The sequence below is a fragment of the Frondihabitans sp. PAMC 28766 genome (genome assembly GCF_001577365.1).
Lineage (GTDB): Bacteria > Actinomycetota > Actinomycetes > Actinomycetales > Microbacteriaceae > Frondihabitans.
This window is the reverse complement of the sequence record NZ_CP014513.1, coordinates 338179-453081: the sequence shown is the minus strand read 5'-3', so window position 1 is coordinate 453081 and position 114903 is coordinate 338179. Positions and strand designations below refer to the sequence as shown.

Annotated in this window: 101 protein-coding genes and 7 pseudogenes (2 of these 108 cut by a window edge); 59 read left to right on the top strand and 49 right to left on the bottom strand. The window is 69.6% G+C overall.

The genetic code is table 11. The features are described 5' to 3' along the window. Positions 1–234, bottom strand: the 5' end (the start) of a protein-coding gene (gene xylA, locus AX769_RS02125) for a xylose isomerase (RefSeq protein ID WP_066283063.1). It extends 960 nt beyond the left edge of the window; 234 of the gene's 1194 nt are visible here — the first part of the coding sequence; it begins with the start codon at positions 232–234; its stop codon lies off the left edge, out of view. Between the two features lie 122 nt (positions 235–356). On the opposite strand from xylA, the gene AX769_RS02120 reads away from it, so the two are divergent. From AX769_RS02120 to AX769_RS02110, 3 genes and pseudogenes are all read left to right on the top strand, one after another. Beyond that, entirely contained in the window at positions 357–1544 is a 1188-nt protein-coding gene (locus AX769_RS02120) for a Gfo/Idh/MocA family protein (protein ID WP_066275412.1), read from the top strand. Between the two features lie 43 nt (positions 1545–1587). After that, positions 1588–2606, top strand: a pseudogene (locus tag AX769_RS02115) (sugar phosphate isomerase/epimerase family protein). Positions 2607–2615: 9 nt separating this feature from the next. Next, on the top strand, positions 2616–3422 hold the full coding sequence (locus AX769_RS02110; RefSeq protein ID WP_066275410.1) for a hypothetical protein: 807 nt from the start codon (positions 2616–2618) through the stop codon (positions 3420–3422). Here AX769_RS02110 and AX769_RS02105 read toward each other — a convergent pair. Then, complete coding sequence (locus AX769_RS02105) at positions 3419–4441, bottom strand: LacI family DNA-binding transcriptional regulator (RefSeq protein ID WP_239451908.1); 1023 nt, start codon at positions 4439–4441, stop codon at positions 3419–3421. The genes AX769_RS02110 and AX769_RS02105 overlap by 4 nt on opposite strands. 192 nt (positions 4442–4633) lie before the next feature. Between AX769_RS02105 and AX769_RS02100 the strand changes: the two genes are divergently transcribed. From AX769_RS02100 to AX769_RS02060, 9 genes and pseudogenes are all read left to right on the top strand, one after another. Beyond that, complete coding sequence (locus AX769_RS02100) at positions 4634–5854, top strand: sugar ABC transporter substrate-binding protein (protein WP_066275407.1); 1221 nt, start codon at positions 4634–4636, stop codon at positions 5852–5854. 22 nt (positions 5855–5876) lie between these two features. Continuing rightward, the gene (locus AX769_RS02095; RefSeq protein ID WP_066275404.1) at positions 5877–6842 is read left to right on the top strand and encodes a carbohydrate ABC transporter permease; all 966 of its coding nucleotides are present in this window, start codon (positions 5877–5879) and stop codon (positions 6840–6842) included. A gap of 31 nt (positions 6843–6873) precedes the next feature. Then, a complete protein-coding gene (locus AX769_RS02090; RefSeq protein WP_066275401.1) occupies positions 6874–7689 on the top strand; it encodes a carbohydrate ABC transporter permease in 816 nt (271 codons plus the stop codon). Continuing rightward, on the top strand, positions 7686–8864 hold the full coding sequence (locus AX769_RS02085; protein WP_239451907.1) for a Gfo/Idh/MocA family protein: 1179 nt from the start codon (positions 7686–7688) through the stop codon (positions 8862–8864). The genes AX769_RS02090 and AX769_RS02085 overlap by 4 nt, the downstream gene beginning before the upstream one ends. A gap of 40 nt (positions 8865–8904) precedes the next feature. Beyond that, the gene (locus AX769_RS02080; protein ID WP_066275396.1) at positions 8905–9726 is read left to right on the top strand and encodes a ThuA domain-containing protein; all 822 of its coding nucleotides are present in this window, start codon (positions 8905–8907) and stop codon (positions 9724–9726) included. Next, the gene (locus AX769_RS02075; RefSeq protein ID WP_066275392.1) at positions 9723–10859 is read left to right on the top strand and encodes a Gfo/Idh/MocA family protein; all 1137 of its coding nucleotides are present in this window, start codon (positions 9723–9725) and stop codon (positions 10857–10859) included. Before AX769_RS02080 ends, AX769_RS02075 begins: the two co-directional genes overlap by 4 nt. Positions 10860–10881: 22 nt before the next feature. Beyond that, on the top strand, positions 10882–12102 hold the full coding sequence (locus AX769_RS02070; RefSeq protein ID WP_066275390.1) for an ROK family protein: 1221 nt from the start codon (positions 10882–10884) through the stop codon (positions 12100–12102). Positions 12103–12685: 583 nt separating this feature from the next. Then, positions 12686–14068, top strand: a complete 1383-nt coding sequence (locus AX769_RS02065; RefSeq protein ID WP_066275389.1) for a carboxypeptidase-like regulatory domain-containing protein — start codon at positions 12686–12688, stop codon at positions 14066–14068. 330 nt (positions 14069–14398) lie between these two features. Continuing rightward, positions 14399–15686: pseudogene (locus tag AX769_RS02060) on the top strand (adenylosuccinate synthase). A gap of 80 nt (positions 15687–15766) precedes the next feature. Here AX769_RS02060 and AX769_RS02055 read toward each other — a convergent pair. Further along, positions 15767–16693 (bottom strand): hypothetical protein, encoded by a 927-nt coding sequence (locus tag AX769_RS02055; RefSeq protein WP_066275386.1) that lies wholly within the window; start codon positions 16691–16693, stop codon positions 15767–15769. Positions 16694–16714: 21 nt separating this feature from the next. After that, positions 16715–17566 carry a hypothetical protein gene (locus AX769_RS02050; RefSeq protein WP_066275383.1) on the bottom strand — a complete coding sequence of 284 codons (852 nt, stop codon included), beginning with the start codon at positions 17564–17566 and terminating at the stop codon, positions 16715–16717. A 100-nt stretch (positions 17567–17666) separates the two neighbouring features. Here AX769_RS02050 and AX769_RS02045 point away from each other — a divergent pair, with 100 nt between their 5' ends. After that, entirely contained in the window at positions 17667–18092 is a 426-nt protein-coding gene (locus tag AX769_RS02045) for an organic hydroperoxide resistance protein (protein ID WP_066275382.1), read from the top strand. Between the two features lie 176 nt (positions 18093–18268). Here AX769_RS02045 and AX769_RS02040 read toward each other — a convergent pair whose 3' ends face one another. Continuing rightward, the gene (locus AX769_RS02040; protein WP_066275379.1) at positions 18269–19018 is read right to left on the bottom strand and encodes a hypothetical protein; all 750 of its coding nucleotides are present in this window, start codon (positions 19016–19018) and stop codon (positions 18269–18271) included. Between the two features lie 182 nt (positions 19019–19200). On the opposite strand from AX769_RS02040, the gene AX769_RS02035 reads away from it, so the two are divergent. Continuing rightward, complete coding sequence (locus AX769_RS02035; RefSeq protein ID WP_066275377.1) at positions 19201–19512, top strand: chorismate mutase; 312 nt, start codon at positions 19201–19203, stop codon at positions 19510–19512. Next, positions 19509–20546, top strand: coding sequence for a beta-propeller fold lactonase family protein (locus AX769_RS02030; RefSeq protein WP_066275374.1), 1038 nt, complete (start codon positions 19509–19511; stop codon positions 20544–20546). The genes AX769_RS02035 and AX769_RS02030 overlap by 4 nt, the downstream gene beginning before the upstream one ends. A 43-nt stretch (positions 20547–20589) precedes the next feature. On the opposite strand, the gene AX769_RS02025 is transcribed toward AX769_RS02030, so the two are convergent. The 4 genes and pseudogenes from AX769_RS02025 to purS form a co-directional block, all read right to left on the bottom strand. After that, a complete protein-coding gene (locus AX769_RS02025; protein ID WP_066275371.1) occupies positions 20590–21540 on the bottom strand; it encodes a hypothetical protein in 951 nt (316 codons plus the stop codon). Positions 21541–21714: 174 nt separating this feature from the next. After that, positions 21715–24042 (bottom strand): phosphoribosylformylglycinamidine synthase subunit PurL, encoded by a 2328-nt coding sequence (gene purL, locus AX769_RS02020; protein WP_066275369.1) that lies wholly within the window; start codon positions 24040–24042, stop codon positions 21715–21717. Beyond that, a pseudogene (purQ, locus tag AX769_RS22805) lies at positions 24039–24733 on the bottom strand (phosphoribosylformylglycinamidine synthase subunit PurQ). The gene purL and the pseudogene purQ overlap by 4 nt, the downstream one beginning before the upstream one ends. An 11-nt stretch (positions 24734–24744) precedes the next feature. Then, the gene (gene purS, locus AX769_RS02010; RefSeq protein WP_066275364.1) at positions 24745–25008 is read right to left on the bottom strand and encodes a phosphoribosylformylglycinamidine synthase subunit PurS; all 264 of its coding nucleotides are present in this window, start codon (positions 25006–25008) and stop codon (positions 24745–24747) included. 448 nt (positions 25009–25456) lie between these two features. Here purS and AX769_RS02005 point away from each other — a divergent pair, with 448 nt between their 5' ends. Beyond that, a complete protein-coding gene (locus AX769_RS02005; RefSeq protein WP_239451906.1) occupies positions 25457–25993 on the top strand; it encodes a Fur family transcriptional regulator in 537 nt (178 codons plus the stop codon). Continuing rightward, a pseudogene (locus AX769_RS02000) lies at positions 25990–27497 on the top strand (catalase). Before AX769_RS02005 ends, AX769_RS02000 begins: the two are co-directional and overlap by 4 nt. A 137-nt stretch (positions 27498–27634) precedes the next feature. Here AX769_RS02000 and AX769_RS01995 read toward each other — a convergent pair. The 4 genes from AX769_RS01995 to purD all read right to left on the bottom strand — a co-directional run bounded on the left by AX769_RS01995 (position 27635) and on the right by purD (position 31039). After that, complete coding sequence (locus tag AX769_RS01995; protein ID WP_066275361.1) at positions 27635–28240, bottom strand: GNAT family N-acetyltransferase; 606 nt, start codon at positions 28238–28240, stop codon at positions 27635–27637. Positions 28241–28320: 80 nt separating this feature from the next. Further along, positions 28321–28815 (bottom strand): GNAT family N-acetyltransferase, encoded by a 495-nt coding sequence (locus AX769_RS01990; protein WP_239451905.1) that lies wholly within the window; start codon positions 28813–28815, stop codon positions 28321–28323. 32 nt (positions 28816–28847) lie between these two features. Further along, a complete protein-coding gene (locus AX769_RS01985; protein ID WP_066275359.1) occupies positions 28848–29759 on the bottom strand; it encodes a phosphoribosylaminoimidazolesuccinocarboxamide synthase in 912 nt (303 codons plus the stop codon). Beyond that, on the bottom strand, positions 29756–31039 hold the full coding sequence (gene purD / locus AX769_RS01980; RefSeq protein ID WP_066275358.1) for a phosphoribosylamine--glycine ligase: 1284 nt from the start codon (positions 31037–31039) through the stop codon (positions 29756–29758). The genes AX769_RS01985 and purD overlap by 4 nt, the downstream gene beginning before the upstream one ends. Before the next feature lie 19 nt (positions 31040–31058). Here purD and AX769_RS01975 point away from each other — a divergent pair, with 19 nt between their 5' ends. Next, positions 31059–31454 (top strand): sterol carrier family protein, encoded by a 396-nt coding sequence (locus AX769_RS01975; RefSeq protein WP_066275355.1) that lies wholly within the window; start codon positions 31059–31061, stop codon positions 31452–31454. 88 nt (positions 31455–31542) lie between these two features. After that, positions 31543–31968: a hypothetical protein gene (locus AX769_RS01970; RefSeq protein WP_066275352.1), complete on the top strand. Its 426-nt coding sequence runs from the start codon at positions 31543–31545 to the stop codon at positions 31966–31968. Positions 31969–31971: 3 nt separating this feature from the next. Here the strand turns inward: AX769_RS01970 and AX769_RS23580 are convergent, their stop codons facing one another. From AX769_RS23580 to purF, 4 genes are all read right to left on the bottom strand, one after another. Then, complete coding sequence (locus tag AX769_RS23580) at positions 31972–32127, bottom strand: hypothetical protein (protein ID WP_157887393.1); 156 nt, start codon at positions 32125–32127, stop codon at positions 31972–31974. Between the two features lie 183 nt (positions 32128–32310). Further along, positions 32311–33882 carry a hypothetical protein gene (locus tag AX769_RS01965; protein ID WP_066275349.1) on the bottom strand — a complete coding sequence of 524 codons (1572 nt, stop codon included), beginning with the start codon at positions 33880–33882 and terminating at the stop codon, positions 32311–32313. Next, positions 33864–34760 carry an ABC transporter ATP-binding protein gene (locus AX769_RS01960; protein ID WP_082763421.1) on the bottom strand — a complete coding sequence of 299 codons (897 nt, stop codon included), beginning with the start codon at positions 34758–34760 and terminating at the stop codon, positions 33864–33866. Before AX769_RS01960 ends, AX769_RS01965 begins: the two co-directional genes overlap by 19 nt. 78 nt (positions 34761–34838) lie before the next feature. After that, positions 34839–36302: an amidophosphoribosyltransferase gene (gene purF / locus AX769_RS01955; protein ID WP_066275347.1), complete on the bottom strand. Its 1464-nt coding sequence runs from the start codon at positions 36300–36302 to the stop codon at positions 34839–34841. Positions 36303–36373: 71 nt separating this feature from the next. On the opposite strand from purF, the gene purM reads away from it, so the two are divergent. Both purM and AX769_RS01945 read left to right on the top strand, forming a co-directional pair. Next, positions 36374–37537, top strand: coding sequence for a phosphoribosylformylglycinamidine cyclo-ligase (purM, locus tag AX769_RS01950; protein ID WP_066275345.1), 1164 nt, complete (start codon positions 36374–36376; stop codon positions 37535–37537). A gap of 163 nt (positions 37538–37700) precedes the next feature. After that, entirely contained in the window at positions 37701–37898 is a 198-nt protein-coding gene (locus AX769_RS01945; protein WP_066275339.1) for a hypothetical protein, read from the top strand. A 57-nt stretch (positions 37899–37955) separates the two neighbouring features. Here the strand turns inward: AX769_RS01945 and AX769_RS01940 are convergent, their stop codons facing one another. Then, positions 37956–38144, bottom strand: a complete 189-nt coding sequence (locus AX769_RS01940) for a DUF3073 family protein (protein ID WP_369824056.1) — start codon at positions 38142–38144, stop codon at positions 37956–37958. Positions 38145–38354: 210 nt separating this feature from the next. Here AX769_RS01940 and AX769_RS01935 point away from each other — a divergent pair, with 210 nt between their 5' ends. Next, positions 38355–39482: an NAD(P)-binding domain-containing protein gene (locus tag AX769_RS01935; protein WP_239451904.1), complete on the top strand. Its 1128-nt coding sequence runs from the start codon at positions 38355–38357 to the stop codon at positions 39480–39482. Between the two features lie 98 nt (positions 39483–39580). Here AX769_RS01935 and AX769_RS01930 read toward each other — a convergent pair whose 3' ends face one another. Genes AX769_RS01930 through AX769_RS01910 form a run of 5 tightly spaced genes read right to left on the bottom strand, consistent with a single transcriptional unit; the run spans position 39581 to position 45701 of the window. Then, positions 39581–41548, bottom strand: a complete 1968-nt coding sequence (locus tag AX769_RS01930; RefSeq protein WP_066275331.1) for a glycogen debranching N-terminal domain-containing protein — start codon at positions 41546–41548, stop codon at positions 39581–39583. A gap of 48 nt (positions 41549–41596) precedes the next feature. Further along, on the bottom strand, positions 41597–42340 hold the full coding sequence (locus AX769_RS01925) for a Type 1 glutamine amidotransferase-like domain-containing protein (RefSeq protein WP_066275329.1): 744 nt from the start codon (positions 42338–42340) through the stop codon (positions 41597–41599). Beyond that, positions 42337–43254: a carbohydrate ABC transporter permease gene (locus tag AX769_RS01920; protein WP_066275327.1), complete on the bottom strand. Its 918-nt coding sequence runs from the start codon at positions 43252–43254 to the stop codon at positions 42337–42339. Before AX769_RS01920 ends, AX769_RS01925 begins: the two co-directional genes overlap by 4 nt. Continuing rightward, the gene (locus tag AX769_RS01915) at positions 43251–44417 is read right to left on the bottom strand and encodes a carbohydrate ABC transporter permease (protein WP_082763420.1); all 1167 of its coding nucleotides are present in this window, start codon (positions 44415–44417) and stop codon (positions 43251–43253) included. The genes AX769_RS01920 and AX769_RS01915 overlap by 4 nt, the downstream gene beginning before the upstream one ends. Before the next feature lie 9 nt (positions 44418–44426). Then, complete coding sequence (locus AX769_RS01910) at positions 44427–45701, bottom strand: extracellular solute-binding protein (protein WP_066275326.1); 1275 nt, start codon at positions 45699–45701, stop codon at positions 44427–44429. A 175-nt stretch (positions 45702–45876) separates the two neighbouring features. Here AX769_RS01910 and AX769_RS01905 point away from each other — a divergent pair, with 175 nt between their 5' ends. Beyond that, the gene (locus AX769_RS01905) at positions 45877–46944 is read left to right on the top strand and encodes a LacI family DNA-binding transcriptional regulator (protein ID WP_066283046.1); all 1068 of its coding nucleotides are present in this window, start codon (positions 45877–45879) and stop codon (positions 46942–46944) included. Between the two features lie 180 nt (positions 46945–47124). Here AX769_RS01905 and AX769_RS01900 read toward each other — a convergent pair whose 3' ends face one another. Continuing rightward, positions 47125–49344 carry an APC family permease gene (locus AX769_RS01900; protein ID WP_369824055.1) on the bottom strand — a complete coding sequence of 740 codons (2220 nt, stop codon included), beginning with the start codon at positions 49342–49344 and terminating at the stop codon, positions 47125–47127. Between the two features lie 154 nt (positions 49345–49498). Here AX769_RS01900 and AX769_RS01895 point away from each other — a divergent pair, with 154 nt between their 5' ends. The 3 genes from AX769_RS01895 to AX769_RS01885 all read left to right on the top strand — a co-directional run bounded on the left by AX769_RS01895 (position 49499) and on the right by AX769_RS01885 (position 57136). After that, the gene (locus AX769_RS01895; RefSeq protein WP_157887392.1) at positions 49499–52723 is read left to right on the top strand and encodes an efflux RND transporter permease subunit; all 3225 of its coding nucleotides are present in this window, start codon (positions 49499–49501) and stop codon (positions 52721–52723) included. A 370-nt stretch (positions 52724–53093) separates the two neighbouring features. Then, positions 53094–55487, top strand: coding sequence for a DEAD/DEAH box helicase (locus tag AX769_RS01890; protein ID WP_066275321.1), 2394 nt, complete (start codon positions 53094–53096; stop codon positions 55485–55487). Positions 55488–55642: 155 nt separating this feature from the next. Continuing rightward, a complete protein-coding gene (locus tag AX769_RS01885) occupies positions 55643–57136 on the top strand; it encodes an insulinase family protein (protein ID WP_066275319.1) in 1494 nt (497 codons plus the stop codon). A 52-nt stretch (positions 57137–57188) separates the two neighbouring features. Here the strand turns inward: AX769_RS01885 and AX769_RS01880 are convergent, their stop codons facing one another. After that, positions 57189–57695, bottom strand: coding sequence for a DinB family protein (locus AX769_RS01880; protein WP_066275317.1), 507 nt, complete (start codon positions 57693–57695; stop codon positions 57189–57191). A 42-nt stretch (positions 57696–57737) separates the two neighbouring features. Continuing rightward, entirely contained in the window at positions 57738–59033 is a 1296-nt protein-coding gene (locus tag AX769_RS01875) for a glycosyltransferase (protein ID WP_066275314.1), read from the bottom strand. 38 nt (positions 59034–59071) lie between these two features. Between AX769_RS01875 and AX769_RS01870 the strand changes: the two genes are divergently transcribed. The 3 genes from AX769_RS01870 to AX769_RS01860 are packed head-to-tail and all read left to right on the top strand — an operon-like array spanning position 59072 to position 61813. Beyond that, entirely contained in the window at positions 59072–60091 is a 1020-nt protein-coding gene (locus AX769_RS01870) for an NAD(P)-dependent oxidoreductase (RefSeq protein ID WP_066275312.1), read from the top strand. Further along, positions 60084–60878, top strand: coding sequence for an MBL fold metallo-hydrolase (locus tag AX769_RS01865; RefSeq protein ID WP_157887391.1), 795 nt, complete (start codon positions 60084–60086; stop codon positions 60876–60878). Before AX769_RS01870 ends, AX769_RS01865 begins: the two co-directional genes overlap by 8 nt. Continuing rightward, positions 60875–61813, top strand: a complete 939-nt coding sequence (locus AX769_RS01860; RefSeq protein WP_066275308.1) for a 3-oxoacyl-[acyl-carrier-protein] synthase III C-terminal domain-containing protein — start codon at positions 60875–60877, stop codon at positions 61811–61813. The genes AX769_RS01865 and AX769_RS01860 overlap by 4 nt, the downstream gene beginning before the upstream one ends. A gap of 49 nt (positions 61814–61862) precedes the next feature. Here AX769_RS01860 and AX769_RS01855 read toward each other — a convergent pair whose 3' ends face one another. Next, on the bottom strand, positions 61863–62363 hold the full coding sequence (locus AX769_RS01855) for a MarR family winged helix-turn-helix transcriptional regulator (RefSeq protein ID WP_066275306.1): 501 nt from the start codon (positions 62361–62363) through the stop codon (positions 61863–61865). A gap of 435 nt (positions 62364–62798) precedes the next feature. Between AX769_RS01855 and AX769_RS01850 the strand changes: the two genes are divergently transcribed. After that, positions 62799–63269: a DIP1984 family protein gene (locus AX769_RS01850; protein WP_066275304.1), complete on the top strand. Its 471-nt coding sequence runs from the start codon at positions 62799–62801 to the stop codon at positions 63267–63269. 247 nt (positions 63270–63516) lie between these two features. On the opposite strand, the gene AX769_RS01845 is transcribed toward AX769_RS01850, so the two are convergent. From AX769_RS01845 to AX769_RS01835, 3 genes are read right to left on the bottom strand one after another with little or no spacing between them, the layout of a single operon-like run. Beyond that, complete coding sequence (locus AX769_RS01845) at positions 63517–64299, bottom strand: copper homeostasis protein CutC (protein WP_239451903.1); 783 nt, start codon at positions 64297–64299, stop codon at positions 63517–63519. Continuing rightward, the gene (locus tag AX769_RS01840) at positions 64296–65819 is read right to left on the bottom strand and encodes a M81 family metallopeptidase (protein WP_066275298.1); all 1524 of its coding nucleotides are present in this window, start codon (positions 65817–65819) and stop codon (positions 64296–64298) included. The genes AX769_RS01845 and AX769_RS01840 overlap by 4 nt, the downstream gene beginning before the upstream one ends. Then, positions 65806–67014, bottom strand: coding sequence for an ROK family protein (locus AX769_RS01835; RefSeq protein WP_066275295.1), 1209 nt, complete (start codon positions 67012–67014; stop codon positions 65806–65808). The genes AX769_RS01840 and AX769_RS01835 overlap by 14 nt, the downstream gene beginning before the upstream one ends. Before the next feature lie 194 nt (positions 67015–67208). On the opposite strand from AX769_RS01835, the gene AX769_RS01830 reads away from it, so the two are divergent. The 10 genes from AX769_RS01830 (at position 67209) to AX769_RS01790 (ending at position 79861) form a co-directional block, all read left to right on the top strand. Beyond that, positions 67209–69023 carry a peptide ABC transporter substrate-binding protein gene (locus AX769_RS01830; protein WP_066275294.1) on the top strand — a complete coding sequence of 605 codons (1815 nt, stop codon included), beginning with the start codon at positions 67209–67211 and terminating at the stop codon, positions 69021–69023. Positions 69024–69037: 14 nt separating this feature from the next. Further along, the gene (locus tag AX769_RS01825) at positions 69038–69997 is read left to right on the top strand and encodes an ABC transporter permease (protein ID WP_066275291.1); all 960 of its coding nucleotides are present in this window, start codon (positions 69038–69040) and stop codon (positions 69995–69997) included. Beyond that, complete coding sequence (locus AX769_RS01820; RefSeq protein ID WP_066275288.1) at positions 69994–70881, top strand: ABC transporter permease; 888 nt, start codon at positions 69994–69996, stop codon at positions 70879–70881. The genes AX769_RS01825 and AX769_RS01820 overlap by 4 nt, the downstream gene beginning before the upstream one ends. A gap of 1 nt (position 70882) precedes the next feature. After that, on the top strand, positions 70883–72601 hold the full coding sequence (locus AX769_RS01815; RefSeq protein WP_066275281.1) for an ABC transporter ATP-binding protein: 1719 nt from the start codon (positions 70883–70885) through the stop codon (positions 72599–72601). Continuing rightward, positions 72598–72987 (top strand): ROK family protein, encoded by a 390-nt coding sequence (locus tag AX769_RS25625; protein ID WP_255359413.1) that lies wholly within the window; start codon positions 72598–72600, stop codon positions 72985–72987. Before AX769_RS01815 ends, AX769_RS25625 begins: the two co-directional genes overlap by 4 nt. Beyond that, positions 72984–73565 carry an ROK family protein gene (locus AX769_RS01810; RefSeq protein WP_255359412.1) on the top strand — a complete coding sequence of 194 codons (582 nt, stop codon included), beginning with the start codon at positions 72984–72986 and terminating at the stop codon, positions 73563–73565. Before AX769_RS25625 ends, AX769_RS01810 begins: the two co-directional genes overlap by 4 nt. Positions 73566–73632: 67 nt before the next feature. Continuing rightward, complete coding sequence (locus AX769_RS01805; protein ID WP_066275278.1) at positions 73633–74832, top strand: exonuclease SbcCD subunit D C-terminal domain-containing protein; 1200 nt, start codon at positions 73633–73635, stop codon at positions 74830–74832. After that, the gene (locus AX769_RS01800) at positions 74832–77792 is read left to right on the top strand and encodes an AAA family ATPase (RefSeq protein ID WP_066275273.1); all 2961 of its coding nucleotides are present in this window, start codon (positions 74832–74834) and stop codon (positions 77790–77792) included. Before AX769_RS01805 ends, AX769_RS01800 begins: the two co-directional genes overlap by 1 nt. A gap of 488 nt (positions 77793–78280) precedes the next feature. Then, positions 78281–78721: a GNAT family acetyltransferase gene (locus AX769_RS01795; RefSeq protein WP_066275264.1), complete on the top strand. Its 441-nt coding sequence runs from the start codon at positions 78281–78283 to the stop codon at positions 78719–78721. A gap of 180 nt (positions 78722–78901) precedes the next feature. Next, a complete protein-coding gene (locus AX769_RS01790; protein ID WP_066275261.1) occupies positions 78902–79861 on the top strand; it encodes a CPBP family intramembrane glutamic endopeptidase in 960 nt (319 codons plus the stop codon). Here the strand turns inward: AX769_RS01790 and AX769_RS01785 are convergent. Further along, entirely contained in the window at positions 79851–80357 is a 507-nt protein-coding gene (locus AX769_RS01785; RefSeq protein ID WP_066275256.1) for a hypothetical protein, read from the bottom strand. The genes AX769_RS01790 and AX769_RS01785 overlap by 11 nt on opposite strands. A gap of 119 nt (positions 80358–80476) precedes the next feature. On the opposite strand from AX769_RS01785, the pseudogene recQ reads away from it, so the two are divergent. Next, positions 80477–82605 (top strand): annotated as a pseudogene (gene recQ / locus AX769_RS01780) (DNA helicase RecQ). A gap of 2 nt (positions 82606–82607) precedes the next feature. Then, entirely contained in the window at positions 82608–83126 is a 519-nt protein-coding gene (locus AX769_RS01775) for a GNAT family N-acetyltransferase (protein ID WP_082763418.1), read from the top strand. On the opposite strand, the gene AX769_RS01770 is transcribed toward AX769_RS01775, so the two are convergent. Together AX769_RS01770 and AX769_RS01765 are read right to left on the bottom strand one after the other, a co-directional pair. Beyond that, on the bottom strand, positions 83123–84379 hold the full coding sequence (locus AX769_RS01770) for a type II toxin-antitoxin system HipA family toxin (RefSeq protein WP_066275251.1): 1257 nt from the start codon (positions 84377–84379) through the stop codon (positions 83123–83125). The genes AX769_RS01775 and AX769_RS01770 overlap by 4 nt on opposite strands. Beyond that, positions 84379–84618 carry a helix-turn-helix domain-containing protein gene (locus AX769_RS01765; protein WP_066275248.1) on the bottom strand — a complete coding sequence of 80 codons (240 nt, stop codon included), beginning with the start codon at positions 84616–84618 and terminating at the stop codon, positions 84379–84381. Before AX769_RS01765 ends, AX769_RS01770 begins: the two co-directional genes overlap by 1 nt. Before the next feature lie 189 nt (positions 84619–84807). On the opposite strand from AX769_RS01765, the gene AX769_RS01760 reads away from it, so the two are divergent. The 8 genes from AX769_RS01760 (at position 84808) to AX769_RS01725 (ending at position 92374) form a co-directional block, all read left to right on the top strand. Next, a complete protein-coding gene (locus AX769_RS01760; protein ID WP_082763417.1) occupies positions 84808–85662 on the top strand; it encodes an NAD(P)-dependent oxidoreductase in 855 nt (284 codons plus the stop codon). 77 nt (positions 85663–85739) lie between these two features. Beyond that, positions 85740–87011, top strand: a complete 1272-nt coding sequence (locus tag AX769_RS01755; protein WP_066275245.1) for an FAD-binding protein — start codon at positions 85740–85742, stop codon at positions 87009–87011. Positions 87012–87065: 54 nt separating this feature from the next. After that, positions 87066–87518, top strand: a complete 453-nt coding sequence (locus tag AX769_RS01750) for a hypothetical protein (protein WP_066275238.1) — start codon at positions 87066–87068, stop codon at positions 87516–87518. A gap of 77 nt (positions 87519–87595) precedes the next feature. Next, entirely contained in the window at positions 87596–88324 is a 729-nt protein-coding gene (gene folE / locus AX769_RS01745) for a GTP cyclohydrolase I (RefSeq protein WP_082763416.1), read from the top strand. Further along, positions 88321–89229: a dihydropteroate synthase gene (gene folP, locus AX769_RS01740; RefSeq protein ID WP_066275237.1), complete on the top strand. Its 909-nt coding sequence runs from the start codon at positions 88321–88323 to the stop codon at positions 89227–89229. Before folE ends, folP begins: the two co-directional genes overlap by 4 nt. Beyond that, positions 89226–89999: a pyrimidine reductase family protein gene (locus AX769_RS01735; RefSeq protein WP_082763415.1), complete on the top strand. Its 774-nt coding sequence runs from the start codon at positions 89226–89228 to the stop codon at positions 89997–89999. Before folP ends, AX769_RS01735 begins: the two co-directional genes overlap by 4 nt. 46 nt (positions 90000–90045) lie before the next feature. Beyond that, positions 90046–91359: a CDP-alcohol phosphatidyltransferase family protein gene (locus AX769_RS01730; RefSeq protein ID WP_066275235.1), complete on the top strand. Its 1314-nt coding sequence runs from the start codon at positions 90046–90048 to the stop codon at positions 91357–91359. A 64-nt stretch (positions 91360–91423) separates the two neighbouring features. Beyond that, the gene (locus tag AX769_RS01725; RefSeq protein ID WP_066275234.1) at positions 91424–92374 is read left to right on the top strand and encodes an SDR family NAD(P)-dependent oxidoreductase; all 951 of its coding nucleotides are present in this window, start codon (positions 91424–91426) and stop codon (positions 92372–92374) included. 86 nt (positions 92375–92460) lie between these two features. Here the strand turns inward: AX769_RS01725 and AX769_RS01720 are convergent, their stop codons facing one another. Both AX769_RS01720 and AX769_RS01715 read right to left on the bottom strand, forming a co-directional pair. Then, positions 92461–92727, bottom strand: a complete 267-nt coding sequence (locus AX769_RS01720; protein ID WP_066275230.1) for a GlsB/YeaQ/YmgE family stress response membrane protein — start codon at positions 92725–92727, stop codon at positions 92461–92463. Between the two features lie 107 nt (positions 92728–92834). Further along, positions 92835–93032 (bottom strand): hypothetical protein, encoded by a 198-nt coding sequence (locus AX769_RS01715; protein WP_066275228.1) that lies wholly within the window; start codon positions 93030–93032, stop codon positions 92835–92837. A 300-nt stretch (positions 93033–93332) separates the two neighbouring features. Between AX769_RS01715 and AX769_RS01710 the strand changes: the two genes are divergently transcribed. Genes AX769_RS01710 through AX769_RS01700 form a run of 3 tightly spaced genes read left to right on the top strand, consistent with a single transcriptional unit; the run spans position 93333 to position 96759 of the window. Then, positions 93333–94994, top strand: a complete 1662-nt coding sequence (locus AX769_RS01710; RefSeq protein ID WP_066275226.1) for a circularly permuted type 2 ATP-grasp protein — start codon at positions 93333–93335, stop codon at positions 94992–94994. Further along, a complete protein-coding gene (locus AX769_RS01705) occupies positions 94988–95917 on the top strand; it encodes an alpha-E domain-containing protein (protein WP_066275224.1) in 930 nt (309 codons plus the stop codon). Before AX769_RS01710 ends, AX769_RS01705 begins: the two co-directional genes overlap by 7 nt. Further along, a complete protein-coding gene (locus AX769_RS01700) occupies positions 95914–96759 on the top strand; it encodes a transglutaminase family protein (RefSeq protein WP_066275222.1) in 846 nt (281 codons plus the stop codon). The genes AX769_RS01705 and AX769_RS01700 overlap by 4 nt, the downstream gene beginning before the upstream one ends. A 91-nt stretch (positions 96760–96850) precedes the next feature. Here AX769_RS01700 and AX769_RS01695 read toward each other — a convergent pair whose 3' ends face one another. From AX769_RS01695 to AX769_RS01675, 5 genes are all read right to left on the bottom strand, one after another. Continuing rightward, a complete protein-coding gene (locus tag AX769_RS01695) occupies positions 96851–97111 on the bottom strand; it encodes a hypothetical protein (protein ID WP_157887390.1) in 261 nt (86 codons plus the stop codon). Further along, positions 97108–97665, bottom strand: coding sequence for a hypothetical protein (locus AX769_RS23575; protein ID WP_157887389.1), 558 nt, complete (start codon positions 97663–97665; stop codon positions 97108–97110). Before AX769_RS23575 ends, AX769_RS01695 begins: the two co-directional genes overlap by 4 nt. 167 nt (positions 97666–97832) lie before the next feature. After that, a complete protein-coding gene (locus tag AX769_RS01685) occupies positions 97833–98744 on the bottom strand; it encodes an endo alpha-1,4 polygalactosaminidase (RefSeq protein WP_239451902.1) in 912 nt (303 codons plus the stop codon). Positions 98745–98851: 107 nt separating this feature from the next. Beyond that, the gene (locus tag AX769_RS01680; protein WP_066275216.1) at positions 98852–100192 is read right to left on the bottom strand and encodes an MFS transporter; all 1341 of its coding nucleotides are present in this window, start codon (positions 100190–100192) and stop codon (positions 98852–98854) included. Beyond that, positions 100189–100650 carry a MarR family winged helix-turn-helix transcriptional regulator gene (locus AX769_RS01675; RefSeq protein ID WP_239451901.1) on the bottom strand — a complete coding sequence of 154 codons (462 nt, stop codon included), beginning with the start codon at positions 100648–100650 and terminating at the stop codon, positions 100189–100191. Before AX769_RS01675 ends, AX769_RS01680 begins: the two co-directional genes overlap by 4 nt. Positions 100651–100757: 107 nt before the next feature. On the opposite strand from AX769_RS01675, the pseudogene AX769_RS01670 reads away from it, so the two are divergent. From AX769_RS01670 to AX769_RS01660, 3 genes and pseudogenes are all read left to right on the top strand, one after another. Continuing rightward, positions 100758–101511: pseudogene (locus AX769_RS01670) on the top strand (SDR family NAD(P)-dependent oxidoreductase). A 39-nt stretch (positions 101512–101550) separates the two neighbouring features. Then, positions 101551–102440, top strand: a pseudogene (locus AX769_RS25895) (alpha/beta fold hydrolase). 123 nt (positions 102441–102563) lie between these two features. After that, complete coding sequence (locus AX769_RS01660; RefSeq protein WP_066275210.1) at positions 102564–103613, top strand: biotin/lipoate A/B protein ligase family protein; 1050 nt, start codon at positions 102564–102566, stop codon at positions 103611–103613. Positions 103614–103703: 90 nt separating this feature from the next. On the opposite strand, the gene AX769_RS01655 is transcribed toward AX769_RS01660, so the two are convergent. Both AX769_RS01655 and AX769_RS01650 read right to left on the bottom strand, forming a co-directional pair. Continuing rightward, entirely contained in the window at positions 103704–104342 is a 639-nt protein-coding gene (locus AX769_RS01655) for a hypothetical protein (RefSeq protein ID WP_066275208.1), read from the bottom strand. A 99-nt stretch (positions 104343–104441) separates the two neighbouring features. Then, complete coding sequence (locus tag AX769_RS01650; RefSeq protein WP_066275206.1) at positions 104442–104726, bottom strand: GNAT family N-acetyltransferase; 285 nt, start codon at positions 104724–104726, stop codon at positions 104442–104444. 60 nt (positions 104727–104786) lie between these two features. On the opposite strand from AX769_RS01650, the gene AX769_RS01645 reads away from it, so the two are divergent. Continuing rightward, positions 104787–105635 carry a site-specific DNA-methyltransferase gene (locus AX769_RS01645; protein WP_066275204.1) on the top strand — a complete coding sequence of 283 codons (849 nt, stop codon included), beginning with the start codon at positions 104787–104789 and terminating at the stop codon, positions 105633–105635. Positions 105636–105771: 136 nt separating this feature from the next. Here AX769_RS01645 and AX769_RS01640 read toward each other — a convergent pair whose 3' ends face one another. Both AX769_RS01640 and AX769_RS01635 read right to left on the bottom strand, forming a co-directional pair. Beyond that, on the bottom strand, positions 105772–106275 hold the full coding sequence (locus AX769_RS01640) for a flavin reductase family protein (RefSeq protein WP_066283029.1): 504 nt from the start codon (positions 106273–106275) through the stop codon (positions 105772–105774). 228 nt (positions 106276–106503) lie between these two features. Beyond that, positions 106504–108261, bottom strand: coding sequence for an MDR family MFS transporter (locus tag AX769_RS01635; protein WP_082763414.1), 1758 nt, complete (start codon positions 108259–108261; stop codon positions 106504–106506). 250 nt (positions 108262–108511) lie between these two features. Here AX769_RS01635 and AX769_RS01630 point away from each other — a divergent pair, with 250 nt between their 5' ends. Both AX769_RS01630 and AX769_RS24590 read left to right on the top strand, forming a co-directional pair. Beyond that, the gene (locus AX769_RS01630) at positions 108512–109441 is read left to right on the top strand and encodes an amidase domain-containing protein (protein ID WP_066275196.1); all 930 of its coding nucleotides are present in this window, start codon (positions 108512–108514) and stop codon (positions 109439–109441) included. 542 nt (positions 109442–109983) lie between these two features. After that, positions 109984–110526, top strand: a complete 543-nt coding sequence (locus AX769_RS24590; RefSeq protein ID WP_066275192.1) for a hypothetical protein — start codon at positions 109984–109986, stop codon at positions 110524–110526. Between the two features lie 110 nt (positions 110527–110636). On the opposite strand, the gene AX769_RS01615 is transcribed toward AX769_RS24590, so the two are convergent. The 5 genes from AX769_RS01615 to AX769_RS01595 form a co-directional block, all read right to left on the bottom strand. Then, positions 110637–110984 (bottom strand): hypothetical protein, encoded by a 348-nt coding sequence (locus AX769_RS01615; RefSeq protein WP_066275191.1) that lies wholly within the window; start codon positions 110982–110984, stop codon positions 110637–110639. A 198-nt stretch (positions 110985–111182) separates the two neighbouring features. Beyond that, the gene (locus AX769_RS01610; protein WP_066275188.1) at positions 111183–112664 is read right to left on the bottom strand and encodes a DUF58 domain-containing protein; all 1482 of its coding nucleotides are present in this window, start codon (positions 112662–112664) and stop codon (positions 111183–111185) included. Further along, a complete protein-coding gene (locus tag AX769_RS01605; protein ID WP_239451898.1) occupies positions 112661–113752 on the bottom strand; it encodes a MoxR family ATPase in 1092 nt (363 codons plus the stop codon). The genes AX769_RS01610 and AX769_RS01605 overlap by 4 nt, the downstream gene beginning before the upstream one ends. Further along, positions 113749–114345: a hypothetical protein gene (locus tag AX769_RS01600; protein WP_157887388.1), complete on the bottom strand. Its 597-nt coding sequence runs from the start codon at positions 114343–114345 to the stop codon at positions 113749–113751. Before AX769_RS01600 ends, AX769_RS01605 begins: the two co-directional genes overlap by 4 nt. After that, positions 114342–114903, bottom strand: partial view of a DUF4129 domain-containing protein gene (locus tag AX769_RS01595; protein ID WP_066275182.1) — the 3' portion only. The gene runs 164 nt beyond the window's last position; only the last 562 of its 726 coding nucleotides appear in the window; the start codon falls outside the window, past its right edge — the gene reads right to left on this strand; it ends in the stop codon at positions 114342–114344. The genes AX769_RS01600 and AX769_RS01595 overlap by 4 nt, the downstream gene beginning before the upstream one ends.

Sequence of the window (114903 nt, the reverse complement as noted above, 5' to 3'; positions counted from 1 at the left end):
CGCACCCTTGAGGCGGTCGATCTGGTGCTGGCGCTTGGAGTCGGTCGAGCCGAACGCGAACAGGTCGTCGTCGTGGAAGGTGAGGCCGTAGGCGCCGAGCTCGGAGAGCTTGTTGACGGCCTCGACCACGTCGAGCGGCGGGCGCGTCGGGCCGCCGAAGGGGTCGTTGCCGTTGTAGCCGATGGTCCAGAGACCGAACGAGAAGCGGTCTTCGCGGGTGGGCGTCGTTGCCATGATCATCCTGATCGTCGAGGGATTTGTTGTCGCCGAGAACATATCGCGGCAAGATGGGAGATGCAAGAGTGGATAGCCTGTTCGCACCTCGACGCTGTCTGCAGCCCGACGAAGGAGTCGTCATGACCGATGCCACCCCCACACCCCTCAACGTCGCCATGGTCGGCCACGGCTTCATGGGGGCCGCGCACTCGCAGGCCTTCCGAGTCGCACCGCGGTTCTTCGACCTTCCGCTTGCACCGGTCATGTCGACTCTCGTCGGTCGGAACGTCGAGGCCACCGCCAAGGCGGCTGAGAAGTGGGGCTGGCAGAAGACCGCGAACGACTGGCGCGAGGTCGTCGCCGACCCGTCGATCGATCTGATCGACATCTGCTCTCCTGGTTCGACCCACGTCGACATCGCCGTCGCCGCGCTCGAGGCCGGCAAGCACGTGCTCTGCGAGAAGCCGCTCGGCAACACGGTCGACGAGGCCGAGCTGATGGCCGCTGCCGCTGCGAAGGCGGCCGAACGGGGCGTCTTCGCCATGGTCGGCTTCACCTACCGCCGCGTGCCCGCGATCACGTTCGCCCGAGACCTCGTCGCCCAGGGCCGCCTCGGCGAGATCCGCCGCATCCAGGCCAACTACCTCCAAGACTGGCTCGTCGACGAAGACGGCCCGATGACCTGGCGTCTCGACAAGGCGAAGGCAGGATCCGGCTCCCTCGGCGACATCGGGGCGCACGCTATCGACGCGGTCCAGTTCATCACCGGCCAGACGCTCGAGAGCGTGTCAGGCCTCCTCCACACCTTCGTCACCGAACGTCCCCTCCTCGACGAGAGCGTCGAGCAGACGAGCCTCGGCGGCGTCGCGAGCGACGAGCGCGGGCGGGTGACGGTCGACGACTCCGCACTCTTCACCGCGCGGCTGAGCGGCGGTGCCCTCGGCCAGTTCGAGGCCACCCGTTTCGCAACCGGCCGCAAGAACGCGTTCCGCATCGAGATCTCCGGGTCGAAGGGCGCCATCGCGTTCGACCTCGAGCGCGAGAACGAGCTCGAGTTCTACGATGCGTCGGCGCCCGCGACCGAGCTCGGCTTCAAGCGCATCCTGGTCACCGAGCCAGAGCACCCCTACTACGCCGCCTGGTGGCCGACGGGCCATACGCTCGGCTACGAGCACGGGTTCTCGCACCAGCTCGTCGACCTCCTCGACGCGCTCGCGGCTCACCGTCAGCCCACCCCGTCGTTCGCCGACGGGCTGCAGGTGCAGCGGGTGCTCGACGCCGTCGAGCGGTCGTCCGACGCCGGCAGCGCCTGGACCCCCACCCACTGAACGCAGTCACGACAACCTCGCAAAGGAGCGACCCATGGCCAGCATCACCCGACCCGTCACCCTGTTCACCGGCCAGTGGGCCGACCTGCCGTTCGAAGAAGTCTGCCGCCTCGCCGGCGAGTGGGGGTACGACGGGCTCGAGATCGCCTGCTGGGGCGACCACTTGGATCCTGACCGCGGGGCGACCGACGATGCGTACATCGCCGATCGCAAAGCCATTCTCGAGAGGAACGGCCTGCAGGTGTTCGCCATCTCGAACCACCTCAAGGGCCAGGCCGTCTGCGACGATCCCATCGACCAGCGCCACCGCGACATGCTGCCCGACAGTGTCTGGGGCGACGGCGACCCCGAAAGCGTGCGTCAGCGCGCGGCTTCAGAGCTGAAGAACACTGCGCGCACGGCCGCACGCCTCGGCGCCGCGACCGTAACCGGCTTCACGGGCTCGGCGATCTGGAAGTACGTCGCGATGTTCCCACCGGTGCGCGACGAGCTCGTCGAGGCCGGCTACCAGGACTTCGCCGACCGCTGGAACCCCATCCTCGACGTCTTCGAAGAGGTCGGCGTCCGCTTCGCTCTCGAGCCGCACCCCAGCGAGATCGCCTACGACTACTGGACGACGAAGAAGACCCTCGAGGCGATCGGCCACCGCAAGTCGTTCGGCATCAATTGGGACCCCTCGCACATGGTCTGGCAGGATCTCGACGCGGTCGGCTTTCTCTGGGACTTCCAAGAGCACATCTTCAACGTGCACTGCAAGGACACGAAGAAGCGTCTCAACGGCCGCAATGGCCGCCTGTCGTCGCACCTGCCGTGGGCCGATCCGCGCCGCGGCTGGGATTTCATCTCGACCGGCCGCGGCGACGTGCCGTGGGAGGACGCCATCCGCATGCTCAACGCGATCGGCTACACCGGGCCGCTCTCGGTCGAGTGGGAGGACGCCGGCATGGATCGGCTCGTGGGCGCCCCGAGGCCCTGGAGTTCGTGCGAGGGCTGAGTTTCGCGCAGCCGTCGTCCGCCTTCGACGCGGCCTTTTCGACCAATGCGGCCCCCGACGAGCGCTAACGTATAAATATGTCAGACATGTGGCCCTCCCGCGTCGCTCTTCTCTCCGTGATGGCCGTTGTGCTCGCCGCAGTCGTTTCGGGCTGTGCCGCCGGCCCGGGTTCGTCGTCGGCTTCTCCGGCCGTGCCGCAGCTTGACGCGCACGTCGCCGGCGAGTTGGACACGGCGCTTGCAGCCGTCAAGCAGAACCCCGGTGTCGAGACGGCGACCAAACGCATCCTGATCACCCAGACGTTCAAAGACAAGAACGGCCGCGACGTCACCCCGGAGGGTCTCGACGCGTGGAACGATGCTCAGCTGAATCCGGGCTCGACCGAGCCGACATCGCCGAGTGGCATTCGTCAGGGAGTGCCGACGGAGAGACCGACGCCGCCCCCCGGGAGCACGGAGTCGCACGTCTTCTCCGCCTCCTTCACCGTCGAGATGAAGCCTGACGCCTCGGCGTCGCAGACCGGCATGGTGCCGACGACGATGGCGAAGAAGATCGCGTGGACGGCCGTGAACCTGTCTCTCGACACGCCGGCCGCCGACGGGCGCATCGCGACGACCACGTCCTACTCGGGCACGTTCGATCAGACGATCCCGATCGAGACGTCGACGGCGGTCGCCGATGGCATGACTGCCATCGCCGAATTCCCCGGCCTCACCGGAGTCGAGGCCGGCATCCCGTACACGCTCCGCGTCGACTACGGCAACCTCAATCTCGAGGGCCGGCTTTCTGAGGATCAGCAGGCCCGGCTCCGGGCCGTCATCGCCGGCACGATCTTCAAAGACACCACCCTGCACGGCGCGATCCCCAACGGGGCCAAGCCCTAAGCCGAGGTGGGGGCGGGCCCCGTGCTGCCGGCCACGTGCAGCACGCACGGCAGCAGCACGTGGGGCAGCTCGGTCGCCGGGCCGTCGAGCTGGCGGATGAGTGCCTCGGCGGCGAGCTTGCCCAGCACGCGGCCGGGCGCGTTCATCGTCGACAGCGGCGGGTCGTGCTGCGCGCCGGCCTCGCTGGAGGTCGCGAGCGAGAGCACCGAGATGTCGTCGGGCACCCGCCGGCCAGCAGCCGCGAGGCCCGACAGCAGGCCGAAGGTCGAGTCGTCCTTCATGATCAGCGCGGCCGTCACGTCGGGGTCGGCCACCAGCAGATCACGTGCTGCCTGCCGGCCGCCGGGCGCGGACGGCCCGCAGCTGACCACGGTGCCGACGAGCCCGCGCTCCTCGCAGAGCGCCCGGAACGTCGCCTCGGCCCGCAGGTGAGGCGCGTAGCCCGCCATCGGCGTCCCTTCGAGGTCTTCGATGACGAGGCCGAACCGGCGGTGCCCGAGTCCCTCGAGGTAGTCGAGGCTGTCGCGGACGGTGGCCTCGAAGTCGATGTCGACGTAGGGCAGAGCGTCAGGATGCCGGGTGCGCCCGATCGAGGTGAACGGCACCTTGAGCTCGGCCAGCTTGTCGATCCGGGGGTCTTCCATCTTGACCTCCATCAGGATCACGCCGTCGACGAGGCCGCTCGAGATGAGGTCCGTCAGGTCGTCGCCCGTGGTCTCGACCGGCCAGAGCACGAGGTGGTAGCCGAGATCGGAGGCGCGCGCCGCGGCCGCGGTGAAGAACTCGAGGGCTGTGACTCGCATCCGGTGCTCGACCGACGGGACCAGCAGCGCGATGATCCGGGTGCGCTTCGAGGCGAGAGCGCGGGCGATGGCGTTGTTGCGGAAGCCCAGGGCGGCCATCGAGGCCTGGACCCGCTCGCGTGTGGCAGGTGAGACCTTCTTCGTGTTGTTCACGACGAAGGAGACGGTGGCGATCGAGACGCCCGCGTGAGTGGCCACCTCCTGCATGGTCGCCATGCGGTTCCTCCTCGGTCAGTGGTCCAAGCGTAGTGAGTTCGCGACGAGAAATTCCGTTAAAGCGCTTTACCATCTAAGCGCTTTACTGCTACGGTCGTGCCACTCGGGATCGCAGTGAGGCGCTCCGGCTCCTCCTGGGCTCGACTCGCACCGATCACCCCCCTGCACAGTTCAGCAAAGGAGCTAACTCGCATGAAGAAGCCACGTCTCATCGCCGCGGTCGCCGCCGCAGCCTTGATCCCTCTCGCGCTCGCCGGATGCTCGTCCGGAGGGTCCTCCTCGTCGGGCGGCAAGGTCTCGCTGAACCTCGAGGACTACTACACGGCTCCGCAGGCCGCCGTCATGGACAGCGTCTACCAGGGCTGCGCCTCGCAGCTCGGCATCAAGGTGTCGTCCACGCACGTCCCCGGTGCGGGCCTCATCTCGAAGGTGCTCCAGCAGGCGTCGTCGAAGACCCTGCCCGACGTCCTGATGCTCGACAACCCGGACGTGCAGCAGATCGCCCAGTCGGGCGCCCTCTCGCCGCTCTCCGACTACGGCATCACCGGCAAGGGCTTCGCACCCGGGGTCGTCAAGGCCGGCACCTACGACGGCAAGCTCTACGGCCTCGCCCCGGCAGTCAACTCGATCGCCCTCTTCTACAACACCGACATGTTCGCCAAGGCCGGCATCACGACGCCGCCGAAGACCTGGGACGAGCTCTCGGCCGATGCCACGAAGCTCACCTCGGGCAGCACCTACGGCTTCGCACTCAGCGCTGCTCCCACCTACGAGGGCACCTGGGGAGTCCTGCCGTTCATGTGGTCGAACGGTGGCAGCGAGAAGAACATCGACACGCCTCAGACAGCCCAGGCCATCGGGTTCCTCGCCAGCCTCGTGAAGGACGGCTCGATGTCGAAGAGCTCGGTCAACTGGACCCAGGGCGACGCGCTGAACCAGTTCACGGCAGGCAAGGCCGCGATGATGATCAACGGACCCTGGAACCTCGCCGCTCTGGCCAAGTACCCGAGCATCAAGTGGGCCTCCGTGCCGATCCCGACTCGTGTGGCCGGCCAGACCGTCGTCTCGCCGCTCGGCGGGGAGACGTTCAACGTGCCCCAGACCGGCAACAAGACGACGATGGCCGCCGCCGGCAAGCTCGTCAAATGCATCACCGACTCCAAGAACCAGGTGAAGATCGCCAATGGCGAGGGTGACGTTCCCGCCTCGCTCGCCACAGCGGCGACCGTCGCCGCCTCGAACAAGCAGATCGCCCCGTTCGCGACCATCGTCAAGACAGCACGAGCTCGCACCGGCCTCCTGGGACCGAAATGGCCCGCCGCCGCGACGAAGATCTACACCGCCGAACAGCTCGCTCTGACCGGCAAGGCGACTGCTGCGGCAGCCGTCAAGCAGGCCCAGAACCAGCAGTAGAGGTCGATCGAGAGGAATCCTGATGACTACTGCAGACCTGCGCAGCAAAGCTCCGAGCCTGATCGCGCATCAGGATGCCCCTCCCTCGCCGTCGAGGCGCAAGGCGCGGCTCCGGGAAGGCCTGGTCCAGTGGGCCTTCCTGGTGCCGGCCATCGTCTACATCGTGCTGTTCTTCGGCTATCCCATCGTGAAGAACATCCTGATGGGGTTCCAGGACTACTCGACGTCCACCTTCTTCACCGGGGTCGCCCCGTGGGTGGGCATCCAGAACTACGTCACCGTGATCTCGAGCGACCTGTTCTCCACGACGCTGATCAACACCGGCCTGTTCACGGTCGGTTCGATCGTGGGACAGTTCGTGATCGGGATGGCGCTGGCGCTCTTCTTCCGCAACAAGTTCCCCCTGAACAACGTCCTCCGGTCGTTGCTGCTGATGCCGTGGCTCCTGCCGCTGATCGCGTCCAGCGCCGTCTGGAAGTGGATCCTCGATCAGGACAGCGGCGTGCTGAACCAGACGCTGCTGTTCCTGCATCTCACCCCGGCGGCGGTCCCCTGGCTCGCCAGCCCGAACGTGGCTCTGCTGAGCGTCGTGATCGTGAACATCTGGCTCGGCATCCCGTTCAACGTGACGATCCTCTACTCCGGTCTGCAGGACATCCCCGAGGAGCTGTACGAAGCCGGCTCGCTCGACGGGGCGACGGGGTGGAAGGCGTTCCGCCACATCACCTGGCCGAACCTCCGCCCGGTCGTGACGGTGGTGCTGGTGCTCGGCGTGGTCTACACGCTCAAGGTGCTCGACATCATCCTGGGGCTCACCGGGGGTGGGCCCGCGAACTCGACCGAGACCCTCGCCACGAACTCCTACCAGAGGTCGTTCGTCGACTTCTCGTTCGGGCAGGGCGCTGCCGTCAGCAACATCCTGATCGTGATCTCGCTGATCTTCGCCCTGATCTACCTGGCCACGAACCGTCGCGCCGTCGACGACTAGCCCATCGACTACCAGAGAGAGTGTGACTTCGATGAAGACGTCAAAGATCCGCCAGGTGCCGATGACGGTGCTGGGCATCATCTTCCTGTGCATCATGATCTTCCCCATCTACTGGATGCTCAACTCCAGCCTCCAGACCAACGGCTCCGCCACGTCGAGCTCGTTCTTCCCGCTGCACCCGGACTTCTCGGGCTATCAGACCGCCTTGTCGCAGCAGACGGGCAACCTCGTCACCAGCCTGATCATCTCCATCGGATCGGTGATCGTGTCTCTGGTCATCGCCGCACCCGCGGCGTACGCGCTGGCGAAGTTCAAGATCAAGTGGATCAGCGTCGTGCTGATCGCCTTGCTGATCGCGCAGATGATCCCGGGCATCGTGATCGCGAACGCCCTTTACACGGCGTATAACCACCTGGGCCTGCTGAACACTCTCCCGGGCCTGATCCTCGCGGACGCGTCCAACGGGATCCCGTTCGCGATCCTGATCCTGCGGGCGTTCATGGGATCGATCCCGCCGTCGCTGGTGGAGGCCGCCCGGGTCGACGGAGCCTCTCACTTCCGGGCGTTCGTCTCCATCGTGCTGCCGATCAGCCGCAACTCGATCATCACCGCCGCGCTGTTCTCGTTCCTGTTCACCTGGAGCGATTTCGTCTTCGCCCTGACATTGACGACCGGCAACTCGATCAAACCGGTGACGCTGGGCATCTACACCTACCTCAGCGGCAACGTGCAGCAGTGGTCCCCGGTCATGGCGACCGCGGTGCTCTCGTCGATCCCGGCGATCGTGCTGCTGATCTTCGCCCAGCGCTACATCGCGGCCGGCGCCCTCGGCGGGGCAGTCAAGTGACCTTCGAGAGACTGCAGGATCCGACGGCTCCGGTGCGCATCGTGCTGGTCGGAGCCGGATTGATGGGCCGCAACTGGCTGACGACCCTGACAGGGTCGCGCGACGTGGTGGTCGCCGGGATCGTCGATCTCGACATCGATCTCGCCGAGGCGGCCCGGGCCGACTTCGGGCTGGCCGGCGCCGTGGTGGGGGCCGACCTGCTCGGGGTCGCCCGCGCCGCCCGCGCCCAGGCCGTGATCAACGTCACGGTGCCGAGAGCGCACCTGCCCATCAACACCGAAGCCCTCTTCGCCGGGCTGCCCGTGCTGTGCGAGAAGCCGATCGCCCCGACTGTGAGCGAGGCTCTCGTCGCCGCGGCCACGGCCGAGGCCGCTGGGCAGCTGCTGATGACGAGCCAGAACCGCCGGTACTACAACTCGCTCGCGTCGTATCGGGACGCCCTTGGAGAGATCGGCGAGCTGGCGCTGCTCACCACCGAGTACGCGAAAGAGGCGCACTTCCCGGGCTTCCGAGAGCAGATGCCCCACCCGTTGCTCGTCGACATGGCCATCCACGCGTTCGACGTCGCCCGCTACGTCCTGAGGCTCGACCCCGTCTCGGTGTGGTGCGAGACCTACAACCCGGGCTGGAGCTGGTTCGACGGCGACACGATCGCCAACGCGGTGTTCGAGTTCGAGAGCGGCGTCCGCTACCGGTACACCGGCACGTGGACGACTCGGGGCCTCCTGACATCCTGGAACGGCGTCTGGCGGGCGAGCGGTTCGCACGGCACAGCGACCTGGGACGGCGAACGTGACGTCGAGGTCGAGCGCGCCAACGCCGAGGCCGCGCTACCCGGTACGGGTTCCAGCGTCGTCGTCAGCAGGGGTTTCTCGACACCGATGCGCGACGACGCCCCGGAGGAGATCGCCGGCTCGCTCGCCGACTTCATCGACGCTCTGAGAACCGGCCGCGTTCCCGAGAGCGAGGTCCACTCCAACGTCCGCAGCTTCGCCATGGTCGAGGCGGCGGTGAGATCGGCCGACACGGGAAAGCGCGTGCGCATCGACTCCGTGCTCGACGAGGGCTACACCGCGGCCCTCGACGCGCCGTTGCCCGACGAGGTGCGCGCGGTGCTGGTGTCGTGGGGGACGGCTCGCGCCGGTCTCGATGCCGTGCCGGCCCCGGCATCCTGATTTCAATTCTCGAATCCCGACCGTACAAGAAGGAACGAACATGAACGAATACAACGGACCACTCCGGGTCACCGTCTGGGGCGAGAACGTCCACGAGAAGGTCGAGGCGCACGTCGCCGAGCGCTACCCCGACGGCATGCACGGCGCCATTGCCGCCGGCATCCACGAGAACCTGCCCGACGCGGTCATCACGATCGTCACGATGGACATGCCCGAGCACGGCCTCACCGACGAGCTGCTCGCGAACACCGACGTGCTCACCTGGTGGGGCCACGCCGCGCACGGCGACGTCGACGACCTGATCGTCGACCGCGTTCACCGCCACGTTCTCAGCGGCATGGGCCTGCTCGTGCTGCACTCCGGCCACTGGTCGAAGATCTTCGGCAAGCTGATGGGCACGACCTGCACGCTCCGCTGGCGCAGCGAGCACGACCAGGAGCTCGTCTGGACTGTCAACCCGCAGCACCCCATCACGCAGGGCGTGCCGAACCCGATCGTGATCCCCGAGCAGGAGATGTACGGTGAATACTTCGACGTGCCGACCCCCGACGAGCTGATCTTCATCTCCGGCTTCACCGGCGGCGAGGTCTTCCGCTCGGGCATGACCTACCGGCGCGGCTTCGGCAAGATCTTCTTCTTCTCGCCCGGCGATCAGGACTTCCCCGTCTACCACCACAAAGACGTCCGTCGCGTGATCGCGAACGGCGTCGAGTGGGCGCGGCCGACGCGCGAGCGGAAGATCCCCGAGCTGCACCGCTACGACCTCGGCGAGTACTTCGAGGGCCAGCACTACGCCGGCCCGTTCGACCACCCGCTCGAGGCCCCCGCCCCCGTCGGCGACGACGCATCGGTCGGCGCGTGACCGCCTTCCGGCGCCTCGAATCGCAGGATGCCACGGTTCGGGTCATCCAGGTCGGCGCCGGCTCCATGGGCAACGCCTGGCTGCGCAACGACCAGGTGAACCCCGACATCGAGGTGGTCGGCATCGTCGACCTCAACCTCGACGCGGCGCGCGCCGGGGCCGTGGCCTACGGCGACCCGTCGGTGCCGGTGGGGACCGACCTGCTCGCGTTGATCGCCGAGACCCGGCCCGACGCGATCCTGGACATCACGGTGCCCGTGGCCCATCACCCGATCACGACCGACGCGCTGTTCACCGGGCTGCCGGTGCTCGGCGAGAAGCCGGCCGCGCAGACCGTCGCGGAGGCGCTGTCGCTGGCGGCCGCTGCCGAGGTGACCGGCGAGCTGTTCATGGTGTCGCAGTCGCGGCGCTACAACGACCAGCTCGTCGCCTTCCGGCAGCAGGCCGCCCTCCTCGGCGACCTCGGCACGGTGTCGACGGAGTTCGCGAAGGCGCCGCACTTCGGCGGCTTCCGCGACGAGATGGACAACGTGCTGCTGCTCGACATGGCGATCCACCCGTTCGACTCGGTGCGGTATCTGCTCGAGCGCGACCCGATCTCGGTCTACTGCGACTCGTACAACCCGTCGTGGAGCTGGTACCGCGGCGACGCGGCCGCCAGCGCCGTCTTCGAGTTCGAGGGAGGCATCCGCTACACGTACAACGGCTCGTGGTGCGCGCCCGGGCTCGAGACCTCGTGGAACGGGGCCTGGCGGCTCTCGGGCGCGGCGGGCTCGGCGCTGTGGGACGGCGACAATGCGCCCTTGGTCGAGGTCGTCGACGGTGACGGTTCTGTCGACGCTCTCGGCAGTGTGGGCGACGGCATCGCCGGCTCACTCGCGGCATTCGTCCACGCCCTCCGCACGGGCACCGTGCCCGACGGCGAGGTGCACGGCAACGTCATGAGCCTCGCCATGGTCGAAGCGGCCATCGAGTCGAAAGACCGAGGCGTCAAGATCCTGATCGACGACGTGCTCGAGCGCGCCTACGCCAAGGCGCTGGCGACCGAGAAGCGCGACGACGTGCGCGCGCAGCTCGAATCGTGGACGAGCGTTCGTGCAGCCCTGCAGGGCGTGGCGGTCGACGCGCGATAGCCTCCCACCAGAGGGAGGTTCCGTGAGTGACACACCAGAGCGGGCCAGGGGCAGCAACACCGACCGCGTCAGGCAGCACAACCTGTCGACCGTGCTCGGTCTCGTGCACCGCTCGGAGGGGCGCATCGGGGTCGACCGGTCGGCCCTGACGCAGAGCACCGGCCTCAATCGGTCGACCATCGCGGCGCTCGTCGGCGAGCTCGTCGAGCTGGGGCTCGTCGTCGAGACCGAGCCCGTCGCCAGCTTCCGCGTCGGCCGCCCGAGCCTCCGCGTCTCGGCGTCGCCCGATGTCGTCGCGTTCGCGGTCAACCCCGAGATCGACGCCGTCACCGTGGGTGTCGTCGGCCTCGACGGGACAGTGCAGCTCAGGATCCGACGCGAGACCGACGGCATCCCCACCGCACCCGAGGCGGCGGCCCTCGCTGCGTCGACCATCGAGGCCATGGCCCGCGAGCTCGGCCCGTCGGCTCGCATCGTCGGCATCGGTGTCGCCGTGCCCGGCCTCGTCCGTCGCTCGGACGGGCTGGTGCGCCTGGCGCCGCACCTCGGGTGGGTCGACGAGCCGTTCGTCGAGATCCTGCGGAATTCGGCGGGGTTGCCTGTGCAGGCCGATAACGACGCCTCGCTCGGGGCGCAGGCCGAGAGCATCTTCGGGGCGGGCAGCCTCTGGGGCGCCGAGCCGCTGACCGGAACCATGGTCTACCTCAACGGAGGAGCATCGGGTGTCGGCGGGGGAGTGATCGTCGACGGGCGACCCTTCGGCGGCACCAGCGGCTACGCCGGCGAGTTCGGTCACACCCTGGTCAATTCGAACGGGGTCGGCTGTCACTGCGGTGCGATCGGGTGCCTTGAGACAGAGGTCGGCCAGGCCCCTCTTCTGCGAGTGCTCGGGCTGCCGCTGTCGGCGGCCGACGAGCTGGGCTCGTCGCTCGCTTCGACCACCGACCCGGTCGTCGTCGCCGAGGTCGATCGGCAGATCGGCTACCTCGCCGTCGCGTTGCGCAACATCATCAACACGTTCGACCCCGAGGTGATCGTGCTCGGCGGCTTCCTCGGTGCGCTCTCGGGGCGGCCCGACGTCGGCCTCCTCGAGAAGGCCACGGCGACCGCGCTGCCGGGGCCGAGCGACGCGCTCAGCATCCGCACCGCCTACCTCGGTGGAGACCGGCTGCTGATCGGGGCCGCAGAGCTGGCTTTCGCGCCGCTGATCGCCGACCCTGGTCAGCTGCCATTCGCTCTGTGAGAATTGCGTATTGACACGGCGGTGGGGTGCGCTCACACTTTCCTCAACCAAGCTCGCCGTCGACTGGAACCGCAGTCGTCCCGTCCGCAATTCCGGTCACCAAGGTCAGGGGTGGTCATCGTGTCGCAATCGTCTTTCGAATCCCGTCGTGACGACGCGAGGCGCTCTCTCGAAGAGCAAGAGGTCCGCGAAGCTCTGCTGTTCCATCGTTCTCCCGTTGCGGACGACGACGACGAACAGGTCGAGGCCTCCGCGTAGGCCCCACATTCTCGGGCTTCGCTGGCGCCCTGCAGGAGGCGCCCGAAGCCCGATCGACCGCCGTGCCGACGCCCCCTCCGGGCGCGCCCGTCGGTCTTCGTGCCGCCGCCACTGGGTGCGGGAGGCCCGCTCCTACAGGCGATGCGCCTCCCGGTTGGCGGCGGCACGACACTCCCTTCGCGCGCGATCGCGCGCGTGACACGACCGACCTCGTGGCATAGGTTCGAGGTATGAAGCACTTCGGGGAAACAGCAGGCGCTCGACGGTTCGGCGGCGCGGGGCAGCGGCTCTCGCCGCACTGGCACTGGCTTCGATCGCCGCGCTGGTGGCTCCGGCGGTCACGGCTCAGGCCGCCGAAGCGACTTCGTACGGTACCTTCGCCCTCGCCGGCGGCGCCCGCGCCTACACCGGCACGATGTTACTGCCGGGTGGCTTCCCGGCCACGACGTTCACGAGCACGTCGCGCCAGGTCACCGTCATCAGCGGCGCCTCGACCTGGCAGGCCGCATCGACGCCGGTGGGCGCGGTGTACGGCTCGAGCAAGGGCATGCCCTACCTCAACCAGCGCCCGATGGCCGACAACGCCGCGTCGCCGGCCGTGACCACGTACTCGTTCGCGACGCCGTCCCCGGCGAGCGGCTGGTCGTTCGTGCTGGGCGACATCGACGCCGACCAGGCGACTGTCTCGGCCACCGATGCCAATGGTGCGGCGGTGCCGATCGCCGATCTGGGCTTCCAGGGCGTCTACAACTACTGTCACCAGACCGGTGGCCCGTCGTGCGACTCGGCCAACGTGGGCGACGTGCCCACCTGGGATCCTGCGACCGGAACACTGATCGGCAACACGCAGGCCTCCGACACCGAGGGGGCGTCGGGCTGGTTCAGCCCCTCCGTGCCGCTCAAGACGCTGACGATCACGTACCAGCAGCGCTCGGGCCTGCCCGTCTATCAGACCTGGTTCGCGACGAAGACCTACGCGGCGTCCGGCGTCGTCACGGTCGACGGCAAGCCCTACGGCGGCGCGAAGGTGTCGATCACCGACGCCAGCGGTGCCACCGTCGCGACGGTGACGGCCGGTGGTGACGGCACGTGGAGCGTCCCCGGCCTGGTCGCCGCGGCCGGATACCACGTCGCTGTCGCCACGCCGCCGGGAGCGCAGGATGCGACGCCTCTCGCGTTCGACACCACGGCCGCCGATGCCACCGCTCTCGACGTCGACTTCACGATCCCGCCGGTCACCGTCACGGGCACCATCACGGACTCCGGCGGGCAGCCCGCGGCCGACGAGCCGATCGTCATCACCCGCGACGGCGACGACGCGCCCGCGGTCACGACGACGACCGACTCCGCCGGCGGGTTCACTGCCGATCTGCTCCCGTCGCAGGACTACTCGCTGGTGGTCGACGGTGCGACGGATCAGGCGATCGCGTTCACGACGCCGACGACGAGCGGTGCGCTGGCCCCGCTCGCGCAGCCCGCGGCTCCGGTCACGACGCCGCCGGTGACGCCGCCGGTGACGCCGCCGGTCACGTCGACTCCGCCAGCGACCGGCACCGCGCCGGCAGCCGCGGGCGACGCGGGCGACGAGCTCGCCTACACCGGCTCGCAGCCCGCGTGGCCCGCGCTCGCCGGTGGTGCACTCGTGCTGGGCGGCCTGGTTATCACCCTGGGTTCCGCGAGGCGTCGCCGCTCTCCGGCCGAGCGCTGAACCGCGGTACGACTTCTGGCCCGACGGTGTCGCGTGCTGGATCTGAAGGGAGTTTTTGCCCGATCGCAGGCGCAAGTCGATCGTGACGGAGCCCGTGTCGTCCCTCCCGCCGCCAGCGTCGGTGGTGCCGCCGGAGATGGTGACGGGTGAGTGGGGCAGGAGCCCGTCGAGGCGGACGTGTGCAGTGCGCGGCGAGTCGGACGGCGACGGATCGACGACCTGCGAGAAGACGATCGCGGTGCTGCGAGCGGGCGGGGCGTCGCATCCTGCCTTCCGGTACCATGGGGTGCACCTGGCCACGGGTGCGATCCCCGACGCGAGGAGACTCGAATGCCCGCAATCGTCATCATCGGAGCCCAGTGGGGCGACGAGGGCAAAGGCAAGGCCACCGATCTGCTCGGCAGCCGCATTGACTACGTCGTCAAGTTCAACGGCGGCAAAACGCCGGTCACACCGTGGTGATAACCAGAAGTACGCTCTGCACCTGCTGCCCTCCGGCATCCTGACCGAGGGTGTCACCCCGGTCATCGGCAACGGCGTCGTCGTCGACATCGAAGTGCTCTTCGACGAGCTCGACGCGCTGATCGCCCGCGGCGTGGACGTGTCGAAGCTCAAGGTCAGCGCCAACGCGCACCTCATCACGCACTACCACCGCACCATCGACAAGGTGACCGAGCGATTCCTCGGCTCGCGCTCGATCGGCACGACCGGTCGCGGCATCGGCCCGGCGTACGCCGACAAGATCAACCGCGTCGGCATCCGGGTCCAAGACCTGTTCGACGAGAACATCCTGCGGCAGAAGGTCGAGGCCGCTCTCGACCAGAAGAACCACCTGCTGGTCAAGATCTACAACCGCCGCGCGATCAGCGCCGACGAGGTCGTCGAGACGCTGCTGAGCTACGCCGAGCGCCTGCGCCCCATGGTCGCCGACACCGCGCTCGAGCTCTACAACGCGCTCGAGGCCGGCAAGAACGTGCTCTTCGAGGCCGGTCAGGCGACCATGCTCGACGTCGACCACGGCACCTACCCGTTTGTGACGTCGTCGTCGGCGACCGCGGGCGGCGCCGCCACCGGCTCGGGCATCGGCCCGGGCAGGATCTCGAGGGTCATCGGCATCGTGAAGGCGTACACGACCCGCGTGGGCGCCGGCCCCTTCCCGACCGAGCTCTTCGACGCGTCGGGCGAGTTCCTGCGCGCCAACGGCTTCGAGTTCGGTACGACGACCGGTCGCCCGCGCCGCTGCGGCTGGTACGACGCCCCGATCGCCCGCTACTCGGCCCGTATCAACGGGGTGACCGACTTCGTGCTGACGAAGCTCGACGTGCTGACCGGGCTCGACACGATCCCCGTCTGCGTGGCATACGACGTCGACGGCGTGCGCTTCGACGAGATGCCCGTCTCGCAGTCCGACTTCCACCACGCAGTGCCGATCTACGAGGAGTTCCCCGGCTGGTCGGAGGACATCACCGGTGCCCGCACCTTCGACGACCTTCCGGTCAACGCGCAGGACTACGTGCTCGCGATCGAGGCGATGTCAGGATCCCGCATCTCGGTGATCGGGGTCGGCCCCGGTCGCGACGAGGTCGTCGTGCGCCACGATCTGCTCGGCGACGAATAAGCGTTCGACAGAGCTGAGTGCGCCCTTCTCGAGGTCGACGGAAGGCCCCGCCATGTGGCGGGGGCCTTCCTCGCGTGGTGCTACTTGCCGACGGTCAGGGTGTCGGCGAGCGAGTAGTTGCCCGCGCCGTGCGTCTGGCGCACCATGTAGGAGTGGCCCTTGGGGACGGTCAGCTGCGAGGTGCCCTTCTTGCCGAGCATCTTGACGGCGACGACCTTGCCGTCTTTGCTGCGGACGACGGCGGTGTTGCCGGCCGAGCCCTCGACCTCGACGACGGTGTCGCCCTTGGTGGTCGAGCCGACGACGTCGGTCGAGGGCGCTGCCGGAGACGCGACTCCCTTGCCTTCGCCGAGCGTGAGCTGGCCGGCGTCGGAGTACTCGCCCTCGAACCACTGGACGACGTCGTACTGCGTCTCCTGCTCGGGCTCGTCCAACTCGCGGGTCGCGTGCCCGCTGGCGTCGAGCTGAATGCGAGTGCCGAAGACGCTCGAGCCCGCTTTAGCGATGCGGACGTCCGATCCGGGCTTCCCGGTGAATTCGACCTTCACCTTGCCGGAACCGGCCAGCGGGGTGACCGTGGCGCTCGGGACGACGAAGTCGGTTCGCGTGTCGTCGTAGGGGATCTTGACGATGTCTTCGTCGTCCCAGGCGCCGCCTTCGACCGGCAGGTGGATCTGCACGTCATTGACGACGCCGGTGTCCATGAGCAGGTCCCGCACGACGGCTTCGCCGTTCTTGTCGAAGGTGCGCGCATCACTGATCTCGTCGTTGGTGTGGTTGTACAGGTAGACCCGCTGACCCTCGGTGCCGCCGGTGAGTTTGTAGGTCACGAAGAGGTTCTGGTCGAACTTGCGCACCTCCTCCTTCACGTGAACGGACGAGGCAGCCGGTGTCGACTCTGACGCCGAGGGCGCAGGGGCGGCGTTCGCTGCAAGCGCCGGGGAGGCGAGGAGCGACGAGACGAGGACGAGGCCGCCGAGGGCAGCGGTGCACGTGAGCTTCTTCATTGTGGTTGCTTTCTCTTGTCTTTAGATCGAGGGGACGGTGAATTGCTGGACGGCCGACTTGTCGTTGCGCACTTCCTGGTACACGGTGTGCTCGACGTCGAAGGCGATGTCGGCAGCTGAGATCACGGCCGAACCGGACTCGCCGAGCAGGACGCTTGTCCATCCCAAGCCGCCCTTGTCGGCGTCGATGTGAACCTGGGCGCCGGGCTGGCCGGTGACCCGCAGGTACGACGGCTGGCTCGGGATTCGTTCGACCGATAGCGGTGCCAGCGCCTGATGCTGCGGCGAGACGACGAACTCCGTCGGGGTCGAAGAGAAGAATCCCTGCGAACGCACGGCCGTGAAGTGGGTCGCATCCGAGGTGAGTGGCAGGCTCAGCACCGTGGCCTTGGACTCCGTGCCGACGCGTTGTCCGACGAAGGCGCCGTCAGCGTCGTAGATCTTTACGGTGCCGTACTTCTTGTCGATTTTGACGACGGCGCCCTCGTCACCGCTCCATACCGTGTCGATGACCGGGGCCGGTGCGATAAGGGTGGTGGCTTCGTCGGAGGTGCCGGTGGTGCTGGATTGGGTGACGTTGATGGGGATCTCGGCATCCGCCGTCGTGGCGACGGGCACTTGGACATGACCGCGGGCGCCGATCATCTTGACGCCGAGGACTTTGCCGTCGGGGGCCGCGATCTTGGTGATGTTACCGGCCGTGCCGGCGATGTCTAGGACCGCGCGGTCGCCGCTGATCTGGACGCTCTCGACGGTCGGTGCCGCAGGGGCAGCGTTGGGCGCCGGAGCGGCAAGTGCAGGCAGACTCGCGCTGACGCTGAGGATGCAGAGGCCGGCAGCGCCGGCGAGGAGGGGGAGGCGTGACTTTTTCATGAATGCTTTCTGAATCAGTCGGGTTGAATTAGCAGTATTTCACATTTTGTCTGAGCGAGCCTCTCAGACTGTGTTCAGCCGACGGGTGTCGAGTTAGCCCATGACACTTGAGATCGCCTACACCGCCATTGCCCACGCGACCGGAGGCGGCCGCGACGGCCACATCCGCAGTGAAGACGACCGCCTCGACCTCGACACCCGCCCACCCAAAGAGATGGGTGGCTCCGGCGAGGGCACCAACCCCGAGCAGCTCTTCGCTGCCGGCTACTCCGCCTGCTTCCTGAGCGCCCTCCACGGCGTCGGCAAGTCGATGGGGCTCGACACGAAAGACGCCTCGGTCTCGGCCAGTGTCGGCATCGGCCCGAACGGCGACGGCGGCTACGGACTCGCCGTCGAGCTCGACGTCTATACACCGAACGTCGCCGCCGACAAGCGCCAGGAGCTCGCCGATGGCGCGCACCATGTCTGCCCCTACTCGAACGCGACCCGCGGCAACGTCGAAGTGACGATCACCATCGTCGACTGACGCGCTGCGCCTGTCGCTGAGTTGCGGCGTGACGAAGCCCGCCACCGGGGGTTCTGGTGGCGGGCTTCGTCGTGCGCGGAGGGTCAGCCTTTCATCGGTGGGAGCGACAGATAGAGCTTCAGTACCTGGGCGCACCTCGAGTGTCATCACTCTCAACTATGAAATGTTACATCTCGTCAAGGGTTGCTGCTACCACTCCCGCTCACGTGGTTCGCCAGCAGGACCAGCACGGTGATCACCAGGGCGCCCCCCGAGACGCCGGCCAGCGCGGCAGTCGCGACCCGGTGGCACGGCGCAGGCGCCGCGCGGCAGTATCGGTTGAAAATTGCCCTCAGGTCGGGGTGCACCTGGTCGGCGTCCCACCTCCGGTCGAACGACCAGGCCTCCTGTTCGCGCCATGCGACATAGGTGTCGAAACTCTCCGCCTCCGCGGTCGCGCTCCCGCGCCGCGCCTCGTAACCCAAGAGAGCCAGCGCCCAGCCGAGCCGAGCCGAACGGCTGCGCAGCCGGCGCAGCGCTCGGTCCTCCGTCGTCGCCGCCAGCGCAACGAGGCGCACGAAGTTGAGCGGCCCGAAGACGGCCAACCCCGCGAACAGCACGGTGGCGTCGGCGTGTGACTTGAGCGAGATCGCGACCCCCAGAAGGCCGATCGCCGAGATGACGAGGGTTGCCGCGGCGTCGAGTCGGAAGACCGGGGCCTCGCGGCCGACGAATTCCGCCCACGTCTCGACGTTCTTCTGCCACCATTGCCAGCCCGCCGGCACAGGATCCAGCCCGGGGAGCGGTGTCCAGGCGGCGGGCGGCTGCCAGCCCTGGTTCGCCGCGCGCCAGTCAGGGCTCGGCGTGGGCCAGCCGGGCGGAACATGGAACTCGAGAGGCAGGGGTGTGGCGATCCGGGTGATCGGATCGAAGAGAATGGAGTCCATCGGGGGTGGTCGTGCCTTCCGTGGCGTGGTGGACGGGGCGTCGGTGCTCTTTGAGCGTAGGGCTGCGGCGACTCTCCGCGTCAGCCCCTGTTCGCGGGCTTCCCCGGGCGTCGGGAGTTGTCCACAGGGGGCACTTCTGCGGACATGAGAGCGGAGCCGAGCCGAGCCGATAAAGTCGACTCATGGAACCGCAACCGACCCCCGTCGAGCGCCTGCTCAGCATCCGCGAGAGCATCGACAACATCGACGCCGCGCTCGTGCACCTCCTCGCCGAGCGCTTCAAGTTCACGCAGACGGTCGGCCACCTGAAGGCAGACGCCGGCATGCCGCCGAGCGACCCGCAGCGCGAAGTGGAGCAGATCAAGCGCCTGCGCTCCATCGCGGCCGAATCGCACCTCGACCCCGACTTCACCGAGAAGTTCTTGAACTTCATCGTCGCCGAGGTCATCCAGCACCACGTGCGGATCGCCTCGGGCGACGAGGTCGAGGCGTGAGCGACTCCGCTGCGCAGCGGTTCTACCTCGGCTGCTACACCGCCTCGAGCGGCGGCAACGGCGGCGGCGTCTCGGTCTTCGAACGTGCAAGCGCCGGCGAGCCCTGGAAGGCGATCCAGGTCGCCCCGGTCGACGACCCCTCCTTCATCGCGCTCACCGAGGGCGAGTTGCACGCCACCTCCGAGACGACGGCCGGCCGACTCGTCTCGTTCACAGTGTCGGCGGGCGAGCTGCAGCCCGCGTCGATCGCGGCTTCGGGCGGCACCGCACCCTGCCACGTCGTGCTCGACCCCGCATCAGGATCCCTCGTGGTGACGAATTACACGGCAGGCACGTTCGCCGCCCTCTCTGCTGATGCCCTCGATCCTGCCCGCGTGGCCCGTGTGCTGCCCCTCCCCGCCGGTCACGGGGTGGTCGCCGATCGGCAGGAGGCGCCGCACGCCCACAGTTCGACGCCGACGCCGTGGGGCACGCTGCTCGTCAGCGACCTCGGCACCGACCGACTGTACGAGGTGCGAATCGACTCCACGACACTCGAGCCGTCGTTCGTTGCGGCGCATGCCATGCCTGCAGGATCAGGGCCGCGTCATTTCGCCTGGCTCGGCGACCGCCTGCTCGTGACCGGCGAGCTCGACGGGAACGTGCACGTGCTCGACCGCGTCGGCGACGGCTTCGTCGTGGCGCAGTCCGTGCACGGCTACGACCCAACGCAGTCGCACGGCACCGGCGAGGTGCTGCTCTCGCACATCGCCGTGTACGAGGGGCGCGTCTACGTGGCGGTGCGGGGCCGCGACACGATCTCGGTGCTTGCTGAGGCAGGCGGAACAGTCGACGGCCCCTTGGCGCTCGTCGCCGAAGTGCCCTGCGGCGGTCGCTGGCCCCGACACTTCGCCTTCGACGGGTCGCAGATCTACGTGGCGAATCAGCTCGGCGACACCGTCACGATCCTGCCCCTCGACGCGGTCACGGGCATCCCCGGCCCTGTCTCGTCGTCCATCCCCACCGGCTCTCCTTCTTGTGTGCTCTTCCCCTAGCCCATCCCTGCCTCGACACCTCAGAATCTGCGCGTCCGGGGCCTCAAAAGACGTCATTCGTGAGGTCTCGATCGACGCGCGTGGAGAGGTGACGCGCGAGGCGAGCGATGAAGAGGGGGAGCGTGCTCGGGGTCAGGTCTCGCGAGGTCACTCGCAGGGTGCGCCAACCGGCGTCGGCGAACCGCTCGCGCCGTGCGATGTCGTTCAGGAATGTCTTGCGGTCGACGCGGTGGTGATCGCCCTCGTACTCGAGCACGAGCCTTTGCTGGCGATACGAGAAGTCGACGAAGCCCAGCCAGAGGCCCGCTCCGTCGTACTCGTCGACGTTCATCAGCGGCTCGGGCAGGCCGGCCCTCACGATTGCGAGGCGAAGACGTGTCTCTTGGGGCGATCGTGAACCGGCGCGCATGAGCACGGCGGCGTCGCGAAGGCGTGCCACCCCGCGGCCGGTCGTTTTCGCCGCGGCAGCCCTCAGGTCGTCGAGTGCAAGCTCGCTCGCTCGCGACGTCTTCGACCACCGACCCGTCAGCGCGTCACCCAGGATCACGAGATCGTCGAGCCCCAGCACCGTGCGGCACTCTGCCCAAGTCTCGATCGGTGCCGTCAGAGGCATCCCCCGCAGCATGGTGGATGACGGCGGGCTCACCGAGACGTGACCTCGGACTCCCTTCCGCCGCACGGCGTTGTGTCGGGTGACTGTGACGTGCAGTTCCGCGTCGGCGCGCTGGAGCGCCGCCGGCACGGGGAGGCCCCAGAGTCGTGCGGCCGTCGAGTGGCTGAAGACGGCGCCGACGGGGAGAGCTGGCAGGAGCGAGCGGCAGCGGCCCTCGAACGGGTCGCTCAGGGTTTCGACGGCCGCGAGGGCGCGCACACCGTGGTGAGGCCGGGTGAGTGCCACGCGGCGCAGAGCTCGGTCGGGGACGCCCCGGGAGCGCGCTTCACGGACGCTGAACGCACGCAGCGCGAGCTCGGGAGGGAGGGTGTCGTCAGTCATCCCCGGATCCTGCCGTCATTCGAGTCGGCAGATATGCGCTGTTGGCCTCGTTCGTGGATAAGTCGAGCCAGAGCTCGATTGTGGAGAACAGGAGGCGCGCCGAGACCTCACAATCGACAGCTCTCGGGCGGGAGGAGCTGCATATTCTGAGGTCTCGGCACCCGTCGCGCGGCGCTACTCTGCGATGACCGCCCCGAAACGCGCCGGCAGGGTGCCGCGGTGCGCCTGCTGCAGCTCGTCGAGCGGCACGGTGAAGAGATCCTGCACCTCGAGCGACGCCGAGAGCGCGTCGGTCACGCCGATGCGGGCCACCGGGTAGCCGCGCCCCTCGCAGAGCCCACGGAACTTCACGTCGTCCTCGCGCGGCACCGACACGATCACGCGGCCGGTCGACTCCGAGAAGAGGGCCGTTGCGGCGTCGACGCCGTCGCGTTCGATGATCTCGTCGAGCCAGACGCGGGCGCCCATGCCGAAGCGCAGCACGGCTTCGGCGAGAGCTTGGCCCAGGCCGCCGTCGCTGAGGTCGTGAGCGGCCCCGATCAGTGACTGGTCGGACCCGGCCTTGATCAGCGCGGCGAGCTGACGCTCGGCGTCGAGGTCGACCGCCGGCGGCAGACCGCCGAGGTGGTCGTGGACGGTGCCGGCCCAGGCCGAGCCGTCGAGCTCGAGCCGGGTGGTGCCGAGCAGGTAGACGTTGTCGCCCTCGTCCTGCCAGCCCGACGGGATCCTCTTCGCGACGTCTTCGATCACGCCGAGGACGCCGATGACCGGCGTCGGGTGGATCGGCTCCGTGCCGGTCTGGTTGTAGAACGAGACGTTGCCGCCGGTGACGGGGATCTCCATCTCGAGGCAGGCGTCGCTCAGCGCTTCGACCGTCTGCGAGAACTGCCACATGACCTCGGGGTTCTCGGGGCTACCGAAGTTGAGGCAGTCGGTGACGGCGACCGGGGTCGCGCCCGTGACGGCGACGTTGCGGAACGCCTCGGCGAGGGCCAGTCGAGCGCCCTGCGCGGGGTCGAGCTGGCAGTAACGCCCGTTGGCGTCGGTCGCGATGGCGAAACCGAGGCCCGACTCTTCGTCCACGCGCACCATGCCGCCGTCGTCGGGGAAGCTCAGGGCGGTGTTGCCGAGCACGTAGGTGTCGTACTGGTTGGTGATCCAGCTCTTGTCGGCCAGGTGGGGCGAGCCCAGGATCGCCAGGAACTGCGCGCGCAGGTCGTCGCGGGTCTCGGGGCGCTCGAGCTGGGCGGCGCTGTCGGCCTGCAGCTCGTCGATCCACGACGGGTAGGCGACGGGGCGCTCGTAGACGGGGCCGTCGACGGCGACGGTGCGTGGCTCGACGTTGACGATCTCTTCGCCGTGCCAGTTGATGACGAGGCGGCCGGTGTCGGTGACCTCGCCGAGCACGCTGGTCTCGACGTCCCACTTGTCGACGACCGCCATGAAGGCGTCGAGCTTGTCGGGGCGCACGACGGCCATCATGCGCTCCTGCGACTCGCTCATCAGGATCTCTTCGGCGGTGAGCGTCGGGTCGCGCAGCAGCACCTTGTCGAGTTCGATGAACATGCCGCCGTCGCCGTTCGACGCCAGCTCGCTGGTGGCGCAGGAGATGCCCGCAGCGCCGAGATCTTGGATGCCTTCGACCAGCTCGTCGCGGAACAGCTCGAGGCAGCACTCGATGAGCACCTTCTCGGCGAACGGGTCGCCGACCTGCACGCTCGGCCGCTTGGTCGGGCCGCCGGCCGAGAACGTGTCGGACGCCAGGATCGAGGCCCCGCCGATGCCGTCCCCACCGGTGCGCGCCCCGAACAGCACCACCTTGTTGCCGGCGCCGCGGGCGTTGGCGAGGTGCAGATCTTCGTGACGCAGGATGCCGACACTGGTGACGTTGACCAGCGGGTTGCCCTGGTAGACCGCGTCGAACACCGTCTCGCCGCCGATGTTGGGCAGACCGAGGCAGTTGGCGTAGAAGCTGATGCCCGAGACGACGCCGTCGACGACGCGCTGCGTGTCGGGGGCGTCGATGGCGCCGAACCGCAGTTGGTCCATGATCGCGACGGGGCGGGCGCCCATCGAGATGATGTCGCGGACGATGCCGCCGACGCCGGTCGCGGCGCCCTGGAACGGCTCGATGTAGCTGGGGTGGTTATGGCTCTCGCCCTTGAACGTGACCGCCCAGCCGCCGCCGATGTCGACGACTCCGGCGTTCTCGCCCATGCCGACCATGAGGTTCTTCTTCATCGCCGGCGACACCTTCTCGCCGAACTGGCGAAGGTAGATCTTCGACGACTTGTACGAGCAGTGCTCGCTCCACATGACGGAGTACATCGCGAGCTCGCCGCTGGTGGGGCGGCGGCCGAGGATCTCGCGGATCCTGATGTATTCGTCTTCTTTGAGGCCGAGGGAGGCGAAGGGCTGCTCGCGGTCGGGGGTGGCGGCGGCGTTCGCGACGGTGTCGGGGACGTGGGTGCCAGGAGCTTTGGTGAGCTGTGCGTCGGTCACTTGACCAGAGCCCTTTCGATGACAGAGGTGAAGAAGGTGAGGCCGTCGACCCCCGACGACATGGCCTCGGGGTGTCGGGCCCGAAGCCCGGCTCGGTGGCGTGCTCGGGGTGCGGCATGAGGCCGACGACGTTGCCGCGCTCGTTGGAGACCCCGGCGATGTCGTCGAACGAGCCGTTCGGGTTCACCCCGATGTAGCGGAAGGCGACCTGGCCTTCGCCCTCGATGCGCTTGATCGTGTCGTCGTCGGCGATGAAGCGGCCGTCGGCGTTCTTGAGGGGGATCGTGATCTCTTGGCCCTCGGTGAAGCCGTTCGTCCAGTCGGTGGTCGCGTTCTCGACGCGGAGGCGCTGGTCGCGGCGGATGAACTGCTGGTGTGCGTTGCGCGTGTGGGCGCCGGGGATGAGGCGTGCCTCGGCGAGCATCTGGAAGCCGTTGCAGATGCCGAGCACGGGCATGCCTTTGTTCGCCGCGTCGACGACCTCGGTCATGATCGGGCTGAGGCTGGCGATGGCGCCGGCCCGCAGGTAGTCGCCGTAGCTGAAACCGCCCGGCAGGATGATCGCTTCGACGCCCTCGAGATCGTGCGAACCGTGCCACAGCGCCACCGGTTCGCCGCCGGCGAGGCGCACGGCGCGCTGGGCGTCGCGGTCGTCGAGCGAGCCCGGGAAGGTGACGACGCCGATGCGCATACCCGCTGCCATCAGAGGGCGGCGGGAGCGGTGTCGGCGACCGTGATCGAGACGACGTCTTCGATCACCGAGTTCGAGAAGACGTCGTCGGCGAGCGTCTTGACCTCGGCCAGGATCTCGTCGGTGACCTCGTCGACCGTGATCTCGAAGCGCTTGCCGATGCGCACCTCGGTGGCGAAGGACTTGCCGAGGCGGGAGAGGGCGCCGGTGACGGCCTTGCCCTGGGGGTCGAGCAGCTCGGCCTTCGGCATGACTTCGACGACGATCGTGGGCACCAGATGACTCCTGTGAGAGAGGGGCGGCGGACCCCGCAAGTCTACAAGCCGTGGCATTGGCGGCTGGCGCCTATGGTTCTGTCAGCGCGTTCTTATGGTCGGCCCCCAGAGTTGACCACGTCGTTGCGGACGGGCCTTGTGATCGGGCCTGTTCCACGTGCTGGTCAAACAGCCTGGAACACGCAATGACCTGCCGCGGGGCATCTGATCCGCCCCCGGTTCGTAGAGGCCCGGCCGTTTCCCCCGACGACCGGGCCTCTCCTCCGTTCACGTGACGCGCCCTCCGCGCAATGAGTCGGCGCCGGCCGAGAGACGCGCTACGGGAGGAAGACCGGCAGCTGGTGCTTCGCCCGCGCAAGTGCGCGGGCGCCGGCAGAATCGGCGCGCGCGGCGCGCGGAGCATCCCGGCCTGTTTTGAATCACTCAAAAGAAGTGGTTCACTGGATGAATGACGTCGACCGAGATGCGCGAGCAGCTGGACGCCGAGCAGAGCCTCCGGGCCGCCGGCCTCCGCGTCACCGCGCCGCGGGTCGCCGCCATCGAAGCGCTGGGCGAGCACTCGCACGCCACCGCAGACGAGGTTTTCGCCCGGGTCGCACAGCGGCTGCCGGGCACGTCGCTACAGGCGATGTACGGGGTGCTGGGCGCCTTGACCGGCGTGGGAATCCTGCGCCGTATCGAGCCGGCCGGGTCGGCCGCGCGCTACGAGCTGCGCATCGGCGACAACCACCACCACATGGTGTGCTCGCTCTGCGGCGCCATCGAAGACGTCGACTGCGTCGTCGGCGATGCGCCGTGCCTCACGCCGTCCGAGACCAGCGGCTATCGCGTGCAGACCGCCGAGGTCACCTTCTGGGGCTCTGCCCCGAGTGCCTGGCGCTCGAGAACGCCTGAGATGCGAGGACGCAGAGACGCCGCGACCCGGCAGGGCCGGCCCGACAGACCGGCCACAGACAACCCGTCGATCAACAAGGAGACAAGATGACAGACGAGAAGGCAACACCCATCACCACCACTCAGGCGGGCAACCCCGTCGCGAGCGACGAGCACTCGCAGTCGGTCGGCGCCGACGGGCCCATCGCGCTCCACGACGTCTACCTCGTCGAGAAGCTCGCCCAGTTCAACCGCGAGAAGGTGCCCGAGCGCATCGTGCACGCCAAGGGCGGCGGCGCGTTCGGCACGTTCACCGTGACGAACGACGTCTCGCAGTACACCCGCGCCAGCCTCTTCCAGCCCGGCGCCGTCACCGACATGCTCGCGCGCTTCTCGACCGTCGCCGGCGAGCAGGGCTCGCCCGACACCTGGCGCGACCCCCGCGGATTCGCGCTGAAGTTCTACACGGACGAGGGCAACTACGACCTCGTCGGCAACAACACGCCCGTCTTCTTCATCCGCGACGGCATCAAGTTCCCCGACTTCATCCACTCGCAGAAGCGTCTGCCGGGATCGCACCTGCGCGACCACGACATGCAGTGGGATTTCTGGACGCTCTCGCCCGAGTCGGCCCACCAGGTCACCTGGCTGATGGGCGACCGCGGCCTCCCCGCGTCCTGGCGCATGATGGACGGCTTCGGCTCGCACACCTACCAGTGGATCTCCGCCACCGGTGAGAAGTTCTGGGTCAAGTACCACTTCAAGACCGAGCAGGGCAACGAGATCCTGTCGCAGCAGGATGCCGACCGCATCGCAGGCGAGGACGCCGACTTCCACATCCGCGACCTCGACGAGGCGATCACGCGCGGCGACTTCCCGAAGTGGAAGCTCAGCGTGCAGATCATGCCCTACGCCGACGCTGCGACCTACCGCTTCAACCCGTTCGACCTGACGAAGGTGTGGCCGCACAGCGACTACCCGCTCGTCGAGGTCGGCACGATGGAGCTCAACCGCAACCCCGAGAACTACTTCGCGCAGATCGAGCAGGCGACCTTCGCCCCGTCGAACTTCGTGCCCGGCATCGCGGCCAGCCCCGACAAGATGCTGCTCGCGCGCATCTTCAGCTACGCCGACGCGCACCGCTACCGCGTGGGCACGAACCACGCGCAGCTGCCCGTCAACCTGCCGAAGAGCGAGGTCAACGACTACTCGAAGGACGGCGCGGCTCGCTACCAGTTCTCGGCCGCGACGACCCCGGTCTACGCGCCGAACTCGGTGGGGGCCCTGCCGCGTCGCCCGAGGCCCACGGCGACGACTCCGGGTGGGAGTCGGACGGCGTGTTGCAGCGCTCCGCTGCCACGTTGCATCCTGAAGACGACGACTTCGGCCAGGCCGGCACGCTCGTGCGCGAGGTGCTGGACGACGCCGCTCGCGACCGCCTGGTGGGCAACATCGTCGGGCACGTCTCGAAGGTGACGCGCCCCGACCTGCTGCTGCGCGTGCTCGACTACTGGTCGAATGTCGACGAGGAGCTCGGCCGCCGCGTCGCGGAGGGCGTCAACCCGAGCGCCCCCGGCTCGAACGAGGACCCGGCCACCGTCGGGATCCTGCAGTAACTCGCTGACTCACCGGCGCTGAATCGCTGAAACCCTCGCGATCGGACATCGCTACCCGGACCCAGGCCCACCGCGATGTCCGGTTGCGAGGGTTTCGCATGCTGGGGCCGGACGAGCCGCAGCTGGACGAGCTGCAGCTAGACGAGCTGCGCGTTCCACTGCAGGTCGCCCGCCGGCCAGTCGGCGAGCCTCGAGTGGCACGGGCGCACCAGCCAGCCGCCCTGCGCCGTGACGAGGGTGGCGGCGCCGTCGGCCCCGAAGGCGTTGTACGTGCCGGTGAGCTCGTCGAGGTGCGTCCAGCCGTGCTTGGCGTAGAACGGCACCGTCTGCTCGCCGGTCTCGAGCACTCCGAACGAGACCTCGAGGTGCGCGAGGGCGGCGTCGACGAGGCGCATCAGCTGCCCGCCGAGACCGGTGCCCTGCAGGATCGGCGAGACGGCCACCATACCGACGCAGGCAACGACGATCTCCTGGTCGCCGACCGTCACGAAAAGCCGTCGCACGCCGGCATGGGCGACGACCACGTCGCCCGATCGCGCGACGATGCGCAGCTCGGGCTGCATGCCGGCCCAGCTGCGAGCACCCTGGTACCAGTGCGAGTAGTCGGCGAAGGCGCGGGCGAGCATCGCGGTGATCGCCTCGTGATCGTCGAGCGTGAGCGACCCCTCGGCCACGGTAGTGAACTGCGGCTCGTGCGGCATGGAGGCGGGGTCGGTGCCGGCGTCGGCATCGTGAACGGTCATGCGCGCCACGCTACGCGGCGGCTCCTCGGCGCCGTGCCAGCCAAGGGCTGACGGCAGCACGATGCCTGGCGAGGCGATTGCTATTCGTGCGTGAGGGTCTTGCCGTAGCAGACGCTGTCGGGGTTGCCCTTGTAGTGGCCGAAGTTCGGGATCGTGACGTACCCCTCGCGCTCGTAGAAGCGCGTGGCGTCGGGCTGCGCGGTACCGGTCTCGAGCACGAGGCGAGTCCAGCCGAGGGCGAGGGCGCGCTTCTCGAGCTCGCGCAGCACGGTGACCGAGGCGCCCGTGCCGCGGGACTTGCTGCGGACGAACATCCGCTTGATCTCGGCGTCGCCGGCCTCGGCCGCCTCGCCGTGCAGCTCGCGCAGAGCGCCGCAGCCGACCGGCTTGCCGTCGACCGATGCGACCAGGAACACGGCGATGTCGGCCGCCGTCGGCTTGACGCCCGGCTCGGAGTCGTCGGTTCCGTAGCGGATGGCGATCTCGGCCCGCTGCTCGCAGCGGAGGTGAGCGCCCTCAGGGTCCGTCCACGGGCGATCCTCGACCAGGATCTCCGTCGTCAGCGTGTTCGTCACCGGAACATTCTGCATCTTCGGGGCCCGGATGGTTAATCGGCGGCGGTGAGTCGCTCGAGCAGTTCGCGGTAGCGGCCGGCGGTCTGGGCGACGATCTCGTCGGGCAGCACGGGGGGAGTGCCCTCTCTGTTCCAGTTCGCACTGAGCCAGTTGCGCACGATCTGCTTGTCGAAGCTGTCGGTGCGGTTACCCGAGGCGTAGACGGCGGCGTCCCAGTAGCGGCTCGAATCGCTGGTCAGCACCTCGTCGGCGAGGGTGATCTCACCCGTCGCTCGATCAGCACCGAACTCGAACTTCGTGTCGGCCAGGATCACGCCGCGCCGCTCGGCTATCGCCGACGCCGTGCGGAAGACCTCCAGCGAGATGTCACGCAGAGCTGACGCGAGATCCGCCCCGACGAGCTCGGCGGTGCGCTCGTAGGTGATGTTCTCGTCGTGGTCGCCGAACTCCGCTTTGAACGCGGGGGTGTAGATCGGCTCGGGCAGCCTGTCGCCCGAGGTGAGCCCGGCCGGGAGGGGGATGCCGCAGACGGTGCCGTGATCCTGGTATTCGAGCCACCCGCTGCCGACGAGGTAGCCGCGCACGACGGCTTCGATGGGGAACATGTCGAGGGGTTTCACGAGCATGGCGCGGCTCGCGACGGCGGCGGGCACGCCAGGCACTCCCGCGTGGGCGGCCTCGGCAACGGACAGCAGGTGATTGGGCACGGACGGCAGCTGGTCGAACCACCAGAGGCTCAGCTTCGTCAGCAGGGAACCCTTGTCGGTGATGCCGGGCTCGAGCACGAAGTCGAAGGCGCTGACGCGGTCGGTCGCGACGACCAGCACGGCGCTCGCGTCGGCGAGGCCCGTGGCACCGACGGGCACGTACAGGTTGCGGACCTTGCCCGAATAGACGGCTGTCCAGCCTTCCAGGGCAGGCGCGTCAGGGAGCGTCTGGCTCATCGTGCGACCTTCTCGGCGATGTCGTGGCGATACTGGCCACCCTCGAGCTCGATCTTCGACAGCGCTTCGTAGGCACGGGCCCGCGCCTCGGCGAACCCGTGACCCGTCGCGACGACACTCAGCACGCGACCGCCGGTTGCGAAGAGCCCGTTCTCGCCGCGAGCCGTGGCGGCGTGGGCGACGCTGACGCCCGGCACCGTCAGCGCCTCGTCGATGCCGCTCAGGGCGCGGCCAGTGATCGGTGCGTCGGGATAGCCCTCGCTCGCGAGCACGACGGTGACGGCGGCCTGGTCGGAGAACACGGGCGCAGGATGCGAGGCGAGCGACCCGTTCGCCGCCGCCAGCAGCAGCCCCGAGAGAGGCGTCTCGAGCCGGGGCAGCACCACCTGCGTCTCGGGGTCGCCGAATCGTGCGTTGAACTCGATCACGCGAATGCCCTGCTCGGTGAGGATGAGGCCCGCGTAGAGGAGGCCGATGAAGGGCGTGCTCTCTTTGGCGAGCTGGCGCACCGTCGGCACGGCGATCGTCTCGATGACCTCTTCGACGAACTCGGCCTCGCTGCCGAAGCGGTCGGCGAGCCAGGGCAGCGGCGAGTAGGCGCCCATGCCGCCGGTGTTCGGGCCGGCGTCGCCGTCGAGGAGGCGCTTGAAGTCTTGCGCGGGGCTGAGCGGCACCACGGTGTGGCCGTCGGACACCAGGAAGAGCGAGACCTCTTCGCCCTCGAGGAACTCCTCGACGAGCACCGAGCCGTGCTGCAGCCAGTAGGTCGCGTGCTCGAGTGCGGCGTCGCGGTCGTCGGTGACCAGCACGCCCTTGCCCGCCGCAAGGCCGTCGGCCTTGACGACGTAGGGTGCGCCGAACTCGTCGAGCGAGGCCGTCGCCTCCTGCAGGGTGCCGGTGCGGACGGCGCGGCCGGTAGGCACGCGCGCCTCGTCCATGATGCGCTTGGCGAACGTCTTCGAGCCCTCGAGGGCGGCGGCTCGCCTGCCGGGGCCGAAGACGGGGATGCTGTGCGCGCGGAGGGCGTCGGCGACGCCGGCGACGAGGGGAGCCTCGGGCCCGACGATGACGAGCTCGATGTCGTTCTCGAGGGCGTACTCGGTGACGACGGCGCCGTTGGTCGCGTCGAGGGCGACGGTCTCGACGTCGGCGGCGAGGCCGGCGTTGCCCGGGGCGGCGATGACGTGGTGCTCCGCCCCGCCCGGCAACGACGCCTCACGGAGGAGGGCCGTGACGATGGCGTGCTCGCGAGCACCGGAGCCGAGAACGAGAATTCGCACGGGGGATACCTTATCGACTATGGCCAAGGCGAGAATCGACCCCGATCAGGGCCGGGCGGCTGTGCAGGTGGCGCTCGAGAGCGAGAGCGTGCCACGCCCGACGACGGCCATGGCCGTCCGATACCTGCTGCAGCTGCTCGGCGACCGCGAGCCCGGGGCGACCGTCGAGGTCAGGATCCCGCCCTTCGGCGCCGTCCAGTTCATGGAGGGGCTCAGCCACACGCGGGGCACCCCGCCGAACGTCGTCGAGATGGACGCGGCCACCTTCGTCGCGCTCGCCGACGGCAGGCTCTCGTGGGCCGATGCCCGAGCCCAGGCGAGGGTGGCCGCGTCGGGCAGCCGGGCCGACATCAGCGCGTTCCTGCCGATCGCGTGGCGGGGAGGCTCAGCCGGGCCTGCGACAATGGAGCCGTGAGTACGGCACCCGACAGCCCCCAGAACCCGAGCCGCAGGTCGAGACGACCCGCGACGAGGTGCGAGTCCGGCGGGCTCCGAAATACCCCGTGTTCATCTTCGGCGGCATGATCGTCGGCGTCATCGTCACGTTCATCGCCGTCTCGCTTGCGCCCGGTCGCAACGACGACGGCACGCCCTTCCTGCAGGCCTTCGGGTATTTCGTGATCTACGGCCTGGCGATCGGGGCCTGCGTGGGCGCGCTCGTCGCGATCCTGATCGACGCCGTCCTCACCCGTCGTGCCAAGAACGTCGAGACGCAGCGTACCGCGACTCCGGCGGCCGACGAGGCCGAGTACGGCTACGAGGGCGGCGTCGCCGACGTGCAGCCCGAGGTCGCTCCGGCAGCAGAGGCCGAGCCCCGGCCCCAGCCCGACGAGGGCGACCCGAGCAGTAGGCCCGTCGCCTACTTCTGCACCCGAGCGCGGTGTTCACGCGGATTCGAGCGCCCGAGAGCGTCCGACTCCTTGCGGTAGGGCCTACTCGGCGTCGTGGTCGGGCTTGCGCCTCAGGAATCGTTGGCGGGACGTGAACCAGATGCGAACGAGCTCGTGGACGAGGAAGAATGTGAAACCGGCGACGGTCAAGATGGCAACGCCGATCGCCGAAGCACCAACACGTGCGATGAGGTCCACGGTTCACTCCTCGGCTGCTGCGCTGATCCAGGAAGCCGACTCAGCTCGAGAACTGCCGATAGGCGGACATCAGCGTATCAGAATGTCACCTATCAAGTATCTCGAGGCCTGAGGATTCACCGCGGCAGCTATCACTGTGCCAAACGCGCGGCGTGAGCCCCGAGCGCGACGAATCGATCGGGCCTACTTCTGCACCCGCAGCCGTGCCAGCAGCTCGGGCGCGCGCTGTTCGAGCTGCCGCCCCCCGACGCGCACCCCGGCCACGAGGAGGGCCGCGCCCAGCAGCAGACCGACCACGAGGGTGACCCAGCCGAGCGTGAGGCTGCCGGTGGCGCCGGCGACGACCGAGAGCACGATCTCGGGGATCGCGAGCAGCCCGAGGATGCCCCAGGTGGCGAACGTGGTGATGGCCGTCGTGAATCCTGCCCCCGTCTTCGCGGCGAACGGGCTGTCACCCGGCGACGGCACCGGCAGCACGATGCGCGACGACGAGACACTCGACAGGCCGAGACCCGAGAGCAGGATGCCCACTGCGAGGCCGAGCACCGCCGGCAGCGACCGCCACGACCCGGTCACGGCCACCGACGCCAGCGTGATGCCGACGACGACGGGCACGGCGAACGTCGCAACGGCGATGACGCGCCCGGCCCGGTCGGCGACGCCGCGCACCCCCGCCGAGACATGCGCGGCGAACGCCGTGGAGTCGTACGACAGGTCGGTGAAGATCGACAGTGACACCAGCACCGCCACGATCGGCCCGGACGCGGTGACGAGACCGGGCAGGTGCAGCGTCCGGCTGTTCACGTAGAGCAGGATCGGGAAGATCGGGATCAGGATCAGCTGGCGGCTGTACCGCGGGTCACGCGCCCAGTACGTCAGCGAGCGCGCGGCGATCGCCCCGGTGACGGTCGCGGGGAAGCGCCCGAACAGGCCGATCGCCCCGCTGGCTGCGGTCTTGATGATCGGCTTCTGCGTCGTGATCAGGGCGGTCGCGAGGCTGCGCCGCCACACCAGGGCGACCACGGCGAGCGTAGCCAGGGCGATGGCGAGGTGCGCGATGCCGAGCGCCGGGTGATCCTTGGCGATGTCGGCGGGCACCGACCAGCTCGCCCCGAGCGGCGTCCACGAGAGGCCGTCGACGAGCGCCGGGATCGCCTGGTTGGCCTGGCTGATGCCTCGGCTGAGAATTGTGATGAGCGGCCCGAGCAGCAGCAGCGGGATCAGCACCAGGATGCCGGAGATCTCGCGATAGCGCCGGTGCGCCGCGAGCCCCGAGTTGAGCGACTCGACCATCCGCGAAGCGCATACGCAGGTGAGCGTCGAGATCGTGGTCGTGAACAGGGCGAGGACGGCGACGCCGGGGTGGTGCACCCAGGCCAGCGACGTGAGCCACCCGGCGAGGAGGGTGACGGTGCCGGGGATGCCGAGCACACCGCAGATCGCGAGGGCGACCAGCAGCCGGTCGGCGGCGATGGGGAAGATCTTGAGCTTGGCGACGCTCAGCGTCTGATCGATCCCCGACATCAACAGGGGCACGATGATCCAGCCGACCAGCGTGGCTGATCCTGCGATCACCTCGATGGTGCGGATCAGGTTCGCCGACGCGTAGTCGAGCACGTGCAGGCCCACCGCGATCAGCACCAGGATGCCGAAGCCGTAGACCCCGCCGACGATCACGGCGACCAGCTGCCAGGGGCTGCGGCGGATGGTGTTCGCCATCACCTGCAGCCGCAGGGTCAGGAGGTGCGCAACCACTCGGGGCCCCTCGAGTGGTGGCGGCCGCCGACGAGCGAGACGAAGACGTCTTCGAGATCCCGCCCCTGCCTGACCTCGTCGACGGTGCCGGCGGCCAGCACGCGGCCGTTCGCGATGATGGCGACGTGGTCGCACATGCGCTGGACGAGATCCATGGCGTGGCTCGAGACGATCACGGTGCCGCCGCCGTCGACGTAGCCGGCCAGGATGTCGCGGATGTTCGCCGCCGACACGGGGTCGACGCTCTCGAACGGCTCGTCGAGCACCAGCAGGCGCGGGGCGTGCACGAGCGCCGTCGCCAGCGCGATCTTCTTGGTCATGCCAGCCGAGTAGTCGACGACGAGCTTGCCGGCGGCGTCGGTCATGTCGAGCATCTGCAGGAGGTCGCGCACGCGGTGCGCGACGGTCTGGCGGTCCATGCCGCCGAGGAGGCCGTGATACGTGACCAGCTGTTCGCCGCTCAGCCGGTCGAACAGGGCGATGCCGTCGCTCAGCACGCCGACGAGCTTCTTGGCGGCCGTGGGGTTCGACCACACGTCGACGCCCAGGATCTCGAGGTGCCCGGCATCCGGCCGCAACAGGCCCGTGGCCATCGAGAGGGTGGTCGTCTTGCCCGCACCGTTCGGGCCGACGAGGCCGTAGAAGCTGCCGGCGGGCACGTCGAGGTCGATGCCGGCGACCGCCACCTTGTCGCCGAAGCGCTTGAAGAGGCCGCGGATCGACAGGGCCGGCGTGCTCGGCGCGGGCTGCGCGGCGGCGGGGGCGGGTTGCGCGGCGCCGGGGGCGGAAGCCGTCGCAGGCTCGCCCGGCGCGCGCCGCGCGGCAGAGCCCCCCTCGGGCAGCCGCGTCGCTGGGTCGGGTGGCGGCGCGTCGAACATGATGCCGCTCAGCCTACGGAAAGGCGGCCGCCGCGTCGTCCCCCGGAACAGGGTTCAGCGGCGCTGCGCCCCGCGCCCTCAGCTGAGCTGGTTCGCCTCGACCCAGGCGAGGTATTCGGGGCTGACCGTGCCGGTGACGTAGTCGCCGGTGAAGCAGCTCATCTCGAGGTCGGTGACGTTCGAGCCCTCGGTGATGGCCGAGCGCATGTCTTCGACCTCCTGGTAGATGAGGTGGTCGGTGCCGAGCTCGCGGGCGATCTCGGGGATCTTACGGTCGTGGGCGATCAGCTCCTGGCGCGTCGGCATGTTGATGCCGTACACGTGCGGGTAGCGGACGGGGGGAGCAGCGCTCGTGAACGTCACCTTGTTGGCGCCGGCGGCCCGGGCCATCTCGACGATCTCGCGCGAGGTGGTGCCGCGCACGATCGAGTCGTCGACGATGAGGATGTTCTTGCCCTTGAACTCCGAGCCCATCGCGTTGAGCTTCTGGCGCACCGACCGCTTGCGCTCGGCCTGGCCGGGCATGATGAAGGTGCGGCCGATGTAGCGGTTCTTGTAGAAGCCTTCGCGGTATTCGATGCCGAGCTTCTGGGCGACCTGCGATGCGGCGGGGCGCGAGGAGTCGGGGATCGGCATGACCACGTCGATGTCGCCGGTCGGGGCGTACTTCGCGATGGTGTCGGCCAGACGGTCGCCGAGACGAAGACGCGCGTCGTAGACCGAGATGCCGTTCATCACCGAGTCGGGCCGGGCCAGGTAGACGTACTCGAACGAGCACGGCACGAGGCGCGGGTTGGCGTGGCACTGCTTCGACACCATCTCGCCGTCGACCGTGATGAACACGGCCTCACCGGGGGCGACGTCGCGCACGATCTCGTAGCCGGCCGACTCGAGCACGAGGCTCTCGGAGGCGACGATCCACTCCTCCTTGCCCGAGCCGTTCTCGGCGAGGCGACGGCCCAGGATCAAGGGGCGGATGCCGAACGGGTCACGGAAGGCCAGCAGACCGTGGCCGGCGATCATCGCGATCGCGGCGTACGACCCCTGCACGCGGTCGTGCACGCGGGTGACGGCGGCGAAGACCTGCTCGGGGTCGAGTTCGTGGCCGTTGACCTGCTCCTGCAGCTCGTGCGCGAGCACGTTGACGAGCAGTTCGGTGTCGCTGTTCGTGTTGAGGTGGCGGCGGTCGATGTGGAAGAGCTCGCTCGTCAGCTCACGCGTGTTGGTGAGGTTGCCGTTGTGGATCAGGACGATGCCGTAGGGCGCGTTCACGTAGAACGGCTGCGCCTCCTGCTCGTTCGACGCCGCGCCCTTCGTGGCGTAGCGCACGTGACCGAGCCCCATGTTGCCGAGCAGGGCCCGCATGTCGCGGGTGCGGAACGACTCGCGCACCTGTCCGCGGGTCTTGTGGGAGTGGAAGACGCTGCCCTCGGCGGTCGCGATTCCGGTGGAATCCTGACCGCGGTGCTGAAGAAGAAGAAGTGCGTCGTAGACGAGTTGGTTGGCTGGCTCGTGCGCGACGAGACCGACGATGCCGCACATGCGCGGTGGGCTCCAGACCGTAGAGTTGGGCTTACGACCACAGTCTGCCATGCCTGCGATTGGATGAAGAATTGGCCTCCACCCCCACCGGCTCCGCCACCGCCTCGAGCTCGTATGCCGCGGCCGGCGTCGACACCGCGGCCGGTGATCTCGCGGTCGAACTCATGAAATCCGCGGTCTCGGCAACGCATTCCGCGAATGTCCTGGGCGGAGTCGGTGGGTTCGCCGGCCTCTTCGACGTCTCCTTCCTCAAACAGTTCGAGAAGCCCCTGCTCGCCACTTCGACCGACGGCGTCGGCACCAAGGTCGCCATCGCGCAGGCTCTCGACAAGCACGACACCATCGGTCAAGACCTGGTCGGCATGGTGGTCGACGACATCGTCGTGGTCGGCGCGCGCCCCCTCTTCATGACCGACTACATCGCCTGCGGCAAGGTCGTGCCCTCGCGCATCGCCGACATCGTCAAAGGCATCGCCCTCGCCTGTTCGGCCACCGGCACCGCTCTCGTCGGCGGCGAGACCGCTGAGCACCCGGGCCTCCTCGGGCCCGACGACTACGACGTCGCCGGCGCCGCGGTCGGTGCCGTCGAGGCGTCGGCTCAGCTGGGCCCGCACCTCGTGCAGGATGGCGACGTGGTGCTGGCGCTCGCGTCATCGGGGCTGCACTCCAACGGGTTCTCGCTGGTGCGTCACATCCTGCGCTCTGCCGACCTGGGTTACACCGACACGAATACCGACCTCGGCGGGGCGATCGGCGAGGCGCTGCTCGAGCCGACACGGCTCTACACGACGCCGCTGCTGCGGGTGCTCGACGCCGCGGCTGCAGGATCCGACGTGGCGGCCGGATCCGACGTGCCCGCTGGTTCCGTTCATGCACTCAGTCACGTCACCGGTGGTGGCATCGCCGCGAACCTCGCCCGCGTGCTGCCGATCGGCTCGTGGGTCGAGGTCGACCGCTCGACCTGGTCGCCGCTGCCCGTCTTCCGCGTGCTCAGCGACATCGCGGGGTCCACGCTCGAGTCGAGTGAAGGCACCTGGAACCTCGGCATCGGCATGATCGCCGTCGTCTCGGCCTCGTCGGTCGCTGCCGTCTCGGCGCTGCTCGAGGCCGACGGCATCGCCACCTGGCCCGTCGGCACGGTCTCGACGGCGGTGCGCGACCTCACGGGCTTCGAGCAGGGCGCCAAGGGCGTCGACGGCGGGGCCGTGCGCCTTGTCGGCTCCTACCGGCCTTAGCCATTCGGCTTCAGCCGCAAAGGGGGACGGCCGGGGCACAGAGCGGGGACAGAATTGTCCGCATTTGGCGGGACAAAACGGTCTGTGCCGTCGTATGATTTGAGGGCTGCTCAATGAGGAGCGGCGACCGGCCCCCGAAGCCGGAGAATCATAAGGACCCCGCATGACCATCACGCGCACTGTCACCGTCCGCGACCACGAGGTCTACGTCCGCACCATCGAAGTGCCCGACGAGACCCCGGCCACCGAACCCTTCACTGCCATCACCGGAGGTCGACGCACTGCCGCGTTGACCGCCGCCGGCGGCGTGCTCGTTGTGGTGTTGGCCTTGATGCCTGAGATCGTGCGGATTTTCCACTAGGAACGACGGAAGGCCGCCCGTATGGGCGGCCTTTCGTGTGCTGTGAGCGTCAGCGGATCAGGCAGTCTTGTGGTGATCCTCTGCCGAGTAGTCGTCGGCGTAGGTGTCGACGTACTCGTCGTCCGCCTCGGGCTCATCATCAGCCCACTTGTCGACGTACTCGTTCTCGTCGTGCGGGGTGGAGAGCTCTTTTTCGAGCGCGCCGTAGTTCGTCTCCGGGCTGAAATATTTCAGCTCGCGAGCCACCTTGGTGTGCTTAGCTTTTTGACGGCCGCGCCCCATGCGAGACCCCCTCGTGATTCTGGCCCGGATTGCTGGTGAGGCACGTCGCGGGAGACATGCACTCGGACCCGGGACGACCGACAGGTAAATGGTGCAAAACTAACCGCAACCTTAGCATGTGCCACCGTGCCCGGCTTCAGCCCGGGCCCGTCCGAGACGTCCAGAATGGGGGCCATGGCTGACGACGAGATGGTGCTTCCCGCCAGTGAGCGCACCCGCGTCGTCGTCACCGGCGCGGGGCAGGCAGGCCTCTCGGTCGCGTATTTCTTACAGCGACTGGGATTGCAGCAGGGTGCCGACTTCGTCGTGCTCGATCGCGGCCCGACGACGGGCGGCGCGTGGCAGTATCGCTGGCGGTCGCTGCGCCTCGGCACGGCTCATCGCGTGAACGATCTCCCAGGCATGTCAGAGCTGGGTCTCAGCTTCGACCGCGCCGACAAGACCGCCCCGGCCCGCGACATCGTCTCCGACTACTACGACCGCTACGAGCGGCACTTCGGCCTCCGAGTGCGGCGGCCAGCCGACGTCCGCGGCATCGACGACCTCGGGGCGGGTCACGACAACGACCTGGCCGTGCGGTATCTCGACGGCGACGGTGCCTTCCACGAGATCCTGACAGAGCTCGTCGTGAACGCCACGGGCACGTGGGGCTCACCGTTTCGGCCCTTCTACCCCGGGCGCGACACGTTCGCCGGGCGGCAGCTGACGACCGCCGACTACACCGAGGCCGACGACTTCGAGGGGCAGGACGTCGTCGTGGTCGGGGGAGGGACGAGCGCAGTCGGCTTCTTGCTCGAGCTCGAGAAAGTGGCGGCTCGCACGACCTGGGTCACGCGTCGCCCCGTCGACTGGGTCGACCAGATCGAGCTCGGCGTCGAGATGCGCGTCTCGGCCGTCGACGAGCAGGACGCCGCCGCCAAGGATGGCCGTGCTCTGCCGAGCATCGTGAGCGGCACCGGGATCCCGCTGAGCCGCCGCCACCGGGCCGGCATCGACCGGGGCGTGCTCGTCGACCACCCGATGTTCACCTCGATCGAGCCCGACGGGGTCCGGTTCGCCGACGGCTCGTTCGTTCACGCCGACGCGATCATCTGGGCGACGGGGTTCCGACCCGAGCTCCGGCACCTCTCCAGCCTGAAGCTGCGCACGTCGCAGGGTGGTCTCGTCGTCGAGCGAGGGGCGTCGCAGGCCGACCCGCGGATGTTCTTCGCCGGCTACGGCCCGCAGGCCTCGACCATCGGCGCCAACCGTGCGGGCCGCGTCATCGCGCGGCAGGTCCTCCTCGCGCTCTCCCGCCGCTGACCCCTCCCTCCCTCCCCTTCCGTTTTACCTATAGGTGCGGCGTTTCCGCAGTGATGTTTCTGTGCGGGAGCGGCCTACCTATAGGTAAAACGGGGAGGCTAGGGGCGGGGAGGGTGGACGGCCGCGAGGGCCTGCCAGACGGCGACGGAGGCCGCGGCCGACCAGGCCTGCGGGCGGCAGGCGGCCGGGTAGGGGACCGGCCGCGGGATGTCGTGAGCGGCATCGCCCGAGTGGAGCTCTGGCATCCTGTAGTCGAACCAGGGGGCTGCCGAGAGCAGGCCCTCCGACAGGGTGGCTGCCTCGTCGGCGAAGCCCTCGCGGGCGAGACCGGAGATTGCGATCGCGGTGTCGTGCGTCCAGACGCTGCCGCCGTGGTAGCTGAGCGGCCAGTAGCCGGCCGAGTCGGTCGACATCGTGCGCAGCCCGAAGCCGCTCGACAGCTGCGGCGAGACGAGTCGGCGGGCGATGAGGGCAGCCTGCGACGGCGACAGGATGCCGGTGCCGAGCACGTGCCCGAGGTTGCTGGTGACCGTGTCGACGGCGCGCTTGTCGGCGTCGAGGGCGATGGCGAGGTAGTCGCCGTCGGGGTCGCTGATCCAGAACGTCTCGTGGAGTCGGGCGCGCAGCCGGGCGGCCCAGGCGCGCCACTCGTCGCCAGAGCCAGAGCCAGAGCCAGAGTCAGAGCCAGAGCCTCGTGAGCCGGAGCCGGCCGAACCGAAACGATCCAGCAGCGAAGCCCCCGCCATCGCCGCCTCGTACGCGTAGGCCTGCACCTCGACGAGCGCGATCGGCCCCGTCGCGAGCGCGCCGTCCTGCCACTGCACGCTGTCGCCGGAGTCCTTCCAGCCCTGGTTCGACAGCCCGTGTCCGGTCTCGTCGACGTATTCGAGCAGCCCGTCGCCGTCGGAGTCGCCGTAGTCGCGCATCCACTCGAGCGCCGCTGTCAGGTGCGGCAGGAGTTCGCGCACCTCGGCGTCGGGCAGCCCCCAGCGCCAGGCGTCGTGCAGGAGGCAGATCCAGAGCGCGGTGGCGTCGACGGTGCCGAAGTAGAGCGGCGGCAGGCTGATCCCCTCGCCGGGGATGGTGAGCGTCTGCGATCGCAGCTCGTGCATGATCTTGCCCGGCTGCTCGGCCGTCGCCGCAACGCGAGAGGTGCCCTGGAGGCCGGCGAGCACACGCAGGGTTCCGCGGGCGACCCGCAGACCGTCGTCGACGGGCAGGAGGAAGCGCGCCGCCCAGATGGAGTCGCGACCGAAGAGCGTGAAGAACCAGGGCGCCCCTGCCGCGAGGAAAACGTCGCCCGGCGCGCTCGCCGTCGTGAGACGCAGCGCGTCGAGGTCGTCGAGGGCACGGTCGAGCCAGCGCGCGAGCCGGTCGTCGACGGGCGCAGGATCGAGGGCACCCCAGCGCGCAGGCGAGGTCACGCCTGCCACCACGGCGGTGGTGGCACGGGCGTCGAGGTCGAACCCCACCGTGGTGGCACCGTGGGCCGGCACCACCACGGGCCACGCGAGCGTGAGGCCGTTGGAGGCCTCGTCGATCGTGGCGCCTCGGCCGTCGAGCGTGACGTGGGTTCCGTCGCCCGACCAGGCGCAGGATCCTGTGCCCCTCTCGGTGCGCGGGTCGAAGGGCGCGGCGAGCCCCGACTTCACGAGCTCCATCGTGGTGATGTCGGGTCGAAGCGTCATCGTGACCGTCGTCTCGATCTCGCGATCGAGGCGGGAGGTGAGAGTGACGCGTTCGCGGATGCCGGTGGTCGTGGCGGTGCGCGAGAGGCTGGCGCGAACATCGGGGTCGGCGCCGGGGTCGTCGAGCAGCCGCAGCAGGGATTCGAAGCGGACGGTCGAGGCGTCGATCGGCACGGTCGCGATCGGCTCGGGCTCGTCGCCGCCGACGGTCAGCGAGAGCGCTGAGGCGATGCGGACGTCGCCGAGGTAGACGCCGTGGATCGCGGCGCCGCCCATGGTGCCGTCGGAGGCGGACCATGCTTGGGCCGGGGCCCGCAGCACGACTGTCTCGGCGTCGAGGAAGGGCTGGAGGGCGGTGGCGGGGAGGGTGTCGGTCATGGTCGGCTCCTGATCCGAGTCGTGAAGAGTCGTGGCTGATGAAGGGGGCTACGCGAGCAGCCGGGTCTCGAGGGGCGTGGTCACGGCTCGATCGCCGTCTCGCGTGACCCGCAGCACTCGCCCCTCGACGTGCTGGGTCAGGGCCTCGACGAACTGCGGCCCGTCGCCGTCGTCGCGGTAGACGACTCCGGTGCCCTCGTCGAGCGCGATGCCCTCGGCGAGGACGCCCGATGCGATGCCGCCCTCGTAGGCGACAGCGCGGGAGGCGTCGGAGTCGTAGTGCACGGCCAGCGAGCCCGGCACGAAGCCGAGGCCGTCGGCCACGACGGAGGCCGCGGGGCCGAACGAGGTGGTGACCCCGCCGGTGTGCCAGCAGAGCCCGCCGGCCGAGCCACCAGCGAGGACGACGCCTGCGCGCCAGGCATCCTGCAGCACGTGGTCGAGCCCGTGAGCGCGCCAGATCGCGAGGAGGTTCACGACGCTGCCGCCCGACACCCACACGACGTCGGCGCGCATCACGGTGTCACGAAGAGACGGCACGTTCGGGTGCGGGAAGAACCGCAGGTGCGACGCCTCGACGCCCGCGAGCCGGGCCGCCTCGAGCTCGGTGCCCTCGACGAAGCGGGGGTCGCCGCCCGCCGTGTTGAGGTGGAGGACCCGCGGTGCGCGAGCACCGGGCACTCGAGCGAGCCGGACGGCCTCGAGCATCAGAGGCCCGTAGACGACGTCGCTCCAGGAGCCGGGGTCGAACCCTGCGCAGGTCGCCAGGATCGTGGGGGCGGTCGCCGTCATTCCTTGACCGCGCCTTCGCTCGTGTTCATGATGTGCCGCTGGAAGATGAAGAACAGCACGGCGACGGGGATCGTCATGATCGCGCCGGCGGCGAGCTTCAGCGGGTACTGGGTGCCCTGGCTCAGTGAGCCGTTCGCGAGGTTCGCCACGCCTTTCGTCAGAGTCGTCAGCGCCGGGTTCTGCGTCGAGATGATGAACTGCGACAGCTCGTTCCACGAGCCCTGGAAGGACAGGATGATGATCGTGATGAGGGCGGGGCGGGCCATCGGCAGCACGACCGACCAGAAGATCCGGAAGGTGCCCGCCCCGTCGATCGCGGCCTGCTCTTCGACCGATTGGGGGATCGACTCGAAGAAGTTCTTCATGATGAACACCCCGGCGGCGTCGACGAGCAGCGGGATGATCATGCCGGCGTACGAGTCGTACATGCCGAGCTGGTTCAGTACCAAAAACTTCGGGATCATGAGCACGACGCTCGGCACCGCCATGACGGCGATGAGAGCGGCGAAGATCACGTTGCGGCCGCGAAAGGGGATCCGGGCGATCGCATAGCCTGCCAGCGAGTCGAAGAACACCCGGCCGGCCGTCACGAAGACTGCGACAATGAAGGAGTTCTTGACCCAGAGCGGGAAGTCGCTGTTGGTGAAGAGTGTCTGGATCGCCGAGAGGGAGAACGTCTTCGGGATCAGCGACAGCGGGTCGACCGCCGCGTCGGCCTCGGTCTTGAAGGCCGTCGCGATGTTGATCAGGAACGGGAAGATGTAGATCGCGGCGATCGCGATCAGCACGATGTAGAGCACGATCGAGCCCGTCCAGAAACTGGCGCCGCGGTGTTTGCGACGGTCCTGGGGCCGGTCGGACGACGGGTCGACGCTGACGTCGATGCGGTCGCTGATGGGGGCGGTGGCGGTCATCGTCGATCACTCTCCTTGCGGGTTGCCGGAGTCGCCGGGGTCATCGCGTCGGTCGCGGCGATGCGGGCGGGGTCGTAGAGCCGGGTGCGACGTCTCGAGACCCCTCGCTCGCGCAGGATCACCCGCTGCAGGATCGTCAGCACGATGATGATCACGAAGAGGATGAACGCGATTGCGGCGCCTTGGCCCCACTGCTGATTGCCGAACGCGGAGGTGTACGAGAGGTACGCCGGCGACACCGTCGTGTTCGACGGCGCTCCCTTGGTGCCGGTGAAGATCTGGTCGAAGATCTGCCAGGTGCCGATCAGCCCGAGCGTCAGCACGGTGAACAGCGTCGGGCGCAGCTGCGGGAGGGTGATGCGCCAGAAGCGCTGCCAGCCGTTCGCACCGTCCATCATCGCGGCCTCCTGCACGTCGGTGCCGAGGTTCTGCAGGGCTGCGATGAACAGCAGCATGAACGTGCCGCTGGTGGTGAAGATCGCCAGCATGATGAACGCCGACATCGCCACCGACGGGCCGGCGAACCAGTCCCACCACGAGACGCCGAGCGCCGTGTGCTGGGTCAGGGCCGCCGGGCCGTTGTCGATGCCGAAGAGGCGGAGGAAGAGGTGCACGATCCCGTCGGGGTCGTTGAACCAGTTGGGGCCGTGCAGGCCGACGAACGACAGCGCCTTGTTGACCGCACCCGTGGTGGAGAAGAGGAACAGCCAGAGCACGGTGATGGCCACCGAGCTCGTCACCGACGGAAAGTAGAACGCGGTGCGGAAGAACCCGCGTCCGCGCAGCACCGCCCGGTTGACCATGACGGCGAGGAAGAGCGCGACGGCCGTCTGGATCGGCACGACGAAGATCACGTACCACGCGTTGTTCCGGAGGCTGGTACCGAAATTGGTCTCGGCGAGGCCTCCGCCCGACAGTAGGCTCTTGTAGTTCTGCCCGCCGATGAAGTGGACGCCCGAGGCGAACGGCGAGCCGTTGCCGTTCCAGTCGGAGAAGCTGACCCAGAGAGCCATCAGCACCGGCACGAGCAGGAACAGGCCCAGGATCACCAGGGTCGGCGCCGTGAAGAGCCAGCCGGCCAGGCCGTTGCGCCGCGGCGGGCGGTGACGGCGCGGTGGTCGCGCCGTCGTCGCCGCGTCGGGCGCGTGCGTGATCGTCGTCATGGTGGGCTCCTACTTGGTCAGGATGGCCTGGAAGTTCTTCTGGAATGTGGCCAGCAGAGCCTTCGGGTCTTCCGTCTTGAGCGAGGCGAGGTTCGAGTCGAAGCTGGTCACGACGTCGGACGACCCGTTCTCGTTCGGCACGCCCTTGGCGAAGGCGACCGAGTTCAGGAAGGGGACGAGCGCGGGGTTCTGCTTCTTCCACTCGCTGGCGGCCGACTGGATCGACGGCATCACACCGAACTGCTTCGAGAAGCTCAGCTGGTCCTGCTGGCTGGTCAGCTTCTCGACGAGGGCGAGAGCGGCCTTCTGGTTGGGGCTGTCCTTGGCGATGCCCCAGCAGTTGGTGAACTGCATCGTGCTCTTGCCCGCGGGGCCGGCCGGCATCTCGACGACCTTGTACTTGATGTTCGGGTAGTCGGTCTGCAGAGCACCGGTCAGCCAGTTGCCCTCGACGGTCATGGCCGCGAGGCCCTTGCCGAACGACTCGCCGCCCCAGCCGGTGCCCTGGTCGGTCGAGAACTTCGCGTCACCCGATTTGAGCAGGTCCTGGACGTAGGCGAGGCCCTTCGCGTTCGCGCTCGAATCGATGGTCGCCTTGGTGCCGGCCGCATTGGTGATGGTGCCGCCGGCTTCCTGCATGAAGGCGCCCAGGCGCTCGTACTGCGGGCTCATCGCGAGGCCCACGTGGCTCGCCGTCGTGAGCTTCGCGGCGACGGTCTTGAGCTGCGCCCAGGTAGTCGGGTAGTCCTTGTCGGTCAGGCCGGCCTGCTGCCACATCTTCGTGTTGATCACGAGACCGAGGGTCGAGACGTCTTTCGGCGCGCAGTAGAACGTGCCGTTGACCGTGAAGCTCTTGACGAGGGTCGGGTAGAAGTCGCTCTTGTTCGGCAGCTGGTCGCCGTAGGCGAGCAGGTCGCCGCTCTTCACGTAGCTGGCCACGTCTCCCGACGCGACATAGAACACGTCGGCGGGCTTGCCCGACGCGAAGCCCTGGGCCAGCTGCTGCGGGAGGTTCGAGGCGGGGGTCACGCTCGCCTTCGTGCCGCTCGACTTCGACCAGGACGAGACGGCATTCGTCACCGCCTTGGTCTCGGCGGGCCCGCTCGAACCGATCAGCACGCTGAGGGCGCTGTTGCTGTGGGTGAGTGCCTTGGCCGAGGCGCCCGAGCTCGAGGAGGAGCTCGAGAAGCCCGAGCCGCACGCTGTGAGGGCGAGGGCTGTAGCCGTGGCGAGGGTGCCGAGGGCCAAGAGCCTGCGGGACCGGCGGGAGGTGCGTCGTTGCATGGGGATCTCCAAAGGTGAGGCGCGCTGCGCTGCGTCGTGACCGTGATCCTGCCGCGTTGTCGACAAGATTTGAACGATCAAACTTTCTGAGCAAGACTGTAGGCCTGCCTCGCTTCGAGTGTCAACCGGGGTTCGGGTAACGTGCAGGCAACGCTCCACGAGGAGGTGAGTGACGATGCGCCGGGGTCAGGGCAGGCAGCCGACGGTCTACGACGTCGCCGAGGCCGCGGGCGTCTCGCGCCAGACGGTGTCGAACGTGCTCAATGCCCCCGACATCGTCAAGACGGCCACTCGCGAGCGCGTCGAGGCCGCCATCCTCTCGCTGGGCTATCGCCCGCACGCCTCGGCCCGGCGTCTCCGCACGCGCAAGAGCTCGACCATCGGCATCCGCCTCGACCCGGTGACGAACGGCATCTCGGGTGCCGTGCTCGACCGTTTCCTGCACGCTCTGACCGAGAGGGCCGACGCGAGGGGCCTGCGCATCCTGCTGTTCACGGCCCGTGACCCCGACGACGAGATCCGGCAGTTCGAGCGCCTGCTCGACGGCGCCGACGTCGACGGGTTCGTGCTGACCTCGACCACCTACGACGACCCGCGCACCGAGTGGCTGATCGCCAACGAGGCGCCGTTCGTCACCTTCGGGCGGCCCTGGGGCGTGGCCGACATGGACGACGCGCAGCACCGGTGGGTCGACGTCGACGGCCGCCACGGCCTCGCCGAATCGACGCGGACGCTGCTCGAGCTCGGCGGCGACCGCATCGCCTACCTCGGCTGGCCGTCGCCCTCGGGCACCGGCGACGAGCGCCGCCGCGGCTGGCGCGAGGCCATGGAGGGGCACCAGGATCGCCTGGTCCTCGCCGGCGCGGGCGCGTCACGACTCGAGGCGGCCGACCTCGACGCCCTGCAGGTGTCGAGCGAGGACGGCGTGGGCAACGGATCCGACGCCGTGCGCGCCCTGCTGGCTTCGGGCATCGGGCTCGACGGGGTGGTCTGCGCGAGCGACTCGCTGGCGCTCGGAGCGCTGATGGTGCTCGGCTCGTCGGTGCCGATCGTCGGCTACGACAACACCCCGGTCGCGGCGGCCGTCGGGCTGCCGAGCGTCGAGCAGCCGCTCGAGCAGGTGGCGGCGGCGGCTCTCGAGCTGCTGCTCGGGCCCGATCCTGCCCCGGCTCTCATCGGCGACGTGGCCGGCCCCGGCGACCCGCACCACCGCCTGCTGCGCCCCGCGGTCGTCTGGCGCTAGCCCCCTCCCGTTTTACCTATAGGTGCGTCGCTTCCGCACAGAAGTTTCCTGACGCGAGGGCCGCACCTATAGGTAAAACGGCCGCGGGAGGGCAACGTTCTACCTATAGGTGCGTCGCTTCCGCACAGAAGTTTCCTGACGCGAGGGCCGCACCTATAGGTAAAACGGCCGGGGGAAGGGCTACTCGGGGTCGCGCTTCTTCGACGGGGCGGAGGCGCTGTTGCGCGCCGTCGAGCGGGCGGCGGCGGCCTTGCGGCGCTGCTTCGATGTGGCGGACGAGCCCTGCTTGCCGGCTCCGGCGCCGGCGCCGGCAAGAGCAGGCTCGCGGGCGGCGGCAGCGGCAGCGATCGCCTCGTTCTCGGCCTGCACCTTGCGGGCGGCCTCGGCGTCGGCGTGCGGGCCGCGGGCCACGGGCTTCACGGGGCGGCGCGGCTCACCCGAGCGGTCCTGGCCGGGGAAGACGCGCGAGCGGCGCCCGTAGAGCACCTCCGACGAGTCGAGCAGCCACGGCACGAGCGCCACGGTGACGCCGTGCGCGAGCATGAGCTTCTGACGGATGCGGCGCGAGCGGTGGTTGTGCAGCAGCGCCTCCCACCAGTGGCCGACGATGTAGATCGGCGTGTAGACGGTGACGACTTCGGCGCCGAACTCCTCGCGGTGCGCCTTGATGTACTTGATCACCGGCACGGCGACGTCGCGGTAGGGCGACGGGATGATGATGAGCGGGACGTCGATGTTCATGGCGTCCCACTGCTCTTGCAGCCTCTCCGTCGGCTCCTGCTCGACCGACACGTGGATCGCCTCGAGGGTGTCATGACGGGCCGCGATGGCGTAGTCGATCGCCTTCAGCACCGGCTTCTGCATCTTGCCGACGAGCACGATCGCGTGGTCGCCCGAGGCGCCGAACGTCGTGGTGTCGTCGACCTCCACCTCGACGTCGACGTCGCGGTAGTAGCGGTTCACGCCGAGCATGAGGAAGAACAGGATCGGCATTACCACGTAGACGATCCAGGCGCCGTGCGTGAACTTGGTGATCGTCACGACGATCAGCACGGTCGCCGTCATGATCGCGCCGACCAGGTTGATGCAGAGCGACCGCTTGATCTGAGTGCGGCCGGTCGTCTCGGGGTCGCGCAGCAGGCGGATCCAGTGCCGCACCATGCCGGTCTGGCCGAGCGTGAACGAGACGAAGACGCCGATGATGTAGAGCTGGATCAGCTGGGTGACGTTGGCGCGGAAGATCAGCAGGATCACGCCGGCGATGACACCGAGCACGATCACGCCGTTCGAGTAGATCAGGCGGTCGCCGCGGCTGTTGAGTGCCTTGGGGGCGTACGTGTCTCGGGCGAGGATCGAGCCGAGGAGGGGAAATCCGTTGAACGCCGTGTTGGCGGCCAGCAGCAGGACGGCCGCGGTGACGGCCTGGATGATGAAGAAGGGGATGCTGTTCGCCCCGAAGACGGCCGTCGCCACCTGCGAGATGAGACTGGGCTGCACAGCCGCGGCGCAGTTCTTGAGGCCCTGCAGGTCGCACGACGACTCGGCGTAGTGCACCTTCGCGATCAGCGAGACGGCGACGAGGCCGGAGAACAGAACGATCGCGATGCCGCCCATGAGGGCCAGGGTCTTCTGCGCGTTCTTGACCTTGGGGAATCGGAACGCGGGCACGCCGTTCGCGATCGCCTCGACGCCGGTCAGTGCCGAGCAGCCACTGGCGAAGGCGCGCAGCAGGAGGAGCACGAAGGCGGCGTGGGCGATGTTCTCGCCCTGCACCGTGAACTGCGCGCTCTCGGCCACGGGCGGGTGGCCGAGAGCGGTGCGCACGAGCGCGGTGACGACCATGACGAAGACGCTCGTGATGAAGAGGTAGGTCGGCACGGCGAACGCCTTGCCCGACTCGCGCACACCGCGGAGGTTGACGGCCGCCAGGATGATGACGAAGAAGATGGCCATCTCGACCCGGAAGTCGGCGAGATCCGGCACCGCCGAGATGATGTTGTCGACGCCCGAGGCGATCGAGACGGCGACGGTCATGATGTAGTCGACGAGCAGAGCCGACGCCACGACGAGGCCGGCCTTCTCGCCGAGGTTCTTGCGGGCCACCTCGTAGTCGCCGCCGCCCGACGGGTAGGCCTTGACGAGCTGACGGTACGACAGCACGACGACGATCAGCAGGACGACGACCGCCAGAGCGATCCACGGAGCGAGCGTCAGGAAGCCGAGCCCGCCGATCAGCAGGATCATCAGCATCTCCTGCGGGGCGTACGCCACAGAGCTGAGTGGGTCGCTCGCGAAGATGGGGAGGGCCAGGTGCTTGGGCAGCAGCTGGTGGTCGAGTTTCTCGGAGGACAGCGGCTCGCCGATCAGCCACCGTTTCGGAGACCGTACGTCGTTAGTCACGACGGACGAGCCTACGCCCTGCCGAGGACGTGTCAACATCGCTGCCCTCCGCTGTATTCCCCCACTTCTCGGGGCCTGGATCAGCGAGCCCTCAGCAGGCTGGGTGTTCCATAAGAGCAGTCCCCGCCCCCTCCTTCTCGACACCGGAGCGCCAGTGCATCTCCTCTCGGTCTTCAGCCTTCGCAACCGAGCTCTCATCGCTCTGATCACGATCGTCGTAGCGATCTTCGGCGGCTACGCGCTGACGGCGCTCAAGCAGGAGCTCATCCCGGACATCACGCTGCCCCAGGTCGCCATCGTCGCAACCTACCCGGGGGCGTCGCCGCAGGTCGTCAACGACTCCGTCTCGTCGCCGATCGAGAAGGCGATTCAGATCATCCCGGGGCTGCAGTCCACGACGGCGACCTCGCAGACGTCGTCGTCCTCGATCCAGGCGTCGTTCGACTACGGCACCGACATCCCCCAGGCCGAAGAGAAGATCCAGCAGGCGATCGACACCGTCACCCTGCCCGACTCGGTGCAGACGCAGGTGGTCTCGGGCGACCTCTCCGACCTGCCCGTCATCCAGCTCGCGGTGACCGGCGGCCCGGCCGACAAGCAGAAGCTCGTCGACGACCTCAACAACATCACCGTGCCGGCGCTCCAGAAGCTCGACGGCGTCAACCAGGCCACCGTCTACGGCGACGCCGGCCAGCGGGTCACGATCCAGCCGAACCAGTCGAAGCTCGCGGCCGTCGGTCTGACCTCCAGCGCCATCAAAGACGCCCTCGACGACAACGGCACCCTCGTGCCCGGCGGCCAGATCACTCAGAACGGCAAGACCCTGTCGATCCAGGCCGGGTCACGGCTCACGAGCGTCGCGCAGGTCTCTGCACTTCCGCTCGTGGGCGCGAAGTCGCCGCTGACCGGCCAGGCGGCGCCGACCACCATCGCCGACGTCTCGAAAGTGGCGCTGACCAGTGCGCCGATCACCTCGATCTCGCGTGTCAACGGCAAAGACGCTCTGACCATCGCCGTCACCAAGTCGCAGGATGCCAACACGGTCGACGTCTCCAAGACGATCCGTGACGACATCCCGTCTCTGCTCACCAACCTGAACGATCACGTGACGATGACGGTCGTCTTCGACCAGGCGCCGTTCATCCAGCAGTCGATCACGTCGCTGGCGACCGAGGGCGGGCTCGGTCTGATCTTCGCAGTGTTCGTGATCTTCCTCTTCCTGTTCTCGATCCGGTCGACGATCGTGACTGCGATCAGCATTCCGACCAGCGTGCTGATCACCTTCATCGGGCTGCTCGCGACCGGCTACACGATCAACATCCTGACCCTCGGCGCGCTCACGATCGCGATCGGGCGGGTGGTCGACGACTCGATCGTCGTCACCGAGAACATCAAGAGACATCTGACTCCCGGCGTCGACCGGGCGCACGCGATCGCCTCGGCCGTGCGTGAGGTGGCCGGCGCCGTGACCGCGTCGACGATCACCACGGTGGTCGTCTTCTTGCCGCTGGCGTTCGTGCAGAGCGAGGTCGGCGAGCTCTTCCGGCCCTTCGCGCTCACCGTCGTGATCGCGCTGCTCGGATCGCTGTTCGTGGCGCTGACCATCGTGCCGGTGCTGTCGTACTGGTTCATGCGGCCGGCGAAGGGGCACCGGCACTCGCCGGAGCCGATCGATGCGCCGCCGACGACTTCTGACTCGGCCGCCCGCGCGGGTGCCAGTACGGGGGTGGGCGCGGGTCGCGGTGCAGGTCTCGGCGCCGACGTCGAGATGCCGCACGCCGCCGTCGACTACGTGAAGAGCGGGCATCAGACGCGGCTCGATGGTCTGCGGCGCGGGTACCTTCCGATCCTGAACTGGACCTTGCGCTTCAGGCTGCTGACCGTCATGCTCGCGGCCGTCGTGCTCGCCGGGTCGGGGGTGTCGGCACTGCTGCTCACCACGAACTTCCTCGGCTCGAGCGGCCAGAACACCCTCTCCGTCTCGCAGGCGCTGCCGTCCGGTACGAGCCTCGCGTCCCAGTCGGCCGCCGCGCAGAAGGTCGAGAACGCCCTGCAGGGCATCAAGCAGATCGACACCGTGCAGCTCACCATCGGCTCGAGCGGCAACTCGCTCGCCTCGTTCTTCGGCGGCAGCGACGGCTCGACGGTCACCTACCAGATCACCACCGACGAGAACGCCGACCAGGACGCCCTGACCGCCACGATCCGCTCCCGCCTCGGCGCCCTGACCGGCGCGGGCGACATCACCGTCGAGCCCTCGAGCGGCTTCGGGTCGAGCAACGACATCGAGGTCGACGTCACCTCGAACGATGCGGCCACGCTGCAGACCGCAGCGGACCGGGTCTACGACGCGATGAAGAAGGTCAAGTCGGCCGCAGGCGTGACGAGCAACCTCTCGGCCGCGCAGCCCCTGATCGGTATCACGGTCGATCGCACGAAGGCCGCGTCGTACGGCCTCACCGAACTGGAGGTCGGTGGCCTGGTCTCGCAGGCCGTGCAGCCGCTCGACGTCGGCTCACTCGAGATCAACGGCTCGACCGTCGATATCTTCACGACACCCACGAACCCGCCCACGACCGTCTCCGCGCTGCAGAAGCTGAGCGTGCCGACGTCGAAGGGCATCGTGCCGCTGAGCGACCTCGCCACGGTCACGCAGACCGACGGCCCCGCGACCATCACCACCGAGAACGCCGTCCGCAGTGCCACCATCACGATCACGCCGGCCTCCGACAACCTGTCGGCCGCGAACTCGCAGGTGTCGTCCGCGCTCGCGGGCGTCAACCTGCCGAAGGGCGCCGATGCCGTCGTCGGCGGTGTCACCTCGCAGCAGTCGTCGGCGTTCAAAGACCTGACGATCGCTCTGATCGTCGCGATCCTGGTCGTCTACATCGTCATGGTGGCCGCATTCAAGAGCCTGCTGCAGCCGGTGCTGCTGCTCGTGTCGATCCCGTTCGCTTTCTCGGGCGCGATCCTGCTGCAGGTGATCGTCAGGATCCCCCTCGGCGTGCCGTCGCTGATCGGCGTGCTGATGCTGGTCGGCATCGTGGTGACGAACGCCATCGTGCTCGTCGACCTCGTCAACCAATATCGGCGCAGAGGTCTGCCTGTCAGAGAGGCGCTGATCGAGGGGACGTCCCGGCGTCTCCGGCCGATCCTGATGACGGCCCTCGCCACGATCCTCGCGCTCGTGCCGCTCGCCGTCGGGCTGACGGGTCACTCGAGCTTCATCTCGCAGCCGCTGGCGATCGTCGTGATCGGCGGGCTCGTGACCTCGACGATCCTGACGCTCATCGTGCTGCCGGTGCTCTACTCGGGCATCTACGAGTGGCTCGAGCGGCGGGCTGCGCGTCGCGCGCCCGTGCTGCCTGAGCGGTCGTAGTCCTGCCTGCGCCTCCGCCGCTCCTCCTCCTCCTCCTCCTCCTCCTCCTCCTCCTCCTCCTCCCAATTGCGAGGAGATAGTCGCGGCGTGGCCGCCGCCGCCGCACTTCGTCGTCGTCGCGAGCAATTTCTCCTCGAAATTGGGAGGAGAGGCGGGCGCAGGATGCCTCGGGGTTACGAAAATGGCAGGCGTCGGGTAGCGTAGGTGGGTCGGCTCGAGACACCGCGACTGTTAGCGGATGGGTTTTGTCAGTCTCCGGGGCCGGAATCGCAAGCGATCTGCTGCGATGCAATCACGTATGTGAACGGTCCCTGGCCAAAGGCTGCCCGGGGTGAATCTTCGCGTCATCCAGAGAAACCCAGGAAGAACCATGTCTCCTTTCGACAAGAATGCTTCGGCGCGCCCCGCCAAGGTCCGCCCCAGCTCGAAGAGCCCCAAGCATCGCGGCTACAAGCCCGAGCCCGAAGGCGGCCCCGCCAAGAAGCGTTGGGACGCCCCCGAGCGTGCCGCCCGCGGCGCTTCGCGCGGCGACGCCCCCCGTGGCGGACGCTCGGCCGACAACGCGTCGGGTCGCCCCAACTGGGAGCCGCGCAAGGCCGGCGGCTCCAACCCCCGCTTCGGAGGCGCCCGTGAAGACCGCGACGCCCGCAACGGCGCTCGCGGCCGCGACTCGTTCGAGCGCCCCTCGCGCGGCGGCTACAACGACGAGCGCCCCTCGCGTGGCGGGTACAACCGCGACGAGCGTCCCGCCGGCGGCGACCGCTTCAGCGCTGGTCGTCCGGCCCGCGACGAGCGTCCGGCTCGCGACAGCCGCCCCTCGCGTGACGACCGTTTCGGCGGCGGACGCCCGGCGCGTGACGACCGCGGCGGTCGCTCCGACGACCGCGGCTTGCGCTCGTACGACCGTAACGACCGCCCGGCCCGCTCGAACGACCGCCCGGCCCGCTCGAACGACCGCCCCGCCCGCTCGTACGACCGCCCCGAGGGTGGCCGCCCGGGCCGCGAGGATCGCGCGCCATTCAAGCGCCGCGACGACTACGGCTCCGGCCGCCCGTCGCGCGACGACCGCGCCCCACGCAGCTTCGACCGTGACGATCGCTCCGCGCGCCCCGCGCGCGACGACCGAGCGCCCCGCTCGTACGACCGCGATGACCGCTCGGCTCGTGACGACCGCGCCCCGCGCAGCTTCAACCGTGACGACCGTCCGTCGCGTCCGTCGCGCGACGACCGCGCCCCGCGCTCGTTCGACCGCGCTGACTCGGATGGCCGTTCCGGCGCTGGCCGCCCCGCCCGTAACGACCGCCCGGAGCGGTCTGGCGCCCCGCGCGAGTTCGACCGCGACGATCGCGGCAACCGCCCGACCCGCTCGTACGGCGGCAACGGCTCCTACGGAAGCGACCGCAGCGACCGCAGCTCCGACCGCCCCCGCGGCAACGACCGCAGCTACGGCGACGACCGCGCCGAGCGCGGCAGCGACTTCTACCCGAAGCGCGACAACGCTCCCCACTACAGCCCCGAAGACGACGTCAAGCTCGAGAAGCTGCAGGCCGAGGTCGTCACGGCCGGCGAGGTCGCGGGCAAGACGTGGGGCGACCTGGGTCTCGGCGACAACATCACCCGCCAGCTGATCACGATGGGCGCCCCCGCGCCCTTCCCGATCCAGGCGGCGACCATCCCCGACGTGATCGCGGGCAAAGACGTCCTCGGGCGCGGCCGCACCGGCTCGGGCAAGACCATCGCCTTCGGTGCGCCCCTCGCCGAGAAGCTCCTCGAGCACGGTGGCGCGAAAGACCGCAAGCCGGGTCGCAAGCCCCGCGCGCTGATCCTGGCCCCCACCCGTGAGCTCGCGATGCAGATCGACCGTACCGTGCAGCCCATCGCGCGTTCGGTCGGCCTCTTCACCACGCAGATCTACGGCGGAGTGCCGCAGCAGCGTCAGGTGCACGCCCTCCAGCGCGGCGTCGACATCGTGATCGGCACGCCCGGCCGCATCGAAGACCTCATCGAGCAGGGTCGTCTCGACCTCAGCCACGTCACCGTGACGGTGCTCGACGAGGCCGACCACATGTGCGACCTCGGCTTCCTCGAGCCGGTGCAGCGCATCATCCGTGAGACCGCCGACGTCACGCCGCACGGTGCCCGCGCACAGAAGCTGCTCTTCAGCGCCACCCTCGACAAGGGTGTGGCGAAGCTGGTCGATGAGTTCCTCGTCGATCCTGCCGTCCACGAAGTCGCCGGCGAAGACCAGGCGTCGTCGACGATCGACCACCGCGTGCTGCTCATCGAGCAGCGCGACAAGACGGCCGTCATCGAGCAGCTCTCGCAGGGCCGCGGCAAGACGCTCGTCTTCGCCCGCACCCGCGCGTTCGCCGAGCAGCTCGCCGACCAACTCGAAGACGCCGGCATCGCGACGACGAGCCTCCATGGAGACCTCAACCAGGCGCGCCGCACGCGCAACCTCGAGCTGCTCACGTCGGGCCGCGTCAACGTGCTCGTCGCCACCGACGTCGCCGCCCGCGGCATCCACGTCGACGACATCGAGCTGGTCATCCAGGCCGACGCCCCCGACGAGTACAAGACGTACATGCACCGCTCGGGCCGCACTGGCCGCGCCGGCAAGGAGGGCACCGTGGTCACCCTGATCACGCGCAACCGCCGCCGCCGCATGGAAGAGCTGCTCGAGCGCGCCGAGATCTCGGCCGACATGGTCGACGTCCGCCCCGGCGACGCGCTGATCGACCAGCTGGCCGACGCGAACCGCTAGCTCGCGCCCTCGCAGCCGGCTCAGACCCTCGCGGTCGGCCACGACATCCCGCCCAGGCGTGGTGTGGTGGCCGGCGGCGAGGGTCTTTGCCTTTATGAGGCGCTGCAAGCCACCGACACCTGCCGGGTTAACTTCGGCGTGCAACACTGTGCGCCATGCAGATCGTGACCTCGACCACGCCCAGCGGAATCCTCACCCGCACTGCCAATGTCCCCGGCCGCACCTACGGCTCGATCACGTTCGGCGTCGGCCCGCGCGACGAGCCCGTCGAGCTGCGCGGCATGAGTCACCTCACTCTGCACCTCGTCGAGGCCGCCCTCGAGCCGAAGCTGATCCCGAGCAAGGCGTACCTCGACGAGGGCTCGATCCGCCTCGACGCATCCGGCACGACGGCCCAGGTGCTCTCGCACTTCCGGGCCGTCGCCGACGCGGTGGTCGCCCTTGGCAGCGTCACCGCGTACGAGCTCGGCCGCGCCAAGCACCTTCTCGAGGTCGAAGAGCCGATCGACTACCGCCACCCGGGTGTCGACACCTTCACTCTCCGTTACGGTCTCGGCGAGATCGGCCGCAACGGCTTCGGTTCGCCGACCATCGCCTCGGTCGGCAGGAAAGACGTCGCCCGCTGGGCCGCCGCCCACCTCACCGCCGAGAACGCCGCCGTCGCCCTGACCAAGCCCCTGACGGCCTCCTTCGACCTCGACCTGCCAGCCGGCGCGCGCCCCACCCGCGGTGTGCCGGTCCCACTGCTGACGACGCCGACCCTCGTCGCCTTCGAGAACCGGGGTGCGTGCGCATCCCTCGTGGTCGAGAGCGCAGGATCGGAGCAACTCGGCGAGGCGATCCACCTCGCGTTGGCCGAGCGCCTCGTCGACCAGGCTGGGCTGGCCTACAGCGTCGACTACGACCACGTCCGGGTCGACAAACAGACCGCGGTGCTCTCGTATCCTGTCGAGCCGGCGTTCGACGACCTGCCCGAGGTCGTCAGGATCCTGATCCAGTCACTCCACGACTTCGCCGACGACGGCGTCTCGCCCGCGGCCATCACGCTGGCTCACGAGTACACGAAGCTCGCGCTCGCCAGCGACCCCGACTCCGTCCGAGAGTCGCTCGCGGGTGCGAACGCCCTCGACCTCCGCGGTTTCACCCCGCCGAGCCGCGAGGAGCAGCTGCTCGCCGCGGCGTCGCTGACCCCGGAGTCGGTCGCCGCTGCGGTGACTGCGGCACTGCCGAGCCTGTTCGTCGCTTTCGACGAGGATGCGTCGCTGAAGAAGGTCGCCAAGGCGCTGTCACTGCCGATCGACCCGTTCCAGTTGCTGCAGGAGGCGCCCGAGAAGCTGTGGAAGAAGGCGGTCAAGGCGGACGACGTCGTGACCTTCCTCACGAAGTCGGGCGCCGATGTCCGAAGCGCCGAGGCCGTCGTGACCGAGTCGGCGCTGCTGCATCGCTACGACGACGCCACGGTCGCCGCCGTCGACTTCGCCGACCTCGTGCTCGTCGGCGAACGCCCGAACGGCACCCTCGTGCTCGTCGACGCCGCAGGCCGCTGGCTGCCCTTCGTGGCCGCCGACTGGAAGCAGGGCAAGCAGTTCGTCAAGGCGCTGCGGAAGGCGTTGCCTGCCGAGCTGATTCGGGCGTTCCCGGCGCTGTAAGCGACCGCCCCCTGATCCTGCCGCCGGAGGCGTCGGCCTCGGACGGGAAGGGCTAGAGCCGATCGAGGATGCCGCGGGCGTACGAGGCCTGGCCGGCGTGCTGCAGGCAGTCGCCCACGATGCTGACGAGGCGGGAGCCGCGGGTGACGGGCGGGTTCCAGTTGGTGTCGATCACGTCGTCGAGGTCGGACTCGGTGACGGTCGCGAGGTAGGCGACGGTGCGCGCGGTGACGGCGGCGAGGTAGCCGGTGAGGAGGTCGGCAGGGGCGACGACGCGGGCGACGTCTCCGGCGCTCATGCCGTAGCCCATCTCGTCGGGGCCGAAGGGGAGGTTGAAGCGGCCGTACCAGTCGTCGGCCGTCCACACCTGCTCGCTGGCGGCGAGGTCGGCGACCTGGACGTCTTGGCCGCGGGCGATGTGCCACGCCAGCCACGCGATCGTGTTCGTGCCGACGGCGGGCCGGGCGCCGAGGCGCTGGGCGTCGAGGCCGTCGGTGGCGCGCTCGACGATGGCGGGGATGCGGGTGAAGGAGTCGGTCAGGAGTTCGGACGGCGTCATGCTGCCACGCTAGCGAAGGCCGCCGACAGGGGGCCGGGCACGCTATCGAAGGCCGCCGACAGGGGGCCGCGGGTCGCTGGTCGAGCGGGGCCCGGAGGCGAGCGCCGTCTGGTACACCCCGATCATCGGCCCGGCCACCTGCTCGACCGCAGCGCGCGCCGAGAGCATGGCACGGCTCGCGACGGTGATGATCGCAGGATCGCGTCGCAGCCTTTCGATCACCGCCACGATGCCGTCCGCGTCCGGTGTCGGCGTCAGGAAGCCGCCCCCGTCGGGCACGACCTCGGCGAGGTCGGGGTCGCAGTGGAGCACGGGGAGCCCTGCGGCGACGGCTTCCAGGATGACCATCGGCTGGTTGTCGAAGTCGACCGAGCTCGACACGAGCACGTGCGCGTCGCGCATGGCCTGCAGCACCTCGCTGCGAGGCACGGCCCCGTGGAGGGTCACCGGGGCGCTCGCCGCGGCCTTCGCGATCGCCGACCGGGCGACGCCGTCGCCATAGACGTCGACGACGACGCCGGGCGAAAGGCCGTGTGCAGCCCGGATCATCACGTCCGGTCGCTTCTCCGGCGAGAGCCGCCCGACCCAGACGAGACGCATCGGCTCGCCCGGCCCGACGACGCGGGCCGCCGGCGCATCGACAGCCGTCAGCACCTCACCTTCGAGGCCGTTCGAGAGCACGGTGATGGGCGTCTGCACCCCGCGATCGCGGAGCTTCCGGGCGAAGTGCTGCGACGGCACGACGACGTGCGCACTGGCGCGCGACTGAGCCAGCATGAGTCGCCACATCCGGCGCGCTGTCCTCGTGGCGGTGTACGCGGCGTCGTCGTCCACGCGGAGGCCGGCGTGGCTGATCTGACGGGAGTGCAGGAAGGCGAGGAGAACGGTCGTCACGGCCGGCAGCGGGAGGACGTTCGCCGTGTAGACGTCGATTCGGCCGTGCATCGTGTGGACGACGGGGATTCGGAGATCCTGCGCCGTGCGAACTGCCGCAAGAGCCGCCATCATCTCGGAGTGCGTGTGAACGACCTCGATGCCTCGAGCGACGAACTCGCGCCGGAGAACGGCCCGGATGCGTCGGGGCGACCAGGCGAACGGGTAGCCGTCGGGTCGGAACACCGGTGAGACCGGCAGCCCGACGATCTCGGGGACGCCGACGGCGGTGCCCGCGGCTGGGGCATCGCCCGTGCCCGCCTGTGCACCCTCCGAGCCCACCAGGGGGCAGAACACGGTCACCTCGTGACCCGCTGTCGCCAAAGCCTCCGCCAGCGCCTTGACCGCGGTCTGCACACCGCCGAGAGTCGGCAGGTAGTAGTCGGTGACGAGGGCGATCCGCACGACAGGAGTCTAGGAGGCCGCCGCCCTAGGATCGGTGCATGGGGATGAGGGCACTCGTCACGGGGGCGAGCGGATTTCTCGGCGGGCACGTCGTGAAGGATCTGCGCGCGCACGGCTACGAGGTCGTCGCGGCCGGCCGTCGCGAGGCCGCCCTCCCCGCCGGTGGTGCGACCTTCGTCGGAGACCTCGAGGCGCTCGCGACTGCCGACGTGCCCGCCGACGTCGTCGTCCACTGCGCGGCACTCTCGTCGCCCTGGGGCCGGTGGTCGGAGTTCGAGCACGCCAACGTCACGGGCACGGCAAACGCCCTCGAGTACGCCCGGCGTGCCGGTGCGAGGAGGTTCGTGCACGTCTCGTCGCCGGGCATCTACGCGGCCCCACGCGACCGTGTCGGCATCCGCGAGCACGAGGTCGACCCGACCCGGCCGATGAACCACTACATCCGCTCCAAGCTCGAGGCAGAGGCGCTGCTCCGCGCCGCCGCCGGGCCACCCGGCTCGCCGGAGATCGTCGTGCTGCGGCCCCGGGGCATCATCGGCCCCGGCGACCCGAGCCTGGTGCCCCGCCTCCTGCGCGTCCACGAGCGGGTGGGCGTGCCGCTGATGCGCGGCGGGCAGGGCCTCATCGACCTCACCGCCGTCGAGAACGTCGCGCTCGCCGTGCGTCTCGGCGCCGAGGTGCCGGGCATCGACGGCGAGGTCGTCAACATCACGAACGGCGACCCTCGCCCCTTCGTCGATCTCCTCGACCAGCTGCTGGTCGGCCTCGGTCTGCCGCTGCGGCATCGCAGACTCCCGGCCCGTGCGGTGTACGGTCTGGCGGCGGCGCTCGAGGCCGTGTGCGGGGTGATTCCCGGCCGCCCCGAGCCGCCTCTCACTCGCTACACCGTGACGACGATCGCCCACTCCCAGACGCTCGACATCAGCCGTGCCCGGCGCGTGCTCGGCTACGCGCCCGAAGTCACCCTCGACGAGAGCCTCGCGAGCTACGTGGCCGAGTACGGCGCGCTCGCCGGAGGCCGCGGCTCACGCGCCGCGGATGGTGGCGACCGTGGCTAGCCTGCACTACTTCGCCTGTGGCGAGACGACTCACGGCATGCACCAGCTGCTCCGCGGCGCCTCGCGCGAGCGCCGGGTCTTCCCGTCGGGCGTCTTCCTCTACTCGGCAGGATCCCGACGGGTCCTCTTCGACACCGGCTATGCGCCCGAGCCGTGGCGGGCAGGCGCAGCCGGGTGGGCCTATCGCCGGCTGCTCCCGCCGACCGTGCCGCAGGGGGTCACGGTCGAGCATCGCCTCGACCCTGCGAGCGTCACCCACGTGGTGCTCTCGCATCTCCACCCGGATCATGTCGGCGGAATCCGGGCCTTCCCTGACGCGACGATCGTGCTCACCGAGGGTCTTCACGAGACGCTGCGGTCGCCCCGACTGCGAGAAGGGGTGCTCGGCGGTCTCATCCCTCCGTGGCTCGAGGGCCGCGCGACAGTCCTGCCGTCTGCGGCCTTCGACGCCTCGGTCGCCTCGGGCGCAGCGATCGCCGGCCTCCGCACGGCCGACCTGTTCGGCGACGGCTCGTATCGGCTCGTCGATCTGCCCGGCCACGCGCGCGGTCACGTCGGCGCGCTCGTCGAGGACGACGTCCTCCTCGCCGCCGACGCCGCCTGGGCCCGCGACCTCCTGGGCGAAGAGGGTCGCATCAAGCCGCTTCCGCGGGCGGTCGCGCACGATTCACGAGCGCAGACGATCACAGCCCAGGCGCTGCTCGCCGCCGAGCGACAGGGCGTGCGCCTTCTGTTCAGCCACGATCGACACCCGACCGGTGTCGACCTACTCCGAGGGGGAGCATGAAGAACTGCAGGATCAGCGGGTGGGGCTCGTTCCTTCCCGACCGCACCGTGACTTTCGGAGCACAGACGCGCTACCGGATCCCCGACGACATGCTCCAGCTCGACATGCTGGCCGCCGCCGCCGAGGAGGCCATCAGCCGCGCGGGTCTCGAGCCCGGCGACATCGACTGCATCATCGCGGCCTGCGCCGTCGGAATCCAGCCGATCCCGTGCACCGCCTCACTGGTGATGGAACGCGTCGCCCCGAAAGCCCACGCGGCCGCCTTCGACGTCAACTCGACGTGCACGAGCTTCATCACCGCCGTCGACATCGCGTCACGGTATCTGGCCGACGGTGACTACGAGCGCATCCTGATCGTCTCGGGCGACGTCGGCTCGCGCTCCCTCGACCCCCGGCAGAAAGAGAGCTACGAGCTCTTCTCGGACGCCGCCGCAGCGGTCGTGCTGACCCGAGAAGACAGCGGAGCGGCCGGCTCGGGTGTCATCGCGAGCCTGCAGCAGACCTGGCCTGAGCACGCCCACGACACCGAGCTGCGCGGCGGGCTGTCGCTGCATCCGTCGGACGCCTACGCGGACGGCGACCCGGCCGACTACCTCTTCTCGATGCACGGTCGTCGCGCCCTGATGGGCATGCTGACCGTGCTGCCGGCCTTCTTCGACCGGTTCTTCGCGAAGGCGGGCCTCGGGCACGGCGACATCGATCTCGTCGTGCCGCATCAGGCGAGCGGGGCGCTCGGTCTCGCCATGAGGCGCCTGGGATTCCCGGTCGGCGCGTACGTCGACGCGGTCGGGGAGTACGGCAACATGGTGTCCGCCTCCGTGCCGTACACGCTCACACGCTGTCTTGACGACGGTCGGCTCGGCTCGGGCGACACGGTGCTGCTCTGCGGCACGGCCGCAGGGCTCACCGCGAACGCCTTGGCGGTGCGGCTCTAGGCCGTGCCTCTCGATTCACCTAGGCCTGCGGCCAGTTGAGAGATGCGGCTTAGGCCTGCGGGTCGAAGCAGCCCGAGCCCTCGGTGAGCGCGGCTGCGATCTCGCGGAAGAGAGCCGACATCTCGTCGTAGCGGGCCTCGGGGATGACGCGAGCGAGGGCGCACGTGTAGACGTCGGAGACGGCCTGCACGGCGGCGTGGCCGGAGGGCGTGACACGCAGCACGACGCTGCGGCGATCGGTCGGGTGGGCCTCGCGGAGGAGCGAGCCGGCGGCCACGAGGCGGTCGACGAGACTCGTGGTGGCCCCGGTGGAGAGCTCGAGGAAGTCGGCGACCTGCTTGGGCGTGGAGTGGTCGCCGCTCTCCGAGATGAAGAACAGGGCGCGGATGTCGGTGGCGCCCATCTGCAGCTGCTCGCTCTGGTGGATGATGACTCGGCCGTGCTGCAGCTGCATCTGACGGAAGGCGCCCAGCAGATCGGCGACGCCTTCGGAGGCGGCGCCGCGCGGAGCGGACGAGGCAGCGGGGAGCGGTGCTGCGGTGGTGGTCATGGGTGGCTCCTGGAGAATGGGTTCGGGTTGTCGGGTCGGGGGAGGGGCGAGCGGCTGGTTCGACACTCGTCGCGTAGCTCGATGATCGAGATATTCAAGACTATGCGATTACTCGACTGTCGAGGCATCCCCCTTACTGGGGATATTACATGCCTTGCGAGAATCTCGAGACCTGAGTAACTTCATAGCCGTACCGATCACGACTTCGAGGCGCTGACCGAATCGGCAGCCTCGAACCCGTGGAGCAGGCCGAACCCCCGTAGGCCGCTTCACCTCGCGTGGGCCGGGCTCACACTTCCCTCAGCAGAGCCCGGCCCCCGCCACAACCTCTCGTCGTTCCGTCTCCGGTCGATTTCCGTCAAAACGGACGATCCAGACGCCCCGTTTTGACTGAAATCGACCGTCTTCGGCGGAGCACGGTGCCAGGATGGCGTCATGAAGCTCGCCGAGGCCCTCATCAATCGCGCCGATCTGCAGAAGCGCGTCGAGCAGCTGCGGTCGCGCATCACCTCGAACGCTCGCTACCAGGAGGGCGAGGAGCCCGGCGAAGACGCGGCGGCCCTGCTCTCCGAGGCAGGCGAGGCCCTCGACTCCCTCGAGCGGCTGATCGTCGCGATCAACCTCACGAACTCCGCGACCGTACTCGGCGACGGACGCACGATGACTGCGGCGCTCGCGCAGCGCGATGTCCTCCGCACCCGCCATTCGATCCTGGTCGCGGCTTCCGACGCGTCGGCCGGGGTCGGCGACTTCGGCGGCTACCGGCAGCTGCGCAGCGAGCTGCGCCAGCTCTCGGCGCTCCCCACGGCGGCGATCCGGGCACAGGCCGACGACGTCGCGCGCAGCCTCCGCGAGCTCGACGTCGAGATCCAGCAGGCGAACTGGGAGGCCGATCTGGCGGAATAGGCGAGCCGAGCACGGCAGAGAAGTCGGAGGGTGAGTCGGTAGGCGACGCCCGGGGCGAGCACGGAGCCGATGAGGTGGCGGTCAATCCGCCTCACGTATCTACGCGAAGGGCAGCGTTCGGCACCTGCCGGCACAACTCAGCCCAGCACCGTTCACTGGTGATCGCGCAGACGTCACGACTCATCACCGCGTGCTGACCGGGAGTCGCCGAGGGCGGGTTCGGGGCCTCACCCCACGGCTGCGGGGCTCACCCCGCGGCAGGATGCGATGGGGCGTCGAGGGCGCGACGCGCGGCCGCCACGATCGCGCCGTCGGTGACGAAATGGGAGTCGCTGTCCGCCGACGTCGACCGGGTGCCGAGCGACACCCAACTGCCACCTGCTCGTCGGGCCGGCTTCTTCGCCGAGAGGTGGACGGCGTCGACGCCGGTCGCCACCAGAGCGCCGATGTCCGCGACGTCGACTCCGCCGCCGGCCATCACCTGCACGCTGCCGGCCGCCCGGGCCATGGCCTCGAGCGTGGGTATGCCGGAGGCGGCGCGCGAGGCGCCACCCGAAGTCAGCACTCGCGTCAGGCCGAGGCCGGCGAGGCGGACCGCTGCCGCGACGGGATCCTGCGACTGGTCGATCGCGCGGTGCAGCGTGAGCTCGATGCCGGCGCCCCCGGCACCCGGCCCCCGGGCCGCCTCGACGAGCCGCCCGAGAGCCACCTCGTCGAGCGAGCCGTCACTAAGAAGCGCTCCGATCACCACGCCGGAGGCCCCTGAGGCGACCGCCGCCCGCGTCTCGCGCTCCATCAGGTCGACCTCGTCGGCCGCGAAGACGAAGTCGCCGGGCCGAGGTCGGATCAGCACGTGCACGGGCAGACCGACCGCGACGGTCGTCTCGATCAGGCCCTGCGACGGCGTCAGGCCGCCGAGCTCGAGCCCGACGCACAGCTCGACCCGGTCGGCGCCTCCGTCGAGTGCCGCCCGCGCCCCGGACGGCGACGAGACGGCGATCTCGAGGGACAGCCGCCGCGGCTCGCTCACTCGTCGACCCCGGTGAGCGGTTCGTTCGACGCGGGGATCCATCGCGGAGACAGGTCGGGCTCGCCCATGTCTCGGTCGAACGGGAACATGGGCCGGTGGATTCGGTGATGGCCGAGCCGCTTGAGGTCCTGGTCGACACCGCCGGGGGTGAGGGCCAGGATCCAGTCGCTCGACATGTCGAAGAGCTCGGGCTCGAGATAGCCGATCTTCACGATCACGATGGCGGCCGAGCGCGGGTCGAGGTCGAGGTCGGTGAAGTCGTGCTCGTGGTGGTACGGCTTGCGCAGGCGCGTCAGGATCGCGTGGACGCCTCCGACCCGGATCACCACCTCCGTCTCGGCGTCACGGTCGCCCTCGCGGATGCTGTGCACGAAACCGGTGAGTGTGACGGGGCCGGCGTGGGCGAAGTCGATCTCGGCGCCGGCGGTGACGGTGACGGTCGCCCCGACGCCGGCCGACACGGCGGTCTCGATCGCGCCGGGCCCCGGCACGGAGGCGTAGATGACCGTGGGGGAGTCGTCGGCCCGGAGCTCGGGCCGCGCCAGCAGTCGAGTGAGGCCCCAGCTCATGTCGCCCGACCCGCCAGCCGTCGGGTTGTCGCCCGAGTCGCTGATGAAGAACGGGCGTGCCGTCGAGGCGAGCGCGGTGTCGAGGGCCTCGTCGAGCGACGCGGTCGGCGCGACGAACGCGAAGTCGTCGCGGGCGTCCCAGAATCCCTGCGCGAGTCGGGTCGCGCCAGCGCCGACGGTGCCGGCATCCGAGCCGGTGACGACGGCGACGGCCCGGTTGCGCGGCTCGTCGGCCCACGCGTAGCCGACCCAGATGGCGGCGTCCACGACGCCGTCCGAAGCCTCGACGAGGGGCACGGTCGCGTAGACGGACTTCGCCGGCTCGATCCGCGTCGAGGTCTTCTCGCCGGGCAGCAGCACGGGGATCGGCACCCACGCCTTGAGCGGTCGCGGTGCCCCGGAGGCGAGATGCTCCACCAGGTTGCGGACGGCGCGTTCGCGGGTCTCCTCCGCGTCCTCGTGCGGCGCCATGCGGTAGCAGGCGATGAGATCGCTCTGGTGCGCGAGACGTCGCGACACGTTGCCGTGCAGATCCATGGAGGTCGACACGATCACGTCCGGGCCGACGACGGCGCGCACCCGCGCGAGCAGATCGCCCTCGGCGTCGTCCTGCCCCACGACGCTCATCGCCCCGTGGATGTCGAAGTAGAGACCGTCGAGCGGCGGCATGGCGTCGAGCCGCTCGATCAGCTCGTCCGACAGGGCGGCGAACGCCTCGGGGGTGACGGCGCCGCCGGGAAGCGCCTTGCCGACGAGGGCACCCCGCCAGTCGGCAGCCTTGCGAAGCGGCGAGCCCTCGGCGAGGAAGGCGTAACGCGACAGCACGTCGTCCCCGCGCAGCGGGTGGAAGGCGGGCGCCGACGTGGTGCCCGGAGAGAACGTCGACGACTCTGTGCCGAGACCGGCGATCGCGATGACTGGGCGGTGGGTGGTGGGCTCAACGGTGGGCATGCTGCCTCGGCATTCGTGGGGGAGCGGACGGGGTCTGGGAGATGGCGTCGAGAGCACCGGTGAAGGCACGCTGCAGCGCGAACAGGCCTGCCCCGAGCAGGCCGGCGTCGGCGCCGGTGCGGGCGCGCTCGATCACGAGGTGCTCGGTGGCGAGCGGGTGGCAGCCCTCGTAGAGCTGGCTGCGCACCGCTGCGACGAACGGCTCGACGGTCGACAGGATGCCGCCCAGGTAGACGGCGTCGGGGTTGAAGAAGTTCACGTTGGCGCACAGCACTTCGCCGAGCAGGTGGCCCGCTCGGCGAACGGCTCGAGTGGCGGCAGGATCAGCGAGCCCGGCCAGTCGCACCACGTCGGCGGTGGTCTCGACGGCGACGCCGGCCTCCCGCAGCCCCCGCACCAGTGCGGCGCCCGAGGCCACCGTCTCGAGGCAGCCGGTGTTTCCGCACGAGCACGGGGTGTCGCCGGCGGCCGGCAGGCGGACGTGGGTGATGTCGCCGGCGGCGCCGGTCGCCCCGCGGTAGAGCTGCCCCGAGGCGATGATGCCGACGCCGATGGCCGTGCCGGCCTTGACCGTGATCGACTGTTGTGCCCCCGGCGGCCGGACGGAGTGCTCGCCGAGAGCCATCAGGTTGGCGTCGTTGTCGACGGCCGCGCTCACACCGAAGCGCTCTTCGAGCCACGAGCGCACGGGGAAGGCCGTCCAGCCGGGCATGCGGGACGGCAGGAGGACGGCCCCCGCCGAGACGTCGACGGGGCCGGGCAGCGAGACGCCGACCCCGCGGAGGGTCCCGTCGCCGTGGCGTTCGGCGAGTTCGGTCAGGGTTTCGCTGAGGCTCGCGAGGCCGCGCTCCGGCCCGTCGGCCATCGAGAACGGGACGGTCGCGACGTCGGTGAGGGTGCCGCCGGAGTGCACGACGCCGACGCGGGCGTGCGAGCCGCCGAGGTCGGCGGCGATGGCGAAGCCGTCGGCACCGCCGAGCCGGAGCACCTTGCGAGGCCGCCCACCGGTCGAGGCCTGCGTGCCCTCCTCGGCGACGAGGCCCTGCGCGAGCAGCTGCTGCACGGTCAGAGAGACCGTCGACGCCGCGGCGCCCAGCCGATCGGAGAGCTCGGCACGGGAGGTCGCCTGGCCCCCGGCGATCAGCTCGAGGACTTTCGCGGCGAGCGACGACCCTGCGGGACTTATTTCAGTCATGGATTAACTTACTTCCAGAGTGGGGTGATGAGCCCCAGGATAGGCCGAATTTCAGGCTCGGAACTTTCTCCAGAACAGCAGAAACTTAGTTTTTACACCCGGTAATTTCATTTGGTCGCCGAAGGCCCTTTACTGAGTCCAACCCGCTGTCCGACAGCGCACCTCGCAGTCCTTCGTTCCGACCAAGGAGAATCATGTCCCCTGCAAGCCTGGCGTCCTCTCGCCACCGCTGGGCCTTCGCCGCCACCGCAGCAGTCGCTGCCGTGGCGCTGCTGGCCGGCTGCTCCTCCGGAGGGAGCAGCAACAACTCGTCGTCGTCGAAAGACACGATCGACTACGCGCTCCCCGCCAACTTCACCCCGAACTGGATCCTGCCCATCGGTGCCGCAGGCAAGCTCAACACGAACAACGGCTCGATCTCGTCGACGCTCTGGGAGCCGCTGATCGCCTACAACGGCTCGGCCGGCTCGATCTCCTGGGACAAGAAGGGCTCGATCGCCACCGCCGCCGACTTCGCCACCGACCACAAGAGCGTCACGATCACCCTCGGCGACCGCAAGTGGAGCGACGGCAAGGCCATCACCTCCCGCGACGTCGAGTTCTGGTTCAACCTCATCAAGGCGAACAAGGCCGAGTGGGCGAACTACAACAAGGGCCAGGCGCCCGACGACTGGACGTCGCTCAAGGTCGTCGACTCCACGCACTTCACCATCGACTTCGACAAGGCGTACAACACCGACTGGATGCTCGCCAACCAGCTGAGCTACATCACGCCGCTGCCGCAGCACGTCTGGGACAAGACCAGCGCGTCCGGCTCGGTCGGCAACGACGACGAGACGACCGCGGGCGCCGTCAAGGTCTGGAACTACCTCAACACCCAGGCCAAGGACATCTCGGGCTACGCGTCGAACCCGCTCTGGAAGACCATCTCCGGCCCGTACTCGCTGACGTCGTTCGCGACCTCGGGCAAGGTCGTCTTGACCGCCAACAAGAAGTACGACGGCGGCGAGAAGCCGTCCATCACGACCGTGAACCTGCTGCCGTTTACCTCGACGGACGCCGAAGAGAACGCCGTCCGGTCGGGATCGGTCGACTACGGCTACATCAACGCGACCGACCTCGACCAGAAGTCGTCGTTCACGAGCCAGGGCTATTCGGTGAAGCCGTGGAGCGGCTGGGCCATCACCTACATGCCCTACAACTTCAACAACCCGACCATGGGTGCCGTCTTCAAGCAGCTCTACGCGCGCCAGGCCGTCCAGATGTCGATCGACCAGACCAGCCTCGCCAAGGTCGTCTTCAACGGGACCGCCGTGCCGACGTTCGGCCCGATCCCCCAGGCGCAGAAGTCCGACTATCTGTCGAGCGTGCAGAAGAGCAACCCGTACCCCTACTCGATCTCGAAGGCCAAGGCGCTTCTCACCGCTCACGGCTGGACCGAGAAGGGCGGAACGATGGTCTGCACCTCGCCCGGCTCCTCGTCGAGCGAGTGCGGTGACGGCGTCGCGAGCGGTACGAAGTTCGAGATGGGCGTGCTGTCGCAGTCCGGCTCGACCGTGACCGACAATATGATGAGCGCCATCCAGTCGTCGCTGTCGAAGACCGGCATCGACTTCACGATCAAGACCGCCCCGGTCAACTCGGTGCTCTCGCAGACCCCGCAGTGCACGTCGAGCCAGGCCATCTGCAAGTGGCAGCTGTCGTTCTTCGGCACCGCCGGATCCTGGTATTTCAACGCCTTCCCGACCGGCGACTCGCTCTTCCAGACCGGTGGCGGCGCGAACTTCGGCAACTACAGCAACAGCGCCGTCGACAAGCTGATCGAGACCAGCACCACGTCGAGCGACAACACCGCGATCCAGGGCTACTCGGCCGCCGTCGCCAAAGACCTCCCGGTCGTCTGGCTGCCGGCCCCCGACTACCAGGTGTCGGTGATCAAGAACGGCCTGACCGGGTTCTCGCAGGACTCGCTGGCCAATTTCCACCCCGCCCAGTGGGCCTGGAAGTAGAGGCGCGCTAACCGATGGCCACCACCTCCTACCTTCTGCGACGGCTGCTCCAAGCCGTCGTGGTGATCCTCATCGTGACGGTGGTGGTCTTCGGCCTCCTCCACTCGCTTCCCGGCGGCCCGGCCCGCGGCATCCTGGGGGCGCAGGCGACGCCCCAGCAGCTGGCCCAGTTCAACCGCGACCAGGGCCTCGACAAGCCCCTCGTCGTGCAGTACTTCATCTACCTCGGCCAGCTGCTGCGGGGCGACCTCGGCACGTCGTACACGTTCAACGAGTCGGTCACGCAGCTGATCGTCGAGCGGCTGCCCAAGACGTTGCTGCTCACGATCCTGCAGGCGGTCGTCGCGCTCGTCATCGCCCTCCCGCTCGGCATGTGGCAGGCGGCCCGCCGCAACAAGCCAGTCGACTACGTCATCACCACGGTCAGCTTCGTGGCCTACTCGGCGCCGGTCTTCTTCCTCGGCCTCATCCTGATCATCGTGTTCAGCCAGGTCATCAGACTGTTCCCGTCCGCTGCGCCGAACGGCGAGACCCTGGGCTCCGTGCTGGCCGACCCGCAGGCGCTCGTGCTGCCCGTCGCGGCCGGCGCCGCCGCCATGATCGCCGTCTTCAGCCGCTACATGCGGTCGTCGACCCTCGAGAACCTCGGTGAGGACTACGTGCGCACGGCTCGGGCGGGCGGGGCCTCCGGCACCAGGATCCTGACGCGCCACGTCTTCCGCAACTCGCTGACCAGCGTGGTCGCCATGCTCGGCTACTACGTGCCGGTGCTCTTCGGCGGCTCCCTGGTCGTCGAGCAGCTCTTCAACTATCCCGGCATGGGCCTGCTGTTCTGGAACGCGGCCCAGTCGTCGGACTTCCCCGTGCTGCTCGGCTGCGTGCTCGTGATCTCGATCGCCACCGTCGTCGGCACCCTGATCGCCGACGTGCTCCAGACCGTCATCGACCCCCGTGTGAAAGCAGGTCGCTCATGAGCGCCGTCATCCAGCAGACGGGCGTGCCCGCGTCCGTCGCCGGCTCCACCGGCACCCGTCTCGCCATCCGGCGATTCGCCCGCAACCGGATCGCGGTCGTGGGCCTCGTGGTGGTAGTGCTCTTCGTGCTCTTCTGTTTCGTCGGGCCGCTGGTGCACCCGACCGACCAGATCCACACGGCTCTGTCGCAGGCCAACCTGGCGCCGTCGGCCACACACCTCCTCGGCACCGATGCGGTCGGCCACGACGAGTTCGGCCGGCTGATGTTCGGCGGCAAGGTGTCGCTGACCGTCGGGCTCGCGGCAGGTCTTCTCGCAACGGTCATCGGGACGCTCTGGGGCGCCGTCGCCGGGTACGCCGGCGGCTGGGTCGACACCGTCATGATGCGGGTCGTCGACGCCGGCATCGCGATCCCCGCGCTCTTCATCCTGCTCGTCATCTCGGCGATCTCCACCCCGACTCTGACCGGACTGACCGTCATCCTCGGCCTGGTCTCCTGGCTCGTGCCCTCGCGCCTCATCCGGGCCGAGACGCTGTCGCTCAAGAACCGCGACTACGTGCTCACCCTGCGCGCCATCGGCGGCAGCCACTCGCGTGCCATCACCCGCCACGTGCTTCCCAACAGCGTGTCGACGATCGTGGTCGCCGCGACCTTCCAGGTGGCCGACGCGATCCTGCTCGTCGCCTACGTCAGCTATCTCGGCCTCGGCGTGCAGCCGCCGTCGACCGATTGGGGCGGCATGCTGAGCTCCGGGCTCACCGCGGCCTACTCGGGGCGGTGGTGGCTGATCCTGCCACCGGGCCTCGCCGTGATCCTGGTCGTCTGCGCGTTCAACGCGGTCGGCGACGGCCTTCGTGACGTGTTCGACGTGAGAGGGCGCTGACATGGCATCGGATCTTCTGACGGTGGACGAGCTGACCGTCTCGTTCACGACCGAGACGGGCAACGTCGACGCGGTGCGCGGGCTCGGCCTGGCCATCGCGCCCGGCGAGACCCTGGCGCTCGTCGGCGAGTCCGGCTCGGGCAAGAGCACGGTCGCGCTCGCTGCCATGGGGCTGCTCTCGGGCAACGCCACCGCCACGGGCCGCATCGTCGTCGACGGCACCGACATCGTCCAGGCGTCCGAGCCGGTGCTCCGGGCCCTGCGCGGTTCGACCGTGTCGATGGTCTTCCAGGAGCCCGCGACGGCTCTCGACCCGCTGGCCCGCATCGGGCACCAGATCAGCGAGGTGATCCGCAACCACCACGCCGTCTCGAAGACCGAGGCCTGGGAGCGCTCGGTGTCGCTGCTCGACCGGGTCGGGATCCCGGACCCTGCGACTCGAGCCCGCGCGTTCCCCTTCCAGCTGTCGGGCGGACAGCGGCAGCGAGTCGTGATCGCCATGGCGATCGCCAACGAGCCGCGGCTGCTCATCGCCGACGAACCGACGACCGCCCTCGACGTGACCGTCCAGGCCGAGATCCTCGAGCTGCTGCGCCGTCTCGCCGTCGACACCGGCACGGGCGTGCTGCTCGTCACCCACAACATGGGCGTCGTGGCCGACTTCGCCGATCGGGTCGCCGTGATGCTCCGCGGCGAGATCGTCGAGACCGGGTCGGTCGAAGAGGTGCTGCTGACGCCGACCCACGATTACACGAAAGAGCTGCTGTCGGCGGTGCCGCGGCTCCGGACAGCCGTGTCGGGTGGCACGGACCGTGCAGCGGCTGCCGGGGCAACGCCCGCGGCAACGGCTGCGGCCGCCTCGGCGACGGCGATCGACGGCGACCGCGTGATCGCCCTCGACGACGTCTCGGTGCGCTTCGGCCGCGGCGCCCGAGCGGTGCACGCGCTCCGGGGCATCAGCGTCGACGTGCATGCCGGCGAGACCGTCGGCCTCGTCGGCGAGTCGGGCTCGGGCAAGTCGACCGCCGCCCGTGTCGCGCTCGGGCTCATCGCACCGACCTCGGGCAGCGTCGAGCTCTTGGGCAAAGACTTCCGCCGCTTGGGCGTCTCCGCCCGGCGCCGCCTCCAGGCCGGAATCGGCGTGGTGCTGCAGGATCCCGTCGCCTCCCTCGACCAGCGGATGAGCATCGGCGAGATCGTGGCCGAGCCGCTGCGCGTGCACCGGCGCTCGCTGGGCGGGCGCGAGCGCGAGCGTCTCGTGGCCGAGGCTCTCGAAGCGGTGCGCCTGCCGGCGGCGCTCGCCGGCCGGGCTCCGCGCGAGCTCTCGGGCGGGCAGCGGCAGCGGGTCAGCCTGGCCCGCGCCCTCGTGCTGAGACCTCGGCTGCTCGTCGCGGACGAGCCCACCAGCGCGCTCGACGTCAGCGTGCAGAAGGCCGTGCTGGAGGTGATCGGCGAGCTGCAGAAAGAGCTCGGCTTCGCCTGCCTGTTCGTCTCTCACGACCTCGCCGTCGTGCAGGAGTTCTGTTCACGGGTCGTGGTGATGCGAGCCGGCCAGGTCGAAGAAGAGGGCCCGACCGGCAGCACCCTCGTTCACCCCGTCACCGACTACACACGGCGTCTGCTGGCTGCGGTGCCCGTTCCCGATCCGGTGCTCCAGCGGCAGCGCCGAGCCGACCGGCTCGCTGCTCTCGCAGCGGCCCCCGCCCGGGTCGGCGAGTGACCGGCCTCGCCGGACCCGACGCCGTGGCAGTGCGATCGGGGCCGTCCGGCCTGCTCGCGGGCGTCGACATCGGGGGGACGACCACCCAGGTCGTCCTCGTCGACCGTGACCTGACCGTGCGCGCGCGCGCCGAGGCGCCCACGCCGGCCCTCGTCTCGGGCCACGCCATGGCCGCGACGGCCGCACGCCTCGTGAAGGAGCTCGTCGCCTCGCACGGATCGGGCCGGCCACTGGTCGGGGTCGGCGTCGGTGCGGCCGGTGTCGTCGACGCGGCCCTGGGCAGGATCCTGGTCGCCAGCGACTCGTTCACCGGCTGGTCGGGCTTCCCCTCACGACGGTTCTCGCCGAGGCCCTCGACGCCCCGACGTTTCTCGACAACGACGTGAACGCCTTCCTGCGGGGCGAGGTCAGCGCCGGGTCGATCGCGGGCTCACGCGAGGCGCTCGGAATCACGCTCGGCACCGGTGTCGGCGGCGCCCTCTGGATCGACGGCCGCCTGTGGGACGGCCCCCGCGGGGCCGCGGGTGAGATCGGCCACATTCCGGGCTTCGGCGACGCCCTCTGCACCTGCGGCGGCCGAGGTCATCTCGAGACCCTCGCCTCCGGGCGTTCCATTGCGCGGCGGTACTCCGAGCAGACCGGCTCGGGCCCGGTCACGGCCCGCGAGGTCGCGACCTCGGCTCTCGGCGGTGACCCCGACGCGCTCGCGGTGATGACCGACGCCGGCGACGCCGTGGCCCGAGGGGTGTTGATCACGGCGGGTCTGCTCGACGTGACGACGGTGGTCGTCGGCGGCGGGGTCAGCCGCTCGTGGGGGCTGCTCGGCCAGCTCGTGGGCGACGCGATTGATCGGCAGCCGCCGGTCAGCGGGGCGACGATCCGGCTCGAGGCGTCGGGCCTGGGGGTCGACGCCGTCTCGCTCGGCGCCGCGGCTCGCGCCCGGTCAGAGCTCTTCGTCGCCTGAGCTCTGCCGATCGGTGTCGGCGGCCGCCGCTACAGTGACAGCGACCCCGAGATCGAAAGGCGGGCGCTTGCGCATCCTGCACACCAGCGACTGGCATCTGGGGCGCACCCTGCACGGCGTCGACCTGCACGAGGCGCACACGGTCTTCCTCGACCATCTCGTCGAGGTGGCGCGCGACCGCGATGTCGACGTCGTCGTGGTCGCCGGCGACGTGTACGACCGGGCGGTGCCGGCCGTCGCCAGCGTGAAGCTCCTCTCAGACGCGCTGTCGCGGCTCAGCGAGGTCGCGACCATCGTCATCACGCCCGGCAACCACGACTCGGGCGCCCGGCTCGGCTTCGCGGCGGGGCTGATGCGACCCGGCGTGCACATCCTGGCCCAGGTCGAGCGGCTGCACGAGCCCGTCGTCATCTCTGACGAGGCCGGGCCGGTGGCGTTCTACGGCGTGCCCTACCTCGAGCCCGACCTGGTGCGGGACGCGCTGGCGCCGGCTGCCGCGCCGACGCCCGGTTCAGAGCAGGGGGCGCAGGATGCCACGCCCCGCCTCGCGAGATCGCATGAGGCGGTCGTCGGCGCGGCCCTCGATCGCATCCGAGACGATCTCGCGGGCCGCCCCGGCACCCGCTCGGTCGCCGCCGCACACGCGTTCGTCGTCGGCGGCGCGCGCACGGAGAGCGAGCGCGACATCCGCGTGGGCGGCGTCGACTCCGTGCCGTCCGAAGTGTTCGAGGGTCTCGACTACGTCGCGCTGGGGCATCTGCACGGCGCCCAGCGCGTCGGGCCGGCCGACGGCCCCGCGCTTCGCTACTCCGGCTCGCCGCTCGCCTTCTCGTTCGGCGAGAAAGGCCAGGTGAAGTCGACGGCGATCGTCGACCTGGCCGCCGACGGCACCGTCGCCGTCGAGCTCGTGCCGACCCCTGTGCCCCGCCGTCTGGCGGAGGTGACGGGCGACCTCGCCGACCTTCTCAGCGGCGCGCACGACGACCTCGCCGACGCCTGGCTGCGCGTGTTCGTCACCGACCCCGTGCACCCGGCAGGCCTTCACGCGCGGATCCGCGAGCGATTCCCGCACGCCCTCTCGATCCAGCACACGCCGGTCGGCGGCCCCGCTGTGTCGCGGCGCCGCGCCATCACGCCTGACACCGATCCGGTCGCAGTCGCGACGGACTTCGTCGCCTTCGCGACCGGTGGCGCGGCCACCGACGCTGAGACGGCGGTGCTGCGGGCCGCCTACGAGCAGGCCCGCGCGGCCGAGGGGAGCGCCTGATGGAGCTGCATCACCTCACCCTCCGAGCCATCGGCCCCTACGCCGGCGAATACTCGATCGACTTCGCCGAGCTCGGCGCCTCCGGCGTCTTCCTGCTCGAAGGTCCGACCGGCAGCGGCAAGTCGACCATCATCGACGCCGTCGTCTTCGGCCTCTACGGTGTGCCCGCCGGCTCGTCGACGACACCAGAGCGACTGCACAGTCACCACGCGGCACCCGACGTCGAGCCGTTCGTCGAACTGGTCTTCTCGACCGGTTCGGGCATCTATCGCATCCGGCGCTCGCCGCAGTGGTTCCGGCCGAAGTCGCGCGGCACCGGCACGACGAAGGCGAACGCCAGCGCCACCCTCGTGCGTCTGACGAGCCCCGACGCTGCCTCGGGCGAGCCCGTGTCGTCGTCGACGCAGGAGATCGGCTCCGAGATCCCTGCAATCGTCGGCCTGACCCGCGAGCAGTTCGAGCAGACCGTGGTGCTGCCTCAGGGTGAGTTCGCGCGCTTCCTGGGGGCGAGCGGCGAAGAGCGACGGCTCGTCTTGCAGTCCCTGTTCGGCACGCGCATCTACGACGACACCACCGAGGTGCTGGCCGAGCTGCGTCGCGCCGCCCACGGCGAGGTCATGGCGGCGCAGAAGGCGATCGACGAGGCGCTCGCCGGGCTGCGCGTCGCGGCCGACGATGCGACGCTCGAGGCGGGGGGGGCCGACGAGGCGGTCTCGGGCGCTGCGGCGGTCTCGGCCGAGGCCGTGCGGCTGCGCGACGAGGCCCGCGTCGCCCGCGACGCGGCAGAGCAGGCGAGGGCCGCCCAGATGGCTCTGGCCGACGGCCTCGCGCGGCGGGCCGGGTTGCTGGCTCGGCGGGAGGCGCTGGTCGAGGAGGCTCCCGCGGTCGAGGCCGATCGCACGAGAGCCGACCTGGGGCGCCGGGCCCAGGCGGTTGCGCCGGCGCGAGCGGCGCGCCGATCGGCCGGGGAGGCCCTCGAGCGGGCGGCGACGGTCGTGAGCGAGGCCGAGGCGTCGGATCCTGCGGTCTCGGCCCTCGACCTCGACGAACTCGTCGCCCGACGCGACGCTCTGCTGGGTGAGATCGCCGCGCTGGCGGCCCTGGTCGACCTCGAACGCGGTTTCGACGGCCGCGATGTCGTCGTCGTGCGCCTCGAAGCGGACGTCGAATCGGGCGCCGCCCAGCTGGCCGCCGACCGGTCGGCGCTGGAGGCTCGGGCGGCCGCACGACTCGAACTGGTCGTGGCTCGCGACGACCTGGCAGGGGCGGCGAGCGGGCTCGATGCCGCCGTGCGGCGAGTCGCCGATCTCGGCGGCACCGTCGAGGCCGTTCGAGAGCGTGACGAGCTGCAGGCAGCCGTCTCCGCGGCCGGAGCGCAGGTCGCCGTCTCGGCTGCGGCCGCCCGCGAAGCGATCGACACCGAGGCCGCGATGAGGCGACGCCGCATCGAGGGGATGGCAGGTGAGCTCGCGACACAGCTCGTCGCCGGCGAGCCCTGCGCCGTCTGCGGGTCGCTGACGCACCCGTCGCCCGCGGTGCTGACCGACGAACACCCGTCCGACGACGCCATCGAGCTGGCGGCCGCCGCTCGAGAGACGGCCGAGCAGCTGAATCGGCAGCACAGCGAGGCCTCGGCGACGCTCGCCGCTCGGCTCGGTGTCGCCGCCCGGCAGATCGGCGCGGTCGACGTCGAGCACCTCGACGAGCAGTTGGCAGCCGCGCGCACCGCCGTGGCTGCGGCAGAACAGGCGCGGGCCGACGGGGAGGCCGCGCGCAAGGCCCTCGACGGCTTCGACCAGCAGACCGCGGCGCTGACGACCGCAGTGCAAACCGTCGCCGAGCGCCAGGCGGCCTCGACCGAGCGCGTCGAGGGCGAGCGACGGGCCCTCGCCGACGACCGCGCCCGGGTCGCCCGGGTGCTCGACGGCCGGGCTTCGAGCTGCCGCGACCTCGCCGCCCGCCTCGAGGCCGAGCAGACCGCGGTCTCGCGGCTGCTCGCAGCCCGGCGCGCCCGCGAGCAGGCCCTGGTCGACGATCGCGCGCGCGACGCCGAGCTGCGCGAAGCCCTCGCGGGCGCAGGATTCGAGGCCCTCAGCGCGCTCGACACCGCAGCCGTGCCGCGTGCCGCGCTCGAGGAGCTCACCCAGCGCGTATCCCGTCACGACCGCGACCGCGCCGTCGTCGACGAGCAGCTTGCGAGCGCCGAGCTCGCCGTCCTCACGGGCGACGAGACCGTGGACGTGCCTGCGGCTGTCGCGGTGGCCGAGGCCGCGGACGAGCGCCTGCGCGGCGTGGCCTCCTCCGCGTCGATCGCGCTCGATCGCGCCGAGCGCATCAGCCGGTCGGCGGTGGTGCTTCGGGCAGCTGAGCGGGCCGCCTCCGCCGTCTCCTCGCGGTCGCGCGCGGTCGTGCGCATGGCCGACGTCACCGGGGCGAACGGGCCAGAGAACCTGCGCGGGGTCACCCTCGGCACCTACGTGCTGCTGCGCCGCTTCGACGACGTGCTGGCCGCCGCCAACTCGCGCCTCGCCGTCATGTCGAGCGGCCGGTACCTGCTCGAGTCGTCGGACACGCGCGAGAGCGGCTCGCGATCGCGCAAGACCGGGCTCGCGCTCGTCATCCGCGACAACACCACCGACACCACGCGCGACCCGAAGAGCTTCTCGGGCGGTGAGACGTTCTACGCCTCGCTCAGCCTCGCGCTCGGGCTCGCCGACGTCGTGCAGGCCGAGGCGGGAGGCATCGGCCTCGGCACCCTCTTCGTCGACGAGGGCTTCGGCACCCTCGACCCTGAGACGCTCGACTCCGTCATGTCCGAGCTGGGCCGCCTGTCGGCCGGAGGCCGGGTGGTGGGCATCGTCAGCCATGTCGAAGACCTCAAGCAGCGCATCGCCGACCGCATCGAGGTGCGGCGCCTGCCCGACGGGTCGTCGACGCTGTCGACCTCGGCCGGGCGGTAGCCCGGCCTCCTGCGTTGGTCGCCGGGCTGGGGGCCGCTCTGGTCGGCGCCGTCGCCCGCGATCGGGACGGCGCACTGGGGTTTTCTGTGGTGCCGAGTCGCGGGCGCGGGGTCGCGATCGCGGTGCCGAGTCCGATTCGTGGGCGCCCTCCTGCTCGGCTGCGCTCGGACGGAGCTTGAGCGCTGCCACGTCCGTGCGTTTCCGAGTGCGTGGATTCCGGCCGGTGAGCTCCCCAGCCCGGAGGAATCTACGCACTCGGCGAGTGGCCGGCCGCGGCGGGGAGGCCGGCCGCCGCGCGAGCAGCGCTGCCGACCGCGGCGTCGCGCCCGAATGCGACAACCGCACGCGTTCGCCCCGTCGCAGTTGTCGCAATCGGGAGCGGAGCGCCTTCGGGCCGCCGAATGCGTGAATTCCGGGGCGGCAGTGCGGCACGCAGGGCATCCGGCCGGCGCGACGAGCGGCCACGGCCGAGGTGGCACAGTGGAGGGATGCTGATCCGACCCTTGGCCGCGACCGAGCCCGAGCTGACCGCCGAGACCGAGCAGGTCGTCGCCCTCTGGGAGGCGTGCGGCCTCACCCGCCCGTGGAACGACCCCCGCAAAGACATCGCCCGCAAGCTCCGCGTGCAGCCCGAGCTCTTCCTCGTCGGGGTCGACGCGGCGCAGGATCGAATCGTGGCGACCGCCATGGCCGGTTACGACGGCCACCGCGGCTGGGTGTATTACGTCGCGGTCGACCCCGCCCTGCAGGGCGGGGGCCACGGCGCGGCGATGATGGCCGAGGCCGAGAGGCTGCTGCTCGAGCTCGGCTGCCCGAAGGTCAACGTGCAGATTCGCTCGGGCAACGATCGGGTGATCGGCTTCTACGAGCGGCTCGACTACGCACCCGACGGCGCCCTCGGCTTCGGCAAACGGCTGATCGCCGACTGAGCCGGGCGCCGCGGGCGGCGGGCGGCGGGCCGCGGGCGGCGGGCGGCGGGCGGCGGGCGGCGGGCGGCGGGCGGCGGGCGGCGGGCGGCGGGCAGCGGGCGGCGGGCAGCGGCCGGCGGGCCGCAGGTCGCAGACAGCGGGCGGCGCGGGCCGCACAGCGGGGCCCGGTAGCCTCGCAGGGTGAGATACGCCTATCACCGGCTCTTCCGCATCCTGCCGACCTATCGGTGGTGGAAGCCGATCGTCGCGGCGGTCGTGGCCTTCGTGCTCTACACCGTCTTCTCGTTCGTCTGGCAGGAGATCGTGCTCCTCGTCGTGCAGAGCGACGGCGGCGACCACGCGCGCACCGCTCTGCTGACGGCCTGGGAGCACGACCAGCAGAACGCCTCGAATCCGCTCGTGATGCTCTTCACGCTGGGGTCGCTCGCGACGATGCTGCCCGCGGTGATCCTGGCGGTCAGGATCCTGCGGCTCGGTCCGCTCGGCCAGCTCACGAGCGTCGTCGGGCGACTGCGCTGGCGGTGGATGCTGCTCTGCCTGGTGCCCTCGGCCGTCTACATGGCGATCGACATCGGGCTGAACCAGGTCGTGCCGCTGTCGTGGCAGGGGGCCGATGCCGCCTCCTCCGGCACCGGTCAGGCGACGCCGGCGGGGGCGCTGGCCGTGTCGATCGTGCTGATCGTGATCCTGGTGCCGGTCCAGGCCGCGGGTGAGGAGTTCGCCTTCCGCGGGCTCGGCATGCAGACGTTCGGCTCGTGGTTTCCGTGGCCAGTCGTGGCGATCGTCGTGCCGACCGTGGGCTTCGCCTTCGCGCACAGCTACAACGTCTGGGGCAAGATCGACGTCGCCGCGCTCGGCATCGCCTTCGGCTATCTGACCTGGCGCACCGGCGGGCTCGAGGCGGGGTTGGCGGCGCACGTCGTCAACAACGTCGTGGTGTTCGTGCTGGCGGCGCCGATCGTCACGAACACCCAGTCGAACGGCAGCCCCGCGGGGGCGGCTGTCTCGGTGATCTCGTCGGCGGCCTACGTCGGCATGGTGAGCTGGCTGGCGCGCAAAAAGAGGCCCGAGCGCACTGCGCCCGGGCCTCTCGTGCCGGCTCCGCTCACCGGGGGCCGGCAAGACCCGACTATCCGGTGAACAGCGCCGTGAAGATCGCCGAGGCGTCGCCGTCGGTGACCTTGACGCCGTCGACGGTCAACGTGACCTTGCCGTCGAGGTCGGCGTCGGCCGTGAAGGTGCGGCTGCTGTCGGCGGTCGATCCCGCTTCGGTGTAGAGCACCTTGTCGTCGCCCGAGAGCGTCTCGTTGTCGATGATGCTGAGCGACTTGTCTGCGGCGATCTTCTCGCGCTTGCTCTGGGCGCCGGCCTGCACGCCGACACCGTCACCCTTGCCGGCCACGGCGATGGCGACCGAGCGGCCGGTGTCGTCCGACCAGATGCAGGTGCCGGTCGCGTCGGCGAGCTTGGACGACGGGTCGAGCTTCAGGCCGTCGATCTGATTCTCGACGCTCGGGGCGAGCTTCGTGCACGAGTCGGCGTTGAAGACGAGAGGCTGCGAGGTGCTGACGGTGCAGCCGGCGAGGGCGGCGACGGCCGCGGCCGTGACGACGGTGGCGGCGATGAGGCGCTTCATGGGTTCTCCTGATGTGGTGGGGCACTGCAATACGGGGGACAGGCTATTATGCATATTAAATATCAATATAACCTGTGGATAAGCACGGGAGTGTCGGCCGCGCCTCGTAGACTTCCCGCGTGACCACAGCTCTCGATCTCGACACCCGGCCCGGCGGCCGCGCGCCGCTCGACGTGCTGCACAACGTCTTCGGCTACGAGTCGTTCCGCGGCGAGCAGGCGGCCATCATCGACCAGCTCGTGGGTGGTGGCGACGCCCTCGTGCTCATGCCCACCGGCGGCGGCAAGTCGCTCTGCTACCAGGTGCCCGCACTCGTGCGCGACGGCGTCGGCATCGTCGTCTCGCCGCTCATCGCCCTCATGCAAGACCAGGTCGACGCCCTCGAGGCCGTCGGCGTTCGCGCTGCCTTCCTGAATTCGACGCAGGATCCCGATCAGCGTCGCCTGGTCGAATCCGCCTTTCGCTCGGGTGAGCTCGACATGCTCTATCTCGCCCCCGAGCGCCTCAAGCTCGAGTCGACCAAACAGCTGCTCGACTCCGCCCGGATCTCCCTCTTCGCCATCGACGAGGCGCACTGCGTGGCGCAGTGGGGCCACGACTTCCGCCCCGACTACCTCGAGCTGTCGGTGCTGCACGAGCGCTGGCCGACCGTGCCACGCATCGCCCTGACGGCGACCGCCACCGAGGCGACCCACCGCGAGATCTCCGCCCGACTGGGCCTCGACGAGGCTGCGCACTTCGTCGCGAACTTCGACCGGCCGAACATCCAGTACCGCATCGAGGCCAAAGACCAGCCGCTCAAACAGTTGCTGAACCTCATCCAGACCGAGCACCCGGGCGACGCCGGCATCGTCTACTGCCTCTCGCGCAACTCGGTCGAGAAGACCGCCGAGTCGCTCGTCGCCCGCGGCATCCCGGCTCTGCCCTACCACGCCGGTCTCGACGCGGGCACCCGTCAGCGCAACCAGTCGCGCTTCCTCCGCGAGGACGGCATCGTCATGGTGGCCACCGTCGCCTTCGGCATGGGCATCGACAAGCCCGACGTGCGCTTCGTCGCCCACCTCGACCTGCCGAAGTCGGTCGAGGGCTACTACCAAGAGACGGGTCGCGCCGGCCGCGACGGTCTGCCGTCGACGGCGTGGCTCGCCTACGGTCTGCAAGACGTGATGCAGCAGCGCCGCATGATCGAGCAGTCGGAGGGCGACCAGGCGCACCGCCGCAAACTCAGCGCCCATCTCGACGCGATGCTCGCCCTGTGCGAGACGGTCGAGTGCCGCCGGGTGCAGCTGCTCGGCTACTTCGGCCAGACGTCGACGGCGTGCGGCAACTGCGACACGTGCCTCGCCCCGCCGACGTCGGTCGACGGCACGGTGCCCGCGCAAAAGCTTCTCTCGACGATCGTGCGCCTCAAGCGCGAGCGCAACCAGCAGTTCGGCGCCGGCCACCTCGTCGACATCCTGCTGGGCAAGCGCACCCCGCGCATGGCCCAGAACGGCCACGACGCCCTGTCGACGTTCGGCATCGGCACGGAGCTGAGCGAGGTGGAGTGGCGCGGAGTCGTGCGGCAGCTGCTCGCGCAGAGCCTCCTCGCCGTCTCGCCCGACGGCTACGGCACGCTGCTGCTGACCGAGCAGAGTGCCTCGGTGCTCGACGGGTCGAGGCCCGTGCGGTTGCGGCAGGAGCCGATTCGTACGGCCGGCCGCGGCGGCTCGGCCGGGTCGTCACGCTCTCGTCGTTCGTCGCCCGGCGCGACCGTGGCCGACCTGCCCGCCGAGGCTCAGCCGCTCTTCGAATTGCTGCGCGCCTGGCGGTCGGCCACGGCGAAAGCCGCGGGGTGCCCGCTTACGTCGTCTTCGGCGACGTCACACTGCGGGGCATCGCGTCGCTCCGACCGTCATCACTCGACCAGCTCGCCGGGATCTCCGGGGTGGGGCAGAAGAAGCTCGACACGTACGGCGCGGAGGTGCTCGACGTCGTCGCGCGCGACGGCGGTGGATCGGGCACGGGCACGGGCACGGGCACAGGCACCGGCGCGGGCCCGGTCTCGGGTGGGGCGTCCCCGGCGGCTGCCGCTCGCGGGGGCCGTGCGGCGCCCACGTTCGGCGGGGCGGGCGCGGCCGCCCGACCGACGGTGGCGAGCTTCGAGCCCGCGCCCGATCCTGCGCCCTTCGATGACGCCGGCTGGCCGGACGAGCCCGACGACCCGTTCGACGAGAGCGTGCCGCCCGACGACGACGGCTGGCGCTGAGCGTGAACGCCGTACCACCGCCTGAGCCCGCGCCCTTCGCGCCCGTGTCGGTCTGGACGACGCCCGACTCCGAGCTGGCGCGACCCCTGATCGACGATCTCGCGCGCGACTACGACGAGCGCTACGAGCCGAACGACGGCATTCCGTCGTCGGCCGAGCTGTCGCGCTACCCGTCCGAGCTCTTCGACCCGTCGCTCGGCGGCGCCTTCGTCGTGCTGCACGTCGACGGCGAGGCCGTGGCCGGCGGCGCCTTCATGCGCGAGACCGACACGGTCGCCGAGATGAAGCGCGTCTGGACGCACCCGGATCACCGGCGCCAGGGCCTCGCGCGCCGGGTGATGAACGAGCTCGAAGCCGAGGCCCTCGCCCGCGGCTACGCGACGGCCCACCTGACGACGGGTGCCCGTCAGCCCGAGGCCGTCGGGCTCTACCTCGCGCTCGGCTACGAGCCGCTCTTCGACCTCGACGGCGACCTCGAGGCGATCAGCTACCTGCGTTTCGCGAAGGCGCTGCGCGGCTAAGCGCCGGCCCCGAACTGCCGGCTGCCACCGATGGCGCGACCGGCAAGCAGGTTCTCTGTAAAGGACGCGATGTCCTCCTGGAGGCCAGACCAGGAGCCCGCCAGGGGTGCCTCGACCCGCGCGAGGCTTCTGATCTCGGCGACTGAGTCGAGCACGACCGCCCGGGCGTCACGGAGCCCCCACCCCTCTGTCTCGGAGATCAGATCATCGATGGTGATTGCCGCGTGCGAGTAGACGCCGTTGACGGCGAGCGCCATCTCGTGGTCGTTGTCGAGGTGGGCCATGGGGACGACGTCATAGGCGGGGGCGAGGCTTCGCGGCGCCTCGAAGGGGTGCAGCAGCGAGACGTTCTTGGCGTGCAGATCAAGATCGCCGACAGCGGCGGCGAGGACCGTGAGGCGCGCGAATCGCAGGAGAGAATCAGCGTCGGTGACCGTGCGGAGCACATGCGCGATCCGGCGCGAAGAGACCCGGCCGCCGAGCTTCTGGTATTTTTCCGGGCCGCTGGCGCCCAGGACCTGGTTCATGTCCTCCTGATGGATGCGGCCGTCCGGGCTGGACGCGGAGCGGTCGTATCGCTCGACGACCAGGGTGTCGACGTCGTCGAATCGATCGATCCACGTCGCATGCGTCGCAAGACCGAGCAGGCGTGCGAGTCGGGAACCGTACTCCTCGTCGAACACGATGGTCGAGGTGTCGTCGAGTCGAGGCTTGAGGATGTGAGTCGACGGGAAGCCGTCTTCGGGGCGCTTCCATCGATCGTCTTCGCGGACGAGCACGATCTTCGTCTGGACGCCGTTGATGAGCGACTTGCCCGTTTCGACGCTGTTGCCTAGGGGGTACGTTCGAGCGTCTCGAAGGAGGTCGGCGATGGTGTCGTCGTCGATCGGGTTCGCGAACGGAGTCCGAGGTTCGCCCGGGTTGTCGGGGTCCCAGACTTGGAGGGCGCCGGCGACGTCGCGACCGTAGTGCGACAGAAGGCCGATCGTGTCCGCTTCGCTCAAACCGGCCTGCCGGGCGAGGTAAGTGCGGAGATTGTCTTCGGGCAGGAGTTCGGTGAAGAAGTTGCGGCGGTGGGCCGCTCGGCCGCGGTTGGGCACGACGTCGAAGGGCACTGCTTCGGAGAGGACCGTCGACCCGAGGCCGAAGGTCTCAAGCGCCGTGGATGCTGACCGGAAATCGAAGGTGCGGGGGCTGGTGCCGACGAGTTCACCGACGATGGTGCCGTAGAGCTCGACCGTGAGGTCGGCCATCAGGCGTCGCCTGTGTGGTCGTCGACCTCGGCCGTCAGCTCGACGCCGGTGGCTCGCATCATCTCGAAGAGGCGCGTCATGATGAGAGAGGGCTTGCCCGACTCGAGCTCCCACACGTAGCGCTGGCTCACCCCCAGTTGCTCAGCGATCTGACGTTGCGTCATCCCCGAGAGCAGCCGGCCCTGCTGCAGCATCCGACCCAGATCTTGCGCGTTCTCGACGCGTCCGGACAGTTTCATACCGAGGCCTCCTGACTCGCTTATCATCGTCATTCGTGTGACTACGATAACCGAGTCGGAGCAATGACTGCAATAACGTAGTCAGAATCGAGTGCTGACGGGCCGTCGAGCACGCTGAGCGGTTCGAATAGGCGACGGCAGTAGCCTCGACGGGGTGCGCGCGGCGCGCGCCAGGAGAGGACGAAAGACATGAAGGTGGCAGTGCTGGGCTTGGGGATCATGGGCCAGGGAGTGGCGCGCACGCTGCTGCGCGACGGCTTCGACGTGACGGTCTGGAACCGCTCGAGCGAGAAGGCCGCCCCCTTCGCTGACGAGGGCGCCACCGTTGCCGAGAGCCCGGCAGCGGCCGTGGCCGACGCCGACGTGATCCTGTCGATCGTGTTCGACGCCGACTCCGTGATCGATGTGCTCGACGCGGCCGAAGGGCACGTGCCCGACGGCGCTGTCTGGGTGCAGTCGAGCACGATCGGGCTCGAGGGCACCGGCCGCGTGGTGGAGACCGCCGCGAAGCACGGCATCCCCCTCATCGAGGCGATGATGCTGGGTACCAAGACTCCGGCCGAGACCGGCAAGCTCGTGATGCTGGCCGCCGGGGAAAAGGCCCTGATCGAGAAGGCTCAGCCCGTGCTCGACTCGATGGGGCAGAAGACCGTCGTGGCCGGCCCGACGGTCGGCAACGGCACAGCGCTCAAGCTGGCCGCAAACGCCTGGATCGCCACCATCACGGCCGGCACCGCCCAGTCACTGGCCGTGACGAAGGCTCTCGGCCTCGATCCCGACCTCTTCTTGCAGGCGATTGACGGCGGGGCCTCCGACTCGCCATACGCGCATCAGAAGGGCGCGAACATGATCAAGGGCGACTACCCGGCATCGTTCGCGCTCGACGGGCTGCGCAAGGACGTCGGGCTGATCGCCGACGCGTCGCGAGCGAACGGTGTCGACACCACGCTCATCGACGCTCTTGGCAAGGTCTATGCGGCCGCGTCCGACAAGGGGCACGGCGACGACGACATCTCGTCGGTCTACACCGGCTTCGGCGACTGAGACCGACCGTGGCATTTGTTGCGCGCGTCAACAATTGCCTCTTCCGGCGTAGAACCGCGCATGGCAGAGTTGACGCCATGACGTTCACCGCCGAACGCGAACAGAACTGGGCCGGCACCTACGTGTACGGCGCATCGCGAATCCTCAACCCCACCAGCATCGCCGAGCTGCAAGAGATCGTCGCGCGCGAGCCGAAGATCCGTGCTCTCGGCACGCGTCACTCGTTCAACGAGGTGGCCGACGGCCCGGGTGTGCTCGTCACGACGACCGGCATCCCGACCGACCTCGTGATCGCCGACGACCGCAAGTCGGTGACGTTCGGCGGCGGCACGCGCTACGGCGAGGTCGCTCTCGCTCTCGAAGAGGCGGGGCTGGCCCTCCACAACATGGGGTCGCTGCCGCACATCTCGGTGGCCGGCGCGACTGCGACCGGCACCCACGGCTCGGGCGCTCGCAACGGCTCGCTCGCGACGGCCGTGCGAGCGCTCGAATTCGTGGGAGCCGACGGCTCGCTGCGCACCGTGCGCCGCGGTGATCCTGAGTTCGACGGCAGCGTCATCCACCTCGGCGCCCTCGGCGTGGTCACCCGCGTGACCCTCGACGTCGAGCCGAGCTACCGCGTGCGCCAAGACGTCTATCTCGGGGTGCCGTGGTCGGAGCTCGCGGGCGGCGGCATCCGCGCGCTGATGGAGCTCGGCTACAGCACCTCGGCCTTCACCACGTACGCCGACGACATCACGCAGGTGTGGGTGAAGTCGAGAGTCCCCGAGGGCCAGGCCGACATCGAGGTGCCCGACGAGGTCTTCGGGGCGAAGCACCACCCCGACCGAGTCGCCTTCGTCAGCGAAGACGACAACACGACGCCGATGGACGGCTCCGTCGGCTCCTGGGCCACGCGACTGCCCCATTTCCGGCTCGACCGGACTCCGTCGAACGGCGACGAGATCCAGGCCGAGTACTTCGTCGCACTCGACGAGGGCGCCGAGGCCGTGGCCGCCGTGCGCACCCTCGCCGACCGGATCCAGCCGCACCTGCTCGTCACCGAGCTGCGAGCGATCCGGGCCGACGACTACTGGCTGAGTGAGACGCAGGGTCGCGACTCGCTCGCGATCCACTTCACCTTCAACAAGCACCCCGCCGAGGTCGCGGCGCTGCTGCCGCAGATCGAAGGTGTGCTCGCACCGTTCACGCCGCGGCCGCACTGGGGCAAGGTGTCGTCGCTGTCTCCGGCCGAGGTCGAGTCGCGCTACCCGCGTCTGGCCGAGTTCCGGGCGCTCGCCGAGCAGCACGACCCCGAGCACAAGTTCGGCGGCGGGTTCGTCGACTCGAGGGTGCTGGGTCGGGCCTAGCCGGCGGCGCAGGAGCCGAGACGCCGGGTCGGGCGGCGGGGTACCGTCGCCCGCATGGCCGACGACAACCTCCAGCCCCGCGACCTCGGCATCGACCTCGACCCCGACACGGCCGATCCGACTCCGCAGGCTCTCTACCGCTGGCTGCTCGCGAGCGTGCTCTTCGGGCGGCCCGTGCAGCAGCAGGTCTCGGCCGACACCTACCACGTGCTCATCGACCACGGTCTGACGAGCCCGGCTCGCTTCGCCGAGGTCGGCCGCGAGGCCCTGCGCAGGATCCTGGACGAAGGTTCGTACGCCCGCATCGACTACGTGATGGCCGACGAGCTGCACGAGGTGATGGGCCGCATCGACAGCGAGCACGGCTCGGTCAACCATCTCGTGCGCTCGTCTGCCGACGCGGCGACCCTGCGCTCTCGCCTCACCGAGTACACGGGCGTCGGGCCGAAGACGGCCGACATCTTCACCCGGCAGATCTCGCCGACGCTGTTCTCCACAGCGGGCTGAGGGACTGTCGGAAGCAAGGGGTACTCTTCCCCGGATGCCCCGCAGTGTCGGGGTACGCGAAGGGGTACACAACAGGTATGAGCAGCGAGTTGCACACTGGCCCGACGGGCGCGGCCATCACGGCGGCGGCGCCCCGCGAGTTCGACCGGCCGCGCATCGAGGCGGCCGTGCTCGAGATCCTGTCGGCCATCGGCGACGACCCGACGCGGGCCGGGCTCGCCGACACCCCGCGCCGCGTGGCCGACGCCTACGAAGAGTTCTTCGCCGGCCTCCAGGTCGACGTGCCCGCGATGCTCGGCGGCAGTGTCGTCGCCGCGTCGCAGGGCGAGTTGGGCGAGCTGGTGATCGTGCGCGACATCGAGTTCCGGTCGGTGTGCGAGCACCACCTGCTGCCCTTCCTGGGCGTGGCGCACGTCGCCTACGTGCCCGGGTCGCAGATCGTGGGGCTGGGCAAGATCCCGGGCCTCGTCGACGCGCTGGCCTCGCGACCGCAGCTGCAGGAGCGCCTCGGCGAAGAGATCGCCGACGCTTTGCTCGCGGGTGTCGGGGCGGCGGGCGTGCTCGTCGTGCTCGACGCCGTGCACGGCTGCGTGACTTCGCGCGGGTCGCGCCAGACCCACAGCTCGACGGTGACGATCGCGTCGCGCGGCGTGCTCGCCGATCCTGCCGGTCGTGCGGAGGCCATCGCGCTGATCGGGTCGCCGCCAGCCGGCGCTGTCGCGACCGGCGCATCGGCCGGCAGTGCCTCCGGCGGCGGCGCCTCCGCCGGCACCGCAGTGTCGTCGCGAGGCGCGGGCCGCGCGTGACGGACAGAACTCTGCCCCCCGGGTTCCAGCTGCCCGAGCTGCGCTCGCCCGTCCGCACCATCGGCCGTCACACCTTCGACTTCGACCACCGGATCGCCGTGATGGCCATCGTCAACCGCACCCCCGACTCGTTCTTCGACCAGGGCGCCACCTTCGCCCTCGACCGTGCGGTCGAGGCCGCTGTCCGCGCCGACGAGCACGGCGCCGACTGGGTCGACATCGGCGGGGTGCCGTTCGCGCCGGGCCCCGAGCTGCCCGCAGACGAGGAGGCTTCGCGCGTCGTCCCGGTCGTCGCAGCGCTCGCACAGCAGTCCGACGTCGTCATCTCGGTCGACACCTTCCGCCCCGAGGTCGCTGCGGCAGCCATCGCAGCGGGTGCCTCTGTCATCAACGACACCACCGGCATCCACGACGAACGCCTTGCCGACGTCGTGGCCGACTCCGACGCCACCCTCGTGATCACGCACTCGCTGGCCAGCCCGCGCCGCCCGCTGATGAGGCCTCAGTATGCCGACGTGGCCGGCGAGGTGCGCGACTTCCTGCTCGAACGGGTCGACCTCGCCATCGCCCGCGGGGTGCCCGAAGACCGCATCATCGTCGACCCCGGCCACGACCTCAACAAGAACACTGTGCAGACTCTCGAAGTCACGAGGCGCCTCGGCGAGGTGGTCTCGCTGGGCTTCCCCGTGCTGGCCGCGGTGTCCAACAAAGACTTCATCGGCGAGTCGCTCGCACGCCCGAAGAGCGAGCGCCTCGCCGGGTCGATCGCCGCTGCGACCGCGTGCGCGATGCTGGGCGCCAGGATCGTGAGGATGCACGCGGTGCCCGAGTCCGTCGACGCCATGCGCATGCTCGAGGCGATCCTTGGCTGGCGCGACCCGGTCGATCCGGTGCACAACCTGTGAGCGGCGAGGGGCCGATCACCCGGCTGTACCCGCCGGCGCCGTCCGACAGCGACGACGGGCTGTCCGACCGCGACCTGCTGTCGCTCTACGCCCGGCACGACCGGTCGACGCCGTGGGTGCGCGCGAACTTCGTCGCCAGCGTCGACGGCTCCGCCACGGCGAAAGGGGTGTCGGGCAGCCTCGGCGGCCCCGCCGACCGGCGAGTGTTCGACGTGCTGCGCCAGCTGTGCGACGTCATCCTGGTGGCGTCGGGCACGGTTCGCGCCGAGGGGTATGCCGGGCCGCTGGTCTCGGCCGAGGCCGGTGCGTGGCGGGTTTCGCACGATCTCGCGTCGCATCCTGCCGTCGCGGTCGTCAGCGGCTCGCTGTCGCTCGACCCCGCCTCGGCCTTCTTCGCCGAAGCGCCGGTGCGCCCGCTCGTCCTGACGTGTGACTCGGCGGACTCCGAGCGCCGCCGTGCCCTGGAGGCCGTGGCCGACGTCGTCTCCTGCGGCACCGCCGAGGTCGACCCGCTTCGCGTCGTGGCAGCTCTCGTCGAGCGCGGGCTGACGCAGATTCACTGCGAGGGCGGGCCGACGCTGCTGGGCTCGCTGATCGCGGCCGACGTGCTCGACGCCCTCTGCCTGACGGTGAGCCCCGCGCTCGAGGGGGGCTCGGGGCCCAGGATCGCGTACCACTGCGGTGACCCAGTCGACCTGCGCGCCATGACCCTCGACCACGTCCTCCTCGCCGGAAACATGCTGCTGACGGCATATTCGCGGAGCCGCTGACCGGGCTGGAGTCGCTCTCGCGCCTTCGAACGAGGATGATGGGGGCGTGAACTTCTTCGAGTGGCTGAACGCCGGACACGCGGTGCTGCCGTTCGCCCTCGCGCTGGGGGCTACCGCGGTCGCCGTTCTGCTCGAGTCGGCGCTGGGGCTGCTGTCGTACGTGCCCGGCGGGCCCGTCGTGATCGTGGCGGCGGCCGGCACCGAGAGCGTCCGTCGCATCCTGCTGCTGTTCGTCGTCGCCGTGATCGCGCGGGTCGTCGGTGACGGCATCCTGTTCTTCTACGGCCGTCGCCGCGGTGACGCTCTCGCCACCTCGGCCATCGCCCGACGTATCGGATCCGACCAGTGGTCGACGGCCGACCGCGTCGCCCGTCAGCACGGCTCGCTGCCCGCGCTGCTCGTGCGACTGGTGCCGACCCCGCGCTCTCTTGCGCCCGCGATCGCAGGATCCCGAGGGGTCGCCGCGTCCCGCTTCCTCGGCGCCAGCGTGGTCGCCTCGCTCGCGTGGTCGATCGTCTGGGTCGCGGTCGGTGTGCTCGCCCGCGCCTCCTTCCATGCGTCGAAGCCGTACATCGGCGTCGGCGGGTCGCTCGTTCTGGCCGTGCTCGTCGGCGTCGGCATCGTCTACCTCGCGGTGCGCGCGCTCTCCGTGCGACTGCCGGACGGCGACCCGCGGCGCGTGCTCGGGAACAGCTCGGTAGCCGGCATGGCGCCGCACCCGTCGGGCGACGACACCGGGCTGCGGCAGAGGCTCTTCCACGAGGACAACTGGAAGACGGTGCCTAACGTCGTGTCGGCGATCCGTATCCTGCTGCTGCCCGTCTTCGGCATCCTGCTCGTGGTGCACGACTTCTGGGCGTCGATCATCGTGCTGCTGCTGGTGTTCGTCAGCGACTTCGTCGACGGGTTCGTGGCACGGCACTTCAACCAGACCTCGAATCTGGGGGCCTGGCTCGACCCGGTGGCCGACCGCTTCACCGTGGTCGTCGTGGTGGCGGCCTTCGCGGCGTCGGGTGTGGTGCCGTGGCAGCTCGTCGTGATCCTGCTGATCCCCGACGTGCTGTCGGCGGCCTGGGCCGTCGTCTCGTTCAGGGGCGCGCCCGACGTCAAGGTCTCGAAGGTGGGCAAGGTGCGCACGGCGCTGCTGTTCGTCGGGCTGTTCATGATGCTGTTCGGCGAGGCGGTGCCGCCGCTGGAGCGCGGGCTCGTCGGCGTCGGCTTCGCGTTCTTCGTGCTCGGGGTGGTCGGGCACTACCTGGCGATGGCGCGCAACGCCCGCGGGCTCGTGACGCTCTGGCAGCGGCAGGCGCCCTCGGCTGCCACCGGCGCTGGCGCGGCGGCCGTCGCCACCGTCGTCTGAGCGTTCGCTTCGCCCGCCGCCCCCACTTGCCTCGAGGGCACTCGAGGTGAGTAGCGTCGACCGCATGACACGTCTCACCACGCCCTTCGGGGCCAAGACCACCGCCGCAGAAGTGCTCGAGGGCGTCGACCTGACGGGCAAGAAGGCCGTCGTCACCGGCGCCGCCTCGGGCATCGGCATCGAGACCGCCCGGGCGCTGGCCGGCGCGGGGGCCGACGTGACCCTCGCCGTGCGCAACCTCGAAGCCGGCGCGAAAGCGGTCGCCGACATCCGTGCGACGACAGGATCCGAGCGGGTCACGGCCTCCTACCTCGACCTCTCCGATCGCGTCACACTGCAGAAGTTCGGCAGCGAGTGGGAGGGCCCGCTCGACATCCTCGTGAACAACGCGGGCATCATGGCGACGCCGCTGACCCGCACGCCGGAGGGGTACGAGCTGCAGTTCGCCAACAACCACCTCGGCCACTTCGCGCTGGCGCTGGCGTTGCACGACGCGCTGGCGGCCGCAGCAGGCGCAGGCGGCGCCCGCATCGTGAGCCTCAGCTCGACGGGCCACCACGCCAGCGACGTGATCTTCGACGACCTCATGTTCGAGCGCCGCGAGTACGACCCGTGGGCCGGCTACGGGCAGTCGAAGACCGCCAACGTGCTCTTCGCCGTCGGAGTCGGCCAGAGGTGGGCCGACGACGGCATCACGGCGAACGCCGTGCACCCGGGCGGCATCATGACGAACCTGCAGCGCCACCTCGACCCCGACGAGCCCCGCCGCCGCGGCTGGGTCGACGAGAACGGCGTAGTGAACCCCGCGTTCAAGACGACCGAGCAGGGCGCGTCGACCTCGGTGCTGGTCGCCGCGTCGCCCCTGGTCGAGGGCGTCACCGGCCGCTACTTCGAAGACGCGAACGAGGCCGAACCCTTCGACGCAGAGAAGCCGGGCCGGGGCGTGAAGTCGTACGCTCTCGACCCGGCTTCTGCCGAGCGTCTCTGGTCGGTCTCCGAAGAGCTCATCGCCTAGCGAGACTCGAGACCCCGCAAAACGGACAAGGCCCCCGCGCCGCGGCGCTGGGACCTTGTCCGAAAACGGGGGTGTTGGGGTGCCGACTAGGCCCGGCGCGTGCCGCGACCGGTGATCGCGCCCCAGATCAGCAGCAGGATGATCGCACCCACGACGCTGAGGATGAAGTTCGGGATGCTCCAGGTGGCGTAGTTCACGTGGAAGATCAGGCTGCCGATCCAGCCGCCGAGAAAGGCCCCGACGACGCCGATGATCAGCGTGATGACCCAGCCGCCGGGCTGCTTGCCCGGGAGGACGAGGCGAGCGACGATGCCGGCGATGAGGCCGAAGATGAGGAACGAGATGATGCCCATGGTGTGGGTCCAATCGTGAAAGGGCGCGACGGGATGGTGCGCGCCGGTCGTGCGGACGAGGCGACGGGTGCGTCGTCTCGGGGGATGAAAGCGGGAGGGGTTGGCCCCTAGAGGCGCTTGCGGGCCTTCTTGGCGGCCTTGGCGGCATCCTTCGACGCCTGCTTGCGCGCCTTCTTGACCTTGGGGTCGTTCCAGATCGACGAGAGCGCGCCCGCGACCTGGTTGTAGCGGGCCGTGCCGCCCTTCGAGCCGAGCAGATAGGCCACGGCCGCGATGATCAGGATGAAGAAGAGTTTGGGTCGCATGCGAGTCCTCCCAGTGGAACCGATGTGCGGAAGCGGTGCAGTGCGCACCGCCGGGTTGCTGAATGGACGCTAGACGCCGGCGGTCGGGGCGCTGTCAGGGTGAGGCGATTCGGGGTACAGACGCGTCAGGATCCTGCGCCCGCCCTGACGCATTCCGGCCCGAGCCGAGCGAGCGCAGGGGCCGCCGCGAGCTAGCGCGGGCCTGACCCGAGCCGACGCCGGGCCCGCCGCGAGCGAGGCGAAACACCGCCGCCGCGCGCACGAAACACTGCCGCAACGACCCGGGCCTAGGTTCAACACATGGGTGACCTCTTCGACGGATACGCCGCCGTCACTGGCCGAGATGGCGGTGCGAGCCGGACGATCCGCCCGGGTGGCCGAAGCGCGTGGGACGAGATGTTCGAGCTCCCGGGCTCACCGCGCGAGATGTATCGCGAGATCCACACGGCGCTCGAGAGCATGACGCAGGACGAGCTGCGCGGGCGCACCGCGGCGCTCGCCGACTCCTACCTCGCGCAGGGGGTGACGTTCGACTTCGCCGGCGAAGAGCGGCCCTTCCCGCTCGACGCCGTGCCGCGGGTGATCGAGCAGGCCGAGTGGCAGTCGGTCGAGCGCGGCGTGAAGCAGCGGGTGCGGGCCCTCGAGGCCTTTCTCGCCGACGTCTACGGGGCGCAGCGAGCTGTCGCCGACGGCGTCATCCCGGCCGGTCTCATCACCTCGTCGAACCATTTCCACCGGCAGGCGGCGGGCATCGACCCGGCCAACGGCGTCAGGATCCAGGTCTCGGGCATCGACCTCATCCGAGACGAGGGCGGCGACTGGCGTGTGCTCGAAGACAACGTGCGCGTGCCGTCGGGGGTCAGCTACGTGATCTCCAATCGGCGGGTGATGGCTCAGACGCTGCCCGAGCTGTTCGTCTCGATGCGGGTGCGACCGGTCGGTGACTACCCGAACCGCCTGCTGCACGCCCTGCGGAAGAGCGCGCCGGTCGGCGTCGAGGATCCGACCGTCGTCGTCCTGACCCCGGGTGTCTTCAACTCCGCCTACTACGAGCACACCCTGCTCGCCCGCCTGATGGGCGTCGAGCTGGTCGAGGGCCGCGACCTCTACTGCTCGGGCGGCCGGGTCTGGATGCGCACCACCGCCGGCCCGCAGCGCGTCGACGTGATCTACCGCCGGGTCGACGACGAGTTCTTGGACCCGCTGCAGTTCCGCGCCGACTCCGTGCTCGGGTCGCCGGGCCTTTTGATGGCGGCGAGGCTCGGCACGGTCACGATCGCCAACGCGGTCGGCAACGGCGTGGCCGACGACAAGCTGATCTACACCTACCTGCCCGAGCTCATCGAGTACTACCTGGGCGAGAAGGCGTTGCTGCCGAACGTCGACACGTGGCGGCTCGAAGACCCTGGCGCCCTCGAAGAGGTGCTCGACCGGCTCGACGAGCTGGTGGTCAAGCCGGTCGACGGCTCGGGCGGCAAGGGGCTCGTCGTGGGCCCCGACGCCTCGAAAGAAGAGCTCGAGACGCTGCGCAAGCGGCTGCTCAAAGACCCGCGCGGTTGGATCGCGCAGCCGGTGGTGCAGCTGTCGACGATTCCGACGCTCGTCGACGACGGTCTCCGGCCTCGGCACGCCGATCTGCGGCCGTTCGCGGTCAACGACGGCGACGACATCTGGGTGCTGCCCGGCGGCCTGACGCGCGTGGCCCTGCCCGAGGGCCAGCTCGTCGTGAACTCGAGCCAGGGCGGCGGCTCGAAGGACACCTGGGTGGTCGGTGTCGACGCCGGCACCTGGGCCGCCGGGCAGGGTGTCAGCACACTCGTCGGCGAGCAGGCGGCGACCACGTCGTCGATCCCGATCGTCGCGGCCGACCACGTGCCCGACCATTCGCCGCAGGACGACCCCAAGCGCGACCAGCAGTCGCAGCAGCAGCAATCGCAGAGTCAGGAAGGGTTCTCATGCTGAGCCGGATCGCCGAGAGCCTCTTCTGGATCGGCCGGTACATCGAACGCGCCGACGGCACCGCGCGCATCCTCGACGTCCACCTGCAGCTCCTCCTCGAAGACCCCTGGATCGAAGAGGACGCCGCCTGCCGCAGCCTCCTCAGCGTGATGGGCTCCGAGGCGCCGGACGACGCCTCGATCACCCGCAGCGACGTCCTCTCCATGCTCGCCGTCGACCGCCACAACCCCGCGTCGATCGCCTACTCGCTCGGCGCCGCCCGCGAGAACGCCCGACGAGCCCGCGAGATCGTCTCGACCGAGCTCTGGGAGTGCCTCAACACCACGAGGGCGAGGATGCCGCGCAAGGTCTCGAGCGAGAAGGTGCACGAGTTCTTCGCCTGGGTCCGTGAGCGCTCGGCGCTCGCCGTCGGCATCATCGAGTCGGCGACCAGCCGGGACGAGGTCTGGCAGTTCTTCACTCTCGGCCGCTCGATCGAGCGCGCCGACATGACCGCGCGCCTCCTGGCCACACGCACCCTGACGGAGGTCTCGGGGCCGTCGTGGACGACGATCCTGCGGTCCGTCGGCGCGTACGAGGCGTACCTGCGCACCTACCGCGGCGTGCCGAGTGCCCGCAACGCCGCCGAGTTCCTGCTGCTCGACCGGCTCTTCCCCCGCTCGGTGCTTTTCGCGATCTCCCGCGCCGAGGCGTGCCTCCGCGAAGTCGAGCCGAACACCGCACGCACGGCCACCTCCGATGCGGGCGTCAGGATCCTGGGGCAGATGCGTTCCGAGCTCGAATACAAGCCGATCGCCGAGATCCTCGACGACCTGCCGAGGCACATGGACGCCGTGCAGGCGGCGACCTCGGCCGCGTCGGAGGCGATCCGGCAGCGGTACTTCCCCACCAGCGCCGCACCGACGTGGGTGGGGGAGCGCTCGTGAGCCGCCTGCGCATCCGACACGTCACCGGCTTCCAGTACGAGGGCGAGGCCAAGGCCAGCTACAACGAGGCGCGCATGCTGCCGGCGTCGACGGAGTCGCAGTTCGTGCTGTCGTCGAACCTGCGCATCGAGCCGAACTCGGGCGCGCACGAATACCTCGACTACTGGGGCACGCGTGTCTCGTCGTTCGAGGTGCTGCAGCCGCACCAGCAGCTGTCGCTGACCGCGACGAGCCTGATCGAGGTGCGGCACGCGCCTCACCCGCCTCACGAGACGTCCTGGGATGCGCTGCGGGCCGCGGCCACGCGGCGTTCGGAGTTCGTCGAGCAGCTCGACCAGACGCAGCTGACGCACCCGCCGGCCGAGGTCGTGCATCTCGCTTCGGACGCGGTGGCTGCCACATCGACGCCGTGCGAGGCCGCCCTCCGCATCTGCGAGGAGATCGGCGACCGCGTGGAGTACCTGCGGGGCGTCACCAACGTGAAGTCGACCGCGACCGACGCGTGGAAGGCGAAGGCCGGAGTCTGCCAGGACATCGCCCACATCACGCTCGGCGCGCTGCGGAGCGTCGGCATCCCGGCGCGCTACGTGTCGGGCTACCTGCACCCGAAGCCCTCGGCCGAGCTGCGCGAGACGATCGTGGGCGAGTCGCACGCCTGGGTCGAGTACTTCTGCGGCACCTGGCAGGGCTACGACCCGACCAACCTCATCGACATCGGCGAGCGTCACGTCGTCGTCGGCCACGGCCGCGACTACAACGACGTGCCGCCGCTCCGCGGGGTGTACGGCGGCAGTCGCACGTCGAAGCTCTTCGTGACTGTCGAGATCACGCGCGAGGCCTAGCCCCGCTCGCCCCGCCCGCCCCGCCCGCTAAAAGTCGGTTTCCGGCCGTCGAGGTGGCCCGCGGACCACCTCGACGGCCGATCCTCGACTTCTACGAGACCGCGACGCGCTCCGGCGGCCCCACCTCGGTGGTGACACCGGCCCACGCCGTCATACCGGCGAGTTGAACCAGCAGCACGGCTGACGCCATCACGAGCAGCAGGGCCAGCGACGGGCTCGCCGCCCGAAACCGTGGCAGTCGAGACGCGGCCGCGACGACGAACCCTCCGCCCGGCACGACCGCGGCCACCCCGAGCGTCACCGCCACCCAGACGACGCTGGTGCGCGTCGTGGCTCTCCACGTTGCGCTCACGAAATACTCCCCGGGCCGTTGAAGGCAGCACGCATGCTGTGCGAGACGTAGATCGGGATATTATGCGCGATCACGTGGACCTGAAAGTAGTCCCACTCTCGCAGTGAGCCCGCGCCGATTTTCTCGGTCGAGCATCTAGTCACCTTCACCGAGTAGCCGATGCCAAAGCCCTGGTTGCAAGTGTGGCTGCCCTTGTAGCCGGAGGTGCTCGTCGTCGACCACACCCGCGAACCGTCGTAGTAGATGCGGCCTGTGTGCTTCTCGAGCCAGTTGATGTAATAGAGGCCACGTATCTCCTGGCTCCATGTTCGAGTCCAGATCGTGCGCACGGCAGCCACGTCAGCGAGGCGCGTACCGTCGGCCGCACAAAGATCTGCATCGCTCGAGGGCAGCTCGGCAGCGGAGATTTCCGCGGCTTCGGAGGTTGAAGTCGTCTCCTGTGCGGAGCACTTGCCCTGTGCGGAATTTACGGCGCGGGCCTTCTCACAAATCCTCTCTTCGGTAGTCGTCGAGCGGCTCTGTCCGGGCAGCGACTTTTTGCGGGGAGGTCTCATTCGCTTGAGCAGGCAGCGCCGTCAACGCCGTCAGAGCGCACGTCGCGAACGGGGTTGCGGTGGCCAAGGTCTTCTTCATTGAGGTTCCTTTCATCGAGCCTTGCTGCATGACTTCAGCGAACCACAAAGGAAGAACTCAAACAAGAAAGTTAAATATTAGAAAGACACTAGCAATGGCGGTAGACGTACCTGCTGCTGGCGGGCGTCGTGAGGTCGACGTCGCGCAGGATCGTCAGGGGCGGGGTCGTCTTCCGGGCGCAGACCTGGGCGAACGTGCCGCGGAGGCCCGCGGTGTACTCGATGTCGATCACGTGCTTGCCGTAGACCTTCGTGTAGGCGGGGCACTCACTGTAGAGGTCGCACTGCTCGGCGACCGCGAAGTCGTAGCCGATCTCGGCCTTGCCTCGTGACCCGAGCTGCGTCGTGTTCTTCTGGCCCGCAGCCAACCCCTGCGCGTGCGCGTGCGCGACCAGCAGTGTCGCGAACGAGACGGCCTCGCCGAGCGTCAGCTGCTTCTTCGAGCGCGTGTACGAGTCGAGGTTGTCGAACTCGACGGCTTTGAACCCCTTCTTCGCGCAGAGGTCGGTCGACTCGTCGATGCGGGCGGCAGCGGCGGTGCGCTTGGCCGCCGTCGAGATGTCGATGATGTGCTCGCCCGGCCAGCCCGGGTCGACGAGCGGCGCACCCGATGCGGTGTGCAGGTAGAGGTCGCTCGGCCACTTCACGTCGGGTTGCGTCTGGAACCCGTTGACGTAGCAGATCGAATAGACACCGGCTGCAGGATGCGACGTGCTGTCGCGGGTCACGACCGTCACGCCCGCGGGTGGCTGGTACGCGCCGCCGAGCTGGTAGTCGGCGGCCCCCGAGGTCGGCGGCAGCGTGACGTGGCCGCCGTCGGTGCGTGCAACCGAGGCGCTTTCCGAGCCGCCCGTGCTGCCCGAGCCGCCCGAACTGCCTGTGCTGCCCGAGCCGCCCGAGCTGCCCGTGCCGGTCGCGGCGCACGCGACCAGTGCGGCGACGGCGCCGAGCGCAAGCGATGCCGCAAGCACGGAGTGCAGGATGCCACGGGGTCGGTTCACGCGATCACCCTACGGGAGCATCGGGCCCGGCCGGTGAGACCCCGCATTTCGGGCAACGTCTCCGAGCCGCGGCGCTGGGACCACGGCCGAAATGGGGGGTCTCGCGCTTATTGGCGGGCGAGCGACTCTTCGGTCGCGAGCTCGGTCGCCACGACCTCGCGCTGCACCTCGATCGAGGAGGTCACGGGCATACCGTCGCCGTCGTGTCGCACGCGGAAGTGCAGGCCGTCGCCGTGCCGCACGCGCAGGTGCTGGCCGCGGATCAGCCACGTGATCGCGACCGCGGCGGCAACGAAACCGGCCGCGGCGCCGACGCCGATCGCCTCGCGCGGGCCGAACGTGTTGGCCACCCAGCCGACGATCGGCGCACCGATCGGGGTGCCGCCGGTGAAGATCGCCATGTAGAGAGCCATCACGCGGCCGCGCACCTCGGGCGCCGCGCTCAGCTGCACGATGCCGTTGGCCGTCGTCATGAGGGTGATCGACGAGAGCCCGACGGCGATGAGCACGGCGGCGAAGCTCCAGTAGGTGGGCATCAGGGCGGCCACCGTCAGAGTGACGCCGAACGAGATCGCGGCGAGCACGAGCACTCGCATGCGCGGCTTCTCGCGACGTGCCGACAGGAGCGCCCCGGCCAGCGAGCCGACCGCGACCGCGCTCGTGAGCAGGCCGAAGCCGCTCGCGCCGACCCCGAACGACTGGGTCGCCATCGTCGAGGTGTAGATCGGGAAGTTCAGGCCGAACGTGCCGATGATGAAGATCATGATGAAGATGACGACGAGGTCGTGGCGCCCCCTTACGTAGCGGAATCCCTCTTTGATCTGGCCCTTGGCCCGCTTCACCCGCGGTTTGAACTGCAGCTGGCTCACGCGGATGAATTTCAGCGACGTCAGCACGGCGATGAAGGAGGCGGCGTTGATCAAGAACACGGGGCCCGTGCCGATCACGGCGATGAGCACGCCGGCGACGGCCGGCCCGATCAGTCGCGCGCCGTTGAACGAGGCCGAGTTGAGCGACACCGCGTTCGTCAACTTCTTGGGCGGCACCAACTCGGAGACGAAGCTCTGCCGGATCGGCGCGTCGACGGCCTGCACCACGCCCATGACGAGGGCGAAGGCCCACACCATCCAGAGCTGCACGACGTCCGTGACGACGAGGAGGCCCAGCGCGAGACCGAGGATGCCCATCGAACCCTGCGTGAGCATGAGCATCCGCCGCCGGTCGTAGCGGTCGGCGATGAGACCGGTGACCGGGATCATCAGGATCGGCGGCAGGAACTGCAGCGCCATCGTCACGCCGAGCGCCGTGGCGTTGTGGTTCGTCAGGCGCGTGAGCACGAGCCAGTCTTGAGCCGTCGCCTGCATCCACGTGCCGGTGTTCGAGACGAGCGCGCCCGAGAACCACAGCCGGTAGTTGAAGACCTTGAGGCTCGAGAACATGGCGCTCACGACTGGGCCAGCTCTCGCAGGATGCGGGTGGCCTCGGTGAGCGTGCGCCGCTCGTCGGCCGTCAGCTTGGCCAGGCGGGGCACGAGCCACTGGTCTCGCCGCCGCCGGGTCTCGAGCACGAACGTTGCGCCCTCCGAGGTGGTGCGCAGCACGACCTTGCGCCTGTCGCCGTCGTCCGAGCCGCGCTCGACGAAGCCGAGCTCGACCAGCTTGTTGACCGTCTTGTTCATCGACGGGGGAGTCACGCCTTCGTGCTCGCTCAGTGCGCCGATCGTGAGCGGCTCGTTCTGCAGCAGGTAGCCGAGAGCCGCCATCTGCGCGTCGCTGACGTGGCTGTCGGCCTTCTGCTGGCGGAGGCGCCTGGACAGACGCAGAACGCCCTGCCGGACATCGGTGGCGAGCTGGGCGTGAGGGACGGTGCGGAGGGCACCCGTGGCGGTCGCGGTCATATCGGTCATTGATCCTTAGCCTAACAAATTAGCCGCGCTAAATAAATGGCAAGTGGGAATGCAGTAAGATAGACGACGGTTGTTGTCAATATCAAGTCGAAGGAACGAAGGAAGTCATGAGCAGGTTCGAAGGCAAAGTCGCGATCGTCACAGGCGGCGGCTCGGGCATCGGCGAAGGCATCTCCAAGGCGCTCGCCGCCGAGGGGGCATCCGTGGTCGTCACCGACATCAAGCAGGAGTCGGCGCAGCGCGTCGTCGACGAGATCGTCGCGGCCGGCGGTAGGGCGGCCGCTCTCGTCGCCAATACCGCGAAGCCCGAGGACAGCGAGAAGGCGGTCACTTTCGCCCAGGACACCTTCGGCGGCCTGCACCTCGCCGTGAACAACGCCGGCATCGGCGCTCCGGCTGCCACCATCGGCGACTACGAGATCGCCGCGTGGGACCGTGTCGTCGGCATCGACCTCAGCGCGCGTCTTCTATGGTCTGCACTACCAGCTGCCCGCGATCGTCGCGTCCGGCGGCGGTGCCGTCGTCAACATGAGCTCGGTGCTCGGCTCGGTGGGCATCGCCCAGAATGCGGCCTACGTCGCCTCGAAGCACGCCCTCATCGGCCTGACGAAGGTCGCCGCGCTCGAGTACACCGCCCAGGGCGTCCGCACCAACGCGGTCGGCCCCGGCTTCATCGACACTCCGCTCGTCCGCTCCTCGCTCGGCCCGGAGGCGCTGACCGCCCTGGAGGCGCAGCACGCCACCGGCCGCCTCGGCACCGACAAGGAGGTCGCCGCTCTGACGCTCTTCCTCCTCAGCGACGACGCGTCGTTCATCACGGGGTCTTACCACCTCGTCGACGGCGGCTACTCGGCTCACTGATCCGTCCGACCGTGCCGGGGTCGGTGGCAGACTGACCGCATGCCTGCCACCGACGTCGTCCGACACGACCACGAGTTCGTCGACGCCCACGGGGTCGTGATCAGCTACTACGTCTGGCGCGCCCCGGAGGCCCGCGGCGTCGTGCAGATCGCCCACGGAGTCGGCGAGTACGCCCTGCGCTACGAAGAGCTCGCCCAGAATCTCGTTCGCGCCGGCTACACCGTCTACGCCGACGACCACCGCGGCCACGGCCGCACGGGCATCGCGCAGTGGGGCGAGGGCAGCGGCATGCTCGGGCACCTCGGGGTCGGCGGTCTCGCGGCGACGCAGGATGCCATCCGTCAGCTCACCGGAATCGCTCGCGAAGAGAACCACGACGCGCCCGTCATCCTGCTGGGGCACTCGTGGGGCTCACTCATGGCGCAGCGCATTCTCAACGAGCACGCCGCCTCGTACGACGCGTGGTGCTGACCGGCACGGCCTACCGGACGCCGGGGTCGATGAACGGCGGCGACCTCAACAAGCGGCACGCGCACCTGGGCACCACGGGGTTCGAGTGGCTCAGCCGTGATCCTGCCGTCTCTCGGGCCATGGCCGTCGACCCGCTCGCGGTCGAGGCGAGCGTGCTCAAGCTGTTTGGGTTGCGCGACGCCCTGCGGCTCTACGGGCGACCGGCGACGCGGCTCGCCCGCGACCTGCCGCTGCTGATCATGGTCGGCAGCGACGACCCGCTCGGCGGCACCCCGAGCGCCGAGAAGCTGGCGCACGCCTACCTCAACCGCAGCCACCTCACCGACGTCGAGCTGATCGTCTACGACGGCGCACGCCACGAGGTCTTCAACGAGACCAACCGCGCCGAGGTGACCACGGATCTCGTCGCCTGGCTCGACGCGCGCTTTCCCGCCCCGGCCCCCGCCCCGGCCCTCTGACCTCCTCAGCCGGCCTCCCTCGAGAGTGCGCAACTCGCCGCTCACTTTGGGCGAACTCGGCCATTTGCGCACTCTCGGCGACCCGCCGTGCCTGGCCGCGGCGGCCGGCCGTAGGCTGGCCGCATGCACGGTGAATACAAGGTGCCCGGAGGCAAGCTGGTCGTCGTCGACCTCGACGTGCGCGAGGGGCGCATCGCGTCGTTCCACCTCGCGGGCGACTTCTTCTTGGAGCCCGACGAAGCGCTCGAGGCCATCGACCGCTCCGTCAACGGCCTCGACGCCGCCGCCGACTCCGCCGACATCGCCGCCGCTGTGCGCGCCGGGCTGCCCGAGGGCACGACGATGCTCGGCGTGACGCCTGAGGCGATCGCCGTCGCCGTCCGGCGGAGCCTCAGCCGGGCCACCGACTGGCGCGACTACGACTGGGAGATCGTCCACGATGGCCCCGTCTCGCCGAACACGCACCTCGCCCTCGATCAGGTGCTGACCGAAGAGGTCGGGGCCGGCCGACGCGGGCCGACGCTGCGCTTCTGGGAGTGGAAGCAGCCGGCCGTCGTGATCGGGAGCTTCCAGAGCCTCCGCAACGAGGTCGATCCTGAGAACGCTGCGAAGTACGGGTTCGAGGTCGTGCGCCGGATCTCGGGCGGCGGCGCGATGTTCATGGACGCCGAGTCGGTCGTCACCTACTCGCTCTACGCCCCGGGTGACCTCGTGCAGGGCATGAGTTTCGCCGACAGCTACGCCTACCTCGACGAGTGGGTCATCACCGGCCTCAAGTCGCTCGGCATCGACGCCTTCTACCAGCCGCTCAACGACATCACGAGCGCCAAGGGCAAGATCGGCGGCGCCGCGCAGAAGCGCCTCGGCAACGGTGCCCTGCTGCACCACGCCACCATGAGCTACGACATGGACGGCGACAAGATGGTGCAGGTGCTGCGCATCGGCCGAGAGAAGATGAGCGACAAGGGCACCACGAGCGCTGCCAAGCGCGTCGACCCGCTGCGCTCGCAGACGGGCCTGTCGCGCGCCGAGATCATCGAGCGGCTCAAACAGACCTTCGCCGGGCTGTACGGCGCCCGGGTCGGCCACGTCACCCCTGAAGAGCTGGCTGTCGCCGACGAGCTCGTGCGCACGAAGTTCGCGACCCCGGAGTGGCTCGCCCGCGTCCCGTGACGCTGCCGCCCACGTGGGGCTCGCCCGCGTCCCGACGGCTCCGATCCGGCGGAGGCGGCTGGGGCGCGGGCGAGGTCTGTGGGGCCCGGGTCAGACGGGCCGGAACTCCAGAAGCTCGGCGGGCACGGCCCCGAGGATGGATGGTCTCCGAGGGTCGACCGGCTCGGTGATCGTGGCCGCGCCCTTCGCGATCCTGACGGTCGTGACGGCCTGCTGTCCAGTGGTCGGCGTCACGTCGCAGCCCGCCTCGTGCACGCCGATCACCAGGGTCTCGGCTCCGTCGCTCAGGCGGTACTCGACGTAGCCGGGGGTCGACCACACGTCCACGACCGTGGCCGCCACCGTGCCGGTGGTCTCGGCGGTGTCGCTCGCGCGAATGAGATCGGAGATGCTGTGCGTCACCGCAGGCGCGGGCGCATGCACAGGTGCGGTGAGGGTCACGGGCGCGGTGTCGGTGTCGGCGGCAGGATCAGGAGCGCTCGCGCGGGTCGGCTGGGTCGCGTGCCGCAAATAGTCGCCCAGCGCCTGCCGGCGAGCGGCCGGCCCGGGCCCCGCCGCCTCGACCGCCTCGCACAGCGACGACACTAACGCTTCGACGTCGGCCTGCAGATCACGCAACTGCTCGGGTGTCGTGTCGTCGTCGTAGGCGCGCGTGAACCAGGCCAGGACGGCGGGGTCGATCGAGTCGAGAAGCGATTCGAGGCGCGAGAGTTGCTGAGCGAGGGTCACACGACAAGTGTCGAGATATTGCCAAGGCGGCATAAGTCCACGTTCAGGGGCTCCACGATCGGGGGGCACCCCTTTGCCCGCCCCAGGGCCTCGCTGGTGCTAGCGGCGCGTGAGCTCTTCGTACTCGGGGTGGCGCTTGACGAAGTCGACCACGTACGAGCAGGCGGGCACGACCCGCAGCGAACTCGTCGCGCGCACGTCGTCGAGGGCGTGCTGCACGAGTTGACCGGCGTAGCCCTTGCCCTGCTGGGCCGGGTCGACCTCGGTGTGCGTGAAGGCGATCTCGTCGCCCGAGATCTGGTAGACCGCGAAGCCGACGGGCTCGCCGTCGCTCAGGATCGTGTACTGGCTCTGGGCCTCGTCATTGCGCACTTCGACGGTCATGGCGACGACCCTACGCCGGGCTTGGTCGGAGGTTCCCCGGAACGCCGCCACAATAGGAGGATGCCCGACCTGTGGACCCCGAAGTCGCCTGATCTCGTGGTCGAGGGCGACAACCTCGAGATCCTGCCGTCTCTGCCCGATGGCGCGTTCACCGTGATCTACCTCGACCCGCCGTTCAACACCGGGCGCAGCCAGACGCGGCACGAGACCCACTCCGTCCGCGGCACTCGCACGGGTGCGGTCGCCGGGTTCAAGGGCGTGCAGTACGAGCGGATCCGCGGCGACCTGATGAAATACGACGACCGGTTCGACGACTACTGGTCGTTCTTGGAGCCACGTCTGGCCGAGGCCTGGCGGCTGCTCAGCCCCGACGGCACGCTCTACCTGCACCTCGACTACCGCGAGGCGCACTACGCGAAGGTGCTGCTCGACGCGCTGTTCGGACGCGCTTCGTTCTTGAACGAGATCATCTGGGCGTATGACTACGGCGCGAAGAGCCGCAGCCACTGGCCGACGAAGCACGACACGATCCTCGTCTACGTCAAGAGCCCGACCGGCTACCACTTCGACTCGACCGCGGTCGACCGAGAGCCCTACATGGCGCCGGGGCTGGTCACACCCGAGAAGGTCGCGCGCGGCAAACTGCCGACCGACGTGTGGTGGCACACGATCGTGTCGCCGACGGGCAACGAGAAGACCGGCTACCCGACGCAGAAGCCCGAGGGCATCCTCCGGCGCATCGTTCAGGCGTCCAGCCGCGAAGGCGACTGGGTGCTCGATTTCTTCGCAGGATCCGGCACCACGGGTTCGGTCGCGGCGGCGCTCGGCCGGCGCTACGTGCTGGTCGACTCGAACCCCGAGGCCGTCGCCGTGATGCGGCGTCGCCTCCCGCTCGCGACCTTCGTCTGACCCCGCTCGCGACCTTCGTCTGACCCCCTCTCGCGACCTTCGTCTGACCCCCACTCGTTTTACCTATAGGTGCGGCCCTCCCGCAGCGATGTTTCGCTGCGGGAGGGCCGCACCTATAGGTAGAACGGGGAGGGGGCTAGGCGGTCTTGAGCAGCTGCTTGAAGGCGGAGCCGTGGAAGACGAGGGGCTCGAGCGTGGCATCGGTGTAGAGACCGGTGACCTCGAGCAGGATCAGGGTGTGGTCGCCCGCGGGATACTCGGCGTAGGCCTTCGTCTCGAGCCAGACCGGCGAGCCGTGCACGAAGAGCGCGCCACCCTTGCTCGTCTCGAGCTCGAGGTTCTCGAACCGGGTCGCCTTGTCTTTCGCGGCGATCTGACGGGCGGTCTGGCCGTGGGTCTCGCCGAGAACCGAGATGCCGATGCGCTCGGCCTTCTTGAGCGTGGGCCACGTGGTCGACGTGTTCTGCACCGAGAACAGCACCAGCGGCGGCTCCATCGAGACGCCCACGGTGAACGACGAGGCGACGAGGCCTTCGTGCTCGCCGTCGACTTCGGCGGCCAGAGCGACGACGCCGGACGGGAAGTACGAGAACGTCGTGCGCAGCAGCTGCGAGTCGGGGGAGTAGGGAGTCAGCGCCATGATCGAATCCTTCTTCGAGGTGTGGATCAATCGTGACACCCGTTTATTGATTCCTGATTACGCCGGTCGAAAAATCGTGTACCAGACGGTTCATCCGCGCCGTCAAACGCCCCGATGCCCGGAATCGCGGGCCTCGAGGGCCTGTCACATTTCGTAAGACCACGATCGTCGCGCAGGGTTTCCGGGCTGAACGGGGTGATTCCGCCGACCGCCGGGGCATTCCGCTCGCTACGGGATCCTGATGCTGCCCGTGTCGGGTGCCACCGGCGAGCCCATGCGGTTGGCGGCCGCCTGCGCCGCCAGGGCTGCTTCGTCGACCGTGGTCGTACGGTCGGCCTCGGCGGCGTCCTGGGCGTTCTGGTGGGCCACCTCGTCGATCGCCGAGCGCGTGCGCAGCGGCGCCGGGCGGAGGAAGAAGCTCAGGATGAAGGCGACGATCACGACGGCGAGGGCGATCGTGAAGACGGTCACCGTCGCGTTCGAGAACCCGGCGAGGAAGGGGGCCTTGAGGGCCTCGGTCGACTTGTTCAAGAACGACGTGTCGCCGTTCAGCGCATTGCCGAGCGCCGAGAAGTCGCCCGTCGAGGCCTTCTTGAGGAGCGCCAGCAGCGTCGAGTTGTTCGGGTCGGCGAGCACCTTCGGGTCCTTCAACGCCGCAGCTTGCGCGGCCGCCAGCGTCTTGTCTTTGAAGGCGTCGGGGATCGTCGTCGACAGCCGCGAGAACAGCACCGAGAAGAGCACCGCGGTGCCGAGCGTGCCGCCGATCTGCCGGAAGAACGTCGACGACGACGTGGCGACGCCGATGTCGCGCGGGCCGACGGAGTTCTGCGAGGCGAGCGTCAGCGTCTGCATCAGCTGGCCGAGCCCGAGGCCGACGAACACCATGCCGATCGACATGAACCACCAGGGCTTGTCGTAGGTCACCTGCGTGAACCAGGCGAAGCCGATGATCATGAAGCCCGTCCCGATGGGCGGGAACATCTTGTACCTGCCCGTGCGCGAGATGATCTGGCCCGAGACGATCGACGAGATCATGAGGCCCAGGATCATCGGCAGCATCTGGAACCCCGACTGGGTCGGCGTCGCCCCCCTGACCAACTGGAGGAAGAGCGGCACGGTCAGCAGTGCGCCGAACATGCCGAAACCGACGAGGACGCCCAGCACCGTCGCCATCGAGAAGGTCGCGCTGCGGAAGAGCTTGAGCGGGATGAGGGCCGCGTCGCCCATGCGACGCTCCGTCCAGATGAAGGCGACGATCGCCAGCCCGCCGATCACGTAGCAGACCCAGGCCGTGACCGACCCCCAGCCCCAGGTGCGGCCCTGCTCGGCCACGAGCAGCAGCGGCGCCGCGGCGACGATGACGAAGACGGCGCCGAACCAGTCGATCACCACGTTGTCCTTGCGCCTCTGGCCGGGGATGTGGAGGAAGATGCCGACGATCACGAGGGCGATGACGCCGATCGGCACGTTGAGGAGGAAGACCCAGCGCCACCCGGTGATGAACAGGATCTGCGGGGTGCCGGCGAAGAGACCGCCGATCAGCGGCCCGATGACACTCGAGATGCCGAAGACCGCCAGGAAGTAGCCCTGGTACTTCGCGCGTTCGCGGGGCGCCAGGATGTCGCCCATGATCGTCAGCGGGAGAGCCATGAGGCCGCCGGCGCCGAGCCCCTGCAGGCCGCGGAAGCCCGCGAGCATGTACATCGAGGTCGAGAACGACGCCGCGGCCGACCCGACCAGGAAGATCACGATCGCGATGATGAAGAGCGGCCGCCGACCGAAGAGGTCGGACAGCTTGCCGTAGATGGGCGTCGCGATGGTCGAGCAGATCAGGTAGGCCGTCGTCACCCACGCCTGGTGGTCGAGACCGTGCAGGTCGTCGCCGATCGTGCGGATCGCCGTGCCCACGATCGTCTGGTCGAGCGACGACAGGAACATGCCCGCCATCAGGCCGAAGATGACGAACAGGATCTGCCTGTGCGTCATCAGCCCCTCGCGCTCGGCCGGCGCCGCGCTCGCTGCCGCAGTCGCTGCCGCAGCCGCCCCTGATCCTGACCCTGACATGCTGATCTCCCTCGTCGGTGATCTCGTCGTGCTCGTGACCTGTCGTGCTCGCCACAGTGCTGCGCGTGACTTGCCTTGCTCGTCAAGATACTCGTGTCCCAGGCTCTTGGGGACCTCGTCTTGATATCGTCGCTCTCGCCGACCGACGGCCGAAAGCGATGGGTGTCACCGAATGCGTCTTGGCAACAACGGCAGGATCCTGGGTGCTGCGGCGGCCGCAATCGTCGCGTCGGCCCTGTTGGCCGGCTGCACCACCGGGGCCGGTGGCACGTCGGGTGCTACGCCCGGTGCCTCGTCGGCCGCCGGTTCGGCGGGTGCGACCGCACCCGCAGCCGCCTCGACAGTGGCGCGCGTGACGTCGGCCAGCTCGTCGGCGGGCTCCCTCGTCGGAGGCGAGACGGTCACCCTCAGCGGGTCGAACCTCACGGGTGTCGACAAGGTCACCTTCAACGGGGTGGCGTCTCCGGCGGTTGTCGCGAAGAGCCCCACGTCGGTGACCGCCGTCGTGCCGAGCGCCGTGAACTACCAGCCGTCATCCGGCGCGATCGCCGTCTACAAGGGTGCCGCCATCGTGGCCTCCGCCCGCTCGCTCACCTACACCTGGGCGGCGAAGACCGGCGTCGACCGCGAGATGCAGTACGCCTTCGCGCATTGGAACCTCCCCCGCTACAACGCGGCCTACGCCAACTTCGACTCGCTCGGCGGCGACTGCCAGAACTTCGTCTCGCAGTCGCTGCTCGCCGCGGGGCTGGCGAAGTCGACGTCGTGGTTCTACGACTCCGAGGCCTCGCACAGCACCTCGTGGGCGTACGCGCCATCGTTCAACGACCTCGCCCCGTCGCTCGGATTCACTCGCCTGGCGTCGACGCAGCGCTCGCAGCTGCAGGTCGGCGACCTCGCGTACTTCGACTGGAACAACAACGGCGTGCCCGACCACGTGATGATCGTCAGTGCCGTCTCGACGGTGGCCGGCACGACGACGGTGAAGCTGGTCGGACACAATCTCGACTACGACTACCGCGACCTCGACACCACTCTGACGAAGGACCACCCCGGCGGCACCGTCTGGTTCTACAGTCTGCCGACCTCCCTGCGCAGCTAGCGCTCGCCCCCCCCTGCCGCTCCCTCGCGCCCGGTGAGTGGCACATTTCCGCGGAAAACGGGGCCATCCTCCGCGGAAATCTGCCACTCACTCCTGCGTGAATTCCTCCACAGGCGGCTTGTTGTCCACAGATTGGTGAGGGGCCTTCTGCGGCAGCCTCGAGGCGGTCAAGGTTGTCGGCATGCGGCTATCACCTCTCCCCTTCACGCTCGAGGCGTTCACCGCCAGCGCCGCCCAGCGCGCTGGCGTCACGGAGTGGCGGCTCCGTGCAGAGGACTTGCGCGTGGCCCATCACGGAGTGCGAACCACTCTCGGTGACGCCGAACTCCTCGACCGTTGCCGCAGCTACGCTCCGCTGCTCTCGCCGGGGCACGTCTTCAGCCATGTGACCGCCGCCGGGCTGTGGCGGCTGCCGCTGCCGTCCGGTGCGGGGAAGCCTCCGCTGCACGTCGCAGCGACAGTCGGTCGCGAGCCGCACCGGCTCGGGGTGGTTGGCCATCGCATCCTGCCGGTCGAGAGGCTCGTGCTGCGCGGGGCTGCCGGTGGTGGGGCCGGTGGAGGCGTGGGCGCAGTGCGGCGAGCTGCTGCCGCTCGACGACCTGGTGGCGATGGCCGACGCGTTGCTCGGGCGGTGGTCGCGGTACCCGGCGGCACGGATGCGGCCGCCCGACGAACTCGAGGCCGCTGTCTCGAGGCGCGCCGGGTGCCGCGGTGTGGCGCGGCTGCGCGAGGCGCTCGAGCTGGCGCGGCCCAAGGTGCGCTCGCCGCAAGAGACCGCGCTGCGGCTCATCGTCGTGCGAGCCGGGCTGCCCGAGCCCGAGCTCAACGGCGACGTGTTCGATCGGGCCGGCCGGTGGATCGGGATGTCCGACCTCGTCTGGCGGGACGCGCGGTTCGTCGCCGAATACGAGGGGGAGCACCATCGGCTCGACCCCGAGCAGTTCGAGAAGGACATCCGTCGGCGCGAGCGATACGCCGAGGCAGGATGGCGGATGGTGCGGGTGACGAAGAGCGACCTGGGCGCGCACCGACCCGAGCTCGTGACGCGGCTGAAGTCGGCGCTTGGAGGCGCGGCATGGGTCTGACGGGGCCGGCGCGGTTGGCGCGGGTGACAGGGCTGGCGCGGGCGACAGGGCTGGCGCGCATGACAGGGCTGGTGCGGCAAGCCGGCCTGCGGTGGGGGCTCAGAGCCGGGCTAGCTTCGAGCCTCCGAGCTGGTCGGGCGCAGCAGCGCGGGTGCCAGCACGAGAGCCGCGAGAGCGAGGGCGGCCGCTGCGCCGACGATACCGAGCCAGACGAGCGACGCGCCGGCAGAGCCCGGCGAGACGAGTACGAGCACCACGAAGGCAGCCGCCTGGCTGACCACCTGCACCGCGACGAAGCGCAGGGCCGGTCGCCGCAGCACGGCGAGCTGCACCCGCGAGCGGAAGGGCAGCCAGGCGACCATCGAGCCGCAGGCGAGCAGCAGGTGCGCGGCCAGCAGCGCGACGACGAAGCGCGCGTCGTAGCCGGGGGTGCCCGCGCCGAGCAGTGCGGCCCCCACTGCAAGGTGAGGATGGCCGCGAGTGGGCCTCGGGGCAGCAGCGCGGCTCCCAGCAAGAGCAGCAGCGAGACGACCAGCCAGCCGCTCAGGCCGACGACGAACCAGGATCCGACGAGCCCGGCCACGACCACGACCGCCGTCAGCACGGGTGCAGGCAGTGTTCGGCCGAGGTCGGGAAGCCCGGCAGGCGCCCCCGGCTCACCGTGTCCTCCGCGGTCTCGAGAGCATACGCAGTTGCACGGCGGCGGGCATCGCCGAGGTGCCCAGGCCGCTCTCGTCGGGCTGCCAGCGCACCCGCTCCACACCGGAGGCGGTCATGCCGTCGATCCGGTCGGTGCGCTCGACCATGAGGAGGCGGAAGGCGGCGCTCTCTTCGCGGGTCGCGCCCTTCAAGAAGGGGGTGGGCAAGGTGTCGACGGCGATCACCCGGTGGCCGGTCGACGCCCAGGTGATCGCCATGGTGGCGGCCTGGTCGTCGAGGAAGGTCGAGAGCACGACGACCAGGGCCGACGAGGGCACGAGCGGGGTGCGCGCGTTGCGGCTCGGCTCGCCGGTCGGCACGGCCGTCGCGATGGTCGACCGCAGGCGGTCGAGGTGGCGGGTGCCGCCGCCGGGCTCGACCGACCGGGCCGTGCCGGCCAGGTCGCGGAGGCCGACCCGGTCGCCGGCGGCGACGTATGCGGCGGCGAGCGACGCGGCCGCCTCGCGGCCGAGGTCGAGCGACGTCGCGGTGGTTGCGGCGCCCCGGGCGCCGGACCAGCGCGAGACGTCGGCGCCGAGGTCGTCGCGGTCGTCGAGCACGAGGAGGACGATGGCGTCGGCGGTCGAGAAGGTGCGTCGCACGTACAGCTCGCCCGGTCGCTGCGCGCGGCGGGCGGTGGCCTTCCAGTCGATGCGGCGCAGTCGGTCACCAGGCTGGAAGAGTGCGACGTCGCGGAATTCGCCGCCGTCGCCGGGGTTGTGCGAATCGTGCGCACCGGTGATGCCGATGACGCGCAGCGGCATGGGCAGGCTCTCCATGCGCAGGCGCGGCGGCGGGATGAGACGCGAGCTCTCGGGGCCGGGGTCGGGCGACGAGAGGGCGCCGCCGCCCGCGGCGAGCAGCGAGTAGTGCAGTCGGACGATCTGCTGGGGGCCGGAGTGCGTGACCGGGATCCTGCCGGAGACGGTCGTGCCACCGGCCGCGCCGGCCCCGGCGCCGTCCGAGCCGGCTCGGGTGGCGGGTGCCGTGCTGAGGGCGAAGCGGTGGATGCGCTCGTCGGCACCGACCAGGTGCACGGCGACCGCCTCGACGTGCTCGGGCACGTCGAATCGGATCGTGTAGCCCACGCCGGAGCCGTCTTCGTCGGGTGTCAGGTGAGTCGTGACGGTGGCGCCGGCAGCGCGACGCGGGCGGCTGTCGAGGCCGAAGGCCGCGGTCAGCAACCCCGGCAGCGCGAGCAGAGCGAGCTCGGGTCGGCCGGAGACCAGCGCGGCGCCTGCGAGCAGCACGGCGGCGGCCACCCCGAAGGCCACGATCGGGTTGACCGACCACCGCGGGCGCCACCGGGTCCGGTCGTCGCTCGCGGCACCGTTCGGGCCGTCGTCGGTGCCCGCTGCCCTGAATCGCGAGTCGACGCGGGGGACAGCGCCCTCACTCGTGGGGACGAGAGGCTCGGCTCCGGGGTCGGAAGGGGTCACCTGGCATCCTGCGGCGAAGCGGCACCAGCCGACGACCCAGCCGACCCAGCGGACCCGACGGACCCAGCCGACCCAGCGGACCCGACGGGCGACCCGGCGCCCTGCGCCGCGGCCCGAGACCCGACAGCCGGCGGCCCCGCGATCTGCGCCACGATGCCGGTGACGACGGCGGCCGCGTCGACCCCGTTGGCCCACGCCTGCGGGGTGAGCGAGATGCGGTGGGCGAGCACTGGGACCGCGGCGGCCTTGACGTCTTCGGGGGCGACGAAGTCACGGCCGTCCATCACGGCGCGGGCGCGGCCGACGAGCATGAGGCCCTGGGCTCCGCGCGGCGAGGCGCCGACCTGCACGTCGCGGTGCGTGCGCGTGGCGTTGACGAGGTCGACGCAGTAGAGCGCGATGTCGGGGTCGACGTGCACGCTCTCGACCGTCGCCTGCATAGCGAGCAGGGTCTCGGGCGTGATGACCGCCGCGACGGACGCGACCTCGCGCTGCCGGTCGACGCGGTTGAGCAGCACGCGCTGCTCGCTCTCGCGGCTGGGGTAACCGACCGCCAAGCGCACCATGAAGCGGTCGAGCTGGGCCTCGGGCAGCGCGTAGGTGCCCTCGTACTCGATCGGGTTCGAGGTCGCGATGACGTGGAAGGGCTTCGGCAGCGGGAAGCTCTGACCCTCGACGGTGACCTGCCCCTCGGCCATCGCCTCGAGCAGGGCCGACTGTGTCTTGGGCGAGGTGCGGTTGATCTCGTCGGCGAGGAAGAGGCCGGTGAAGACCGGCCCGGGCCGGAAGACGAAGTCGGAGGTGGCCGGTGCGTAGAGGAACGAGCCGGTGATGTCGGCGGGCAGCAGGTCGGGCGTGCACTGGAGGCGCCGGAAGTCGAGGCCCGATGCCTCGGCGATGCTGCGGGCCGCAAGCGTCTTGCCGAGCCCGGGCACGTCTTCGAACAGCACGTGGCCGCCCGCGAGCATGGTCGCGAGGGCCAGCTCGAGCGGCCGGCGCATGCCGACGACGACGCTGCCGACCTGGTCGAGAATCCGCGCGCTGAGGTCTTTGACCTCGTCGATCGACAGGGGCTGGGTGGTGGTCACGGGTGCCTTTCGGAGCGGGTGTCAGAAGTGCGGGTGTCAGGAGTGCGAGGGTCAGAAGTGCGGGTGTCAGAAGTGCGAGGGTCAGCAGCAGCGCTCGTGGGCGCGCCCAGGCGCTCGAGGGCGCTCAGGCAGCGGGTGAACGCGGCCAGGTCGAGGTTCGTCTGCTTCGGGTTGAGCAGGATCCGCACGACGCCGGGCGCGAGGACGCCTTCGACGCCCGAGCGGTCGGCCGGGTCGTAGAGGTCGAGGCCGTAGAGGAAGAGCAGCCGGTGCCGCGTCGCCTCCCGCACGCGGGCCAGCGACTGGCCGGCGACCCCGCCGCGGGTCTTCATCGACCAGGTCAGCGCCTCGACGTCGCGCCGGGCCCCCGGGGTGCGCCGCACAGGCGGCAGCGGCCACTCGGCCTTCTCGCCGCCCTCGACGGCGATCCACGTGACGCCGACGCCGGCGAACGCGACCGCCACGAGCACCGACTGCGGGATGTCGAGCCCGAAGAACCACACGATGCCGCCGACTACGACCGCAGCGACGATCACCGTCACGGTGAGACGCCGCAGCGGCGGCCGGAAGAAGCCGGGCCCTCCGCCGCTCACGTTGCCGCCGTCCACTGGCTCTGCAGGATCAACAGGGCGGCGCGCGCCTCGGCCACGTCGGCGTCGGTGCCCGTGCGGTCGCCAAAGCGCACGGCGAGGTAGAGCCGACGAAGGGTTGCGAGGGCCGTCGGGTCGACGTCGACCTGGCGCAGGATCCTGGTGGTGAACTCGGTCGGCGTCTCGGCGCTCTGCCTCTGGAACCCGGCGTCTTCAGCGGCCTCCTGCAACCCGAGCCACGCCTCGATGATCGCGTCGGTCGGGCGCCGCGACCCGTCGAGCACGTCGAGAGCCCGCTGCAGCCCGCGGCGCAGGTAGGGCATGCTCGTCTCGATCGACGGCTCGTCGGGCAGGGTCTCGAGGTCACCCGCTTCGTTGAGGTCGCCAGGCGTCGCGACGGCGCTGTCGCGCTGTCGGCGCAGCAGCCAGCGCACCAAGAGGTACACGGCGAACGCCACGACGACGGCGCCGATCACGATTGCGAGCCAGCCCAGGTTCGGCACACTGTGCAGCGTGGTCGGCGGCTTGGGTGTCGGCGTGCTGAACGACGCCGGAGGCTGG

What these genes read in the sequence shown, in the direction of transcription:
- AX769_RS02120 (WP_066275412.1), top strand. Translation starts at nt 357, where the DNA reads ATGACCGATGCCACCCCCACACCCCTCAACGTCGCCATGGTCGGCCAC.
- AX769_RS02110 (WP_066275410.1), top strand. Translation starts at nt 2,616, where the DNA reads ATGTCAGACATGTGGCCCTCCCGCGTCGCTCTTCTCTCCGTGATGGCC.
- AX769_RS02105 (WP_239451908.1), bottom strand. Translation starts at nt 4,441, where the DNA reads ATGGCGACCATGCAGGAGGTGGCCACTCACGCGGGCGTCTCGATCGCC.
- AX769_RS02100 (WP_066275407.1), top strand. Translation starts at nt 4,634, where the DNA reads ATGAAGAAGCCACGTCTCATCGCCGCGGTCGCCGCCGCAGCCTTGATC.
- AX769_RS02095 (WP_066275404.1), top strand. Translation starts at nt 5,877, where the DNA reads ATGACTACTGCAGACCTGCGCAGCAAAGCTCCGAGCCTGATCGCGCAT.
- AX769_RS02090 (WP_066275401.1), top strand. Translation starts at nt 6,874, where the DNA reads ATGAAGACGTCAAAGATCCGCCAGGTGCCGATGACGGTGCTGGGCATC.
- AX769_RS02080 (WP_066275396.1), top strand. Translation starts at nt 8,905, where the DNA reads ATGAACGAATACAACGGACCACTCCGGGTCACCGTCTGGGGCGAGAAC.
- AX769_RS02055 (WP_066275386.1), bottom strand. Translation starts at nt 16,693, where the DNA reads ATGAAGAAGCTCACGTGCACCGCTGCCCTCGGCGGCCTCGTCCTCGTC.
- AX769_RS02050 (WP_066275383.1), bottom strand. Translation starts at nt 17,566, where the DNA reads ATGAAAAAGTCACGCCTCCCCCTCCTCGCCGGCGCTGCCGGCCTCTGC.
- AX769_RS02045 (WP_066275382.1), top strand. Translation starts at nt 17,667, where the DNA reads ATGACACTTGAGATCGCCTACACCGCCATTGCCCACGCGACCGGAGGC.
- AX769_RS02040 (WP_066275379.1), bottom strand. Translation starts at nt 19,018, where the DNA reads ATGGACTCCATTCTCTTCGATCCGATCACCCGGATCGCCACACCCCTG.
- AX769_RS02035 (WP_066275377.1), top strand. Translation starts at nt 19,201, where the DNA reads ATGGAACCGCAACCGACCCCCGTCGAGCGCCTGCTCAGCATCCGCGAG.
- AX769_RS02025 (WP_066275371.1), bottom strand. Translation starts at nt 21,540, where the DNA reads ATGACTGACGACACCCTCCCTCCCGAGCTCGCGCTGCGTGCGTTCAGC.
- AX769_RS02005 (WP_239451906.1), top strand. Translation starts at nt 25,457, where the DNA reads ATGACGTCGACCGAGATGCGCGAGCAGCTGGACGCCGAGCAGAGCCTC.
- AX769_RS01995 (WP_066275361.1), bottom strand. Translation starts at nt 28,240, where the DNA reads ATGACCGTTCACGATGCCGACGCCGGCACCGACCCCGCCTCCATGCCG.
- AX769_RS01985 (WP_066275359.1), bottom strand. Translation starts at nt 29,759, where the DNA reads ATGAGCCAGACGCTCCCTGACGCGCCTGCCCTGGAAGGCTGGACAGCC.
- AX769_RS01975 (WP_066275355.1), top strand. Translation starts at nt 31,059, where the DNA reads ATGGCCAAGGCGAGAATCGACCCCGATCAGGGCCGGGCGGCTGTGCAG.
- AX769_RS01960 (WP_082763421.1), bottom strand. Translation starts at nt 34,760, where the DNA reads ATGTTCGACGCGCCGCCACCCGACCCAGCGACGCGGCTGCCCGAGGGG.
- purF (WP_066275347.1), bottom strand. Translation starts at nt 36,302, where the DNA reads ATGTGCGGCATCGTCGGTCTCGTCGCGCACGAGCCAGCCAACCAACTC.
- AX769_RS01945 (WP_066275339.1), top strand. Translation starts at nt 37,701, where the DNA reads ATGACCATCACGCGCACTGTCACCGTCCGCGACCACGAGGTCTACGTC.
- AX769_RS01935 (WP_239451904.1), top strand. Translation starts at nt 38,355, where the DNA reads ATGGCTGACGACGAGATGGTGCTTCCCGCCAGTGAGCGCACCCGCGTC.
- AX769_RS01930 (WP_066275331.1), bottom strand. Translation starts at nt 41,548, where the DNA reads ATGACCGACACCCTCCCCGCCACCGCCCTCCAGCCCTTCCTCGACGCC.
- AX769_RS01925 (WP_066275329.1), bottom strand. Translation starts at nt 42,340, where the DNA reads ATGACGGCGACCGCCCCCACGATCCTGGCGACCTGCGCAGGGTTCGAC.
- AX769_RS01920 (WP_066275327.1), bottom strand. Translation starts at nt 43,254, where the DNA reads ATGACCGCCACCGCCCCCATCAGCGACCGCATCGACGTCAGCGTCGAC.
- AX769_RS01915 (WP_082763420.1), bottom strand. Translation starts at nt 44,417, where the DNA reads ATGACGACGATCACGCACGCGCCCGACGCGGCGACGACGGCGCGACCA.
- AX769_RS01910 (WP_066275326.1), bottom strand. Translation starts at nt 45,701, where the DNA reads ATGCAACGACGCACCTCCCGCCGGTCCCGCAGGCTCTTGGCCCTCGGC.
- AX769_RS01905 (WP_066283046.1), top strand. Translation starts at nt 45,877, where the DNA reads ATGCGCCGGGGTCAGGGCAGGCAGCCGACGGTCTACGACGTCGCCGAG.
- AX769_RS01890 (WP_066275321.1), top strand. Translation starts at nt 53,094, where the DNA reads ATGTCTCCTTTCGACAAGAATGCTTCGGCGCGCCCCGCCAAGGTCCGC.
- AX769_RS01885 (WP_066275319.1), top strand. Translation starts at nt 55,643, where the DNA reads ATGCAGATCGTGACCTCGACCACGCCCAGCGGAATCCTCACCCGCACT.
- AX769_RS01880 (WP_066275317.1), bottom strand. Translation starts at nt 57,695, where the DNA reads ATGACGCCGTCCGAACTCCTGACCGACTCCTTCACCCGCATCCCCGCC.
- AX769_RS01870 (WP_066275312.1), top strand. Translation starts at nt 59,072, where the DNA reads ATGGGGATGAGGGCACTCGTCACGGGGGCGAGCGGATTTCTCGGCGGG.
- AX769_RS01860 (WP_066275308.1), top strand. Translation starts at nt 60,875, where the DNA reads ATGAAGAACTGCAGGATCAGCGGGTGGGGCTCGTTCCTTCCCGACCGC.
- AX769_RS01855 (WP_066275306.1), bottom strand. Translation starts at nt 62,363, where the DNA reads ATGACCACCACCGCAGCACCGCTCCCCGCTGCCTCGTCCGCTCCGCGC.
- AX769_RS01850 (WP_066275304.1), top strand. Translation starts at nt 62,799, where the DNA reads ATGAAGCTCGCCGAGGCCCTCATCAATCGCGCCGATCTGCAGAAGCGC.
- AX769_RS01840 (WP_066275298.1), bottom strand. Translation starts at nt 65,819, where the DNA reads ATGCCCACCGTTGAGCCCACCACCCACCGCCCAGTCATCGCGATCGCC.
- AX769_RS01835 (WP_066275295.1), bottom strand. Translation starts at nt 67,014, where the DNA reads ATGACTGAAATAAGTCCCGCAGGGTCGTCGCTCGCCGCGAAAGTCCTC.
- AX769_RS01830 (WP_066275294.1), top strand. Translation starts at nt 67,209, where the DNA reads ATGTCCCCTGCAAGCCTGGCGTCCTCTCGCCACCGCTGGGCCTTCGCC.
- AX769_RS01825 (WP_066275291.1), top strand. Translation starts at nt 69,038, where the DNA reads ATGGCCACCACCTCCTACCTTCTGCGACGGCTGCTCCAAGCCGTCGTG.
- AX769_RS01820 (WP_066275288.1), top strand. Translation starts at nt 69,994, where the DNA reads ATGAGCGCCGTCATCCAGCAGACGGGCGTGCCCGCGTCCGTCGCCGGC.
- AX769_RS01815 (WP_066275281.1), top strand. Translation starts at nt 70,883, where the DNA reads ATGGCATCGGATCTTCTGACGGTGGACGAGCTGACCGTCTCGTTCACG.
- AX769_RS01800 (WP_066275273.1), top strand. Translation starts at nt 74,832, where the DNA reads ATGGAGCTGCATCACCTCACCCTCCGAGCCATCGGCCCCTACGCCGGC.
- AX769_RS01795 (WP_066275264.1), top strand. Translation starts at nt 78,281, where the DNA reads ATGCTGATCCGACCCTTGGCCGCGACCGAGCCCGAGCTGACCGCCGAG.
- AX769_RS01785 (WP_066275256.1), bottom strand. Translation starts at nt 80,357, where the DNA reads ATGAAGCGCCTCATCGCCGCCACCGTCGTCACGGCCGCGGCCGTCGCC.
- AX769_RS01770 (WP_066275251.1), bottom strand. Translation starts at nt 84,379, where the DNA reads ATGGCCGACCTCACGGTCGAGCTCTACGGCACCATCGTCGGTGAACTC.
- AX769_RS01765 (WP_066275248.1), bottom strand. Translation starts at nt 84,618, where the DNA reads ATGAAACTGTCCGGACGCGTCGAGAACGCGCAAGATCTGGGTCGGATG.
- AX769_RS01760 (WP_082763417.1), top strand. Translation starts at nt 84,808, where the DNA reads ATGAAGGTGGCAGTGCTGGGCTTGGGGATCATGGGCCAGGGAGTGGCG.
- AX769_RS01755 (WP_066275245.1), top strand. Translation starts at nt 85,740, where the DNA reads ATGACGTTCACCGCCGAACGCGAACAGAACTGGGCCGGCACCTACGTG.
- AX769_RS01750 (WP_066275238.1), top strand. Translation starts at nt 87,066, where the DNA reads ATGGCCGACGACAACCTCCAGCCCCGCGACCTCGGCATCGACCTCGAC.
- folE (WP_082763416.1), top strand. Translation starts at nt 87,596, where the DNA reads ATGAGCAGCGAGTTGCACACTGGCCCGACGGGCGCGGCCATCACGGCG.
- AX769_RS01725 (WP_066275234.1), top strand. Translation starts at nt 91,424, where the DNA reads ATGACACGTCTCACCACGCCCTTCGGGGCCAAGACCACCGCCGCAGAA.
- AX769_RS01720 (WP_066275230.1), bottom strand. Translation starts at nt 92,727, where the DNA reads ATGGGCATCATCTCGTTCCTCATCTTCGGCCTCATCGCCGGCATCGTC.
- AX769_RS01715 (WP_066275228.1), bottom strand. Translation starts at nt 93,032, where the DNA reads ATGCGACCCAAACTCTTCTTCATCCTGATCATCGCGGCCGTGGCCTAT.
- AX769_RS01710 (WP_066275226.1), top strand. Translation starts at nt 93,333, where the DNA reads ATGGGTGACCTCTTCGACGGATACGCCGCCGTCACTGGCCGAGATGGC.
- AX769_RS01705 (WP_066275224.1), top strand. Translation starts at nt 94,988, where the DNA reads ATGCTGAGCCGGATCGCCGAGAGCCTCTTCTGGATCGGCCGGTACATC.
- AX769_RS23575 (WP_157887389.1), bottom strand. Translation starts at nt 97,665, where the DNA reads ATGAGACCTCCCCGCAAAAAGTCGCTGCCCGGACAGAGCCGCTCGACG.
- AX769_RS01675 (WP_239451901.1), bottom strand. Translation starts at nt 100,650, where the DNA reads ATGACCGATATGACCGCGACCGCCACGGGTGCCCTCCGCACCGTCCCT.
- AX769_RS01660 (WP_066275210.1), top strand. Translation starts at nt 102,564, where the DNA reads ATGCACGGTGAATACAAGGTGCCCGGAGGCAAGCTGGTCGTCGTCGAC.
- AX769_RS01650 (WP_066275206.1), bottom strand. Translation starts at nt 104,726, where the DNA reads ATGACCGTCGAAGTGCGCAATGACGAGGCCCAGAGCCAGTACACGATC.
- AX769_RS01645 (WP_066275204.1), top strand. Translation starts at nt 104,787, where the DNA reads ATGCCCGACCTGTGGACCCCGAAGTCGCCTGATCTCGTGGTCGAGGGC.
- AX769_RS01640 (WP_066283029.1), bottom strand. Translation starts at nt 106,275, where the DNA reads ATGGCGCTGACTCCCTACTCCCCCGACTCGCAGCTGCTGCGCACGACG.
- AX769_RS01635 (WP_082763414.1), bottom strand. Translation starts at nt 108,261, where the DNA reads ATGACGCACAGGCAGATCCTGTTCGTCATCTTCGGCCTGATGGCGGGC.
- AX769_RS01630 (WP_066275196.1), top strand. Translation starts at nt 108,512, where the DNA reads ATGCGTCTTGGCAACAACGGCAGGATCCTGGGTGCTGCGGCGGCCGCA.